This is a genomic window from Winogradskya humida (genome assembly GCF_016862215.1).
Lineage (GTDB): Bacteria > Actinomycetota > Actinomycetes > Mycobacteriales > Micromonosporaceae > Actinoplanes > Actinoplanes humidus.
Window position 1 is genome coordinate 1 of record NZ_BOMN01000111.1, and the last position, 115,343, is coordinate 115,343.

89 protein-coding genes and 1 pseudogene (1 of these 90 running past the window's edge) are annotated in these 115,343 nt (G+C 70.1%); 36 read left to right on the plus strand and 54 right to left on the minus strand.

All coding sequences use genetic code 11. The annotated features are described in order from the left end of the window. Positions 1 to 27: 27 nt before the first annotated feature. The 3 genes from Ahu01nite_RS37545 to Ahu01nite_RS37555 are packed head-to-tail and all read right to left on the minus strand — an operon-like array spanning position 28 to position 2,391. Positions 28 to 1,179, minus strand: coding sequence for a hypothetical protein (locus Ahu01nite_RS37545; protein WP_203841491.1), 1,152 nt, complete (start codon positions 1,177 to 1,179; stop codon positions 28 to 30). Next, on the minus strand, positions 1,179 to 1,685 hold the full coding sequence (locus Ahu01nite_RS37550; RefSeq protein ID WP_203841492.1) for a SigE family RNA polymerase sigma factor: 507 nt from the start codon (positions 1,683 to 1,685) through the stop codon (positions 1,179 to 1,181). The genes Ahu01nite_RS37545 and Ahu01nite_RS37550 overlap by 1 nt, the downstream gene beginning before the upstream one ends. A 4-nt stretch (positions 1,686 to 1,689) precedes the next feature. Next, a complete protein-coding gene (locus Ahu01nite_RS37555; RefSeq protein WP_239159465.1) occupies positions 1,690 to 2,391 on the minus strand; it encodes an MmyB family transcriptional regulator in 702 nt (233 codons plus the stop codon). Between the two features lie 551 nt (positions 2,392 to 2,942). On the opposite strand from Ahu01nite_RS37555, the gene Ahu01nite_RS37560 reads away from it, so the two are divergent. Continuing rightward, positions 2,943 to 3,407 (plus strand): hypothetical protein, encoded by a 465-nt coding sequence (locus Ahu01nite_RS37560; protein WP_203841493.1) that lies wholly within the window; start codon positions 2,943 to 2,945, stop codon positions 3,405 to 3,407. Continuing rightward, positions 3,404 to 3,727, plus strand: coding sequence for a winged helix-turn-helix domain-containing protein (locus Ahu01nite_RS37565; protein ID WP_203841494.1), 324 nt, complete (start codon positions 3,404 to 3,406; stop codon positions 3,725 to 3,727). The genes Ahu01nite_RS37560 and Ahu01nite_RS37565 overlap by 4 nt, the downstream gene beginning before the upstream one ends. Before the next feature lie 53 nt (positions 3,728 to 3,780). Here Ahu01nite_RS37565 and Ahu01nite_RS37570 read toward each other — a convergent pair whose 3' ends face one another. Together Ahu01nite_RS37570 and Ahu01nite_RS37575 are read right to left on the minus strand one after the other, a co-directional pair. Then, on the minus strand, positions 3,781 to 5,265 hold the full coding sequence (locus Ahu01nite_RS37570) for a sulfatase family protein (protein ID WP_203841495.1): 1,485 nt from the start codon (positions 5,263 to 5,265) through the stop codon (positions 3,781 to 3,783). 77 nt (positions 5,266 to 5,342) lie between these two features. Next, positions 5,343 to 6,902, minus strand: a complete 1,560-nt coding sequence (locus Ahu01nite_RS37575) for a methyl-accepting chemotaxis protein (protein ID WP_203841496.1) — start codon at positions 6,900 to 6,902, stop codon at positions 5,343 to 5,345. A 279-nt stretch (positions 6,903 to 7,181) separates the two neighbouring features. Here Ahu01nite_RS37575 and Ahu01nite_RS37580 point away from each other — a divergent pair, with 279 nt between their 5' ends. Together Ahu01nite_RS37580 and Ahu01nite_RS37585 are read left to right on the plus strand one after the other, a co-directional pair. Next, positions 7,182 to 9,488, plus strand: coding sequence for an ATP-binding cassette domain-containing protein (locus Ahu01nite_RS37580; RefSeq protein ID WP_203841497.1), 2,307 nt, complete (start codon positions 7,182 to 7,184; stop codon positions 9,486 to 9,488). A gap of 153 nt (positions 9,489 to 9,641) precedes the next feature. Beyond that, positions 9,642 to 10,079 carry an SRPBCC family protein gene (locus tag Ahu01nite_RS37585; protein ID WP_203841498.1) on the plus strand — a complete coding sequence of 146 codons (438 nt, stop codon included), beginning with the start codon at positions 9,642 to 9,644 and terminating at the stop codon, positions 10,077 to 10,079. Here Ahu01nite_RS37585 and Ahu01nite_RS37590 read toward each other — a convergent pair. Continuing rightward, positions 10,076 to 10,684 carry an SRPBCC family protein gene (locus Ahu01nite_RS37590; RefSeq protein ID WP_203841499.1) on the minus strand — a complete coding sequence of 203 codons (609 nt, stop codon included), beginning with the start codon at positions 10,682 to 10,684 and terminating at the stop codon, positions 10,076 to 10,078. The genes Ahu01nite_RS37585 and Ahu01nite_RS37590 overlap by 4 nt on opposite strands. 104 nt (positions 10,685 to 10,788) lie before the next feature. On the opposite strand from Ahu01nite_RS37590, the gene Ahu01nite_RS37595 reads away from it, so the two are divergent. Beyond that, positions 10,789 to 13,473 carry a helix-turn-helix transcriptional regulator gene (locus Ahu01nite_RS37595; RefSeq protein ID WP_239159466.1) on the plus strand — a complete coding sequence of 895 codons (2,685 nt, stop codon included), beginning with the start codon at positions 10,789 to 10,791 and terminating at the stop codon, positions 13,471 to 13,473. Between the two features lie 13 nt (positions 13,474 to 13,486). Here the strand turns inward: Ahu01nite_RS37595 and Ahu01nite_RS37600 are convergent, their stop codons facing one another. After that, a complete protein-coding gene (locus Ahu01nite_RS37600; RefSeq protein WP_203841501.1) occupies positions 13,487 to 16,501 on the minus strand; it encodes a discoidin domain-containing protein in 3,015 nt (1,004 codons plus the stop codon). Between the two features lie 104 nt (positions 16,502 to 16,605). On the opposite strand from Ahu01nite_RS37600, the gene Ahu01nite_RS37605 reads away from it, so the two are divergent. The 5 genes from Ahu01nite_RS37605 (at position 16,606) to Ahu01nite_RS37625 (ending at position 24,207) form a co-directional block, all read left to right on the plus strand. Beyond that, positions 16,606 to 18,408, plus strand: a complete 1,803-nt coding sequence (locus tag Ahu01nite_RS37605; protein WP_203841502.1) for a multicopper oxidase family protein — start codon at positions 16,606 to 16,608, stop codon at positions 18,406 to 18,408. Between the two features lie 48 nt (positions 18,409 to 18,456). Further along, positions 18,457 to 19,962, plus strand: coding sequence for a M81 family metallopeptidase (locus tag Ahu01nite_RS37610; RefSeq protein ID WP_203841503.1), 1,506 nt, complete (start codon positions 18,457 to 18,459; stop codon positions 19,960 to 19,962). Positions 19,963 to 20,554: 592 nt separating this feature from the next. After that, complete coding sequence (locus Ahu01nite_RS37615) at positions 20,555 to 21,262, plus strand: hypothetical protein (protein ID WP_203841504.1); 708 nt, start codon at positions 20,555 to 20,557, stop codon at positions 21,260 to 21,262. A 232-nt stretch (positions 21,263 to 21,494) separates the two neighbouring features. Further along, on the plus strand, positions 21,495 to 22,994 hold the full coding sequence (locus Ahu01nite_RS37620; protein ID WP_438874856.1) for a serine/threonine protein kinase: 1,500 nt from the start codon (positions 21,495 to 21,497) through the stop codon (positions 22,992 to 22,994). 151 nt (positions 22,995 to 23,145) lie between these two features. Beyond that, positions 23,146 to 24,207, plus strand: coding sequence for an aldo/keto reductase (locus Ahu01nite_RS37625; RefSeq protein ID WP_203841506.1), 1,062 nt, complete (start codon positions 23,146 to 23,148; stop codon positions 24,205 to 24,207). An 85-nt stretch (positions 24,208 to 24,292) separates the two neighbouring features. Here the strand turns inward: Ahu01nite_RS37625 and Ahu01nite_RS37630 are convergent, their stop codons facing one another. Further along, a complete protein-coding gene (locus Ahu01nite_RS37630; protein ID WP_203841507.1) occupies positions 24,293 to 24,952 on the minus strand; it encodes a TetR/AcrR family transcriptional regulator in 660 nt (219 codons plus the stop codon). Between the two features lie 103 nt (positions 24,953 to 25,055). Here Ahu01nite_RS37630 and Ahu01nite_RS37635 point away from each other — a divergent pair, with 103 nt between their 5' ends. After that, positions 25,056 to 26,213, plus strand: a complete 1,158-nt coding sequence (locus tag Ahu01nite_RS37635) for an FAD-dependent monooxygenase (protein ID WP_275411809.1) — start codon at positions 25,056 to 25,058, stop codon at positions 26,211 to 26,213. A 122-nt stretch (positions 26,214 to 26,335) separates the two neighbouring features. Here Ahu01nite_RS37635 and Ahu01nite_RS37640 read toward each other — a convergent pair whose 3' ends face one another. Further along, on the minus strand, positions 26,336 to 27,121 hold the full coding sequence (locus tag Ahu01nite_RS37640) for a helix-turn-helix transcriptional regulator (protein WP_203841509.1): 786 nt from the start codon (positions 27,119 to 27,121) through the stop codon (positions 26,336 to 26,338). A gap of 259 nt (positions 27,122 to 27,380) precedes the next feature. On the opposite strand from Ahu01nite_RS37640, the gene Ahu01nite_RS37645 reads away from it, so the two are divergent. Beyond that, positions 27,381 to 27,554, plus strand: coding sequence for a hypothetical protein (locus tag Ahu01nite_RS37645; RefSeq protein ID WP_203841510.1), 174 nt, complete (start codon positions 27,381 to 27,383; stop codon positions 27,552 to 27,554). On the opposite strand, the gene Ahu01nite_RS37650 is transcribed toward Ahu01nite_RS37645, so the two are convergent. From Ahu01nite_RS37650 to Ahu01nite_RS37695, 10 genes are read right to left on the minus strand one after another with little or no spacing between them, the layout of a single operon-like run. Next, complete coding sequence (locus tag Ahu01nite_RS37650; protein WP_203841511.1) at positions 27,529 to 28,830, minus strand: ATP-grasp domain-containing protein; 1,302 nt, start codon at positions 28,828 to 28,830, stop codon at positions 27,529 to 27,531. The two genes, Ahu01nite_RS37645 and Ahu01nite_RS37650, sit on opposite strands and share 26 nt — an antisense overlap. Then, entirely contained in the window at positions 28,830 to 30,791 is a 1,962-nt protein-coding gene (locus tag Ahu01nite_RS37655; RefSeq protein ID WP_203841512.1) for an amino acid adenylation domain-containing protein, read from the minus strand. Before Ahu01nite_RS37655 ends, Ahu01nite_RS37650 begins: the two co-directional genes overlap by 1 nt. After that, positions 30,781 to 31,566: a hypothetical protein gene (locus Ahu01nite_RS37660; RefSeq protein WP_203841513.1), complete on the minus strand. Its 786-nt coding sequence runs from the start codon at positions 31,564 to 31,566 to the stop codon at positions 30,781 to 30,783. Before Ahu01nite_RS37660 ends, Ahu01nite_RS37655 begins: the two co-directional genes overlap by 11 nt. Continuing rightward, complete coding sequence (locus Ahu01nite_RS37665; protein ID WP_203841514.1) at positions 31,559 to 33,127, minus strand: condensation domain-containing protein; 1,569 nt, start codon at positions 33,125 to 33,127, stop codon at positions 31,559 to 31,561. The genes Ahu01nite_RS37660 and Ahu01nite_RS37665 overlap by 8 nt, the downstream gene beginning before the upstream one ends. Positions 33,128 to 33,139: 12 nt before the next feature. After that, on the minus strand, positions 33,140 to 34,360 hold the full coding sequence (locus Ahu01nite_RS37670) for a cytochrome P450 (RefSeq protein ID WP_203841515.1): 1,221 nt from the start codon (positions 34,358 to 34,360) through the stop codon (positions 33,140 to 33,142). Positions 34,361 to 34,398: 38 nt separating this feature from the next. After that, positions 34,399 to 35,100: an SDR family oxidoreductase gene (locus tag Ahu01nite_RS37675; RefSeq protein ID WP_203841516.1), complete on the minus strand. Its 702-nt coding sequence runs from the start codon at positions 35,098 to 35,100 to the stop codon at positions 34,399 to 34,401. Positions 35,101 to 35,142: 42 nt separating this feature from the next. Then, a complete protein-coding gene (locus tag Ahu01nite_RS37680) occupies positions 35,143 to 36,393 on the minus strand; it encodes a cytochrome P450 family protein (RefSeq protein ID WP_203841517.1) in 1,251 nt (416 codons plus the stop codon). A gap of 41 nt (positions 36,394 to 36,434) precedes the next feature. Next, the gene (locus Ahu01nite_RS37685; RefSeq protein WP_203841518.1) at positions 36,435 to 37,709 is read right to left on the minus strand and encodes an MFS transporter; all 1,275 of its coding nucleotides are present in this window, start codon (positions 37,707 to 37,709) and stop codon (positions 36,435 to 36,437) included. Continuing rightward, positions 37,706 to 41,329: a type I polyketide synthase gene (locus Ahu01nite_RS37690; RefSeq protein ID WP_203841519.1), complete on the minus strand. Its 3,624-nt coding sequence runs from the start codon at positions 41,327 to 41,329 to the stop codon at positions 37,706 to 37,708. The genes Ahu01nite_RS37685 and Ahu01nite_RS37690 overlap by 4 nt, the downstream gene beginning before the upstream one ends. Beyond that, positions 41,326 to 46,290, minus strand: coding sequence for a non-ribosomal peptide synthetase (locus Ahu01nite_RS37695; RefSeq protein WP_203841520.1), 4,965 nt, complete (start codon positions 46,288 to 46,290; stop codon positions 41,326 to 41,328). Before Ahu01nite_RS37695 ends, Ahu01nite_RS37690 begins: the two co-directional genes overlap by 4 nt. 15 nt (positions 46,291 to 46,305) lie before the next feature. On the opposite strand from Ahu01nite_RS37695, the gene Ahu01nite_RS37700 reads away from it, so the two are divergent. Together Ahu01nite_RS37700 and Ahu01nite_RS37705 are read left to right on the plus strand one after the other, a co-directional pair. Continuing rightward, complete coding sequence (locus Ahu01nite_RS37700; protein WP_203841521.1) at positions 46,306 to 46,479, plus strand: hypothetical protein; 174 nt, start codon at positions 46,306 to 46,308, stop codon at positions 46,477 to 46,479. A gap of 262 nt (positions 46,480 to 46,741) precedes the next feature. Next, positions 46,742 to 49,324: an ATP-binding protein gene (locus Ahu01nite_RS37705; RefSeq protein WP_239159467.1), complete on the plus strand. Its 2,583-nt coding sequence runs from the start codon at positions 46,742 to 46,744 to the stop codon at positions 49,322 to 49,324. A 190-nt stretch (positions 49,325 to 49,514) separates the two neighbouring features. Here the strand turns inward: Ahu01nite_RS37705 and Ahu01nite_RS37710 are convergent, their stop codons facing one another. Then, entirely contained in the window at positions 49,515 to 50,027 is a 513-nt protein-coding gene (locus Ahu01nite_RS37710; RefSeq protein WP_203841523.1) for a hypothetical protein, read from the minus strand. A 128-nt stretch (positions 50,028 to 50,155) separates the two neighbouring features. Further along, complete coding sequence (locus Ahu01nite_RS37715) at positions 50,156 to 52,321, minus strand: pectate lyase-like domain-containing protein (protein ID WP_203841524.1); 2,166 nt, start codon at positions 52,319 to 52,321, stop codon at positions 50,156 to 50,158. A gap of 318 nt (positions 52,322 to 52,639) precedes the next feature. Between Ahu01nite_RS37715 and Ahu01nite_RS37720 the strand changes: the two genes are divergently transcribed. Further along, positions 52,640 to 53,443, plus strand: a complete 804-nt coding sequence (locus Ahu01nite_RS37720) for a sulfite exporter TauE/SafE family protein (protein ID WP_239159468.1) — start codon at positions 52,640 to 52,642, stop codon at positions 53,441 to 53,443. 36 nt (positions 53,444 to 53,479) lie between these two features. Here Ahu01nite_RS37720 and Ahu01nite_RS37725 read toward each other — a convergent pair whose 3' ends face one another. Then, on the minus strand, positions 53,480 to 54,229 hold the full coding sequence (locus Ahu01nite_RS37725; protein WP_203841525.1) for an ABC transporter permease subunit: 750 nt from the start codon (positions 54,227 to 54,229) through the stop codon (positions 53,480 to 53,482). Then, positions 54,226 to 55,134: an ABC transporter ATP-binding protein gene (locus tag Ahu01nite_RS37730; RefSeq protein ID WP_203841526.1), complete on the minus strand. Its 909-nt coding sequence runs from the start codon at positions 55,132 to 55,134 to the stop codon at positions 54,226 to 54,228. Before Ahu01nite_RS37730 ends, Ahu01nite_RS37725 begins: the two co-directional genes overlap by 4 nt. A 144-nt stretch (positions 55,135 to 55,278) precedes the next feature. Between Ahu01nite_RS37730 and Ahu01nite_RS37735 the strand changes: the two genes are divergently transcribed. The 4 genes from Ahu01nite_RS37735 to Ahu01nite_RS37750 all read left to right on the plus strand — a co-directional run bounded on the left by Ahu01nite_RS37735 (position 55,279) and on the right by Ahu01nite_RS37750 (position 61,561). After that, positions 55,279 to 56,436: a sensor histidine kinase gene (locus Ahu01nite_RS37735; protein ID WP_203841527.1), complete on the plus strand. Its 1,158-nt coding sequence runs from the start codon at positions 55,279 to 55,281 to the stop codon at positions 56,434 to 56,436. Beyond that, positions 56,433 to 57,101, plus strand: coding sequence for a response regulator (locus Ahu01nite_RS37740; protein ID WP_203841528.1), 669 nt, complete (start codon positions 56,433 to 56,435; stop codon positions 57,099 to 57,101). The genes Ahu01nite_RS37735 and Ahu01nite_RS37740 overlap by 4 nt, the downstream gene beginning before the upstream one ends. An 85-nt stretch (positions 57,102 to 57,186) precedes the next feature. Beyond that, positions 57,187 to 60,744: a ricin-type beta-trefoil lectin domain protein gene (locus Ahu01nite_RS37745; RefSeq protein ID WP_239159469.1), complete on the plus strand. Its 3,558-nt coding sequence runs from the start codon at positions 57,187 to 57,189 to the stop codon at positions 60,742 to 60,744. Between the two features lie 205 nt (positions 60,745 to 60,949). After that, on the plus strand, positions 60,950 to 61,561 hold the full coding sequence (locus tag Ahu01nite_RS37750; protein ID WP_203841529.1) for a hypothetical protein: 612 nt from the start codon (positions 60,950 to 60,952) through the stop codon (positions 61,559 to 61,561). A 120-nt stretch (positions 61,562 to 61,681) separates the two neighbouring features. Here the strand turns inward: Ahu01nite_RS37750 and Ahu01nite_RS37755 are convergent, their stop codons facing one another. The 5 genes from Ahu01nite_RS37755 to Ahu01nite_RS37775 form a co-directional block, all read right to left on the minus strand. Further along, entirely contained in the window at positions 61,682 to 62,038 is a 357-nt protein-coding gene (locus tag Ahu01nite_RS37755) for an AQJ64_40280 family protein (RefSeq protein WP_307794688.1), read from the minus strand. 115 nt (positions 62,039 to 62,153) lie between these two features. Beyond that, positions 62,154 to 62,480: a trypco2 family protein gene (locus tag Ahu01nite_RS37760; RefSeq protein WP_203841531.1), complete on the minus strand. Its 327-nt coding sequence runs from the start codon at positions 62,478 to 62,480 to the stop codon at positions 62,154 to 62,156. A gap of 15 nt (positions 62,481 to 62,495) precedes the next feature. Continuing rightward, positions 62,496 to 65,810, minus strand: a complete 3,315-nt coding sequence (locus Ahu01nite_RS37765; protein ID WP_203841532.1) for a tetratricopeptide repeat protein — start codon at positions 65,808 to 65,810, stop codon at positions 62,496 to 62,498. A 185-nt stretch (positions 65,811 to 65,995) separates the two neighbouring features. Next, positions 65,996 to 66,877 carry an NAD(+)/NADH kinase gene (locus Ahu01nite_RS37770; protein ID WP_203841533.1) on the minus strand — a complete coding sequence of 294 codons (882 nt, stop codon included), beginning with the start codon at positions 66,875 to 66,877 and terminating at the stop codon, positions 65,996 to 65,998. Further along, complete coding sequence (locus Ahu01nite_RS37775) at positions 66,874 to 67,896, minus strand: SPFH domain-containing protein (protein WP_203841534.1); 1,023 nt, start codon at positions 67,894 to 67,896, stop codon at positions 66,874 to 66,876. Before Ahu01nite_RS37775 ends, Ahu01nite_RS37770 begins: the two co-directional genes overlap by 4 nt. 60 nt (positions 67,897 to 67,956) lie before the next feature. Between Ahu01nite_RS37775 and Ahu01nite_RS37780 the strand changes: the two genes are divergently transcribed. Continuing rightward, complete coding sequence (locus Ahu01nite_RS37780) at positions 67,957 to 68,637, plus strand: NUDIX hydrolase (protein ID WP_203841535.1); 681 nt, start codon at positions 67,957 to 67,959, stop codon at positions 68,635 to 68,637. Between the two features lie 85 nt (positions 68,638 to 68,722). On the opposite strand, the gene Ahu01nite_RS37785 is transcribed toward Ahu01nite_RS37780, so the two are convergent. Continuing rightward, on the minus strand, positions 68,723 to 72,793 hold the full coding sequence (locus Ahu01nite_RS37785; RefSeq protein WP_203841536.1) for an nSTAND1 domain-containing NTPase: 4,071 nt from the start codon (positions 72,791 to 72,793) through the stop codon (positions 68,723 to 68,725). Then, positions 72,790 to 73,134 carry a CU044_2847 family protein gene (locus Ahu01nite_RS37790; protein WP_203841537.1) on the minus strand — a complete coding sequence of 115 codons (345 nt, stop codon included), beginning with the start codon at positions 73,132 to 73,134 and terminating at the stop codon, positions 72,790 to 72,792. The genes Ahu01nite_RS37785 and Ahu01nite_RS37790 overlap by 4 nt, the downstream gene beginning before the upstream one ends. 165 nt (positions 73,135 to 73,299) lie before the next feature. Here Ahu01nite_RS37790 and Ahu01nite_RS37795 point away from each other — a divergent pair, with 165 nt between their 5' ends. Next, positions 73,300 to 74,169, plus strand: a complete 870-nt coding sequence (locus tag Ahu01nite_RS37795; RefSeq protein ID WP_203841538.1) for an endo alpha-1,4 polygalactosaminidase — start codon at positions 73,300 to 73,302, stop codon at positions 74,167 to 74,169. 30 nt (positions 74,170 to 74,199) lie between these two features. Here the strand turns inward: Ahu01nite_RS37795 and Ahu01nite_RS37800 are convergent, their stop codons facing one another. Together Ahu01nite_RS37800 and Ahu01nite_RS37805 are read right to left on the minus strand one after the other, a co-directional pair. Beyond that, entirely contained in the window at positions 74,200 to 75,231 is a 1,032-nt protein-coding gene (locus tag Ahu01nite_RS37800) for a ParB/RepB/Spo0J family partition protein (RefSeq protein WP_203841539.1), read from the minus strand. A gap of 120 nt (positions 75,232 to 75,351) precedes the next feature. Next, positions 75,352 to 75,561: a hypothetical protein gene (locus tag Ahu01nite_RS37805; RefSeq protein ID WP_203841540.1), complete on the minus strand. Its 210-nt coding sequence runs from the start codon at positions 75,559 to 75,561 to the stop codon at positions 75,352 to 75,354. A gap of 267 nt (positions 75,562 to 75,828) precedes the next feature. Here Ahu01nite_RS37805 and Ahu01nite_RS37810 point away from each other — a divergent pair, with 267 nt between their 5' ends. Next, positions 75,829 to 77,037 carry a helix-turn-helix domain-containing protein gene (locus tag Ahu01nite_RS37810; RefSeq protein WP_203841541.1) on the plus strand — a complete coding sequence of 403 codons (1,209 nt, stop codon included), beginning with the start codon at positions 75,829 to 75,831 and terminating at the stop codon, positions 77,035 to 77,037. Positions 77,038 to 77,045: 8 nt separating this feature from the next. Here the strand turns inward: Ahu01nite_RS37810 and Ahu01nite_RS37815 are convergent, their stop codons facing one another. From Ahu01nite_RS37815 to Ahu01nite_RS37840, 6 genes are all read right to left on the minus strand, one after another. Next, positions 77,046 to 77,882 (minus strand): NAD(P)-dependent oxidoreductase, encoded by an 837-nt coding sequence (locus Ahu01nite_RS37815; protein WP_203841542.1) that lies wholly within the window; start codon positions 77,880 to 77,882, stop codon positions 77,046 to 77,048. Next, complete coding sequence (locus Ahu01nite_RS37820; RefSeq protein WP_203841543.1) at positions 77,879 to 78,613, minus strand: hypothetical protein; 735 nt, start codon at positions 78,611 to 78,613, stop codon at positions 77,879 to 77,881. The genes Ahu01nite_RS37815 and Ahu01nite_RS37820 overlap by 4 nt, the downstream gene beginning before the upstream one ends. Continuing rightward, positions 78,610 to 80,256 carry a class I adenylate-forming enzyme family protein gene (locus tag Ahu01nite_RS37825; protein WP_203841544.1) on the minus strand — a complete coding sequence of 549 codons (1,647 nt, stop codon included), beginning with the start codon at positions 80,254 to 80,256 and terminating at the stop codon, positions 78,610 to 78,612. Before Ahu01nite_RS37825 ends, Ahu01nite_RS37820 begins: the two co-directional genes overlap by 4 nt. Then, positions 80,253 to 80,513 carry an acyl carrier protein gene (locus tag Ahu01nite_RS37830; RefSeq protein ID WP_203841545.1) on the minus strand — a complete coding sequence of 87 codons (261 nt, stop codon included), beginning with the start codon at positions 80,511 to 80,513 and terminating at the stop codon, positions 80,253 to 80,255. Before Ahu01nite_RS37830 ends, Ahu01nite_RS37825 begins: the two co-directional genes overlap by 4 nt. Beyond that, positions 80,513 to 81,049: an N-acetyltransferase gene (locus Ahu01nite_RS37835; RefSeq protein WP_203841546.1), complete on the minus strand. Its 537-nt coding sequence runs from the start codon at positions 81,047 to 81,049 to the stop codon at positions 80,513 to 80,515. The genes Ahu01nite_RS37830 and Ahu01nite_RS37835 overlap by 1 nt, the downstream gene beginning before the upstream one ends. Positions 81,050 to 81,110: 61 nt before the next feature. Continuing rightward, positions 81,111 to 81,761 (minus strand): Type 1 glutamine amidotransferase-like domain-containing protein, encoded by a 651-nt coding sequence (locus tag Ahu01nite_RS37840; RefSeq protein ID WP_203841547.1) that lies wholly within the window; start codon positions 81,759 to 81,761, stop codon positions 81,111 to 81,113. Between the two features lie 146 nt (positions 81,762 to 81,907). Here Ahu01nite_RS37840 and Ahu01nite_RS37845 point away from each other — a divergent pair, with 146 nt between their 5' ends. The 5 genes from Ahu01nite_RS37845 to Ahu01nite_RS37865 are packed head-to-tail and all read left to right on the plus strand — an operon-like array spanning position 81,908 to position 86,897. Then, positions 81,908 to 83,227: a cysteine--tRNA ligase gene (locus tag Ahu01nite_RS37845; RefSeq protein ID WP_203841548.1), complete on the plus strand. Its 1,320-nt coding sequence runs from the start codon at positions 81,908 to 81,910 to the stop codon at positions 83,225 to 83,227. A 41-nt stretch (positions 83,228 to 83,268) separates the two neighbouring features. Beyond that, a complete protein-coding gene (locus Ahu01nite_RS37850) occupies positions 83,269 to 84,027 on the plus strand; it encodes a phytanoyl-CoA dioxygenase family protein (RefSeq protein ID WP_203841549.1) in 759 nt (252 codons plus the stop codon). 16 nt (positions 84,028 to 84,043) lie between these two features. Then, on the plus strand, positions 84,044 to 85,054 hold the full coding sequence (locus Ahu01nite_RS37855) for an aldose epimerase family protein (RefSeq protein WP_203841550.1): 1,011 nt from the start codon (positions 84,044 to 84,046) through the stop codon (positions 85,052 to 85,054). Beyond that, on the plus strand, positions 85,051 to 85,923 hold the full coding sequence (locus Ahu01nite_RS37860; RefSeq protein WP_203841551.1) for an LLM class F420-dependent oxidoreductase: 873 nt from the start codon (positions 85,051 to 85,053) through the stop codon (positions 85,921 to 85,923). Before Ahu01nite_RS37855 ends, Ahu01nite_RS37860 begins: the two co-directional genes overlap by 4 nt. Before the next feature lie 11 nt (positions 85,924 to 85,934). Then, positions 85,935 to 86,897, plus strand: a complete 963-nt coding sequence (locus Ahu01nite_RS37865; protein ID WP_203841552.1) for an LLM class flavin-dependent oxidoreductase — start codon at positions 85,935 to 85,937, stop codon at positions 86,895 to 86,897. A gap of 46 nt (positions 86,898 to 86,943) precedes the next feature. On the opposite strand, the gene Ahu01nite_RS37870 is transcribed toward Ahu01nite_RS37865, so the two are convergent. The 4 genes from Ahu01nite_RS37870 to Ahu01nite_RS37885 are packed head-to-tail and all read right to left on the minus strand — an operon-like array spanning position 86,944 to position 91,739. Next, complete coding sequence (locus tag Ahu01nite_RS37870) at positions 86,944 to 88,179, minus strand: ATP-grasp domain-containing protein (RefSeq protein ID WP_203841553.1); 1,236 nt, start codon at positions 88,177 to 88,179, stop codon at positions 86,944 to 86,946. A gap of 16 nt (positions 88,180 to 88,195) precedes the next feature. Next, positions 88,196 to 89,296, minus strand: a complete 1,101-nt coding sequence (gene tyrS, locus Ahu01nite_RS37875) for a tyrosine--tRNA ligase (protein WP_203841554.1) — start codon at positions 89,294 to 89,296, stop codon at positions 88,196 to 88,198. Beyond that, positions 89,293 to 90,894, minus strand: coding sequence for a pyridoxal phosphate-dependent aminotransferase (locus Ahu01nite_RS37880; protein ID WP_203841555.1), 1,602 nt, complete (start codon positions 90,892 to 90,894; stop codon positions 89,293 to 89,295). The genes tyrS and Ahu01nite_RS37880 overlap by 4 nt, the downstream gene beginning before the upstream one ends. Further along, a complete protein-coding gene (locus Ahu01nite_RS37885) occupies positions 90,891 to 91,739 on the minus strand; it encodes a TauD/TfdA family dioxygenase (RefSeq protein ID WP_203841556.1) in 849 nt (282 codons plus the stop codon). Before Ahu01nite_RS37885 ends, Ahu01nite_RS37880 begins: the two co-directional genes overlap by 4 nt. Before the next feature lie 146 nt (positions 91,740 to 91,885). Between Ahu01nite_RS37885 and Ahu01nite_RS37890 the strand changes: the two genes are divergently transcribed. Both Ahu01nite_RS37890 and Ahu01nite_RS37895 read left to right on the plus strand, forming a co-directional pair. Continuing rightward, the gene (locus Ahu01nite_RS37890; RefSeq protein ID WP_203841557.1) at positions 91,886 to 92,587 is read left to right on the plus strand and encodes an HAD family hydrolase; all 702 of its coding nucleotides are present in this window, start codon (positions 91,886 to 91,888) and stop codon (positions 92,585 to 92,587) included. After that, positions 92,584 to 93,534, plus strand: a complete 951-nt coding sequence (locus Ahu01nite_RS37895) for an NAD(P)/FAD-dependent oxidoreductase (protein ID WP_203841558.1) — start codon at positions 92,584 to 92,586, stop codon at positions 93,532 to 93,534. Before Ahu01nite_RS37890 ends, Ahu01nite_RS37895 begins: the two co-directional genes overlap by 4 nt. Before the next feature lie 42 nt (positions 93,535 to 93,576). Here Ahu01nite_RS37895 and Ahu01nite_RS37900 read toward each other — a convergent pair whose 3' ends face one another. The 4 genes from Ahu01nite_RS37900 to Ahu01nite_RS37915 all read right to left on the minus strand — a co-directional run bounded on the left by Ahu01nite_RS37900 (position 93,577) and on the right by Ahu01nite_RS37915 (position 98,637). Then, positions 93,577 to 95,373 (minus strand): ATP-binding cassette domain-containing protein, encoded by a 1,797-nt coding sequence (locus tag Ahu01nite_RS37900; protein WP_203841559.1) that lies wholly within the window; start codon positions 95,371 to 95,373, stop codon positions 93,577 to 93,579. Next, positions 95,370 to 97,217, minus strand: coding sequence for an ABC transporter ATP-binding protein (locus Ahu01nite_RS37905; protein ID WP_203841560.1), 1,848 nt, complete (start codon positions 97,215 to 97,217; stop codon positions 95,370 to 95,372). The genes Ahu01nite_RS37900 and Ahu01nite_RS37905 overlap by 4 nt, the downstream gene beginning before the upstream one ends. Then, a complete protein-coding gene (locus Ahu01nite_RS37910) occupies positions 97,214 to 98,356 on the minus strand; it encodes an ATP-grasp domain-containing protein (RefSeq protein WP_203841561.1) in 1,143 nt (380 codons plus the stop codon). Before Ahu01nite_RS37910 ends, Ahu01nite_RS37905 begins: the two co-directional genes overlap by 4 nt. Positions 98,357 to 98,430: 74 nt before the next feature. Further along, positions 98,431 to 98,637, minus strand: coding sequence for a hypothetical protein (locus Ahu01nite_RS37915; protein WP_203841562.1), 207 nt, complete (start codon positions 98,635 to 98,637; stop codon positions 98,431 to 98,433). A gap of 258 nt (positions 98,638 to 98,895) precedes the next feature. On the opposite strand from Ahu01nite_RS37915, the gene Ahu01nite_RS37920 reads away from it, so the two are divergent. Continuing rightward, positions 98,896 to 100,161 (plus strand): helix-turn-helix domain-containing protein, encoded by a 1,266-nt coding sequence (locus Ahu01nite_RS37920; RefSeq protein ID WP_203841563.1) that lies wholly within the window; start codon positions 98,896 to 98,898, stop codon positions 100,159 to 100,161. A gap of 54 nt (positions 100,162 to 100,215) precedes the next feature. Here Ahu01nite_RS37920 and Ahu01nite_RS37925 read toward each other — a convergent pair whose 3' ends face one another. Continuing rightward, positions 100,216 to 100,929 carry an SDR family NAD(P)-dependent oxidoreductase gene (locus tag Ahu01nite_RS37925; RefSeq protein WP_203841564.1) on the minus strand — a complete coding sequence of 238 codons (714 nt, stop codon included), beginning with the start codon at positions 100,927 to 100,929 and terminating at the stop codon, positions 100,216 to 100,218. A gap of 127 nt (positions 100,930 to 101,056) precedes the next feature. Between Ahu01nite_RS37925 and Ahu01nite_RS37930 the strand changes: the two genes are divergently transcribed. Continuing rightward, positions 101,057 to 101,941, plus strand: coding sequence for a LysR family transcriptional regulator (locus tag Ahu01nite_RS37930; protein WP_203841565.1), 885 nt, complete (start codon positions 101,057 to 101,059; stop codon positions 101,939 to 101,941). Positions 101,942 to 102,119: 178 nt separating this feature from the next. On the opposite strand, the gene Ahu01nite_RS37935 is transcribed toward Ahu01nite_RS37930, so the two are convergent. Together Ahu01nite_RS37935 and Ahu01nite_RS37940 are read right to left on the minus strand one after the other, a co-directional pair. Next, positions 102,120 to 103,682, minus strand: coding sequence for a discoidin domain-containing protein (locus Ahu01nite_RS37935; protein ID WP_203841566.1), 1,563 nt, complete (start codon positions 103,680 to 103,682; stop codon positions 102,120 to 102,122). Between the two features lie 117 nt (positions 103,683 to 103,799). Then, on the minus strand, positions 103,800 to 106,604 hold the full coding sequence (locus Ahu01nite_RS37940) for a helix-turn-helix transcriptional regulator (protein ID WP_307794686.1): 2,805 nt from the start codon (positions 106,602 to 106,604) through the stop codon (positions 103,800 to 103,802). A 109-nt stretch (positions 106,605 to 106,713) separates the two neighbouring features. Here Ahu01nite_RS37940 and Ahu01nite_RS37945 point away from each other — a divergent pair, with 109 nt between their 5' ends. Next, positions 106,714 to 108,030 carry an ATP-binding protein gene (locus Ahu01nite_RS37945; RefSeq protein WP_203841568.1) on the plus strand — a complete coding sequence of 439 codons (1,317 nt, stop codon included), beginning with the start codon at positions 106,714 to 106,716 and terminating at the stop codon, positions 108,028 to 108,030. A gap of 123 nt (positions 108,031 to 108,153) precedes the next feature. Next, entirely contained in the window at positions 108,154 to 108,933 is a 780-nt protein-coding gene (locus tag Ahu01nite_RS37950) for a PHP domain-containing protein (RefSeq protein WP_239159476.1), read from the plus strand. Positions 108,934 to 109,032: 99 nt separating this feature from the next. On the opposite strand, the pseudogene Ahu01nite_RS50860 reads toward Ahu01nite_RS37950, so the two are convergent. Next, positions 109,033 to 110,010: pseudogene (locus Ahu01nite_RS50860) on the minus strand (putative bifunctional diguanylate cyclase/phosphodiesterase); the annotation flags it as partial. Between the two features lie 21 nt (positions 110,011 to 110,031). Here Ahu01nite_RS50860 and Ahu01nite_RS37955 point away from each other — a divergent pair. Further along, the gene (locus Ahu01nite_RS37955) at positions 110,032 to 110,205 is read left to right on the plus strand and encodes a DUF6766 family protein (RefSeq protein ID WP_239159470.1); all 174 of its coding nucleotides are present in this window, start codon (positions 110,032 to 110,034) and stop codon (positions 110,203 to 110,205) included. Here Ahu01nite_RS37955 and add read toward each other — a convergent pair. Next, positions 110,152 to 111,219 (minus strand): adenosine deaminase, encoded by a 1,068-nt coding sequence (gene add / locus Ahu01nite_RS37960; protein ID WP_203841569.1) that lies wholly within the window; start codon positions 111,217 to 111,219, stop codon positions 110,152 to 110,154. The genes Ahu01nite_RS37955 and add overlap by 54 nt on opposite strands. 191 nt (positions 111,220 to 111,410) lie before the next feature. On the opposite strand from add, the gene Ahu01nite_RS37965 reads away from it, so the two are divergent. Both Ahu01nite_RS37965 and Ahu01nite_RS37970 read left to right on the plus strand, forming a co-directional pair. Then, positions 111,411 to 111,926, plus strand: coding sequence for a flavin reductase family protein (locus tag Ahu01nite_RS37965; protein WP_203841570.1), 516 nt, complete (start codon positions 111,411 to 111,413; stop codon positions 111,924 to 111,926). 52 nt (positions 111,927 to 111,978) lie between these two features. Further along, a complete protein-coding gene (locus Ahu01nite_RS37970) occupies positions 111,979 to 112,923 on the plus strand; it encodes a hypothetical protein (protein ID WP_203841571.1) in 945 nt (314 codons plus the stop codon). On the opposite strand, the gene Ahu01nite_RS37975 is transcribed toward Ahu01nite_RS37970, so the two are convergent. The 3 genes from Ahu01nite_RS37975 to Ahu01nite_RS37985 all read right to left on the minus strand — a co-directional run. After that, the gene (locus Ahu01nite_RS37975; RefSeq protein ID WP_203841572.1) at positions 112,911 to 113,816 is read right to left on the minus strand and encodes a sugar nucleotidyltransferase; all 906 of its coding nucleotides are present in this window, start codon (positions 113,814 to 113,816) and stop codon (positions 112,911 to 112,913) included. The two genes, Ahu01nite_RS37970 and Ahu01nite_RS37975, sit on opposite strands and share 13 nt — an antisense overlap. Beyond that, positions 113,813 to 114,451, minus strand: coding sequence for an NHL repeat-containing protein (locus Ahu01nite_RS37980; RefSeq protein ID WP_203841573.1), 639 nt, complete (start codon positions 114,449 to 114,451; stop codon positions 113,813 to 113,815). The genes Ahu01nite_RS37975 and Ahu01nite_RS37980 overlap by 4 nt, the downstream gene beginning before the upstream one ends. A gap of 89 nt (positions 114,452 to 114,540) precedes the next feature. Then, a protein-coding gene (locus Ahu01nite_RS37985; protein ID WP_307794690.1) for a DUF6004 family protein crosses the window boundary here: on the minus strand, positions 114,541 to 115,343 show its 3' portion. It continues 400 nt past the right edge of the window; only the last 803 of its 1,203 coding nucleotides appear in the window; its start codon lies off the right edge, out of view — the gene reads right to left on this strand; its stop codon occupies positions 114,541 to 114,543.

The following is a 115,343-nucleotide window of genomic DNA, read 5'->3' on the forward strand; positions in this document are numbered from 1 at the left end:
CGGGGCACGCGGCCCCGCCCCTGCCGATCAGTTCTCGGTGCGGAGGAAGATCTGCGAGAGCGAACCCTTGCACCTCCAGTTGACGATGACGCCGCCCGACATCGCGAGGTAGCCCTCGTAGCGGCATTCCGGCCCGGCCTGGCCCATCACTCCGGTCAGCGGGTCGACCAGGAGCTTCTCGTCCGACACCAGCAGATGGCCGGGCATGATCAGTTCCACCCCCGGGTAGGGCACCGGGGTGCGCTCGGAGCCGTCCGGCCGTTGCACGAACTTCGCGGCGTCCCAGGCGACACAGAACGCGGGCGTACATTCCACGGTTTCCTCGCCGCTCGGAGCAGAGCTGGGCTGCGCTCTGGCCGGGGCGGTGGGCCCGGCGCCCGTCGACCTGGCAACGGCGATCTCTTGGCCGGTGACCACGTTGCGGAGCGGCCCGGCGTCACTGAACGCCCACGGCGACTTGTCGAGACGGAAATGATCGAACCCGTCGAGCGCCTCGGCCCGGCCGTCATTGAGCGACATCCGGAAGATGCCCGGCACGGCGTTGAACGAGAGATAGACGTTTGTGTCGTCAGCCCAAAGACTGTTCGAGTCCTTCTGGTTCACCGTGCCCACGCGGTGATCGTTTCCACCGTCGCGCGTGCTCATCCAGACCTCGGTGTGGTCACCGGCTGCGACGGCCCGGACGATCGCCTTGCCGGTGACCGCCAGGCTCTCCTGGAAGACCGCGCCGCCCGTGTGCGTGAGCAGAGGCCGGAACTTTCGATCCGCGACCGCGTAGCTCCACATCTTTCCCGAATCCGGCTGGCTGACCACCAGCCAGTGAGTGGGATCGAGCACGCCGACGACGAGCGGCGGCCGGCCGGCCGGCGTGTTCGCGATCGCGTCGGCCACCACCGCGTCCGGCCATGCCTGTTTGATCGACGGCACCGTGGCCGGGACGGGCGGCAGGTGGAACATGGCCGTGGCCGGCGGCCCGGCCGGCTGGGCGGTCTCGGGGGCCGGCCGCAACAAACCGGCACCCGCCGCCACCACGGCCACCGCCGCGCAGGTGGCGACCGCTGCTTGGGCGCGGCGGCGGCGCCGGTGCCTGGTCTCGACCCGCTCCAGCAGATCGATCGGCGGCTGCGGGGCGTCGTCGGCGAACGAGGTCATCGCCGCACTGAGGTCCGTGTTGGTCATCACTTCACCACTTCCAGGTCGGCGACACCGGTCGCACGCAACTTCTCCAGACCACGCAACGCATTGGTGCGGACGGTGACGGGGCTTACGTTGAGTGACACCGCGATCTCGGCGTCGGTCATGTGTTCGTAGTAGCGCAGGACCAGCACGGTCCGCTGGCGGGGCGGCAGCAGGGCCAGCGCGGCCCAGATCCGCCCGGCCCGGCCGGTGTGCTCCGCCCGGTCGATCCCCGGATCGTCGAACGCGTGGTCCAGCGGCTTCGCGGTCGGGACCTCACGTCGTCGCCGTCGCCACACCGACACATGCGACCGCGCCATGGTCGTCCGCACATACCCGGTCGGATCGTCCTTGCGGGACACTCGCGACCAGTGCGACCGCAGCTTGATCAGTGCGTCCTGCACCAGATCGTCAGCGTCGTGATGGTTGCCGGTGAGCAGATACCCATACCGGTAGAGCGCCTGACCTCGCATGCGAACAAAGTCCGCGAAGAGGCTGTCATCAGCCATGTGCTCACACCTCCGACCCAGGACGCAGCCCGGCCCGGAAGCGTTGCATATGCGAAGAAGGGCGGGGCCGCAGTGGCCCCGCCCTTTCAACCTGCCAAACCCTACGGCTTCGGCAGCGCCGCCCTCGGTCAGGGCGGCCTGCTCGGCGTCGTGCATCGTGGCCGTTCGCCGGCTCCTGCGAGGCGGGAGTGGGGTAACTGCCGGGCAGCGCGAGGGCGTCCGCTTCCGGCGAGCCCGGATCGGCGTGGTAGGCGACCAGATGCTGGCCGGGAGCACTGGAGACGGTCAGGTTCTCGAACCGCAGCGACATCCGGCCCACCACCTCGTGATCGAAGTGCTTGATCTCGGCGGTGTCGGTGTCGGCCGTGCGCATCGCCGCGACGCAGCCCTCCGCGATCCGGGCCCAGTCGCGGTAGAACGTGCGGGCCTGTGGCCTGAGGAAGATGCCCCGCAGCAGGTTGGTCTCGTCACCGAGCCAGCTGAATAGGGCTTCCCCGAGCGGGTTGGTCGCCAGCAGGTCCATGGAGCGGTCGTAGATCAACGCCGGGGTCTGCGGCCACGTCGCGATCATCGCGAGCAACCCCGGGGAGGCGTATTCCCGGCGCGCCGCCCGGCGGGGCCGCGTCCCGGCAGGACCGGCGAGGTCCCGCAGGTAGGCGATCGCCTCGGGCTCCAGCAACAGTGCTCCGGCGAGGGCGTGGACCACCTGCGGAGACGGATGCCTCCCGTCCCTGCTCCAGGTGGACGTAGTAGTCGGTGCTGACCTTCGCCAGCATCGCCACCTCTTCTCGTCGCAGCCCGGGAGTGCGCCGCGAACCGCGCGGGATGCCGTGGTCCTCGGGTCGGACCAGGGCGCGCCGGGCCCGCAGGAATTCGCCCAGCCGAGGACTGACCTCTGCCTCGGTCATATCGGTCACCTCCTGCTCGGACCCGAAAATGTGCGTCCCACGTTACCCAGCTACCGGAAAGCTGGGTGGCCGTCTCACACCCACCTTCCCGCGGGCATGAGGGACTCACAGCAGCCCGGATCACGGCTCGGTCGAGCAGTGCATGCCGCCGGGAGCCGACGGCTGCCGGCACGTCTTGATCACTGCCGGTCCGGTCACTGAGGGGAAGCTGCTCTCTCGTCGTGCCGAGGATGTCGCTGGCTCAAGGTGGCCCTCCGAGGGCGAGGGAAAATACTTGCCGGAGTGGAAAGTGAGGAGTAGCTTTCTCGTCAGGCAAGTACTTTCCATGCACGGGGCGAGGAGGAAGACCATGGCTGTGACACCCACTCCCGACGAGGCCCGTCAGACGTTGCAGGATTACGACCAGCAGCGCAAGGACAGTGCCGCCGCGAGCGGCTATTCCACCGTTTATTGGATCGTCGCCGGCATTGTCGTCGCCGCGTTCGGCGTTCTCACGGACCTCTACCCGGACTGGGCTGGTGCAGGGAGCAGCTGGTTCAGCCTGACACTGCTGGCGGTCGTCGTGCTGTCCAGCACTCGTTGGGGCAGTGCCCTGTTCGGCCGCCGGGTGCAGGTGCGCCGTCGGCCTGCCGGGCAGCGCTGGCTGCTCGCCATCGTCGGGGCAGTGGTGTCGGTGGTTGCCATGCTGGCCCTGGCGAGCTTGGAGATACCGCACCGCTTCGCCATCGTCGGCGTCGTGTTCGGCCTGCTGCTGGCGATCGGGGGCCCGTGGTGGCAGCGCCGCGTCCTGGCTCGCGAAGCAGCGCGGCCATGACCGGTCAAGGTGCGGCCGCGGGGCCTGAGCGCGCCCCGCGGCTGGAGCCGCTGCTGCTGGACCCCACCCGGTTGTCCATCGTGGCGACCTTGGCTGCGGCCGAATGGGCTGAGTTCGGTTTCGTCCGGGACACGGTTGGGCTCAGTGACTCGACTCTGTCGAAGCGGGTCTCCCAGCTCGGCGACGCCGGTTTCGTCGAGGTCCGCAAGGGTTACGTCGGCAAGCGTCCGCGCACCTGGCTCAACCTGTCGGAGGCCGGGCGCGCGGCGCTCCGGTCCCACATCGCGATGCTGCGGGAGATCGCCGACCGGGCCGGGTGACGACGCAGACACCCGGGGGACAACGCCGTCACCCTGTCGTTGTGCGGGGGCGATTACCGGGTGGCGGTGGTGCAGGCTGTACTGCCCTTGCACGCTTCCATTTTCTTGATGCTCGCCTGGAGCGCCTGGACACGTTCGGCCGGCAGGCTCGCGGCGATGTTGTTCATCTCGTCCGGGTCGGTCGTGCGGTCGTAGTACTCCCTGGTGCCGTCGAGGTATTGCACGAACGTCCAGTCCGCTGTCCGGATCGCGGTGTAGGTCGGCGGCGTACCGTCCTTGCTGTTCTGCTTGTCGGGGTCATCCGGGGCGGCCGGTTCGGAGGTTTTCGGTCCGTGGTGCTCGATCAGGGAGAGCCGGCGCCAGTCACCTGCCGGCTTTCCGGTCCTGAGCAGCGGTACGAGGCTGGTGCCGTCGGCGGTGCCCGAGCTGGTGATGCCGGCGAGGCCCTCGAAGGTGGGACGCAGATCGATGTTCTCGGCGAGCTGGTCCACGGTCGTGTTGGTGCGGATGCCGGGGCCGGCGACGACCAGGGGTACGTGCACGTCGGTGCTGAACGCGGTTTGCTTGCCGATGTTCAGGCCGTGGTCGCCGAGGTGGAAGCCGTTGTCGGAGCTGAAGACGACGACGGTGTGGTCGGCGATTCCGGCCTTCGAAAGGGTGTCTCGCAGTGTGCCGATCATGCGGTCGATGGACTGGACCGACTGCGCCCGTTTGCGGTAGATGCCGTTGAGGGTGCTGATTTCCTGGGGTGTGAGCGGGTCGTTCGCGGCCAGGTAGGACGGCGCGTTCCGGGGGTGTCTGTTGAACGCGGACGTCTGCGGGACGGTCATGCCGGGGAAGAGGTTCTTGTCCTGTGGGGCGGGGGTGTAGGGGCCGTGCGGCGAGAACGTGGCGATCTCGAGCAGGAACGGCTGACTTCGCCTTGCGGCGTCGTTGATGAAGGTGACAGCTTTGTTCTGGACGACGGTCGTCAGATAGTCCTCGGGCTTGCTGCCGTACTTTTTGATCGCGCCGTTCTCGTTGAGCTTGTAGTTGAAGTTCGCGTAGGCGTTGCCACCGGTTGCCCAGTCGGTCCAGCCGGGACGGACGCCGTCGACGGGTTGGTATTCGTTGAGGTATTTGCCCATGAAGCCGGTGCGGTAGCCGTTACTTTTCAACGTGGTCGCGATGGTGTCCATTTCCTGCGTCTGCTGGAACTTGTGGAATCCGCCGTCCTTGCCGGAGTTGGTGAAGACACCGGTGTTGTGCGGGTACCGGCCGGTGAAGATCGACGACCGCGACGGGCAGCACAGCGAGTCGGTCACCGTGTAGTTCGTGAACGTCGTGCCGTCCTTCGCCAGCGCCTGAACGTTGGGCATGTGCGGTAGCAAGTTCATGGACAGGTCGTCGGCCAGGACGAAGACGACGTTCATTCTGCCCGCGCTCGCGGCTTGCGACGCCGAGGAGGAACGGGACGCTGTGCAGGCGGTCGAGGACGCGACCAGAAGTGCCGCCACCGTGGGGACCGCCAAAGCTCTGCGTAGCCTGAAATTCCGCATGGGCACGGAAGGTAACTGCGGCAGATACGCGCGACGTGAGGTCTTTGTACGGGGTTTGTAAGCGTTCCGACTCCGTGTCAGACCTGGAACGAGCCGACCAGGGCGCGGAGCTGCTCGGCGGTGTGGGCTACCTCGGTGCTGGCCTGGTTGGTCTGGTTGACGCCTTCGAGGGAGGTGACACCGGCTGCTGATACGTCGGCGATGCTGCCGGCGATGCGTCCGGCGCCGGCGGCGACCTGCGCGATGCTGCGGGACATTTCGGCGGTGGTGGCGGTCTGTTGCTCAACGGCGCTGGCGATGGTGGTCTGGTAGTCGTTGATCTTCGCGATGACGGTGCTGATCCGGTTGATGACCTCGACCGTGCCTCCGGTGTCGGACTGGATCGCGGTGACTCGGCTGCTGATGTCCTCGGTGGCGCGGGCGGTTTCCTGGGCGAGGTCCTTGACCTCGGAGGCGACCACGGCGAAGCCCTTACCGGCGTCGCCGGCGCGGGCGGCCTCGATGGTGGCGTTGAGCGCGAGCAGGTTGGTCTGCTCGGCGATCGCGGTGATCAGCTTGATGACGTTACCGATCTCCTCCGACGAGGTGCCGAGACGTTCGATGCTCTGGGTGGCCAGAGCTGCCTCGCTGACGGCCGAGGCGGCGATCTGCGCGGCCTGGTTGGTGTTCTCGGCGATCTCGCGGATGGACAGGCTCATCTCCTCGCCGCCGGCGGCGACGGTCTGCACGTTGCGGGAGATCTCTTCGGCCTCGGCGGACGCGGCCGTGGTCTGCTCGGTGGTCCGGCCGGTGGCGGCGGCGATCTCGGAGCTGGTGGCAGCGAGTTCGGTGGCCGCGCCGGCGAGGGTGTCGGCGTTGGCGGCCATCGTCCGCATCGCCTCGTGCATGGTGGCCATGGCACGGTCCAGGCCGGCGGCCATGACGCCGAGCTCGTCGCGGGAGCCGATCCCGGTCCGTCCGGTCAGGTCGCCGTCGGCCAGCGCCGCGACGACTTCGCCGACGCGGCGTACCGGGCGCAGAATAGAGCGGATCAGCGGCACCGACAGCAGGATCAACGCGAGCAGCCCCAGACCGGCGATCAGCAACATCCAGAAGCGGGCAGACGCCTTCGCCGCCGCCATCGTGGTCTGTTCCTTGACGATCTCGGAGTCCAGCTCGGTATGGACGGCGTCGAGCTTGTCACCGACGGCGTTGTTCTGCTCGGCGATGCTGTCGTAGCGGCCGTTGATACTGGTGGGATCTGCCTTTGCGTCCTTGACGAATGTGGTCACGAACGTGTTGAACGCGGTGATGCTCGTACCCAGGTCGTCGATCTGCGTGTCGATGCTGCCGGGCAGGTCGTACCCGGCAGCAGCGTTCAGGGCGTCGATGGCGGAGGTGACGTCGTCGCCGGCGTCGGCGGTGGTGTCGTCGCCGTGTGCGGCCCGGTAGGCGTCGACCTTCAGCTCGCTCTCGCGGGTGTCCAGGTGATTGAGGGCGGCCTTGGTGGCGGTGTACGCGCGCAGGGTGTCCGAGTTCCTGGTCAGCTGCTCCTGTGACCAGATGCCGATCCCGGTCACCGTGCCGGTGACGATGACGCCGATCGCCACGATGGAGGACAACCTTTTGGCGACGCTGATGTCTGCGAGACGTGGCATGTGCTTCTCCTGCTGAGGGGCCGCCACCGCAGCAGCCGCATCATGAGAGATGTCGGCAAATAGCGCCGATGCCTGAGCCATGCAGCTACGCCGCTGTTTGTGGGAGCGTTTCCAGGTCAGGTTGCTCTACACCTGCAACCCGCTTGGTTGCCGGCACTGCCGAAGCCGTGCGCAGCATGCCCGTCATGCGGCAGCCGCAGCGTTGCGTCGCCGCCCGGCGGCCTCTGCCCGCAGGTACTGAATGTGCCTGAACGGGCAGCTTGCGGGTAATGCACGATCATGGACAATTTCGTGCGCGTCCGGGGTGCTGGGGAGCACAACCTGCGGGACATCGACGTCGATATTCCGCGGGACGCGATGGTGGCCTTCACCGGGGTGTCCGGGTCGGGTAAGTCGTCGCTGGCGTTCGGCACGCTGTACGCGGAGGCGCAGCGACGCTACTTCGAGTCCGTGGCTCCGTACGCGCGGCGGCTGTTGCAGCAGGTCGGCGCTCCGCGCGTACGGGAAATCTCCGGTTTGCCGCCTGCTGTGGCGCTGCAGCAACGCCGGGGCGCACCCAGCTCGCGATCGACGGTAGGCACCCTGACCACGCTGTCGAACCTGCTGCGGATGTTGTATTCACGGGCCGGGACCTATCCGCCGGGGGCGGGACGGCTGGAGGCCGAGGCGTTCTCGCCCAACACCCCGGTCGGGGCCTGCCCGCACTGCCACGGCCTGGGGGTCGTGCACGACGTCGCTGAGGACCTGCTCGTGCCGGATCCTTCGCTGAGCATCCGCGACGGGGCGATCGCGGCGTGGCCGGGGGCGTGGCAGGGCGCCAACCTGCGCAGCATCGTCTCCGGGCTGGGCATTGACATCGACAAGCCGTGGCACAAACTGCCGCGGAAGAAACGTGAGTGGCTGCTGTACACCGATGAGCAGCCGTCCGTGCTGATCAAGCCCGAGCGGGACCGGATCGACTACGGGTACATGGGCATGTTCTGGAGCGCCCGCAAGCACGTCATGCACACCCTCGCCGATTCCAAGAGCGAGCGGATGCGCGACCGGGCGTTGCGGTTCGTACGCAGTGTGCCCTGCCACGGCAGCGGCCTGCGTCCGGAAGCCCTCGCGGTGACCTTCCGCGGCCGGTCGCTGGCCGACGTCAACACCATGCCGTTCTCCGAGCTGGTCACCCTGCTGCACCCTGGTGCCGGCGCGAGCGAGGCAGCCGTACGACTGTGCGCGGACCTCGTCGCCCGGATCGAGGTGCTGCTCGACCTGGGTCTGGGCTACCTGAGCACCGGGCGCAGCTCGACGACGCTGTCACCGGGGGAGGCCCAGCGCCTGCGGATCGCGACGCAGCTGCGATCGGGGCTGTTCGGGGTCGTCTACGTGCTCGACGAGCCGTCGGCGGGGCTGCACCCGGCTGACGCCGAGCCGTTGCTCGATGTGCTCGACCGGCTCAAGGCGGCGGGCAACTCGCTGTTCGTGGTCGAGCATGATCTGGATGTGGTACGCCGTGCGGACTGGATCGTCGACATCGGTCCCGGTGCGGGCGAGGCCGGCGGGCGGGTGCTGTACAGCGGCCCGGTCGCGGGCCTCGAGCAGGTTCCGGAGTCGGCGACGGGTACGCACCTGTTCGGGCGGGCGGCGCCCTTCGAGCATGTCACCCGTACGCCGCAGGGGTGGCTGCAGCTCCGTGGGATCTCCCGGCACAATCTGCGCGACGTGTCCGTGGATCTGCCCCTGGGTGTGCTGACCGCGTTCACCGGGGTTTCCGGCTCGGGCAAGTCGACGCTGCTCGCGGAGACGGCGCTGCTGTCCGGGGAGTTCGACCGGCTGGTTCTGGTCGATCAGCAGCCGATCGGGCGTACGCCGCGCTCGAACCTGGCCACGTACACCGGGATGTTCGACGCGGTCCGCAAGCTCTACGCGGCGCAGTCGGGGTACAGCGCCGGGCGGTTCTCCTTCAACGTCGCCGAGGGCCGGTGCGAGACCTGCCAGGGGGAGGGGTTCGTCGCGGTCGAGCTGTTGTTCCTGCCCGGCACGTACGCGCCCTGCCCCAGCTGTCACGGCAAGAGGTACAACGCCGAGACCCTCGAGGTCACCTACCGAGGCCGGAGCATCGCGGACGTGCTGGCCATGTCCGTCGACGAGGCCGCCGCATTCCTGACCGACGTGCCGGCCGCCGCCCGCGGGCTGGCGACGCTGCGCGAAGTGGGGCTCGGCTACCTGCGGCTCGGGCAGCCGGCGACCGAGCTCAGCGGCGGTGAGGCCCAGCGCATCAAGCTCGCGACCGAGCTGCAACGGGTCCGCCGCGGACACGCGCTCTACCTGCTCGACGAGCCGACCGCCGGGCTGCACCCCGCGGACATCGCGCTGCTGCTGCGCCAGCTGCACCGGCTCGTCGACGCCGGCAACACGGTCGTACTGGTCGAGCACGACCTGGACACGATCGCCACCGCCGACTGGGTGATCGACCTCGGCCCGGGCGGCGGTGACGCGGGCGGCCGGGTGGTCGCGGCCGGCACCCCCGCCGACGTCGCCCAGGTCGCGGACAGTGCGACCGCCCGGTTCCTGGCGCCCCGGCTCGCGCCGGATAGGTAATTGCTGCCGACGCGGGTCGGTCTTTCGCGAAACAAGATGGTCTTCGTGCGAAAAACAACAACAGCTGTTCATCTGGCCGTGGTTATGACCGCGGCGCTGGCAATACCGTCCGCTGCCTCCGCGCACGCCAGGCACCACGAGGTGTGCCGAGGCGTGACGGTCGATCCGGACGCGCCGGTGATCGCCAGGGCAAGTGCCTTCGTCGAGGCACCGGTGTGGCGGGCCTGGCAGTTGCACACCGGCATCGACGAATGGGATACCTGGATCCCGGAGATCACGCCGGCTCGCAAGCGCACCCCGGGTCCGCTGAGGCCGGGCTCGGTGTTCGACTGGTCTCCGCAGGGCATGAAGGTCACGTCGACGGTCACCGCCGTCGAGTCGCTGCGGTGTACTGCGTGGGCGGCCCCGGTCGGCGGCATCGACGGCGTGCACTTGTGGACCTTCAAGAAGGTCCGGGGCGGCACGATCGTGACCACCGAGGAGTCCTGGTCCGGGCCGCCCGTTGAGGTCGACGTCCCCGGCAACCAGGCGAGCCTGGACGCTGGCCTGCACGACTGGGTGCAGCGGCTCGAGGAGACCGCCGAGGCCTAACGGTGGCAGGAGGCCGTGGTTTTGAGTTCGGTGAGCCAGGCTTCGAGGCCGGCGCCGAGGTAGGCAGTGGAGGTGGGGATGTCCGCCTCGACCTGGGCGCCGTTCCAGGTTTCCTCGGTGCGGACCAGGACGCCGCCCCTGACCTTGGTGAAGTTCCAGACGTGGGTGCCCTTGTCGATGGTCAGGCCGTCGCCGATCGCGGGGCCGGTCCAGCGGAGGCACTGGTGCTGCTTGAGCTGCTGGATGGTCGAGGTGATCACCAGGGTCGTGGCGGGGGTGGTGGCTGTCTCGGGGACCGGGGTTGTCCAGCGGAACTGCGAGCCCGGGCGCAGTTTGCCCTTGGTCAGGAGCTTGCTGCTGGTCACCGCCTGCTGCCAGGCCGGCCACCGTTCGACGTCGGTCTGCAGGTTCCAGATGGTGTCCAGGGGTGCGTTGATCACCGTTTCGGTGCGGTAACGGATTTTCGCGGACGGGTCGACACCCTGGCCGGCGCAGGTCAGCGACGACACGGGTGCGGGCCGGCCGGTGGGGGCTGCGGCGGCGGGTGAGGCGGCACCGACGGCCACCGTGGTGGCGAGCAGAGCGGCGGCAAGTCCTGCGGGCATGGTGCGTCTCCTCGGTCGTGGGGTCTTCACCCCCAGGACTCTGCCGCGATGCCCGTTTGTGCCGCGTCGGTATGCATTGCCTACCTTCGGTTACGGTTGCCGCTGTGTGGACACCGGGCCTCAAGTCCGACTCGCTGGTCGGCAGGCGTGCCGAGCAGCGGCGGGTGGACGAGCTGATCGGGGCCGCCGGTGCGGGCCGGGGCGCGGCACTGGTCCTGACCGGCGAGGCGGGCATCGGCAAGACCGCTTTGCTGGAGTACGCGCTGCGGGAGGCGTCCGGCCTCGAGATCGTCCGCTCGGCCGGGTCGGAGTTCGAGCAGGAGTTGCCGTTCGCGGGGCTGCACCAGTTGTGCGTACCGATCCTGCGGCATCTTCCTGAGCTGTCGGGCCGGCACCGGGCGGCCTTGCAGGTCGCGTTCGGCCTGGGCGACGGGACGCCGGAGCTGTTCCACATCGGGTTGGCGGTGCTGGAGCTGATGGCGGTGGCGGCTCAGGACCGCCCGCTGCTCTGCCTCGTGGATGACGTCCAGTGGGTGGATGCGGCGTCGTTGACCGTGCTGGCCTTCCTCGCCCGCCGGATGGGCGCGGACCGGATCTCCATGATCTTCGCGGTCCGGACACCCGCCGTGACGAGCGAGCTGGGCACGGTGGAATCGCTCGCCGTCGCCGGGTTGAGCGATGAGGACGCGAGGGAGTTGCTGGCGCGGCGGAGCCCGTTGGTGCTGGACGAGCGGGTGCGCGACAGCCTGGTCGCCGAGGCGCGGGGCAATCCGCTGGCGTTGGTGGAGCTGCCGCGCGCGGGCGGGTTCCTGCTGCCCGCGACGCCGTCGACGCCGACGCGGATCGAGGAGATCTTTCAGGCCCGGCTGCGGGCGTTGCCGTCCGGGGCCCGGTTGCTGCTGATCGTGGCGAGCGCCGACCCGACGGGTGATCCGGGGCTGTTGTGGCCGGCCGCTCAGAAGCTGGGGCTGGACGTGACGCGGGCCGCGGCGGAGGCGGCCGGCTCCGGTCTGGCCGAGTTCGACGCCCGGATCCGGTTCTGCCATCCGCTCGCCCGTTCGGCGGTCTACCGAGCGGCAGCCGTGGAGGAGCGTCGCGCTGCGCACGCCGCGCTGGCCGAGATCGTCGACCCGGTCGTGGCCCCCGACCGGCGGGTCTGGCATCGCGCGCAGGCCAGCAGCGGACCGGACGACGACGTCGCCGCCGACCTGGAGCGGTGTGCGTCCCGTGCGCAGGCTCGCGGCGGCGTCGCAGCCACCGCCGCGTTCCTCGAGCGTGCGGTGGCGCTGACCATGGACCCCGCCCTGCGCGTCGAACGAACCCTGGCATCGGTTCAGGCCACCCTTGACGCGGGCGGCGCAGACCCGGCCGCGGACCTGCTCACGACCGTCGACGTCGCGGCACTCGACGGATATCAGCGGGCCCGGGTCGACGTGCTCGGCGGCAGGATCGCTTTCACCCGGCACGGCGACGGCACCGGCCCGATGCTGATGGTGAGCGCCGCACGGCGGCTCGCGACACTGGACGTGCAGCGCTCGCGGGACTGTTTCCTCGACGGCATCGAGATGGCGTTGTCGGTGGGCCGCGCCCGTGGGGTCATCGACGAGGTGCTGGCGGCGGCCCGGACCGACGCGCCGCCGGGGGCGTCCCCGGACATCCTGGACGTTCTGATCATGCTGGGTGCGCAGGGGCCCCGCGGCGCGGTTCCGTTGCTCGCCGGGTTGCCGGGCGACGACGGCCCGTGGTGGGCGCCGCGGCCCGCACTGGCGACGATGATCGCCGCGGAGTTCTGGGACTTCGACACCCATGCCGCCATCGCCGGCTGGCTGGAGAAGTCGGGGCGCGAGTCGGGCTCGCCCGCGCTGCTGCGGCTCGGTCTCGGCCAGAAGGCGTGCGAGGCCGTCCTGGTCGGGGACGTCGGCCGGGCGATCACCGCGCTCGCCGAGGAGGAGGCGATCGCCGACGCGGTCGGTGACTCGCCGCTGATGTATCCCCGGTTGCTTCTTGCCGCGTGGCGCGGACGGCGTACCGAAGCTCTCGCGCTCTTCCGCAGCGCCACCGAGGCGGAAGCCGGGCGTGCCGGCGGCCAGGTCACCAACCTGACCTGGACGTCAGCGACGCTGCACAACGGGCTGGGCAACTATCCGGCCGCGCTGGACGCCGCCCGCAAGGTCGTGGATGACGAACTCTTCCACGTCGGAGGTGCCCTGCTCGAACTGATCGAGGCGGCGACCCGGTGCGGCGAACCCGCTCTCGCAGCCCGGGCCCTCGCATCGCTGACCGACCACACCCGGGCCGGTGGCACACCCTCCGCCCTCGGCGTCGCGGCGTCCGCGCGAGCGCTGGTGACCGGCGTCGAGGACCACTACCGCGAAGCGCTCGGCCATCTCGCTGAGAGCCCGCTCAAACCCTACCGGGGCCGCGCCCACCTGCTGTACGGCGAATGGCTGCGCCGCCAGGGCCGCCGCCGGGACAGCGTCCAGCATCTGCGAACGGCCCACGACCTGCTGTCAACGTCCGGAGCCGAGGGGTTCGCCCGGCGTGCCGCGGGTGAACTGCGCGCCGCGGGGGAGAAGGTCAACCGCCCGTCCGAGCAGACCCCCGGCACGCTCACCGCGCAGGAGATCGCGGTCGCCGGGCTGGTCGCCGCGGGCGCCACGTCCCCCGAGGTCGCCGTCCAGCTCTTCATCAGCAAACGCACGGTCGACGCCCACCTGCGCAACATCTTCCGCAAACTGGGCGTCACCTCACGCCGGCAACTCAAGGATCAACGCTTCACCCTCGGGTGACGCTCCCGCGGCGTCAGAACACCTCCAGAACAGCCAGTTCCGCATTGCCCGTACGCCAGCGCGGCACCGCTACCGCCACGTACCGCGCCTCCGTCCGGGCAGGAAGGTCGTCGTTCCGGGTCGGACGCGGGATCCGGACCAGGTCGGCGTACTGAATTCCGTCCGTCGACGACTGCACCACCACCGGCACCCGCGGGCCGCTCGACCAGGCGAGACGGAGGCGCGTGAGGCTGCGTACCGTGCCGAGGTCGACGACCATCCGCCCGGCGGGACCGGGACGCCAGGCCGTGGCGGGGTCGCCGTCGACGGCCCGGGCGGGGGCACCCATGCCCTCGGGCAGCGGCGAGGTGGGGAATGTCGTGCGGCCGCGTGCCAGATCAGCCGCCGGAGTGACCGGTCCACCGGGGACGGTCAGCGAACGGCTACGCCCGCGCGCCAGGTCGACGCGCGCCGACCAGTGCCCGGCGCGCACGATGATCCCCACCCGTTCACCCGGCGGGGCAGTGACGGTGACGTGATGGGAGTCGGTGACCTCGAACCGGGTCCCTGCCGGCGACCGGCCGTCGACGGTGAAACGGGGCGCTTCGACAACGGCAGATCCGGCGGCGAGCGACGCGAACCAGTCGAGGCCGTCACCGGTGGCGATCTGGACTCCCCGGTAGAGCCGCCGCGCCGACGGCAGGCCGATCGGTGCGCCGGTCACGGCAACGGCCGTGAGGTTGAAGACGCTCAGGAAGCCGTCGACGTCGTCGGCGCGCAGGCCGGACGGCGCGGTCACCGCGGGCCGGGCGGCGGCGCGGGACAGCCCGGACAGGTCGCCGGCGTAGCCTTCCAGCAACGTCGGTGCGGCGGGGCCGGGTGCCGCCACGACGCTGGTCGCGGTGACAGCGATCGCACGTGCCGGGTCGCGGCTGACGATTCCGGCGCGGCCGTCGATGTCGATCCAGCCACCTTCGACCGTACGCGTATCAGGCACCGCAACCGCATCGGCCCAGCTGTCCCCGTCCGCCGAGGTCTGCACCACGTAGGCGCCGGCGTACGCGGCTTCCCAGGACAGTCGCACCCCGGAAACGACCTGGTCAGCACCCAGATCGACGGCGAGCCAGCTGTCCGCGCGGGCACGTTCCTCCCGTGCGACCGCCCAGCGGGTCTGCTCGTCGCCGTCGACGGCGTGCGCGGCGGGATGAGCCGGGTCCTGCGACGAGGCGAACGGCGTCGCTTGCCGGGCCAGGTCCGTTCCGGCCTGGTCGAGTACCACGAACGTCCACAGCGAGTAGCCGTACTGGGTGGCGGCCCGCCGTCCGAGCATCCGCACGAAACGCGCGCTCCGGGCAGGGAAGGCCACCTCCTGCGTACCGCCGATGCTCTGGGGTGCAAGCGTGACCGTCCCCTGCGCGCTGGTGAACGTCCTGGTGCCGGTGAGACCGGGGACACCGGGCATGGACAGCGCGAATAGGGTCAGCGCGCCCTCGTCCGGGCCGACGCCGGTGGACGCGTACACGACGCTGCCGGTCGGCAGGGTCACGAAGCCCGCGTAGCCGGAGTTGACCGCGAGAACCGTCGCGGTAGCGTCGAAACCGTCCCGGATGGTCTCGTACGCGGTGCTCGATCGCGCCGTTGCCATGGCCCCGGCGGGCAGGAACCCCGGGCCGCGGGTGTCGATGAGCCAGTGGTCGTGACGCGGCTGCCAGAGGAAGCGGACGAAGCCGGGCTTGGTCACCGCCGCCGCGAACCCGTCCTCGGCCTGCTGCGCGGTCAGGCCGACGTCCGCCCCGAAGTCGCGCGTACCGGCCGCCCGCCGGAAGAACTCCCGTGCCGGCAAGGGTGCGACCGGCCGGCCCCGATGCCGGTGGAACAGGTAGGCGATCGCCAGCTCGGCGCGGGCCTCCGGCTCGTACTTGTCCTCGCCGCTGAACTTGGTGAGCTGGTACTGCGGGGCGTAGGTGAGGTAGGGCATCATCCGGGCGGCCAGGTCGGCCTCGGCGCGGGCCGCGTCCCGGTCACCCTGGACCTGGGCGAGGAACGCGAGCGGGAGGATGTCGCGCCCGTACAGGTGATAGCGGTCCGCCACCATCGGCATCACCGGTTCACCGGCGTCGGTGGCGAGCAGCCGCAACGTACGCCAGAGTTGCTCGCCGTTCGGCTGATGGGTCAGCACCCGCGGCAACGGGCGCCCGGCCACGAGGAAATGGATCGCCGCCCGGCCCGCGGTACGCCACAGTTCCGCCTGGTAGTGCGGGTTGGCCGAGCCGTGGTTCTCCACGATGAACGTGTCGTACAGGTTGCCGGCCGTGTTGTCGCTGACCCGCCGGCCGTCGACCAGCGCCGGGTTCGCGGCGTCGGCCGCCGGCAGGCCACTGGCGTTCATCGCCCACAGGTCGAAGCGCTCACGCCACGCCGGGTCGCCGGTCCATGCGACCCCGGGGGCGAGCGCCTGGGCGTAGACACCCATCTCCTCCAGCTTGGTGTCACCGATCCGGCCGCCGGTCGTGCCGTGCGGTGTCCAGTCGCCGCTGAGCGGGTCGTCGGCGGTGCCCAGTCCGTACGCGTATGCGGCCTGCCCCTCGGCGATGGCCGTGACGTTGCTCCGGGTCGCCTCGTCGAGGTCGTCCCAGAGGATGCGCGCCGCCAGTACGAAGTAGAGCTCGAAAGTGGAGTCCCAGAAGAGCCGTCGCCCCCACTCGGCGCCGCCCGCCAGCACGTTCGTGGCAGCGAACCGCCGGATCGTCGCCAGCGTCCGGGACAGCAGCGTCCCCCGATCGACCCCGGCGAGCTCCGCGTCGTAGTCCTCGACGCCGAGCAGCACGGCGTTGCCGAGGACGGCCGCGAACCGGAAGTCCGCAGCCTGATACGCGCCGATGCCCGCGTCCCACTGCTGCTCGACCCAGCGGGTGTGCACGTGCAGCAACTCGCGATAGATGTCCGCCACGGCGTCCCTGGCCTGCACCGGCCAGGGCGGACCCGGTGTGACCAGAGCGGCGCCCGCGATGCCGGGCAGAGCGAGAAACCCGCGACGAGAGATCGACATGTCTCCACCTTGCGCCCGGCCGGAGCCGGCGTCAAAGCCCGTCGCCGATAGGTAGGTGATTTGTGCCGACGCGGACGGGCGTCGTCCGGCCGCATCGTGGTGCGATGTTCGGAACCCTGATTCTCGTCGATGCGGTGCTGGCCGTGCTGGTGCTGCTCGCTGCTCCCGTGGCGGGCGTACGCCGGTCGGCTCGTTGGCTCTATCTGCTGGCGGCCCTGGTCGCCGCGCGTCTCGCCGTGGCCGGTGTACTCGCGACCGGCGGCTGGATCCTTGCCGACTCGCGACTGATCGCGCAGGTTCCGCTGGCGGTCCTGCCGGTGGCGTGGGCCGTGTGGCGGCCGGGGCGGGCCGCCGTCCACGTTGCGGTGGCCGGTGCGCTGCTGTCCGTCTGGTGGCTGCTCGTGCCGTTCGCGCCGGGCGACACCACCGTAGTGCTCGCCGGGTCGCTGGCTTCGCTGGGCCTGGTCGCCGGTGTGTCGCTGGGCGTCACCCGCTGGCGTACCGGAGGAACCCGGGTCGCCCGGATGCCGTGGCTGGCCGCTGTCGCGCTGCTGGTCCCGGCCGTCACACTCGGGGTCGCAGCGCGGGCGAACGCCGCCGCGGAAAGCCACGACCACTCCGCACCGGCGCCGCTCAGCGTCGACCAGCTCACCGGCCCGAGGGACCAGACCCCCGGCGTACGGGTCACGCTGACCGCTGCTCGCGGCACGGTACGGCTGACTTCCGGGCGTACGGTCGAAGCGCTCACTTTCAACGGCATGTCCCCGGGCCCCGAAGTCCGGGCCGTGCTGGGGCAACTGGTCGAGGTCACGCTCGTCAACACCGACGTCGCCGAGGGCGTCACCCTGCACTGGCACGGCGTCGACGTGCCCAACGCGGAGGACGGCGTTCCCGGGGTGACGCAGGACGCGGTTCTGCCCGGGCAGCGGCACGTCTACCGGTTCGTGCCCACCCGGGCCGGCACGTTCTGGTACCACACGCATCAGGACGGCGCGCTCAACGTGCAGAAGGGTCTGTTCGGGGCGCTGATCGTCGACGGGGCCACCGCGTTCGACGGGTACGAGCGCACGGTGTTCACCCACTCCTGGTCCGAGGGGCTTCCCGCCTTCGACCGCGCCGACACACCCGGGCGGGCGGCCGTCACGGACCGCGAAGTGTTACTGCGACTGATCAACAGCTCCGAACGGCCGCAACGCGTACGCGTCGACGGGGTCGCTTTCCGGGTCGCGGCCCTCGACGGCAACACCATCGACGGGGGCGGGGCCGTCGGGTCAGGGACCGCATTGCTGATCGCCGCCGGCGGCCGGTACGACGTGACGTTCACGATGCCGTCCAGCCCGGTGACCGTGGCGCTGGACGGGAACCCCGAGGTGTCGCTCACGCTGAGCCCCGACGGTAGTGCGGGCCCGGTCGCGCCGCGTGGTGGGGAGTTGTTCGACCGGCTCGGGTACGGCACCGGCCTGGCACCGGCCAACGGCGTTTACCAGCGCGAATACGACCTGCGGCTCGACGACGGGTTCGGGTTCAGCCAGGGCCGGTTCTCCTACGTCACCAGCCTGATCAACGGTCGCCTGTACCCGGCCGTACCGTCCCTCACCGTCACCCGCGGCGACCGGGTCAAGGTGCGCATCGCCAACCGCGGCATGTCCGACCATCCGTTCCACCTGCACGGCCACCGCGTACGCGTGCTGTCCCGAAACGGTGATCCCGTCACCGGCAGTCCGTGGTGGACGGACACCCTCAACGTCGGCTCCGGCGAGGTGTACGAACTCGCATTCGTCGCCGACAACCCCGGCATCTGGATGGACCACTGCCACAACTTCCGCCACGGCGCCAACGGCATGATCCTCCACGTCGCGTACACCGGCGTCTCCACGCCGTACTCCTCCGAGGACGCCCCCGAATGACCCACCGACGCCGGGGAAACTGTCAGAGGACCCGGTTAGTGTCGCGCCATGGAGAACGATGCCAAGGCCGCGGCGACCAGGGAATGGTCTACGAGCGGACCCCAGCGCGTACGCGTCGCCATCGGCGGCATCCACATCGAGTCCAGCACGTTCTCACCCCACCTGAGCAGCACCGGCGACTTCGAGGTCACCCGCGGCGACACGCTGCTGGCCCGTTACGACTGGCTCGCCCGGCCCTGGGCGGCCGACGTCGAATGGGTTCCGCTCGTGCACGCGCGAGCCCTTCCCGGCGGGGCCGTGGAGGCGGCGGCGTACGACGCCTGGGAAGCCGAGATCGTCGAGAAGCTGACCGCCGCCGGGCCGCTCGACGGCATGCTGCTGGACTTCCACGGCGCGATGAGCGTGGTCGGCCACGACGACGCGGAGGGCGACCTCGTCACCGCGATCCGCTCGGCGCTGGGCCCGCAACCCCTGATCTCCACCGCGATGGACCTGCACGGCAACGTCTCCACGGTGCTGTTCAACGCCTGCGACCTGCTCACCTGCTATCGCACCGCCCCGCACGTCGACGTCTGGGAGACCCGGGAACGGGCCGCCCGCAACCTGATCGACGCGCTGACCCGCGGCGTGCGGCCCAGCAAGGCCCTGGTCCACGTGCCGATCCTCCTGCCGGGTGAACAGACGAGTACGCGCGAAGAACCAGCCCGTGGCCTGTACGAGCGCATCCCCGAGATCGAGAACCGGCCCGGCATCATCGACGCGGCCATCTGGATCGGCTTCGCCTGGGCCGACCAGCCACGTTGCCGGGGCGCCGTCGTCGTCACCGGCGACGACGAGGCCGCTACGTCCTCCGCCGCGCTCGAGCTGGGCGAACACTTCTGGGCGGCTCGCGACGAGTTCACGTTCGTCGCCCCGACCGGCACGATGGACGAATGCCTCGACGCGGCACTCGCCCCGGCGGCGCGGCGCCCGTTCTTCATCAGTGACTCCGGCGACAACCCGGGCGCGGGCGGCGCCGACGACGTCACGTACGCGCTGTCCCGGATGCTGCTACGACCCGACATCCGCCGGGCGGTCTTCGCCTCGCTGGTCGACCCGGCAGCGGTCGCCTCGGTTGCCGGGCACGAGATCGGCGCGCCGGTGCGAGTCACCGTCGGCGGGCGCATCGACAGCCGGGAACCGGGCCCGCTGCTGCTCGACGGCGTTCTGGAGGCTGTCGCTGACGATCCGGACGGCGGGCGCTGTGTGAGCGTACGCGTCGGCGGGGTGAGCGTTTTTGTCACGTCCCGGCGCATGCAGTATCGGCTTCTTGCCTCCTACCAGCGGCTCGGCGTCGACGTGGCCGACGTCGACGTCGTCGTGGTGAAGATCGGCTACCTGGAGCCGGAGCTGTTCGACGCCGCGGGAGACTGGCTGCTCGCCCTCACCCCGGGCGGCGTCGACCAGCACCTCACCCGCCTGCCCTACCACCACGTCATCCGCCCGGTCTTCCCCCTGGACCGCGACTTCGACGCCGGCCTCACCGTCTCGACGGCACCCCCGCGGAGAAACTGAGCATCCACAACAGAACACCGAGCGGTCATCGTCGGGCTGTCCGAAGCGAACAGATCCTGGCGGGAAGTCAGGTGTTTCACCTGCCAGTTCGTCGAGGGCCGGGTCGCCGGCCGTTATTCGCAGGCCTTGAGCCGCGGGCTCGGGTCACCTGATCAGAGGGGCCATCCACGGCACCGGGACTGGAGAACGTCACCGTAGGCGCTGCAGGCCGGGAGGACATCGGTATCGGCCACTGCGACGCTACGATCTGAGCTCCTGTGATCGACACCGGAGGTGAGACGCGGTCGAGCAGGCGCTGCGCCAGATCGGCGCCGATCTCGAGGTCGGCGTTGATGCGAACATCTGCGGCGGTCGCCAGGTCCACGATGTCGTCGCTGGTGAACGCATCGGCTCCGAGGGTGCTGAGCCGCCGGGCGAATTCTTGTACGTTGATCATCTGCAGCCGCTCCTCGGGTTGCTGTTGACCCAGCGTAACCGCCCCTCGTGATCGGTGTTGCCTGTGCCCACCGATGGCAGTCGGGGAGTCGCCGTGCTCCGCAATGCGACGGCCTGCGTGGTGACCGGTTTGTGTTGCGGTGTCACCATGGGAGGCATGCCGCGGTGGGGTGCAGCAGCCATCGTCGGTGGGCTGTTGGCGTGGACCGCGTTGGCGACTCCGCTGAACGTCGCTGTCGGTGAGTACCTCGCCTACTACGACCCGCAGTCGGATCCGCAACGACTGGAGTATCACCGTGACCTGGCGGTGCACGTCTACACAGCCGGACACTGGTTCGGGCAACTCGTCGCGGCGGTCACCGGGGCCTGGCTGGTCACCCGCTCGGGGGTCTACCGCCCCGCGACGGCCGTCCGGGCGGTCCTGACCGGCGTGGTGCTCGGTGTCGGCAACGAGATGGTGGCGATCGCCGCCGGCATACGCGCCATGCGTACCCATGGATACCCGAGTGTGGCACCCGACCCGACCATGCTGTCTGATCACGCGGTGCTCTGGTGTTCGGGGGCGAGCCTCGCCTGTTTCCCGCTATGGGCACTCATCGGGACGGCGATCGGACAGCTTGTTCGTAGAGGCGCTTTGCTGACCACCGTCGTGACCATCGTTTTCCAGCCCGCCACATTCATTTTGACGGTGGGGCTGGCCGCGCCGCCGTCAAGTCACCCTCTGGCGGTAGCGGTGATCGCCGACGCCGGCCCGGCTGCGATGGTGATGCCGGCGATCCTGCTCGGCTGGGCGGCGGTGGCCATGGCCTCGGCGATCCTCGTGAATCGGCACCGGATCAGCAGAGGCCGGCGATCAACTTCTTGACGGGTGCACCGGCCTCGCCCGTCCCTTTCTCCGGGTGGTCGGCCGACGGCGGAGGGTTTTCATCGGACGGAGGCCAAGCCCGGCGTCCGCGCCGTGCCCGTAGTATCGTCGCGGCGATGATTGGTATCGCGGACGGCAGCCGGACGCGGGTCCGATGAAGACTCCGCTGCGGCCCTCCGATCCTCGGGTTCTTGGCGATTACCGCCTTTCCGCGCGCCTCGGGCAGGGCGGCATGGGTACGGTCTATCTCGGTCACGGGCCGCAGGGACGACCGGTTGCGATCAAGGTCGTCAAACCTGAGCTCGCGTACGAGGACGAGTTCCGTGCCCGCTTCCGCAGTGAGGTCAACCGTGCTCGCCAGGTGCCTCCGTTCTGCACGGCTGAGCTACTGGACGCGGACTTCGACCACGAGTTGCCCTACCTGGTCACGGAGTTCGTGGACGGGCCCAGCCTGCAGGAGATCGTCGCCGGTCAGGGGCCACTGAGCGGCGGAAGTCTGCACAGCGTGGCGGTCGGCGTGGCCACCGCGCTGGCCGCGATCCATGGTGCCGGGGTGATCCACCGCGATCTCAAGCCGGCCAACGTACTCTTCGCCCTGGGCAACCCGAAGGTGATCGATTTCGGTATCGCGCGGGCCTTCGAGGCCACCAGCCAGCACACGGGCACCGACCAGATGGTCGGCACGGTCGCGTATATGGCTCCGGAGCGGTTCGACGCGGACTCGAGCCGGATCGGGCCCGCAGCGGACGTGTTCGCGTGGGGTGTCGTCGTCACCTATGCGGGCACGGGTCGTACGCCGTTCGGAGGTGACACGGCCGCGGCGACGGCCGGCGCGATCCTGACCCGGCCGCCGAAGCTGGACGGCCTGCCGCAACCACTTCATGATCTGGTCGCGCGCGCTCTGGCGAAGGAGCCGGAACGGCGACCTACCGCCTTCGAACTGCTGGAGGAACTGGTCGCCGCGGGCGCTGCTACGACGGTTGCCGGGACCGGCCGGCCAGAACTGCAGCAGGCGGCCCGGGCGGCACTGCGTACCGGACATGATCAAGCAGGAGATCGCCAGACCGGGACTGTCTCGAGGTGGCTCGCGCCCCTGCTTTCCGTGCTCGGTGTGCTCGCCGTCGCCTCCGTGGTGTTCGCCTTCACTCCGGCGCGCGATCTCGTCCTGGGTGAGGAGCCGGCCTCGGCGCCCGGCCCCGCCCCTGCGGCGTCCGGACCGAGCTCGACCGATGACGGCGGCGATGCGGGTCCGGTTGAGGCGCCAGCGGTGAGCAGGACACCGGAGGCCCCGAAGTGCAGCAACACCGACATCACGATCGTGGTCACCGCGCAGGGCGAGAACCCGGCGGCGCTCGGCACGCAGAAGGGCCTCGTGTCGATCGAGAACACCTCCAACGCCGCCTGCCGTGTCGACGGGCGCGTACATCTCAGCCTCTACGACCCCACCGACTCGCGCATCGACGTGCCGGCCAGCTCTGTCAACGAGCCCGGCGAGCCGGTCGAGATCCTGCTCAAGCCGGGCACCGGCGCTTTCCAGGGCATCAAGTGGCAGGCTTGCGACCGCAACGAATGCGCGGCCGGTAACACCATGCGTGGCAGCCTCGAGCCCTCCGACCGGGGCGAGGTCGTCACGCTGGAGGGTTTCCCGGACCCCAACCGCCCCGACATCGCCATGTCGTCGCTGAAACTGGGCACTCTGCAGCCCAGTCGCCAGGGCGTCGTCGCCTGGTAGGGACGGCCCTCGAGCTCGGGCGTCGTAACTTCGCGATGAGTACGGCTGGGTGGGTGTCGCACACCGAGGTAAAGGCGTCCTTCTCCGCTCGCCCGGCCACGTCGAGGCTGATTGCCGTACCGGAACGACACCGACGGCAACGGAGCAGAACATGTCCCTCACGGATTACCGCACGATCGGCACGTCGGGACTGCGGGTCAGCCCGCTCGCACTGGGTGCGATGACCTTCGACGACGGCAGCTGGGGCTCGTCGCCGGAGACCTCCTTCGGCATCCTCGACCGCTACCTCGATGCCGGCGGGAACTTCGTCGACACCGCGAACATGTACAACGCAGGCGCCTCCGAACAGACCCTCGGACAGTACTTCACCGCCCGGCCCGGGCGTCGTGACCGCATGGTGCTGGCCACGAAGTTCGCCGGCAGCATGGACGCGGCCGACCCGAACTCGGGGGGCGCGGGACGTAAAGCGATCCGCGGTCAGCTCGATGCCTCGCTGCGCCGGCTGAACACCGATTACATCGATCTGTACTGGATGCACCAGTGGGACCGGCACACCCCGATCGAGGAGACTCTCTCAACGTTGGACGAGCTGGTCCGTGCGGGCAAGGTGAACGCGATTGGGCTGTCCAACACCCCGGCCTGGTGGGTCGCGCAGGCCGTGACGACGGCACGGCTTCGGGGCTGGGAGTCTGTTGCGGCGCTGCAGGTCGAGTATTCCCTGCTGGCCCGGACGGTCGAAGGTGAGACCTTCGGGGCTGCCCGGCATTTCGGCCTGGGCGTGACCCCGTGGAGCCCTCTCGCCAGCGGAGCCTTGTCCGGTAAGTATTCCCGCACCAGGACGTCGGTGCAGGGATCGGGCCGCGCTGCCTATGCCGGCGTTCACCTCAACGAATCGACCTTCACGCTCCTCGACACACTCGAGAAGATCGCCGGCGATCTCGGCACCACGGTCGCCGCCACCGCGCTGGCCTGGGTCCGTCAGCGCCCCGAGGTCACCTCCACCCTGATCGGCGCCCGGACCCCCGAGCAACTCGAGGCCAACCTCGCCTCGATCGACGTTGTACTCACCACCGAGCAGATCAGGGAACTCGACGGGCTCACGGCTCCGTCACTCGACTACCCCCACGCCGTTGCCGACAGCATGGTCGGGTTCCAGCAGGGGAATACCACCATCAACGGGCTGTCCGCCGAAGCCTTCGTCCGCCGCGGATGAGTCGGCGCTGTGGCTGGGCCTGGTGCTTCGGTTCGTAAGTCTGTCGGGGCCTGACGGTTGGGGGTGGGGCCGGGCAGCACGACGGCTACCGGATCGTTGTGGCGGCTCTTGTCTTCATGGCGCGAAAAGTCTCGGCGGCGTCCGCGAGTGTGACGTCGGCGTCTTCGTGGAGCTTTTGAGCGACGGTGGCGAGGTGCGCCCCTGACAGGATCGCCTCTCCGATCCTGTCGGTAACGGCCTGGATCACGGTGATGAGACCGCTGGCATGGGCGCGGGCCACGAGAGCATGTATTTCCGGATCGGTCTCGCCGATGGCTGCTGCGATCGCCTCGGCCTGCTCGAAGCGGAACTGCAGCGCATAGCGGCGCAGCGAGTCGCTCTCCACGGACTGCGCGGGGAATTCACCGCGGGCGAAGTACACATCCCGTGCGGCGAAGTGGTCGATGTCCTCATGCACCTGAACGCGGAGGGCGTCAGCCGGGGTGAGAGCCGGGTCGCGCTCGGCGACACACCGACGCGAACGTTCGAGCATGTCGTCGGCACGGTCGAGGACGAGGCCGGGCTTGGTCGGGAAGTAGTTGAAGACGGTTTGAACCGCCACCCCCGCGGCGGTCGCAACGTCAGACATGGCGACGGCGTCGTAGCCGTGCTCCGCGAAGAGCTGAGCTGCGGCATCGGCCAGGCGCTGCCGCGTCTCCAGCTTCCTGAGTTCTCGGCGACCCGTCGGCTTCGTCACGTACGCCATGATGCCACGATCTTGGAGTCACACCAAGTTTATGCTACGGTCATAAACCTGGAGTCACTACAAGATTGATTTATCTGGTCGCTGACCAGCGAGAGGACCCATCATGGAATCGGTTACGACGAAGCAGTCAGGTCGGGTGCTGATCTCAGGGGCGAGCTTTGCCGGCTTGACGACGGCGATCTGGATGCAGCGCCTGGGATATCAGGTCACCGTCGTCGAGAACGCGACAGGCCTGCGTAAGGGCGGGACACCGGTCGACCTCCGCCATGACGCGATGGAGATCTTCGATCGGATGGGTGTCCTTCCCGCCGTCCGGGCGAAGGCGCTCCCGCCGCGCACCACCGAGTTCGCTGACATCGACGGCACGCCCATCGCGAGGATGGAACCCGAGCCCACGGCCGAGACCATCGTCATCGACGACTACGAGATCCACCGCCACGACGACGTCGAGATCCACCGCGACGACCTCCTCGCGATCCTGTTCGCCGAGATCGGAGACACCGTCGAGGTGATCTTCGGCGACTCCATCACCGAGCTGACCGCCACTGCTGAGGGCGTCCGGGCTGCGTTCCGCACCGGTCCGGACCGCGAATTCACGATGGTGCTGGGATGCGACGGCAACCACTCCACTGTCCGCAGGCTCTGGTTCGGACCGGAGACGGACTACAGCCACTTCCTGCACCACTACACCTCCGTCACCGTGGTGGACGACACCTTCATCCCGTCCTGGACGTCACGGATCCAGAACACACCCGGCCGGACGCTGCTGCTGAACTCCTACGAGGACACCACCGACGTCGTCTTCGTTTTCCACGCCGAGCAGGAGATACCGTACGACTACCACGACCTCGACGAGCAGAAGCAGATCATCCGCGACCAGTTCGCCGATGCGGGCAGCCCGTTCACCGACGTCCTCGACAAGGCCCTCGCCGCCGACAACTTCTACTTCGACAAACTGAGCCAGAACCGGTTGCCGTCCTGGGCATCGGGGCGGGTCGCGCTCGTCGGCGATGCCGCATACTGCCCATCGCCCGCCGCCGGCATGGGTGGATCCGTCGCGATCCTCGGCGCGACAGCACTGTATGACGCCTTCCGCAGCAGCGGCGGTGATGTCGAGAGCGCGTTCACCGAATACGAACGAAGCTTCCGCCCCACCGCCGAGCGCATCCAAACCGAGACCGAGACATTCGGCCTGCCCATGATCTTCCCCGACACCGCCGAAGCGATCGCAGCTCGCAACGCCCAGCTCCTCGAGCACTGAACCAGCACCCCCGGACATGCCCACCGTCGCCCGCGATCCCGGGACCGCACGACGGCGCTGGGAGCTCTCCGGACACTGACCTTCGAGCTGCTACCGGCGCGGTGAGCAGCCGGCACCCGGCCTCAGAGCAGTTTGGCCAGCGCGTCGGCATCGGGGGAGGAGGGCGCGCTCTGATAGGTGATGATCACCTGATCGTCCGCGGCGACGTTGGACAGCGTCTGGCGCCGCAGGGTGAGAGCGCCCACGGAGGGATGGTGGAACCGCTTCATCTCGTTGCGGGTCGGGCGTACATCGTGATCTGCCCAGAGGTCGCGGAAGTCGTTGTCGGTCAGCATCGACGTGATGAGGTCGGCGGTGGCGGGGTCGCGGGGGTCGGCCTCGGCGCGCAGGGCGGCCGTGGTCTGCGCGGCGATCTCTGCCCAGTCGGGGAACAGCAGGCGGACCCCGGGGTCGTGGAACATGCCCCGGACGAGGTTCTGGCCGGGTGTGTACAGCGGTGACAGGGCCATGGCGAGTTTGTTGGCGGCCAGCACGTCGAAACGGCGGTTGCGCACGTACGCCGGGGTGGTGCTCCAGGAGTCGAGCAGTTGCTGGACGTCGTCGGAGACTCCGTCGTGCCGGGCGGCGGAAGGTGGCGGGGCCGCCAGCGCGTACAGATGGGCGGTCTCGTCACGGTCGAGCCGCAACGCGGTCGCCAGGGCCTGCAACACCTGCGCCGAGGGATTGTGGTCGGTGCCCTGCTCCAGCCGGATCAGGTAGTGCTCGCTGACACCGGCCAGGCGGGCCAGTTCGTCGCGGCGCAGGCCCGGGACGCGCCGGCGCCCGTACGACGTCAATCCTGCTTCGTGTGCCTGGATCCGCCCCCGGCGTGCCTTGAGGAAGTCGCCGAGCAGTTTGTCGCCGCTCATGTCACCAGCCTAGCCCCGCCAGGGTGCTGGTTGCCTGTTCCCGCCCGAGGGACCGACATGGTTCATCACCGGTGCGTCCCGCGGTTTCGGGCGCGTCTGGGCCAGGCCGCCCTCGAACGCGGCGACCGGGTCGCGGCGACGGCACGAAACCCGGAAAACCTGAGAGATTTGACCGAGGCGTACGGGGACGTGGGCGCTCGAGGGACTCAGTGAGGCGCTGTCCGCGGAGCTGGCCCCGCTCGGCCCGAAGGTGACGATCGTGGAACCGGGTCCGTACGGCACCGACTGGTCCGGGGAATCCGCTGCCCACACCGCGCCGATCGACGCCTCTGCCGGGTCCCGCCGGCCAGCGCCGCATGGTGTCCGGCAGCGGGTCACCGTACGCCGGGGGGTGTACGCGGCGATGCTCACGAGAATGCCCTCGGTGGCGTGAGAGCCCGCGCCGACAGGGTCTGCTGCCGGCCGTTCGGGAAGGTGAACCGGTAGGACAGCACATCTTTGAGCCGGTCGATCTGCGCCGCCATGGTCAGGTGGTCCTCCGAGTCGCCGCAGGCCAGATCGAGAGGGTTCGTCATGACCCCGACGTCGACCCGTTCGCCCGCCCTGACGTAGGGCACGTACCGGCTGACACCTGGCAGTCCGGCCGCGTCCCGGCCGCCGGTGGCCTCGTCGAGAGACACCGCGTCGAGCGGCGCCGGGCTGCGGAACTGCCAGAACACCCGCGACGGCATCGGTGGCGGCGGGCCGGCAGGGTGGCCGAGCGCGATGCCGGCCGCGAACTGGACCAGATCGACGCCGGTAGCCCGGCGGGAGAGTTCGTTGAGGTGGCCGCCGAGCCGGCCGTTGACCTCGATGATGCGCGGGCCCCCGGCTGTCAGCTTTATCTCGGTGTGCGTGACGCCGAGCCGGATGTCCAGCGCTCGTAGCGCCCGCGTGGTCAGCTCGAGGATCTGTTCGCGCTCGCCGGGCGGCGTGTACGCGGGCCAGAACTGGCCCACCTCACGGAACGGCTCGACCTGCGGCAGCTTGCCGGTCACCGCGAGATGGTGGATCCGGCCCTGGACCACGGCACTCTCCACCGACACGTAGTCGCCGAACGGCCGGGTGTCGCGCCCGCGGAGGAACTCCTCCAGGACCAGCCCGTGCGTGGCGTCGGGGCCGTCGATCAGCCGCTTCGTCAGGTCCCGCCCGGTGGCCTCGTCCCGGATCGGGTAGGTGTCCCGGCTGCCGCCGCCGCGCAGCGGTTTCAGAACGGCCGGCAGGCCCACCGTACGCACGGCCTCCGGCCATTCGCCGACGCCGTGGATCGCCACGCTGCGGGTCGGGTCGACGTCGCACAGGCGTAGCCGGTCGCGCTGGGCGAATTTGTCGGTGAGCAGTTCCGTCGTGGCGGGGCTGTGGTACGGCAGCGCCAGCCGGCCGGCGAGAGCCGCCGTGCGGGGGACCATCTTCTCACTGAAAGTGATGATGCCGGCCGGTCGGCGTTCCCGCAGAGCGGCGGCGTCGGCTTCGAGGTCGTCGGTCAGTACCTGGGCCTCGGCGAGCCGGCGCATGACCGGCAGCAACCGCAGCGCGTGGTCCGTCGGCGCGACCAGGAAAAGGATCGGCGCGAGCGGTCCGATGGCCGAGACCGCTTCTACCGGGTGGACGGCACCCTTGTCGTAGACGACGGCCAGGGGGCGTGGGTCCTCCGTCGGTCGTGATGCCATCAGACGCGACTGTCCTTTCGGGCGCGGATCAGGTCTGCCAGGTCGGCGAGGACCGACACGGTGAGGACCTCCTCCATGGTGATCGTGATGTTCAGGTCGGCGGCGGCCCGGCGGCGCAGCCGGAAGGCGAGGAGGGAGTTTCCGCCCAGTGCGAAGAAGTCCTCACGTACGCCGACCGTCTCAGCGCCGAGCAGTTCCGCCCAGAGACCGGCCAGATACTCCTCGATCTCGTTGCGTGGCCCGGCGGTGTCGTGGTGGCGGCGAAGCTCCGCCTGGGCCATCGCCAGCAACTGCGCGGTGTCACGTTTGCCGTGGCTGTTCGCCGGGATCTGTTCCGTACAGGCGAAGGCCGACGGTACGAGGTAGTCCGGCAGCACCCGCCCGGCATGGGTGCGTAGCTGCGGCAGCGCCAGGTCTTCGCCGGTGACCAGGGCGACCAGGTGTTTGCCGTCCCCTTCCCCGACGGTCACCACGGCGACGTCGCGGACGCCCGGGAACCGGCCGAGGACCCGTTCCACCTCCCGCGGTTCGACCCGGTACCCGCGGATCTTCACCTGGTCGTCGGCCCGGCCGAGAAATTCCAACAGGCCGTCCGCGGTGCGGCGGGCCAGGTCGCCGGTTGTGTAGATCCGGCCGCCGTCGGTGGCGAACGGGTCGGGCAGGAACCGGGCCGCGGTCAGCCCGGCCTGGCCGAGGTATCCGCGGGCGACACCGGCGCCACCGATGCACAGCTCGCCCGGCTGCCCGTCGGCGACCGGCCGCCGGTCGGCATCGAGCAGGTACACGCGGGCGCCGGCGAGGGCCGATCCGATCGGGACGTTCGCACGGTCGGCGCCGTCCTCGGTGATCCGGTACGAGGTGCAGGCGGTCGTACCCTCGGTGGGGCCGTAGAGGTTGTGGAATTCGCCGTCGAACGAGCTGTTCAACAGCTCGCGGCAGGCGGCCGGAAGGATCACGTCGCCGCCGGTGTGCAGGATCCGCAGTCCGGCGAAGGCCTCCGGATCCTCGCGGGCGATGTGGTTGACGGCCATGGTCGGCGCCAGCATGGCGGTGATGCGGTGCCGGGAGAGCTCGTGTCCGGGGTCGCCGGCGACGAGGTCGGTCACCGTGGGCAGCACGACGATCCGGGCACCGCTGGTCAGCGTGCTCCACGTCTCGAAGGTGAACGCGTCGAAGGAGAGGCTCGACACGTGCGCCACCCGGTCGTCGGGGGTGAGCGCCGGCAGCGCGGGGTTGCGGGCGAAGTAGGCGAGGTTGCTGTGCTCGAGCACGATCGCCTTGGGTGTACCGGAGGATCCGGACGTGAACAGCACACAGGCGGCCTGGCATCCGCAGGGGCGGGGGCGGCGCGGGGCTGCCTCGCCGGTCCCGGAAAGGTCGTCGATGGTCGCCGTGTCGACGCCGGTGTCCGCGAGCCGGTCCCTGAGCGCGGCAGTGGTGATCACGAGCCGGGCGCCGCTGCCGGCGATCATGAGATCGCGCCGGGCATCGGGGTATCGGGTGTCGACGGGTACGTAGGCGGCGCCCTCCTTGAGGATCGCGAGCAGCGTGACGAAGACGTCGGCGCCCCGGGGCAGGTGGACGGCGACCCGGTCGCCGGGATTCAGCCCCCGCGCCCGCAGGCCGGCCGCGATGGTGTCGGAGAGGCGGTCGAGGTCGTGGTAGGTCAGGGAGCGTTCGTCGTCCGACACGGCCGGCCGGTCGCCGTGGCGGCGTACGACGTCAGCGAAAAGGTGCGGAATGTTCGGGCGCCGGCACGCCGCGGGGTCGGGGCAGTGTGGTCCGTTCGTCCCGGCTTCGACGGCGGCCAGGCAGTCGGTGTAGCCGGCCGCCGGCCCTGTGCGGTCCCAGCCGCCCGGCACCGGCCGGTCGGCGGGCCAGACACTGTGGTGGCCGTCGGCCGAGCGCACCACGGTGAACGCGGCGGTGCTCTCCGCCCAGCCTCGTGGGTCATCCGGCATGGCTGTTCTCCTTCCCGAGTATCGACAGGACGGCCGCCGCGACCTCGGGTTGCTGCAGCAGGGTGTCGCGGTCAGCGGCGATGCGGATGGTCTCGGTGCTCAGGGCCCCGGGCCACTCGGTGACGCAGTCGTGCTCGCGGGAGACGATCTGTACGGCCGAGCCGCCCCAGGCGGGCCACGAGGCGTTGTGCGCGGCGATGAGGTGGCTCAGCCAGTCCAGGTAGTAGGCGGCGAACATCTCGGTCTCGGCGCGGGCCGTCTCCGGGTCCACCGAGCCGTCATGGGGTGCGTGACCGCCCACCTCGAGCAGGCCGCGGTACATGCTCTCGATCGCTTCCCGGGGTCGGCTCCGCAGGCCGGCCGGGTCGATGGCCGGGGGAGTACGACGGGCGGGATCGACCGAGAGCAACTCCCCCAGTTTGTCGGCGGCCAGCAGGTATTCGGCCTGGATCGACGCGGCGGTGGCGGGTTCACCGTCGAAGAGCACCAACGGCACCGGGACACCGGTGGCGTCTCGCAGCGAAGCCGCCAGTTCCTGCGCGATCGGGGCGGCTGCGCAATAGCCGAGCACGGCGCGGACCTCGGTGCCGAACGGGCCGTTCCGGTGCCACAGCTGGTCGGCGTACGTGGCCGCGGTCAACTCCCGGGGAAAGGGGGACGTAAGTACATTGTGGACAGTGATGCCGTGCTGATGCAGACCGAGGGCCGATACGGGGGCTTGACGCCGCCGGCCGACGTAGTCGCAGACCAGGACGGTGCCGGCGATCTCATTCATCTCTGGCTCCGGTGAGAGGCCGGCCGGCGATCAACCGGCGCAGGGTGGCGTGGTGCAGTTCGCCGTACGTGGCCAGCTCGTCGGCCGGCCAGACCAGCGTGTCGGCCGAGAGGTCGAGCCGCAGCCCGATGCCGTCCGGGCTCTGCACGGCGTCGATGATCAACGGGAAGCTGACTTTGTCGTGGATCTCCCGCGATCCGGACGGCATCACGCCCGACGAGTGCAACCGCTGCTCCAGCCGGAAGTGCACGTAGTTGAAGGTGGTGTCGTACAAGTGCCGGCCGTTGATCCGTTTGACCTCGGCGTAGGGGAAGCGCCGATGGGGGAAGAGGTCCTGTTCGGCGCGGCGTACCCGGCGGACCAGATCGCCGCCGTCGGCGGACATGGGGACCGAGACCGGCAGGACGTTGAGGAAGAGCCCGATCATCTGGTCGCCGCCGGCCTCCTCCACGCGTCCGTTGCAGACCAGGCCGGTGACCGGCCTGGCGTCGCCGGTGCGGGCGTGACGGGCGGCGAGGTGCGCCGCCAGCAGAACCGACTTCACCGGTACGCGCTGGGCTGCGGCGAAGTCGGTGACCTGCTGCCAGGTGTCAGCGGCCACGGGCACCGACACGCGGTGACGCGCGCTGCTGCGCTCCGGCTCGGCGACGGCGGGCAGGTCGCGGGTGCGAGCGGCCCAGAAATCGCGGGTCACCGGCGACTCGACGGCCTGCCGTTCCCGCCGGACGAACTCGGCCATCTGCGGGCGCGGGCCGGTGGCGGCGGGCTTCTCACCCCTCCGCAAGGCGAGATAGCAGTCCATCAGCTCGGTGATGAAGACGGTGTCACTCCAGCCGTCCATGATGGCGTGGTGGAAACCGTACGTGATCTGGAAGGTGTCGTCGGCCATCGCGGTCACCGCGACCCGTAGCAGCGGTCCCTGTTCCACGTCGAGGGGCTCGCCGGCGTACGCGAGATCAGCGCGTAAGGCGTTGCCGGCGTCGTTGTCCGCGACCTGCGTGGACCGCAGCGGGATCGTCACCTTGCGGGAGACGAGTTGGAGCAGGGTGCTGTAGCCGGACAGGTTGATCGAGGTGCGCAGCGACTCGTGCCGATCCGCGAGTACGTCGAGCGCGCCCCGCATGGCGGCCTCGTCGTAGGGCACCGTGATCCGGCGTGAGATCACGTCGTGGTAGAGCGAGTCGTCCTGGGCGATCCCCTCGAAGATCAACCCCTGCTGCAGCAGGCTCGCCGGGAAGGCCCGCTCGACGTCAGCGGGGAGCGCGGCGAGATCGGCGGCGCTGACCAGACCCGCCGGCTCCGGGGGGACGGCTTCCTGCGGCGCCGGCCTGATCGCAGCGACCAGCTGCCGGATGGTCGGACGTTCGAACAGGTCGGTCAGTGCGATCGGGATACCGTGCCGTTCGGCCTCGACGATCGCTTTGATCGCCATGAGGGAGTCGCCGCCGAGGACGAAGAAGTCGTCGTCGAGACCGATCTGCTCGACCCCGAGGATCTGCGCCCATACCTGGGCGAGCGTGACCTGTTCGGGACCGGCGTCTATGACGTCGCGGGTGACCATGGGTCTGTCCTTTCACGCAAGCTGGACTGGGAGCCTGCTGTAGCCGTGGAGGAAGCTGGAGTAGATCGGTACCGCCGGGCCTGCCGGGGTCAGCGTGGTCACTTCTTCGCGCAGCGCCTCGAACAGCGATCCGATCTCGACCTGGGCGAGGTGGGCACCGATGCAGAAGTGCGAGCCGTACAGGAAGGACAGGTGCCGGTTGGGTGTACGGGAGAGATCGAAGCGGCCGGGCTCGTCGAACTCGGTCTCGTCGTAGTTGGCGGAGTTGAGCCAGGCGACGACGGCATCGCCGGCGTCGATCACCTGACCGGCCAGGGTCGTGGGCGCCATCGCGGTCCGGCCGACGTGGATGGCCGGGGTCGTCCAGCGCAGGATCTCCTGCACCGCCGGTCCGACGGGTAGCCCGGCCCGCCAGGCTTGCCACTGGTCAGGATGCTCGATCATGGCGAGGACGCCGCCGATCATCGTCAGCCGGGCGGTCTCGTCCCCACCCATGATCAGGCTGTAACAGTTCAGCACCACCTCGTCGAGGGTGAGGCGCTCGCCCTGGACCTCGCCGTTGACCAGCAGGGTGATCAGGTCCGGGAGCTCGCCCTCGGGTGCCCGGCCGAGCCGGGTGGCGGCCAGCTTGGCGAAATAGAGCAGCAGCTGACCCTTGGCCTGCCGCGCGGCCCCGGCGTCGTCCGTCTTCCCTTCGGAGCTGAGCGCCGAGCTGGTGTGTTCGAGGATGAAGGGCCGGTCCGCCTCCGGCACACCGAGCAGGTCGCAGATGCCCTGGAGCGGGATGTGGGCCGCCACGTCCCGGGCGAAGTCGCAGTCGCCGGCCAGTCTGGCCTGGTGGACGAGGGCGCGGGAGCGGTCCCGGATCCGTTCGGAGACGGCGGCGAGCTTGTTCGGGGTCAGCCCCTGCCACAGCAGCCGGCGCACGCCGGCATGCCGTGGCCCGTCGCTGACCGCGAGCATCCGGCCGGCGGCCGAGTCGCCCGAGTGCAGCAGGGTCTCCATGACGTTCCCGCCGGTGGAGCCGAAGGTCTCGGCCTCTCGGCAGACGGCGGCCACGTCGGCGTACCGGGTCACGGCCCAGAAGCCCCGGCGTGGCCCGCGCGGCGGGTGCCAGGCGACGGGATTCTCCTGGCGCAGGCGCCGGAAGAGCGGCTGGGCGCCGTCACCGATATGGGTTTGCGGGTCCGCGAGGTCGATCGCCGTCATCGGATCCGGCGCCTGGCCAGTCATGGAACTCCTCCGGTTCGTGGTGCTACGGGTCGGGGTGGTTAGACGCTCTGCCCGATCGGCCTGATGACAACGGTGTTCACGTCGACGCCCTTGGGCTGGCTGATGGCCCAGAGCACGGACTCCGCGAGCTGCTCGGCCGTGAGGTTGAGGCCCTGCGGGGCGCCACCGACGGGCTCCCAGAACTCGGTGTCGACCCGGCCGGGGGCGAGCAGTGTGACGCCAACGCCGTCTGCGGTCACCAGCCGGCGGGTGTTCTCGGCGAGGCCCGTCACCGCCCACTTGGTGACGCCGTAGATGTTGCCCGGCGTCGGCACCATGCCGGCGACACTGCCGACCAGGACGATGCGGCCCTGGGTCTCCTTCAGTGCGGCCAGCGAAGCCCGGATCAGTAACGCCGGGCCGAGCACATTGGTCAGCACCATCTCGCGCCACTGCCGGGGGTCACCATCGGCCAGGCTGTCGTGGGTGGCGAATCCGGCGTTGGCGACGACCGCGTCGAGCCGGCCGAACCGGTCGATCGTGGACTTCACCACGGACTCGACCGCGTCCCAGTCGGAGGCGTCGGCATTGATCGCGAGCAGCGAGTCCGGAGCACCCACGCCGGCGACGAACCGGTTGAGCCGGTCGGTGCCGCGGCCGGTGACGCAGACCCGATCACCGCGGTCGAGCAGCATGCGAGCGGTTGCCGCGCCGATTCCGCTGGTGCCGCCGGTGATCAGTGTAACGGGGGACTCGGTCATGCGAAACTCCTCAGAGCTGGACGAAAACATCAATTGGCGACATCACCGTAATCGGCGCCGGATCCGGACCGGAAGCCTCACCAGGCCGCGGCTGATGGAGCTGTCGGCGACCCAGTCGAGATCCTCCGGCGGTATCGTCAGGTCGATTTCCGGCAGCCGGCGCAGCATCGTGCTGAAAGCCACCTGCCCTTCCAGCCGGGCCAGTGGCGCGCCCGCGCAGAAGTGCGGGCCGTGCCCGAAGGCCATGTGCCGGTTCGGTGATCGGGCGATGTCGAATCGGTCCGGGTCCGGGAATGCGGCCGGGTCCCGGTCGGCGGCGGCGATGGACAGGTGCACGAAGCTGCCTCGGGGGACCCGGGAACCGCCGATATCCATGTCCTCGACGGCGATCCGGAACGTGGCCCGGTCGGTCGAGCCCTCAAAACGCAGGAATTCCTCGATGGCCGGGGTGATCAGCGCGGGGTCGGCGCGCAACCGGTCCAGCTGCCCTGGATGGCGTAGCAGCAGGGCAGTCCCGTTGCCGATCAGGTTGGCGGTCGTCTTGTGCCCGGCGATGATGAGAAAAACGATGGTCGAGACGAGTTCCTCGTCGGTGAACATCCCGTCGTCGTCGGCAGCGCGGATCAGGTCGCTGATCAGGTCCTCGCGCAGGTCGTCCCTGCGGGTGGCGATGGTCTTGGCCAGGTAGGCAGCGACCTCATCGTTGACGATGCGGCGCTCGCGCAGACCGGCGTCGTCCTGGGCCGGGGAGCGGCTGAGCACGTGGCCCCACTTATGGAATTGAGGCCAATCCTGGTACGGCACGCCGAGGAAGTCGCAGATCACCATCAGAGGCAGCGGGAGAGCCAGGGCTGCGATGAGATCGACCTCACCGGACTCCGGCAGCGCGTCGACGAGTTCGTCGGTGAACTGCTGGACACGCGGCCGGAGCTGTTCCAGCCGGCGCGGCAGGAACGCCCGGCTGACCAGCTTGCGCAGCCGGGTGTGCTCGGGCGGGTCGGCCAGCAACATGTGGCTGGCGAGCACCGGGCTGCTGCTGACCGCTTTCTCGCGGAACCAGTCCGGCGTGTGTTCGAGGCGTTTGGACAGCCGTGGATCACCGAAAGCGCGTTCCACGTGAGCGTAGTCGACCACGACGTAGGACTCGGCACCCGCCGGGTAGTCGATGCGGTGCACCGGACCGGCCGCCCGCAGCGCCGCGAACCCGGTGTGCGGATCGTCGCCCGGCTCGGTGAAGACCTCCGGGGGGACGAGGGTCTCGGCGCTGTCGGCGCCCGGCCCGTTCTCAGGCATGATGTCTCCTCGGTCGTGGCGTTCGGATGATGCGGGGACGGTCATGTGGCTGCCTCCTCGGGGGTCGGCAGGGTGCGGATGCGGTGCCCGAGGGTCGGCAGGGCGACCAGCGCCGACACCACCCCCATGAAGGCGAAGACCCAGTGCGGTCCCCAGGCGTCGAAGACACCGCCGATGACGACGATGCCGAGGGGCTGGGCGATGTACGACAGGAACATCACCGCGCCCAGCACCCGGCCCTGCATGTCGTCGGGCACCAGAACAGCGATGTACGCGAAGAACAGGGCATTGACACTCGGGCCGCGCAGGAAGACGCAGGCGAGCACTATGCCGAGGCTGAGCGTGCCGGGCACGGTGGCCAGCAGCACCGCAGCGACCGGGCCGGCCCAGGCCGCGGCGAGGAAGATCGTCGAGGGACGCAGCCGCTTGATCGCCTGGGTGGCGATGGCCGCGCCGACCAGGCCTCCCACCCCGGCCACGCTCAGCATGAGACTGATCGCGGATTCCGATGCGTGCCGCTCCCGGGCGGTGGCGATCAGGGCCAGGAAGGCCCCTGTGTGGTTGAAGGCCATGTTGGAGCCCATCAGCCAGACGATCCAGACCAGGAGCACCGGTTGGCGTGCGATGAATCGGAATCCGTCGCTGAGCCGCCGCTTCGGCACGTCCTGGCCAGTGGTGCGCGGCGGTGGTTGCAGCGGCCGCCGGACGAACAGCATCGTCAGGGCCGAGGCGGCGAAGGTGAGGGCGGTGGCCACGAACGGGACCGCCTGGCCCACAGCGAACAACGAACTGCCGATGGGTGAGCCGATCACGGTCGCGCCCAGCGGCCGGATCTGGTTCTGGGTGGCCGCCCGGGTGATCTGGGAGGGCAGGACGAGCTGTTTGATCGCCGCCAGCGCGGGAGGGTTGGACAGCCCGAGGAATGCCGAGGCCGCGACCACGATAGTGAGGGTCACGACCAGGTTGGCCCGGCCCAGGACGACCAGGACGGCGAACAGTGCCAGCAGCGCCATCCGGGCCCCGTCGCAGATGATCAGCAGAAGGCGCCGGTCGTAGCGGTCGGCCAGGGTGCCGGCCGGGATCGAGGTCAGCCCGGTGACCAGCAGTTGGGTCGCGCCGACGGCGCCGGCGTAGGTGGCGGAGCCGGTCGTGGCCAGGATCAGCAGGGGGTAGGCGACCTCGGCCGACTCCTTGCCCACAGTGGCGAGGAAACGGCTGATCCAGAACGCCTGGAAACTGCCGTTCCGCCACAACGGCTGCTCCGGCTGGTCGCCGTCGGGCCGGGTGGTGGCCGGTGGCAGAGGAGCGGCGGTCATCGGCGGGCCTTCGCGGGAGTGGAATCGGTGGACCCGGTGAGCACCTCGGACAGTCGGGCCGAGAGGTCCCGCACGTAGGGTTCGGTCAGCATCGACCAATGGTCGCCGATGACGGGCTGCACGGTGACCGAGGTGTAGAAGGTGGACAGCCGCCTGCTCACCCGCAGCCCGATGGCGTCGTCGGCCGCCGGGCCGGTGGCCGGGAAGGCGGCGGCCGGACATGGCACCGGCCTCGGCCGGTAGGCCAGCAGCGCCCCGATGTTGGCGGCGAAGACATCGGCCGGTCCCGTGGTCCGGCCGACGATCTCACCGATGCGTCCCCGGCCGAGCCGGGCATCGAGCGCCAGCCGCAGATTACTGATGAGATACCCCGGGTGGGCGGCGACGGGCAGGCCCCTGGTCTGCGGTGGAAAGCCGTCGATGGCCACCAGCATCTCGACCTCGCGGCCCGATGCGACCAGTTGGGAGGCGATTTCGTGCGCCACCATCGCCCCGAAGGACCAGCCGCCGATCGTGTACGGACCGGAGTCGTCGACCTGCCGCATGACGTCGAGGTGGCGCGCGGCGATCCGGGCGATCGAGGGCCGTGCCCGGTCACCGGACGGCCGTTGCTGCTCCAGTCCGTAGACGGGACGATCCGTGTCGATGCGCCCGGCCAGCGCCCGGTAGCTCGCGGTGGTGCCCAGCGCGTCGGCGGCGAGAAACACCGGCCGGCCCCGGCCGTGCCGAAGCGGAACCAGCCCCGGGAGGGTGACCATCGGATCCGGCCGCACGCGTCCGGCCAGCTCGAGCAGCGCCCCGAAGGTCGGCTGCCGGTCGAAGTCAGCGACGGCGAGGTCACCGCCGAGCCGTTGCCGGACCTTGCCGATCAGGCTGACGACCATCAACGACTCGCCGCCGAGCGCGAAGAAGTCGTCGTGGTCGGCGGCCGACGCCGTACCGAGCGCCGCGCACCACAGCTGTTCGAGCACGGCCCGGACATCGTTACCGTCGTCGGCACCCCCCGTAACCGTGGCGCGGCCGGCCGGGCGGTGTGGTTCCGGTGCCACCTCCAGGTCTGCGGATTCCAGCGGGTGGGGCGGCAAGGAGCAGCGGACCGGCGTTTCCCCGCCGGGCAGTTCGTTCAGGGGGACGTCGGCCCCGCGTTCCCACAGTGAGCCCAGCGCCCCGAGCAGCGCGTGCTCGCCGTCATCCGACTCCCGGCCGAGGAGCGCGACGGTGCTCGCCTCCGCGACCCACTCCGGATGGTGACGTAGTGCAGCGATCATCGAAGTACCCGGTCCGAGCTCCACGTACGTGTCACATCCGGCGGAGAGCAGGGTGGTCAGCCCATCCCGCAACCGGACGGTGCCGCGCAGCTGCCGCGCCCAGTAGTCGGCCGAGACGATCTCCTCCTCGCCGGCCCATCCACCGCCGGCGTTCGAGACGAGCGGGACCCGTGGCGCCTGGTGGGGGGTGGCCGCGACCGCCGCGCGCAGGGCCGCGGTGGCGGACTCCATGGCGGCGGAGTGGAAGGCCCGGTTCGTGGCCATGAGCCGTGTCTGCCAGGCCGCGAGGGCCGGACCGGCAAGCAGCTCGTCCACCGCGGCGGCGGGCCCGGACAGTACCGTCCAGCCTGGCCCGGCGACCGCGATCTCGACGGCGTCGCCGGTCCGGCCGCGCAGCTCATCAGCCCCGGCGGCGACTGTGACCATCCGGCCGGGCTCGGTGTCGCGCATCGCCGTGGCGCGCTGGAAGACCAGGCGAGTCGCATCCTGCGGGGTCCACAGCCCGGCCAGCAACGCGGCGACGTATTCGCCGACGCTGTTGCCGAGCATGGCGGCGGGTGCCACCTGCCAGTCCTGTAGCTGGCGACCCAGTGCGAAGCCGAGCGCCAGCAGGGCGAGTTGCTGATGGACGGTGTCGGCGAACCATTCCGGCGTGCCCGCATCCGGGCTCACGACCGGGCGCAGGTCGACCGCGTGCTGCTCCCGGGCGATGCCCGCGATCGTGTCGAAGTAGCCGGCGAACCCGGGCAGCAGGCGGTATGCGGCCGCACCGGCGGCGTGCCGCAGAGTGCCCTGGCCGGGGAAGAGGAAAGCGACCCTCGACAACCGCCGCACCTCCCCGGGGGCCGGTGGGGCGGCGCGCAGGCGCTCGGCCGCCTCGGCCGGGGTCCGTGCCACCACGGTGGCGCGGTACTCGAAGCGGCGCCGTCCGGCCAGGGTCCGGGACGCGCCGGCCAGGGACGAATCCGGCCGGGCGTCCAGGTGGGCGGCGAGGTCGTGGCGCAGGGTGTTCAGCCGGCCGGGGGAGGAGGCGGAGAACGGGACCAGGCTGATCCCGGTGCCCGCCGGCCGGTTCGTCACGTGCGGCGCCGCCTCGACGATGACGTGCGCGTTGGTGCCACCGACCCCGAACGAGCTGATCGCCGCCAGCGGGGTTCCCCGGTCGGGCCACGCCTGACGGCGGGTGCTCACCCGGAACGACGTCGTCTCGATCTTCAGCAGCGGATTCGGCGCGGTGAAGTGCAGGGTGGGTACCAGCTCGCGATGTTCCACCATCAGGATCGTCTTGATCAGCGCGGCCACGCCCGCGGCCGAGCCGGTGTGCCCGATGTTGCTCTTCACCGCGCCGAGCCAGCAGGTCTCCCGGCCGGCGGTGTCGGCGTGGAAGGCGTCTGTCAGCGCCTGGAACTCGATCGGGTCGCCGATCCGGGTGCCGGTGCCGTGCGTCTCGACGTACTGGATGTCCGCCGGCTCGATCTCGGCGACCCGCTGCGCCAGCATGATGGCGTCACGCTGGCCGGCGACCGACGGCGCGGTGTACCCGATCTTGTCGTTTCCGTCGTTGTTGATGGCCGAGCCTCGGATGACCGCGGCGATCCGGTCACCGTCACGCAGGGCGTCCGTCAGCCGGCGGAGCACCACGACGCCGACGCCCTCGCTCGGGACCGTGCCCGCGGCCCGCTCGTCGAAGGGCCGGCAATACCCGTCCGGGGAGAGGATTCCGCCTTCTTGATAGAGGTAGCCGCGGGTGCCGTCACCGGACAGGGAGACACCGCCGGCGAGGACGGCGTCGCATTCGTAAGCGAGCAGGCTTTGTACTCCCATGTGTACGGCGGTCAAGGAGGTGGAGCATGCGGTCTGCACGGTGACGGCGGGGCCGCGCAGGCCGAGTTTGTAGGCGACCCGGGTGGTCAGAAAGTCGGGGCGGCTGCCGATGATGCGCAGCATCGGGTCGACGTCACGGCCGGGGTCGCCGACCGGATTCTCGGCGCCCGCGTATACGCCGATCAGGCCGGGGAAGCGGATGGGGTCGAGGCCCGCGTCATCGATGGCCTGGGCGGCACATTCCAGGAAGATCCGCTGTTGCGGATCGATGGTCGCCGCCTCCGCCCGGCTGTAGCCGAACACGGACCAGTCGAAGGTGCGCGAGCCGGCCACGACGCCCTCGGCCGGCACGAACTCCGGCCGCATCACCAGGGCGGGATCGTAGCCCTGGGCTACCAGCTCGGCCCGGTCGTACCGGCTGATGCCGTCCGAACCGGAGCGAAGAAGCCGCCAGAAGTCCCGCAGGGTCGGCGCCCCCGGGTACCGGCAGGCCATCCCGATGACGGCTATCGATGTCTCCTGGGTCATGCTCCCCTCCGGGCACGACGCTGCTGGGCGAACTGCCGGCGGGCAGCGCCGCGCTGGTCGAGGCCGGCGTCGCCCGCCGGGGTCGGCGGCCCGGCCGGACCCGCCTCGGCCAGGTACATCGCCATCGACGAGATGGTGCAGTGCTCGAACAGTCGCTGGATCGGCAGGTCCATCCCGTACTGCCGGCACAGCTCGGCGTGCAGCGTGATCAGCTTGAGCGAGTTGCCGCCACGGTCGAAGAAGTTGTCGTCGAGGCCGATGTCCGCGTGGCCCAGGACGTTGCTCCAGAGCCCGGCCACCCGCTCGGTGAGCGCGCCGTCGGCTTCCGCGGCCGGGCGGCGGGCCCGGCCGGGGTCCCGTTCCGGCGGCGGGCCTTCAGCCGGGCCCGCCGGAACTACGAGCCCGGTGTCGAGCTCGCGGACGATCCGGTCCGGCTCGGTCAGGAACGCTTCCAGCGTACGGGCGTACTGGCAGGCCAGCTCGGTTGCGGCGGCCGCGTCGAGCCGGTCGCCCCGGTACAGCAGCGTGCCGGTCAGCCGGTTGCCGACGACGGTGAGGCCGAGCGTGACGGCGAACTTGCCGACCACCTCGGTGCCCTGGGTCATCGAGACCGGGCTGAGCACGGAGTCGCCCAGGCGCGCCGGAGAGCCGGCCTGGACCTGCGGGGCGATCACCACGTCCAGATACGGCGTCGAGCCGGCCGACCGGGGTGGATTGAGTGCGGCGACGATCGCGCCGAACGGCATGGCCGATTCTTCGAAGGCCTCCAGCACGCCGTCACGGATGGACTCCAGAAGCTGTGCCACCGTCGTGGTGGCGGTGCACGTGGAGCGCACCACGACGGTGTTCAGGCACGGGCCGACGACCGTGGCGAATTCCCCGCTGACCCGGGTACTGACCGGAAAACCGAAGGTCAGGTCGTCATCTCCGGTCCAGCGGTGCAGCGTGGCGGCGAGCGCGGCTGCGCACACCATGAACCAGGACATGCCGAGGTCGTCCTGGAACCGGCGGATCCGGGGCAACAGGTCGTCGGGGATCGGCAGGTCCACGGCGCCGGGAGCCTCCGGCCGGCGAGGTGGGCGGATCGCGAGCCGGCTCGGCGCGCCCCGCAGCCGTTTCACGCCACGCTCGAGCGCGGCCGGGTCGGCGAGGCCGGTGCCGGCCAGCAGGTCCTGATATTGCCGTACGGCCGGATCCAGGCTCTCGCCGCCGTAGTGCCGGGCCAGCTCGTCGAGGACGATGCTCAGCGAGCCGATGTCGAAGATCAGGTGGTGGACGGTGAAGGTGAGCACCTGATCGGCACCGGTGTCGATGAGCGCCATCCGCAGCAACGGGCCGGCCTCGAGGTCGAACGCCCGTTCGGCCTCGGCCGGCAACAACCGCCGCAGCTCGGTGTCGCCGGCGCAGACGTGCCGTTCCACGGTGGGTGTCCACGGCGGGTGGACCACCTGGTGCAGTTCGCCGTCGCGTTCGGTGAAGGTCGTCCGCAGGGCCTCGTGTCGTCCGATGACCTGCGCCAGCGCCGCGGCCAGCCGGTCGGCGTCGATCGGGCCGGACAAGCGCCAGGCGAACGGCACGTTGTAGAGGCTGGGCGACTGCTCCAGCTTCTGCGCGGCCCAGACCCGTTGCTGGAAGTCGGCCGCTGGTATCTCCCGCCGGTCGCCGGGCGGGACCGCGACCGGCGGCGTGACGGTGCCCCGGGTGCGGTCGATCAGGTCCGCGAGGTCACCGAGCCGGGGGTGCTGGAACATGTCACGCAGCTTGAGCTGTACGCCGAAGTGGTCCCGGATGCGGGTCGCCAGGGTGAAGAAGCGCAGCGAGTGCCCGCCGAGTTCCCAGAAGGACGCGTTGCGGCCGGTGACCGGCACCTCGAGCAGGTCGGACCAGAGCTGCGCGAGCTGCCGTTCGGTGGCGGTGACCGGACCGTCGGTGTGTTCCGCCGGCCGGTCGGTTTTTGCCGGCCGGTGCAGGCGGAGCGACCGGCCGATCGCGTCGCGGTCGGCCTTGCCGGTCGGGCCGATCGGCAGGCGGGACAGCGTCAGCCACGAGGCGGGCACCATGTAGCCGGGAAGCCGTTCGGCCAGGCGCGCCGAGAGCGCCGCCGGGAGTTCGTCCACGGGTACGTCCGAACGAGGGCTGGGCAGCACGGCGCCGAGGAGTTCGGCGGCGACACCGTCGCCGACTTTGTCGACGAACGCCGCCTCCACCAGACCGCTCGCGACCGCCGTCCGTTCGATCTCCTCGAGTTCGATCCGGTATCCGCGCAGCTTGACCTGCCGGTCGCGGCGGCCGAGCATCTCCAGCGCGTCTCCGCTCACCATTTTCACCATGTCGCCGGTGCGGTACACGCGGTCACCGGTTCGTGGTTCGCGTACGAACCGCTGGCCGGTCAGCTCTGGACGGTTGAGATAAGCGGACGCCACGCCCGGCCCGCCGATGCACAACTCGCCGGGTTCGCCCGGCGGCACCGGCGCCAGGTCGTCGTCGAGGACGTAGAGGTTGGTCTCCTGGAGCGGATATCCGATCGGGATGCGGTCCCGGCCCGCCAGGCTCTCCGGGGTGCAGAGGAAGTAGGTGGCGAACGCGGTCGCCTCGGTGGGTCCGTAGCCGTTGATCAGCCGGCCGGGAGGCCCCTCGGCGAGGACGCGAAGTGTGGCCGGCAACTCCATCTGCTCGCCGCCGATGACGAGGTTGCGCAGCGGAGCGAACGCGGCCGGTCGTTCCCGGGCAACGGTGTGGAACAGCGAGGTGGTGAGGAACATCGTGGTTATCCGCTCGTCTCGCACCAGCGCCACCCACTCGTCCATGCTCATGTCGGTGACCAGCGGGAACGGCACCACCGTGCCGCCGCCGGCGAGGGTGGACCAGATCTCGCAGGTGGTCACGTCGAACGCCGGGTTGCAGGTGTTCGCCACCCGGTCACCGGCGTTGACCGGGCAGTACTCGGCCTCGGTGACCAAGCTGATCACGGCCCGGTGGGAGATGACCACGCCCTTGGGCCGGCCGGTCGATCCGGAGGTGTAGGTGATGTAGAGCGGGTCCGGGCCGCCGGCTCCGGCGACGCTGGGCGGATCACCCTCGCCCCGCTGGTCCTCGACGGTCAGCACAGGCACGGTCTGCGGGATCGCGCCCCGCCCGGCGCCCTCGGCGACGATGGCCGCCGTGACCGCCGCGTCAGTGATGATCTCGGTGATCCGTTCCGATGGTGCCTGCGGGTCGAGCGGCAGGTATGCGGCACCGGCCCGGGCGACGGCCAGATAGGCGACCACGGAGTTCACCGATCGGTCGAGCATGACCGCCACCGCGTCGCTACGGCGTACCCCGGCGTCGGCAAGCGCGCCGGCGAGCCGGCCTGCGAGCCGCCATAGCTCGTCGTACGTGAGGAAGTGACCGGTCATCGGATCGTGTACCGCAAGTGCCTCGGGCCGGCGCCGCACCCAGCCGTGCACGAGTTCGGCGATGCCCGGTTCGCGCCCGAGCCGCTGCCGGTCGACCTTGCCGTTGGCGGTGAGGGGCAGCTCGGCCAGGAACTCGATCTCGTGGGGGACCATGAAGCCGGGCAGCCGGTCCGCGAGGTCGTGGCGCAGCCGGGTCACGTCCTCCTGCGAGCCCTCGGCCACTATGGCGTAGGCGCGGATCCGCCCGCCGCCCCGATCGTCCTTGTCGACGACGACGGCGGCCTGCGCCACGCCCGGGTTCCGGATCATGGCCGCCTCGATCTCGGCGGGCTCGACACGGAAGCCGTTGATCTTCACCTGGTCGTCGACACGGCCGAGATAGCGCAGCTGTCCCCGCTCGTCCCATCGGACCAGGTCGCCGGTGGCGTACAGCCGATCACCGGCGGCGCCGAACGGGTCGGGCACGAAACGCTGCTCGGTCAGATCCGGCCGGTTGCGGTAGCCGCGGGCGACGCGTGGGCCTCCGATGTAGAGCTGTCCCGGGTGGCCCGGCGGCAGCAGGTGGCGCTGCTCGTCCAGCACGTACACCCGGGTGTTGTCCATCGGCTCGCCGATCGGGATGTCGTCGCCGTCGTGGGTGCCGGGGTGGATGCGGTACCGGGTCGCGAACGTGGTGGTCTCGGTGGGTCCGTACCCGTTGAAGATCGTGATGTCGTCGCAGGCCGCCGCGATCCGCTCGACCGCGCGCGGGGACACCACGTCGCCGCCGGTCCACACCTGTCTGATGCCCGTCAGGCACCCGGGGTCGCCCTCGGCGAGCGCGCTGAACAGGCCGGCGGTGAGCCACAGCCCGGTTATCCGGCCGGTGCCGGCGAGCCGCCGTAGCAGGGGCGCGGTGACCTCCTCCTGGGCCACCACCACGCGGCCGCCGGAGAGCAGCGGTACCCACAATTCGTAGGTCGAGGCGTCGAAGGCCTGCGGGGAGTGGAACAGGACCCGTTCGTGGGCGCCGCCCGCCCAGATCCGGTCGAGGGCCAGGGTGGTGACGTTACGGTGGGTGACCTCTACACCCTTCGGCTCCCCGGTGGAGCCGGAGGTGTGCATGATGTAGAACAGCGCGTCCGGCCCGGTGGTGGCGTCGGCAGGGCCGGTCACCGGCGAGCCGTCGCCCGGGGACTCGGCGAGCATCAGCGGCAACCCGTGTTCCAGCGCCTCCTGGCCACTGGCGCGGTCGGTCACGATCAGTGTGCAGCCAGCCCGGTCGATCATCGCCCGCGTCACCGCGGCGGGGTAACGAGCATCGAGAGGCACGAAGGCGTGTCCGGCCCGGGCGATGGCGAGCAACGTGACGACGAGATCGGCCGACCGTCGCATCTGGACGGCGATCGCCTTGCCGGGGAGCGCATCGTGACCGGCCAGCCGGGCCGCCATGATCCGGGTCCGGCGGTCCAGCTCGGCGTAGGTGAGCACGCCGTCCGCCGAATCCACCGCGATCGCGTCCGGGTCCCGGGCCACCTGCTCGTCGAAAAGCTGTGGCACCGTGCGCCCGGGCAGCTCAGTCACGGTTCCGTGCCTGTCGTGCAGCAGTCGCTGCCGGTCCTGGTCGCTGATCGGGTGGGCATCGTGCTGGCACCGATCATCGGCGTCGAAGGCGGCCACAATCCCTCCAGGGAGTTTGTCTGGCTGGCGATGGGCGCGCTGGTCCGGCCGGAGTGGTACCGGCGGAACTACCGCGGGCGGATCGTGCGCTGAGGTGACGGTTCCGCGGCGCCTCGGCGGATCGCTCAAAGTCAAGTAATTGGTGCGTAACGCATAAATCTGTAGTGATGTATCTCGATCTAGGTAGGATCGTTGGCGTCGATGGCAATCCTGACCCGGCCGGGTATCCGCGGTCGAGGAAGAAGAGCCGGAGACTTCACCGGAGACCGGATGTTCGATCGGGGGATCGGCGGAAGGTGACTCTCCCCCGAGTGGCATGACGGAACGTTGATGGGAAGATACGGGGGATAGGCTTGTGCATGTTCAAAGGGATTTCGGGCGATTGCTCCGGGACTATCGGACGGCCGCGCGACTGACCCAGGAAGAATTGGCGGAGGAATCGGGGATCAGTTCCCGGACCATCCGCGATGTCGAACGTGGAGCGGTGCGGGCACCTCGGAAGGCCTCGCTGGAAGCCCTGGCCGAGGCCCTCGCGCTGCCGGAGCCGGAACGCACCGCGTTGTTCGAGGCGGCGCGCACGATCCGCAGGCAGTCCGATCTGGACCTGCAGGTTTCTCGTACGGTCGACGCAGATCAGCCGGGCACGGCCGACGATGCCGCCGCGCGGACCGATCCGCCGCCCCGCGAACTACCCGCTGACAGCCCGTCCTTCATCGGACGGGGCCGCGAGGTCGAGATGCTCGCCGGCCTCCAGCAGGGATCCCGGCAGTTGCAGATCGTGGCGATAGTCGGCATCGCCGGCGTCGGCAAGACAGCGCTCGCCGTGCACTGGGCACACCGGATAGCGCAGGACTTCCCGGACGGTCAGCTCTACGTCGATCTACGCGGATACGACCCGGACCAACCGATGCGGACGGTCGACGCGCTTGCCGGCTTCCTGCGCTCCCTGGGCGTCAGCGGTGATCGCATCCCGGTGGACGACGAGGACGCGGCGAAGGTGTACCGATCGCTGGTGGCCGGCAAGCGGCTCCTGATCGTGGTCGACAACGCGCGTACCCCCGAGCAGATCCGGCCGCTGCTTCCCGGCCTCGGGGAGTCCCTGGTGATCGTGACCAGCCGGCATTCGCTGACCGGCCTGGTGGCCCGGGACGGTGCCCGCAGAATCCTGCTCAACGTACTTCCTGAGAAGGAGGCCGTCGCCCTGCTGACCCAGATGCTCGGCGACGAGCGGGTCGCCGCCGAGCCCCTCGCGGTCACCGATCTGGCGCAGCGCTGCAGCTGCATTCCACTGTCGCTGCTGACAGCCGCCGCCAATCTCGCCTTCCGCAAACACCGCCCGATCAGCGACCTCGTCCTGGCCCTCGACAAGGGCGACCCGCTGGTCGAGTTGACCCTCGACGGCGACCAGTCCGGAAGCATCAGGGCGGTCCTCAACGAGACCTATGCCACCCTCTCGGAGTCCGAGCAACGAGCATTCCGGCTGGTCAGTGTCGTTCCGGGATCGGCTTTCACCACGGATGCGGTGTCCGCCCTGCTCGACGTTCCCAAGCCGGAGGCGGACCTGCTGCTGCAGGGCCTGGCCACCGTGCACATGGTCCATGAGCAGAGCTTCGGCCGCTACACCCTGCACGACCTCATCCGGTCGTTCGGCAAGAACCTGGCCGCGAGCGCGGGCGACGGCACCCAGGCGGCGATCGCACGCATGCTGAACTGGTATCTCGACCGTACGCTGACCGCGGCAGAGCTGGTCGCACCGGAGCGGATCCGGCTGCCGGCACCGGCCTGGCGGGAGCCGGACGGTCAAGCCGCCTTCGACGGCCGGCCGGAGGCGCTTGCCTGGCTGGTCGCGGAACGGCACAACCTGGTCGCGGCCATCCACCACGCAGCCCGCTCCGGCCCGGTCGCGCTGAGCTGGTACCTCGTCGACGCGCTGCGTGGATTCTTCTGGTTGAGCAGCCCGGCCGTGGAATGGCTGGGTTGTGCCGATGCCGCGCTGACGGCGGCCCGTGCCCATGATGCGGCGGACGGCGAAGCGGCGGTCTCCCTCGGAATCGCACAGTTGTTGCTGCACCACGGCCAGCACAGCAGGGCATTGCAGGTCTATCTGGATTCACTGGCGGCCATGCGACGGGCCGGTTGGGCCGTCGGCGAGGCGACCGCGATGAGCCACATCGGCAATGTCCACATGCACTCCGGTGACCTCGACTCGGCTCGTGACCTGCAGCAGCAGACGCTGGGCATGGCTCAGCGCCTCGGGCTCGAGAAGGCGGAGGCATGCGCTCTGCACGCACTCGGGCGGATAGAGTGGTACGCCGGTGCGCTGGAGGTCGCCCGTACGCTTGTGCAACAGTCCTACACGATCTGCGTACGCATCGGCGACCGCTACGGCTCGGTCTACGCGCTGATCGAGCGCGCCATGATCGACGCCGATCTGGGTCACTACCCGGCCGCGATGGAAGCGCTGGACGAAAGCTTCCGGCGGTCGGCCGAGCTCGGTACTCCGGTACTCCAGGTCCGGTGCCGCAGCACGCTGGCGTACATCCACAGCTGCCTGGGCCGCGACGCTGAAGCGACGAAGCAATACGAACAAGCGGTCCAGCTTGCCCGAGGCATCAACATCCAGGTCCACGAGGTCGAGGCGGTGATCGGCCTGGCGACGATGGCGTTGCGCCGCGGTGACCTGCCGCAGGCGCGGCAGCATGTCGAACTCGCCTTGGAGATCTGCCGGCCGGCGGGCTTCCGCCTCCTGGAGGCCGATGCCTACGCCGTGCTGGCGGAGATCCGCTATCGCGACGGCTTCCCCGCCGAGGCGCAAGCCCACCACGACCTCGCCACCGCGATATACGAGAAGTCCGGCTACCTACGGGGGCGGGACCGAATGTTGGCGATGCCCCACTCGGGCAGCGGTCACCAGTCCGCCGCCATGGCAACGGGATAGCCCTCGGGATCCGAACATCGAGCAGGCCACCACCGCCCCGCCCACCGAACGGCCGCTGTTGTGTTCTCCCGCCGGCTGAGGGGCGATGATCGATCGAGGCTCGTCACCTGGTTCGGGTGACGGGCCTCGGTGCCGCCGGTCGCGCCCGGGGGCGGGCCGCTCGGCGTGGGGCTGGACCGGCGGCGCAGTCTCAGCCGCGTTCCCAGACGGCGACGGCATCTCCGTCGGGTTGCGGTACCCAGCCCAGGGCCTCGGGTCGTGCGGGGGTGCCGGTGAAGGTCAGGGTGAGCGAGGCGGTGCCTGTCCCGAACCGTACGGGCTTGCTCTGCTGTGCTTGGTTCTCCCAGCCCTCGGCGTCGTAGAGGGTGAACATCGCCGGGTCGACGATGATCGGGCGGGTGGCGGTGACCGTGAGGACGGCCGTGGCGGAGTGGGCCGACCAGGTGGCGGAGGCGAGCGTCACGGTGGCCACCGGGGTGGACTTGCGGGTGACGGTGACGATGCGGCCGTCCTGCCCGTACGTGAGTGACGGGTCGCTGTCCTTGATCGCCGGAGGTGTCCGCGCGGCGACGCTCGCAACCGGGGTGGAGGCGACCGCGGCCGGGACGGGCCGCTGATCCGCGGCGGCGACCCCGATGGAGGTGAGCGACGCGGCAGTCGCGAGGCCGGTGACGACGACCGCTACGACGAGGGGCTTTCTCATGGCCCCATCTTATCGGGACAGGCGGGTTCCGCCTCTGGCCAGGAGACCGCCGATCGGAAACGGCGTCGTGGGCGGGCCCGATCGTGCGGGCCCGCCCACGACGGTTCACAGGGGGAAGTGCTGGTGGCTTACGGGAAGTTGACCAGGTAGGAGTTGTTGTTGCTGGAGTTGGCGGCGGCGCCGGTGTCGTTGACGATGTGCGAAATAGTGCCGATACCGCCGAGCGACACGGCTGCCATGTCGTGCAGCTTCACTCCGGCAACCGTGGGTACCTCGAAGGCGTGCGCCGAGGACACCGCATTGTTGACGTTGAAGAAGCAGTAGCTGCCGAGTCCCCAGGCTTCGAAGGTGCTGACTCCGGCGGCGACCTTGAGTGCCGGGTAGCCGTTCTGCGAGCCGTTCATCCAGCTGGCCTGGTTCGGCGGGTCGTAGGGCATCTCGTTCTGGAAGAAGACGACCTTGCCGTTGGCGCCGTTCCAGACGACTTCGTTCTTCTGGTAGTGCTCGACGAACAGGCCCGTCGCGAGCACGTTGTCACCGTTGACGGTGAGCCCGTTGTCCGCGGTGTTCACCGTCCAGCCGATGCCGGCGCCGTGGTCGGCGCGCCAGGCCCAGGTGTGGTCGACAATCGTGTTGTTGGTGTTGACGACCAGGCTGTTGGTGGCCTTGCCGGCCACCATGCCGCCGATGCGGAAGAACACGTCCTGCACGGTGGTGGGGTTGCCGGCGTGCGAGGTGCCCGACTTGGCGAGGCCGACCTTGAGCAGGGTGTCGCTGTTGGTGGTCCCGGCGTCGAAGAGTAGTCCCTTGAGCCGTACGCCGTCGACGTCAGCGACGTCCATGGCGTTGACACCGTTGTCCGGGATGATGGTCGGGTAGCCGATACCGAGCACCACCGTGTTCGCCTTGGTCACGTGCAGGGTCTGGTTGACGTGGTAGATGCCCGGGGTGAAGAACAGGTTGCACCCGCTGGCCAGCGCCGTGTTGATCGTTGCCGCCGAGTCGCCGGGGCGTGCCACGTAGAAGTTGCTCATCGGCAGGGAACTGCCCGGGGTGCTTCCGCCGGCCCAGCTCGGACCCGAGGCGTTGGTACGCAGGGCGGGCAGGAACACCCGGTACTTCCCCGCGGAATCGATGTAGAAGTAGGGCACGTCACGCGACACCGGTGTGGTGGCCAGCGTCGTGTAGCGGGGGCCGGCCGCGGCGGTGTTGAAGTTGGTCGCGGGGGCGCCGTTGGTGCCGGAGAACACCATGTTCCAGTTGGAGCCGCTCCAGGCTCCCAGCGTGCTGTCCTTGGTGTAGAACTGCTGCTGGGAGGCGGATTCGGCGGTCCCGTCGACCTTCGTGTCGGAGATGTAGCCGCCGCTGGCCCAGCCGTAGCTGGCCGGGTAGAGGTCAAGCCCGCCGATGACGTGCATGCGGCGGAACGGGGCGGCCTGGGCGACGGCCCAGCGGTCGGCGCCGCCGAGGGTGTTGATCGACATGTTCTCCGCGGAGCGCCAGAAGTTCTGGGTCGCGTTCCCGGCGTCGCTGGCGTTGAACGCGTCGACGGTCACGGCGCCGTTGATGCGTACGTCATCGGGGTTCTGCCCGGCCCCGAGGATCGAGGTGTTGAAGCCGATGTTCGCGCCGACGTTGTACGGCGTGGTGCTCGGCTTGAAGATCTCCGCGTCGCGACGGGTGCCGAATTGCGCCGAGTTCGTATCTTTCTGCGCGTTGAAGATGCTGTCCAGCGACGATTGAATGGCGGCATCGGACATCGAATGGTCGTAGAAGTGCACGTTCGGGCCCAGATCCGGCGTGTCCGAATACGTCGGGCACGTTCCCGGGTTGGTCGTCCCCGCGGTAAGGGTGAAAACCTGGGCGGCGCTGCCGTTGCAGTCCCAGATCTGCAGCCGTGTGCCGTTGGCGGTGGCGCCGGACGGTGCGTCCACGCAGCGGTTCGACTGCGGGTTCTTCAGGGCGCCGTTGCTCTGCTGGGCCCACTGCTGCGCGCCGGTGCCGTTGCAGTCCCAGAGCTGCAGCTGCGTACCGTTGCCGGTGCCGCCGCTGGCCACGTCCAGGCAGCGGCCGAGCGTGGTCAGTGCGGTGCCGTTGAGGGTCCAGTGCTGGTCGACGCTGGTGGTCTGACAGTCCCAGAGCTGGACCGCCGTGCCGTTGGCGCCGGTGTCGTCGCCACTGACGTCGACGCACTTGCCGCCCGGCCCGGCGATGGTGTTACCCGTGACGGTGGCGGCCGAGGCGAACTGATTGGCGCCGGCCACACCGAGCCCGGCGACTACGACCAGCACCATTGCCGCGAGCATGCCGCGGCGGCGCCGTCGAGAGACAGCTTTCATTGCCGTCCTACTTTCTTCTCTGATGCCTGCCCGAATGACGAGGGGATGGGCAGGGGGAACGCAGCTGGATAGTGGGGGAGTGAGTTCTACCCGGTTCGCAGACATTGAGAAGAGAGCGCTCTCACCACAAGTTTCGTCAGTGTTTCCCCGGCAATCTTTCCTGTCAAGATCTGGATCGATACCTGCCCGAGAACCCCGTCAACCCCGTCCGCCGGGCCTACTAGGGTGGGGCTCCGGTCATCGATCATCGCTCGGAGTCAGGAGGATTCGTACGTGCTGCAGGCGTTGGCCATCCTGGCCGCCGGCTTCTGGGCCGGCATGATCAATGTGGTCGTCGGATCCGGCACGCTGGTCACCTTCCCGGTGTTGCTGCTGTTCGGTTATTCGCCCCTGGTCGCGAACGTCTCCAACAACATCGGCCTGGTCGGTGGCGGCATCACCGGCACCCTCGGTTACCGCTCCGAGCTGGCAGGTCGTGCGGCCACCCTCAAGCGCCTGCTGCCCGCCTCGGCCCTCGGCGGCATCACCGGCGCTCTGCTGCTTCTGGTCCTCCCGGCCGGAGCCTTCCAGACCATCGTTCCCGTCCTGATCGTCGTCGGCCTGGTCATGGTCGTCTGGGGTCCGGCCATCCAGCGTGCCGCGCGCCGTCGTCGCGCGCACGTCCCCGCCGTCGCGACGACGGCCGACCCGCTGGAAGCGGCCGGTCCGGGGCCGCACTACCGGGTCGCGATCGTCGCCGGGGTGTACGTGCTCGGGATCTACGGGGGTTACTTCGGGGCGGCGCAGGGGGTCCTGCTGGTCGGGTTGCTCAGCGTGCTCACCACCGCCACCCTGCAGTCGATCACGGGGCTGAAGAACCTGCTCACCACCGTGGTCAACGCGGTCGCCGCGGTCACCTTCATGGCGGTCTCGTGGCACTCGGTGAACTGGACGGTCGTCCTGCTCATCTCGGTCGGCTCCGCCCTGGGCGGCGTCGCCGGCGCCCGGGTCGGGCGACGCCTCTCTCCGGTGCTGCTCCGCACGATCATCGTGATCGTGGGGCTGGCGGCGCTGGCCCGCCTGCTCTTCTTCGCCTGACCGCACCGGCTGACCCGGCGGCCGGCAGCAGCATTCTCAGGCGTCCGAGTGCTGCAGCCGCCATCCGGCCAGGACCGCGGCCAGAACGAGGTAGCCCGCGAACACCAGAGCACCCCGGCCCGGCGACAGCATCTCCGGGAGGCGCGCACCCGCCCAGCCCATCGCTTCGCCGGCCTGTGGTGGCAGGAACTTGCCGGCGGTCGCCCGGACTTCTTCTGGCAGTAGGAATTGGGTGAAGGTGGTGGACAGCAGAAACGTGACTGCGAAGTACGTGCTCAGCGCGGCTGCTGTGGATCGGATCAGCGTGCCCAGGAGCAGGCCCAGAAGGGCAGCCCCGGTCTCGTAGGCGACCGTGCCGAGCAGCACCCGGATCACGCCGTTGTCGGTGAGCGTCATGCCGGCGTCGCCGATGACCGCCTGTCCGGCCAGGAAGGTGAGCAACGCCGCGATGCTCATCACCGTGAACGACACCGCTCCGAGCACCACAGCTTTCGCCGTCAGCACGATCAATCGGCGGGGCACGGCTGTCAGCGTGGCCCGGATGAGGCCGGTGTTGTATTCGCCCGTGATGACGAGTACGCCCAGCACCCCCAGCACGAGCGTGGCCAGGACGCTGCCCGTCATGCTCGTACCGGCCGGCGAGACCACGCTCGCGCTCATGCCGACCGCGCACAGGAGCAGGCCGATGCCGGTGAACCCGATGACGGCCACGGACAGCAGGACCGTCGTCGAGCGTACCGACCAGAATTTGATCCATTCGGAGCGGACGACGTGACGGAAGCTCATCGGGTTGGTCCTTTGCGGTCGGCGGCATCGCTGATCAGGTGCATGAAGGCGTCCTCCAGGCTCGCCTGGCGGTGGGACAGCTCGTGCAGGGTGATGCCGGCTGCGGCGGCCCGGTCGGCGATCTGCCCGGCGTCCAGTCCGGAGACCTCGAAGGCGTCGCGTTCACCGCTGATGATCGTGACGTCCGGGCCGGCCAGCAGGTCGTGCAGGGCGGACAGCTGGGGGGAACGGACCAGGACGGTATCCAGCCCGGCCCGGGCCACGAAGTCGGCGACGGTCTGGTCGGCGATCAGGCGCCCGTGGTCGATCACGATAAGATGATCGGCCGTCAGCGCCATTTCGCTCATGAGGTGCGAGGAGACGAGAACCGTACGACCCTCGGCCGCCTGGTTGCGCATCAGCTTCCGGATCCACCGGATGCCCTCCGGGTCGAGGCCGTTCACCGGTTCATCCAGGATCAGCACCCGAGGGTCGGCGAGCAGCGCGGCGGCGATGCCGAGCCGCTGTCCCATGCCCAGTGACAACGATCCCGCCCGCTTGCGTGCCGCTGCTCCCAAGCCGACCAGGTCGATCACCTCGTCCACCCGCGAGCGCGGCACACCGTTGGTGGCGGCCATGGCGAGCAGGTGGTGGTAAGCGGAACGTCCACCGTGTACCGCCCGCGCATCCAGCAGCGCACCCACTTCACGCAACGGGGCGGCGAGCCGGGCATAGCTGCGGCCGTTGACGGTGGCGGTGCCCGAGGTCGGCCGGTCCAGACCCAGGATCAGCCGGATGGTGGTCGACTTGCCGGCCCCGTTCGGCCCGAGGAAGCCGGTCACGATTCCCGGCCGTACCCGGAAGGTGAGCCGGTCCACCGCGGTCCCGGCACCGTAACGCTTCGTCAGCTCTTTGATCTCGATCATGAGGGCCAGCGTCGTCGTCGCGCCCCGTAGTCCGCGTCCTCGACGCGGAGTGCAGGCGGCTACTCCGTACGAAGTACGCGCCGACGCGGGGAACTACTCCAGTACGACGAGGTGGGGAGTGCGTGACCCCCGTACAGTCCTCGCATGCGCCTGAGGAACTGGCATCCGCAGGTCACAGACGCGGTGGCCGGCGGGTTTCTGTTCGTGTTCGCCTTGATCTCGGTCGCCGCGCCGACCGGTGCCGACCGCGGGGGCGGCCCGCCTGCCGGGCTGGACTTCCTGGTCTGTGGGGTCGCCTGGGTCCTGGTCGCGCTGCGTCGCCGCTGGCCGTTGCCGGTCCTCGCGGTGTCCGCGGCGTTCACCATCCTGGCTATCAGCACCCCGTTGCTGCTACCGCCGGCGACGCTCGCCGTGCTCGTCTGCGCGTATACCGTCGCCACCCGGACCGCGCGCATGGTCGCCTGGCCCTCGGCGCTCGCCGCCGCCGTCGCCGTTTACCTGGCCGCCGGAATCGCCTACGGAACCTGGGCCCAGCCCGAGGCCGTCGCCATCTTCGCTTCCGCCGGCATGGCGGTGGCCGTGGGCGATCTGGTCCGCACCCGCCGGGCCTATCTCGCCGAGGTGCTCGACCGGGCGCGGCGGGCCGAGCGCAGCCGCGAGGAGGAGGCCCGGCGAAGGGTGATCGAGGAACGGGTACGGATCGCCCGCGAACTGCACGATGTGGTGGCGCACCACATCGCGATGATCAACGTGCAGGCCGGCGTTGCCGCGCACGTGCTGCGCGACCAACCGGACGAGGCGGGGGAATCCCTGGCGCACGTGCGGCACGCCGCCCGGACCGTGCTGGCAGAGCTGTCCACCGTGCTGGGCGTGCTGCGCGGTCCCGGGCACCCGGGCGACCCGGTGGACGAGCCGGCCCGGGGCCTGGCGCACCTCTCCGAGCTGATAGCGCGGATCGCCGGCGCCGGGCTGCGGGTGGAGGAGCGGCGCAACGGACAGGCCCGGCCCCTCCCGTCAGCGGTCGACCTGGCCGCGTACCGGATCATTCAGGAATCCCTGACCAACGCCCACAAGCATGCACTCGACGACCGCGCCCGGCTGCGGCTACGTTTCGCCGAGGACGAACTGGAGATCACCGTGGAGAATTTCACCGCGAACGCCACGGCCGGCGCCACCGGATACGGCCTGGTCGGTATGCGCGAACGGGCCACAGCGCTGGGCGGCCGGTTCTCCGCCGAGGCCACCGGCGACGGCCGTTTCGTGGTGCACGCGGTCTTGCCGGCGCCGCGGGCGGCCGCGTGACCGTCCGGGTGCTGCTGGCCGACGACCAGCGGCTGATCCTGGCCGGCTTCCGGGTGCTGATCGACTCGGGAGCCGGCATGGAGGTGGTCGGCGAGGCCACGACGGGCACGGAGGCCGTCGCGATGGCCCGCGAGACCCGCGCCGACGTGGTGCTCATGGACATCTCCATGCCGGGGGTGGATGGCATCGAGGCCACTCGCCGGATCACCGCCGACCCAGACCTGGCCGGGGTCCGCGTGCTGATCCTGACCACGTTCGAGATCGACGAGAACGTCCTGCGCGCCCTGCGGGCCGGTGCCAGCGGATTCCTCAGCAAGGGCGTCGAGCCTGCAGACCTGATCGAGGGCATCCGTACGGTGGCGCGCGGCGAGGCTCTGCTGTCGCCCGTGGCCACGCAGGCCCTGATCACCCAGTTCCTCGACCAGCCGGACCCGGAGGGCGCGGCGGCCGCGGTACCCCTTGATCAGCTGACTGATCGCGAACGCGAGGTCGTAGCCCTGGTCGGTGCGGGCCTGTCCAACGACGAGATCGCCCAGCGGCTGTTCATCTCCCCGCTTACCGCAAAGACCCACATCAGCCGCGCGACGATCAAACTGGACGCCCGAGACCGCGCGCAGCTGGTCATGCTCGCCTACCGGAGCGGCCTGATCCGCCCCGCGGGCTGAGCCCCGATCATGCTACGAGCCGCTCGGCCGCCAGTTGTTAAGAAAGTTGCTTTAAACGAGTGGATGTGTATCTCATGATGCATTGGTGTTCATCACTGTGTTGTGTGAGGTGCTCATGCACGGTCGTCACCGTCCGCACGTCCTCCGCCTCGTCGCCGTAGCCTCGGCAGCCCTCCTGCTCTCCGCCCCCGTCCTCGCAAGTCCTGTCCTCGCAAACCCCGTCCTCGCCACCCCGGCGACCGCGACCGGCCGGGCCGCAGCCGCCGCCGTCGTCGATGGCAGCGCCCGCTTCCAGGTCCTGACCCCGACGCTGATCCGGATGGAGTACGCCGGGGACGCCGCGTTCCAGGACGCCACCACCTTCAACGCGGTGAACCGCAACCTGCCCGCCCCGGCGTACACCACCGCTGTCTCCTCCGACGGGTTCCGGGAAATCCGCACCAGCTCGCTGACCCTGCGTTACAAGCAGAACAGCGGCCCGTTCACCGCGAGCAACCTGTCGGTGGTGGTGACGTCCACCGGCGCCACCGCCAACCCGATCTTCCCGTCGTACTGTGTCGTCTCGACCGCGTGTGAGGCCGAGAACGCGCTGCTGCGCAAGCACGCCGGCACCGCCGTCGACCACACCGGTTACGTCGGCTCCGGGTTCGTCGCCGGGTACGAGTCGGCCGACAGCGGCATCGAGCAGGACGTCTCGGGCGTACCCACGGCAGGGTCCTACCGGTTGGCCGTGCGGTACGCGAACGCCGTCGGCGGTGACGGCCAGAGCACCAGCCGTACCCTGTCGACCCAGGTCAACGGCGTTGCCGGGCCGCGGTTGACGTTCGCGCCGACCGCCTCCTGGGACACGTGGGCGGTCACCTCGGCCACCGTCAGCCTGCGGGCCGGGGCCAACACGCTCGCGCTCGTGCAGGCGGAGGCCGACAGCGGCAGGATCAATGTGGACAGTATCGCGATCCTGCCCGTCTCCTCGACGAACTATCCTGGTGCGGCGACGACGCTGACCACCACGGGGTACGGCGCCGGCCCCTCCAGCACGCTCGGTGGGTGGACCCGGGCGCTGGACAACCCGGCCGCGGTGCCCGTTCCCGAACACCCCGGGATTCTCAACCGCGGCGGGTGGTACCTGCTGGACGACACCCGCACGGCGCTGCTGCCGGCCGACCACACCGTCACCGACCGGCCGAGCCACGGAGCGCAGCCTTACCAGGACGGATACTTCTTCGGGTACGGGACGGACTTCCGCGGCGCCCTCGGCGATCTGAACGCGCTCACCGGCCCGGCTGCCCTGCTGCCCCAGTCGGCGTACGGCCTGTGGTACTCCCGGTACTTCGCCTACAGCGCTGCCGACTACCAGGCGCTGCTGCCGAAGTTCCGGTCGTCCTATGTGCCGCTGGACTGGCTGGTGGTGGACACCGACTGGAAGTCGCCGAGCCAGTGGAACGGCTGGAACTTCAACACCGGGTTGCTCGGCGACCCGCAGACGTTCCTCGACTGGACCAGGGCGCAGGGGCTGTCGGTCTCCCTGAACGTTCACCCGTCGATCGCCACCAACGACCCGAAGTACGCCACGGCCAACTCCCAGGCCGGTGGGCTGCTGCCGGACGGCTCCGGCACCTCGGCCTTCGACTGGTCGAATCCGGCGCATCTGTCCGCGTACCTCAATCTGCACCGGCCCTTCGAACAGCAGGGTGTACGGGCCTGGTGGCTGGACTACTGCACGTCCTGCGGCGGATCACTGGCGTCGGACGAGCACGTCGCGCCGGACAACCTGATCAACATGCGGTACGCCGACGAGTTCACCGGCCGTGGCGTGCGTGGTTTCTCGTTCGCCCGGATCGGCGGCGCCGAGCACGGCGGCATCACCACCTCGTACCCGCTCGGACCCTGGTCGGAGCGGCGCACGACGATGCAGTTCACCGGCGACACCCCGGCCACCTGGCAGATGCTGGCGTTCGAGACCCGGTTCACGACCGACGAGGCGGCGGCCGGGCTGAGCAACGTCAGCCACGACGTCGGCAGCTTCCACGGCGGCCACCTCGCCGACGACCTGTACGCCCGATGGGTCCAGTTCGGCGCGTTCCAGCCGATCGACCGGCTGCACTCGGACCACGGCGACCGGCTGCCGTGGGACTACACCGGCGACGCCGCCGCGAGCGCGCAGCGGTTCCTGCGGTTGCGGGGGGCGCTGGTGCCGTACACGTACACGGCGGCGCGGCAGGCCAGCACCACCGGTGTGCCGATCGTGCGCCCGATGTATCTGGACTACCCGGGCAGCGCCGCGGCGTACACCGCCACCGGTCAGTACCTGTACGGCGACAACCTGCTGGTCGCGCCGATCACCAGCCCGAACGACGGGTCCGGCAACGGCTCGGCGTCGGTCTGGGTGCCGCCGGGCAGCTGGACCGACTGGTTCACCGGCACCACGTACACCGGCCCGGCGACCGTCACGATCAGCGCGCCGCTGTCCCGGATGCCGGTGCTGGTCAAGGGCGGCGGCATCGTACCGACCCGGACCGATTACGTGGAGAACGCCGGTCAGCGGCCGCTCACCCAGGTCACGCTGAACGTCGCGGCCGGCGCGGACGGCACCTCCTCGCTGTACCAGGACGCCGGCGAGGGGCCCGGATACACCTCGGGTCAGTCAACGACCACGGCACTGGGCTGGCAGAACGGGGCCCGGACCCTGACCGTCGGGGCCGTGTCGGGGACATATCCGGGGGCACCCGCCACCCGGTCGTACACGCTCCGGTTGTCGAACGCCACCGCGCCGACCGCAGTGACCGTCGACGGGGTGCAGGTGCCGGAGACGGCATGGGCGTACAACGTCGACCGGCGGACGGTCACGGTGACCACCGACGCCTTGCCGGTGAACGCCGCGCACACCATCGGCCTCACCGGCAGCGCGGCCGGCAACCCGGACGGTGGCGAGATCATCGGTGCCGGCGGGCTCTGCCTGGACGTCCGCGGCGGTGTCGCAGCGGAGGGACAGCCGATGCAGCAGTACGCCTGCAACCACACCCCCGCACAGCAGTTCACTCACGGTAGCGACGGGACCCTCCGGGTGCTCGGCCGCTGTGTCGCCCCGGTGGGCAGCACCGTCGCGACGGTGTCCTGCACCGGCGCGGCTGGACAGTCCTGGACACGGCAGTCTGACGGCTCGCTGACGAACACGCCGACGGGCCAGTGCCTGCAGGGCCAGGGAGCGGACCAGGCGCAGGTCGCCGCGTGCGCGAGCACCGACGCCCAGCATTGGCGGCTGCCGCCGGGGCCGATCGCCGGGCCGGCCGGGTTCTGCGCGGACATCGCCGACGCAGACCCGACCTCGGGGACGCCTACCCAGCTGTACGCATGCAACTCGAGCGACGCGCAACGATTCTCCGCACCGGGCGACAGGTCGCTGCGGGTCTTCGGCAAGTGCCTGGACGTCCGCGGCGGCCTTACCGTCAACGCGACGCCGGTGCAGCTGTTCGACTGCAACGGCACGACTGCTCAGCAGTGGGTGACCCGGTCCGACGGCACGATCGTCAGCCAGGCGTCCGGCCGCTGTCTGGACGATGCCGGCGGCACTCAGCGGTCCGGCGACCGGCTGCAGATCTACGACTGCAACAACACCGCAGCTCAGAAGTTCCGGCTGGGCTGACGTTCCGTTGGGCTGACACGCATGCCCGCGCCGCCCCCGCCCGGGGGCGGAGCTCGTCAGCCGTGACCAATCCTTATGAACTGGTGACGGATCGCCGAAGCCATATCCTCGGCTCCGGTCGAACCCTATGGTCGGGTGCTGTGGACCTCGTACTCGTTGGCAGCGCCGGTCTCGTCGATCTGTCGTCGACCGCGCGATGAGTGTCGTGACAAGCCCCCGCCGACTGCGCCCAGCGCACGTTCTTCTGCTCGTCACCCTCGGGCCGCTGCTGCTTGCGCTCGCCGGACTGATCCACCCGCACGGGCTGTCCGCTGCCACCGCGCACCGCTGGGTGCAGTTGCACATCGTCCTTCTCCCCGCCTTCCCCCTGCTGGGGCTCGGGTTCTTCGTGTTGCTGCGCGAGCGGCCACGCGCCGATCTGCCCGGAGCGGCAACGATCGTGGCCTGGGTGTGCGCCTGTGTCTACGCGGCCGGCTACACCGGCCTGGACGCCGTGGCCGGAATCGCGGCGGGCACGGTCGCGGGCCAACCCGGGGACCCGGTCCAGCTGCGCCGGCTGGTGCTGGCCCTGTACGACACCGGCGACCGCCTGGGCCACGTCGCCGTGTACGCGTTCCTCGTCGCTGTGCTCGCCGGCACCGTCGCCCTGGTCAGCCGGCACGGCCTACGGGTGATGCCCGGCACCGTCGTCCTGCTCCTGGCCGGCTACTCCTTCATCGACAGCCACATCTTCTCGCCGCGCGGTGTGCAGACCATGCTGGCTATCGGTGCGGGGTTCGCCCTGTGGACCTGGGCCGCGTCCCTGGATCGCGGGTGACCGGGGGTCGCGGCGTAGCTCTTACGGGCCTTGCTGACCTGGATGACGTCGGCGCTCCGGCTGGGCGAAGGCCCGGGCGAGGCACCGCGTCGTTCCGGAGCTTCCTGACCCGCCGGAGCGTCATGCGGCGAGGCCGGTCACCGCGGCCAGCGCGGACGCGACCGGTGCACCCATGAGAAGGGAAGTGGGTGCACCGGGCAGGGGAGGTAGGGCGGCCCAGTGGGTCACGCCCTCCTTCGAGACGGGATCGTACGGTTTGCGGGTCACCTGGTCGGAATCCCAGTAACGGTCGCGGATGACCTGGTCGGTGCCCTCGACCGGGTGGACCGAGCGGAAGTGCAGTGCCATCACCAGCCAGAAATCGCCCTCGTCGGCCGGGTAGCGGCCCGTGACCGCGGCCAGGACCGGCACGCCGTCGGGCGGGTTCTCGAGCCGGGCATCGATCCACGTGATTATGGCGTCCGTCTTGTTCTCCACAATCGGCAAGACGATCGGAGTGCGTCCCCAGGATCTGCACCGCCGTGTGACCTGGGTCATGTCACGGGTTCTTCGCCATCCGCTGGTAGGCCGCAAGGGCTGGAAGACCCGGTGCCTATCGGCCGAGGTGGCCGGACGGTGTTTCGGTGCCGAGGGCTCCCGGGTGGGCGTAGATCAGCAGGTCGTTGCCGTCCGGGGCCTTCGGGGTCAGCTGGACCTTGACCCGGTGGGTGCGGCGGCGGCCGCCGCCGGCTTCGGTTTCCGCGGTGACCACCCAGGCCTTGAAGCCGACTTTGGCCTTGGCGTCGGCGCGCAGCTCCACCTCGAACTCCATGTCGATCGGGCCGACCGTGAACGCGATGTCCTCGCCCGCACCGCGCTGGGCCGCTTCGAGCAACTCCTCGCGGATGGCCGCGACCGCATCAGCCAGTTCGATGTCCATCGTTCTCCTTCGGTATCAGCCGCGCAGCTCGGTTCGCATGCGGAGCAGGGTCGCTATCGCCACCTCGGGCACGTCGTTCAAGGACCGGGTCAGCCGGAGGGCCTCGTCGGCCGAGCGTAGTCCGTCCTGGCGCATCCCCAGGCCGCCGAAGATCATTGTCTGGAGCACCAGGGTTCGCAGCAGGGCTGGTCCGTCACGGGTCTGGCGGCAGATTGCTGTGGCTTCGCCGATGAGCGTGCGCGCCTCTGGCAGACGGGCGGCTGCGGCGTGCAGTTTGGCCGCCGAGATCAGGATCTCTACGTGCAGGGGCAGGTTGATGACGGGTTCGGCCGCTGCCAGTTCCCGGTAGAGGGGGACCGCTTCCGCCGCGTTGTCCGCGGCCTGGTCCCTGTGTCCGGCGGTTTCCAGGAGGACGGCGAGCACCAGCAGCGACTGGGCGAGGTCTTTGCGGAATGCTGCCGGGCGTTGGTCCGCCAGGACGCGGCGGATGGCGACCGCCTCCCGGATCGTTGCCAGCGCCTGCTCGCCGTGGCCGGCTTCGGACTGGTAGCGGGCGAGGTTGTTGAGCGCCATGGCGAGCAGCGGCGCGATCGCGTCGGGCCGGCCCGTACGGAGCCGGCGGTAGATCGTCGCCGACTCCTCGCCGGCCGCCAGTGCTTCGCGGAGGTGCCCAAGATGGTGCAGTTGCAGGGACAGCGTGTTCAATGACATAGCGAGATTCGGCAGGTACGCGTCCGGCTCGTCCTCGCAGAGCCGTCGGCGGATGGCGACCGCCTCCCGCACCACGACCAGGGCCTCGGCCTGCCGGTCTCGTCTGCCGAGCTGGAAGCCGAGGTTGCTCAACGCCATCGCCAGCTCGGGGAGGTGCCCGCCGGGATTTTGTTCGGCGAGAGTGCGCCGCAGGGCCACGACTTCGGTGATGGTCGCCAGCGCCTCGTCGTGCCGGCCGACCTCGATCAGCCTGATGGCGAGGTTGTTGAGGGTCGTTGCCAGCGCCTCGTCGTCCTGCAGTCCGCGCCGGATCTGGACCGCTTCCTTCACCGCTTCGACCGAATCCATCCGGCGGCCGAGATGGCCGAGTTGCAGGGAGCGCACGCTGAGTGCGGCGGCCAGGTCACCGCGGTACTTGTCCGGCCATACGTCCGCGAGGCCCCGGATCACCGTGATCGTTTCCTCGGCGGATTCCAGGGCCTCGTCATACCGGCCCACTTCCATGAGTCGCAGGGTCAGCCGGTTCAGGCTTCCCGAGATCTCGTAGAGGTACGTCTCGGTGTCCTGCTCGGAGTCGGCCGCGGCGCGGTCCACGGCCACGAGGCGCTGGGAGGCGTCGACTGCCCATCCGGCGAGCGTGTGGGTGGACACCGGAACGTGGAAGACCAGTGCGGCGAGCTGGTCGCGGGTCACCTGCGGGTCATCGGCCACCCGTCGCAGCGCGGTGACCAGCGGGCCGGGGCTCTCGACGCGGGTGGCGGCCCCGATGGCGGGCAGGGCGAGCCACCTGGCCTGGCGTACGCACAGCTCGGTCAGAGGTTCGTCGAGTTGCCCGTCGAACGCGGCCTGGTGTGCCGCGCGGGCGAACACGGTGAGGAGCCGGTCGCGTTGAGGTTCGGAGCTGGCGGACAGCAGCGGGTCGACGAGCCGTTGGTCCTTGAGGAGCCGGGTGCCGGCGAAGCGTTCCGCCAGCCGGTCCGGCTGCAGAGCGCCCCATGGCCGCGCGTCGGGCGGTGGGTACAGATGCGCGAGCCAGCGGTGGACCGTCTCGAGCAGGCTCTCGGGCCGGTCGCGCAGCACCTCCAGCGATTCCAGCAGGTCCTCGGCTTCTGTGCGATTGTCGGCGCCGAGCAGGAACGTCGCGGCGAGCGTGTCCTGGAGCGACCCCTCGGGCAGCGCCGTGCGCAGGCCGAAGCCGTCCGCCGTCCGGTACCAGTGCCGTCGCTCATGGTGCAGGACACGGTCCTCGACCGGCATCGCCGTGTCCTCCCGCTGCCAGTCGACGCCGTACGCGGCGTCGAGGAGATCGGCGAGCGCGGTCATGTGCAGGGTCAACGCCGATGCGGGGCGTCCGGCGTCCACATAGGGCGGGGTGTCCGCCAGCAGCGCCGGGTCGATGTCGAGCTGGGAGGTCAGGGCGGCAGCCAGGTCGGTGAGCGCATCCTGGTACGCGTCGGCGCGCCCGGCTGCCTCGGTTTCCAGTTCCAGCAGCCGGACGACGGGCGCGTCCTCGAGGAACTCGGTGGCGTACGGGCTCTCGGACTGCAGTGTCTCCCACCAGTCACCGACCGAACGGGCCAGCAGCAGCATCCGCACCGGTGAGGTGCCGGCGTGGCGGGCGCAGGCCCGCAGCACCTCGGCGACCTGGCCGAGCTGGGACTCCGCGTAATCCACGATGACCAGCAGTGGTACGGCGACGTGCCCGATCACCTCCAGGGCGGGCACGGGGGCGCCGGGCCGCAACCACAGCACCGCCCACCGCTGATCTCGCAGCCGCCGCCCCAGCTCATGGGCGACGCGGGTCTTGCCCTGACCACCGGGACCGTGCAGCAACCAGGCCCGGAACCCCGCCGGCCCGGCCCACGCGATCAGGTCGTCCATGAGCGTGCGCCGGCCGCGGAATCTGACCAGGTTCCGCTTGGCGATCAGCAGCGCCGCGGGGCTCCGGCCGTATCTCACCAGCTCGGCCAGGTCGTCGAGCTCGACGCCGTCGAGGGCGGGCCCGGCGGACCCGTGCCGCCGCAGGATTGCGACGAACTCAGGGTCGTGGGCCAGTACATATCCGGGTACGGCGTCGAGGTGCGCATGCCCGCCACCGGCGAGGTCGGCAGCGATGACCCCGGTGAGCAGCCGGCCGCAGAAGAGGGCGGCACCGGAGAGCCCCGCCCACGGCGACGCGCCCCGCGGTGGATGGTCGGACAGGCTGAGCACGTACCGGTCGGCGACGACGCGGTTGCCGGCGTTGATCGTGCCCGCCGGATGCCAGGTCTCCGGCGGTGACCCGGGGCGCTGTGCCCAGATCGGGAATCCCCAGGTCTCGGCGGGGATGCCGGACCGGTTGGTGACGGTGCGGCCCCAGCGCACGGCGTCGCCGTCCCACCCCGGGTCTTCCGCCCCCAGCTCGAGCAGTGCGGCGTCGTCGCGGCCGCCTGGCGTGCCCCGCCACACGACGGTCGCGGGGAGCCGGGCCGCTGCGGTGGCGGCCCGTACCTCGACCTGGGCGCCGACCTGCGGGACGACGTGGGCTGAGGTCAGGACCAGTCGGCGGGCGATGGCGTAACCCGAGCCGTGACCGGTCGGTGCGTGAACGACGACGACCCGGCCGAGCTCCATCGACATCCGCCTCTCGCCCTCCGAGGCTCCACATTAGCTGCCCGGGAACAGGGAGCGGCGGTCGATGATCGGGGCCCCGCACATCATGGCGACCCTGGCCGCGGCTGAGCGGGCCGAGTTCGGCTTCGTCCGGGAAGCGGCCGGGCTCAGTGACTCGACTCTGCCGGCCCGGGAGAGCGTCCGGGCCGGTGTCAGAGCAGGCGCAGGCGGCGGTCAGCGACGCCGACGGAGATGCGCTGGCCCCAGGCGAGTTGCAGGGCGTCGGACTCGAGGCCGTCGGCAAAGGCGACCAGGCGTTCGGACTCGCTGCTCAGCTCCAGGGTCTGGCCGGTGTGCAGCCGGCCGGCGACCTGCGTGACGCCGGTGGCGGGGGAGGGCCAGGCCTCCCGGACATACCAGCAGAGGGCCGCCTCGGCCGGGTCCGGCATCGCCGGGGCGGTGGCCCGTTCCCGGGCTATCGACGCGCACCAGCCGGTCGCCCCGGTGCCGGTGCCCACGATGACGCCGGACGACGACTGCCGTTCACGGTCGCCGCCGGGGCCGGTGAGCACGTAGCGAGCGGACTGATGACCGGGGTGGCCGATGTAGATCTCGTTGAGGCCGTGCAGGGTCTGGCCGTCGTCCAGGCGGGCCACGACCATGGCCCGCTCCTCACCGCCGCCGCGGGCGTGCAGCAGGCCGGGGACCGCGGCGGCGGGGTGCCGGACCAGGACGCCCGGGTTGCGGCCGGGCTCCGGGTCGACGCCGATGACGGGCTGGCCGTCGAGATATTTGGCCACGTTGGCGACCAGGCCGTCCTGGCCGACGGCGATCACCACGTCCTCGGGGGCGAACAGGAACCGGGGCAGGTCGGCGCGGTCGACGTGGCCGCGCCGCCAGTCCGCCGGGATCGCACTGCCCACCTCGGTGAGGGCGGCGGTCAGCGCGTCGTGCCGGGCGCTCACCTCGGCCAGGTCGCGGCCGCGTTCTCGCAGGAAGAAGGCGGCGGCACCGCGGGTACCGTGCCGGGCGAGCAGCTCGTCGAGCTCGCTGCGCCGCGACACGATCACCACGCGCGGGGCGAGCGTGCTCATCCGAGCCGTCCGGCGAGCTTGCTGAGCAGGTCCGGGGTGATGGTCAGCTCACCGATGGCGGGAAGGTGTCCGGCGAGTTCCTTCAGGGCGAGGGCCTGGACCACCGCCGGGGGCAGATCACGGTAGGCGGCGAGGCGCGCGGCTTCCGCCTCGGCTTCGGCCAGGCCGACGAGACGGGTACCCGTGGCTCGCGCTTCGTCGCGTACCCGATCAGCATCTGCTTCTGCTGTTGCCGTGGTGCGCAACCGATCCGCGGAGGCCGCGTTGGCAACCAGCTGGGACTCGGCGTCCAGTTCGGCCCCGCGGCGGGTGTTGGCGCCGCGCTGCTCGACCAGCAGCTGCTCCCGGCGGGCGAGCTCGATCTGGCTCTGCAGCTCGTTCTCCGCGATCGTGCGCTCCTGCTCGACGGCCTGGGCCCGCCGCGCGTACGTGGCGCGGTCGGCCTCCTGCTGCACCTGCTCGCGGGTCGGCGTCTGCAGGGCGCGTTCCATGTCGGGCTCCGGACGGATCGCCACCACGCGGGCGCTGACCACGCTGACGCCGGTCTCGGTGAGCCGGGTGTCGTGGGCGAGCGCGTCCGCGACGGACTGCCGGACCGGGGCGATCCCCGTGGTCAGCGCCTCCGCGAGCGGCAGCCGGGCCAGCAGGTCCAGGGCGGGCTGCTGGGCCAGCTCGGCGAGCAGGCCGGCGACCTGGTCGAGCGGCTGCCCGCGCCAGCTGCCCCGGTAGGGGTCGATCGAGAAGTCCAGGCGGGTCGCGGCCGCGGCCGGGTCGCTCACCCGGTACGTCACCGTGGCCTGCACCGTGACGTCGGCGAAGTCCTCGGTGCGGGCGTGGAACAGCAGCGGCAGCTCCCGGTCGTCGACCGGGACCTCGGACAGCACCGCGGTCAGCGGCCGGTACCAGAAGGACAGGCCGGTCCCGGCGCGCTTCGCCTTGCCGCCGGCGGTGTAGCTGATCCAGCTGGTCGGGGTGCCGCGCAGGTGTCGCAGGTTGAACCGCCGCGTTACGTGGGCCATAGTCACTCACTCCTTATTTCGTCACGATGACGATAAACCCGCTCGGGTATTATCGTCAACATGACGATTGCGGTGGACCTGGTGCTGCTGACCATCCGGCAGTCCCGCTTGCAGGTGCTGCTGATCCGCCGCGGCATCCCGCCGTACGAGGGACAGTGGGCGTTACCGGGTGGCTTCGTCCTGCCCGACGAGGACCTCGAGGAGGCGGCCCGGCGGGAGTTGCGCGAGGAGACCGGCCTCGACCCGGCGGCTGGGCACCTCGAACAACTCGCCACCTACGGCGCCCCGGGCCGCGACCCACGCGGCCGGGTGGTGGCCGTCGCCTACCTGGCCCTGCTGCCCGACCTCCCGATCCCGGTCGCCGGGAGCGACGCGGCCGGGGCGGCCTGGCGGCCCTGCGACGACCTGACCCCCGGCGACCTGGCCTTCGACCACGACCGGATCCTGGCCGACGGGCTCGAGCGGGCCCGGGCCAAACTCGAATACACGCCGCTGGCAACCGCGTTCTGCCCGCCGGAGTTCACCATCGCCGACCTGCGCGAGGTCTACGAGAGGGTGTGGCGCACCACGATCGACCCCCGCAATTTCCACCGCAAGGTCACCGGAGCGGACGGCTTCGTGGAAGCGGTCGGGCGCAGCGTGGCCCGGGACCGGGGCCGCCCGGCCCAGCTGTTCCGCCGGGGGCCGGCGCGGCTGTTGCACCCGCCGCTGCTGCGCCCGCGCGACGGCGACCAGCCTTGACGGACGCCTCCGTCGCGCATGATGACGGAGCCGCCCGCCAAGCAGACGGATCGGCTCAGATCAGGTGCCGATGCCACCAGGTCTGTCACGGCGGGCACACCGGGGGCGCCGACCGGTCATCCAGATAGACCTGGGCCTGGTCGGGGTCGAGGTCATGCCCGATGGCCGAGCAGATGTGCCGGTGAACCTCGTCCGGGCCGGGCGATGTCGTGCTCCACAGGCCGACCATGCGGCCGCCGCCGGCCAGCGTACGGCCGTCCGGGCTGAACGCCACCGATCGGACATACACGTCGCCGGAGATCAGCGTGCGTTCGCGGTCGCCGGTCCTTGTGTTCCACAGCCGGATGGTCATGTCCTCGCTGCCGCTGGCCAGCGTGCGGCCGTCCGGGCTGAACGCCACCGATCGGACCGGACCGGTGTGGCCGATGAGAGACAGCCGGGGTTCGCCGCCCGTCAGGTTCCACACCCGGATCGTCCCGTCCGCCCCGCCGGTGGCCACGGCGTCGCCGCTGGGGCTGAACGCCACCGACTTGACCTGTCCGGAGGGATCGACGAGGTGACTGCGGGGCCGGCCGGCGGCCAGGTCCCACAGCGTCACCAGGCCGTCGTCGCCGCCGCTGGCAAGCAGTGTCTGGTCGTGGTTGAACGCGAGCGAGGTGACCGTGTCGGTGTGGCCCGACGGGATCTTCGTCGCGCGTCTGTCCGCCGTGTTCCACAGCCGGATCGAGTTGTCATAGCTTCCGCTGGCCAGCAGGGTTCCGTCACGGTTGAACGCGAGCGCGGTGATCGAGTCCTCGTGAGCCGGCAGGATCCGGTGTCGCTGTGCTTCTACGGTGGCGGCCATGTCCCACAGATGCACCTTGTGGTCCGAGCCGCCGCTGGCCACGTGCCCGTGCGGACCGAACGCCACGGTGCTGATCGCGCCGTCCTGGTGGCCGAGAACCGTCCCGGTCGTCCCGTCCCAGAGCCGGAGCTCCCCGTCGTCGTCGCCGCTGACCAGCTGGTTGCTGTTCGGGGCGAACGCGACGGCGTCGACGAGTCCATCATGGCCGCGCAGGAGGTGATCGTCGGCCCCGGCTGCCGTGTCCCAGAGCCGTACGGTGCCGTCGGCGCTACCGGTGACCAGGCGTTTACGCTTCGGGAGGTACGTCATGGAGGCGACCGTGTTCGTGTGGCCGAGTAGCCGCCGTTCGCCCACGGCGCCGGTCGGGTCGTGCAGCTGCAGCCGCCCGTCGCCGTCACCGACCGCCAGCGTGCTGCCGTCCGGGCTGAACGCCACGGAGGTGATGGAGTCGGGATACTGCGCGACGTCGCTGGGCGTGCCGGCCGCCACGGGCCAGATCAGCACGCGGTTGTCGTAGCTACCGGTGGCCAGGGTGTGGCTGTCCGGGCTGAACGACAGCGAGGTGACGGAATCGGTGTGGTGTTCGAGCACGCGCCGGAGTTTGCGGGTCCGCGCGTCCCACAGGCTCACGGTGTTGTCGTCGTCGGCGCTGGCCAGCGTGTGTCCGTCCGGGCTGAACGCGACCGCGTGGACGACGTCCATACCGTGGTGGACCGTGGTGACCGTATCGGACGGCACGCTCCAGGTCAGCACGTCGCCGTCCTCGGTGCCCACCGCCAGCGTCGCGCCGTCCGGGGAGTAGGCCAGCGTGCTTACCGGGAAGGTCAGGTCGCCGGGCAACTCCCGGACTCTGCGGGTCACCAAGTCCCAGATTTGTACGGTCGTCTCGTCGCCGACTGCCAGCGCGTTGCCGTGCGGTGCGAAGGCGACCGCGGTGACCGCCCCGCCTCCGCCGGGGGACGGAAGGCTCGTTCGTGAACCATCGCGCAGGTCCCACAACTGCACCGTGCCGTGCGCCGTGCCGGCTGCCAGGATTGACTCGTCCTCGTTGGCCGCGATCGCGTGGACGCTTCCACCCCCGCTCTCGAAGGTGTGTGCCAGCGCCGCGGTGGCCGCGTAGGCGTCGTTGAGGCGCGCCGCAGCCTCCGGCGTCCTGCTCATCCGGTAGGCGTGCACGGCGAGCAGGGCACTGAGGTCGGGATTTCCCGTGGCGTTCGCCTCCGACTGGACGGCGGCCTGCCGGGACTGGGCGGCCTGCCGGAGCTGGCCGGCCTTGTTCGACTGGTAGGAGGCGAACACGGCGGCGGAGACCGTGAGCACCAGCAGCATCACCATCGCGATCATGACGGTACGGACGCGGCGTGCTCTGGCGGTGGCGGCCCGCTCGCTCGCACCCAGGAACGCGGCGACCGCGCCGGGTAGCCGGCTCTGGCGTGACCAGCTCAATCCCTCGGCGAGCTCGACGCCGGCCAGCAGGTCCGCGCGGTTCGTCGTGCCGGTCCAGTGCTGCCGCTGCTCCTCGGCACGGCGCAGCCAGTCATGGAAGCGGTAGTCCTCGGCGATCCAGTCGCGCAGCGTGACCCAGTGGCGGATCAGCGAATCGTGGATCAGCTCCGCGATCGGGGGCGCCTCCGGGGCGCCGGCCCTGGCGTGGGTGACGATCAGCGGCGTGGGGGTGGTCAGTGCCCGTACCACCGCCTCGAAGGCGTCGTCGTCGCCGACGAGGTCACGCAGCTGGTCGAGGGGCACCTGGCGCCGGGCCGACGGGGTGTGCTGGTGGAGGTCCGCGGGGCGGACGAGCGCGGTCAGCACCTGCCGGGCGATCGGCTGCAAGGCCGGGTCGAGGGCGGCGATGCTGTGGTCGCAGCGGGCGGTGAGGCTTCCGGCCAGCTGGCCGATGCGCTGGTAGCCGTCGTGCGTGAGCCGTCCGTCCGCGCGGCGTTCCCAGAGCTGCAGCATGGCGAGCTCGAGCACCGGCAGCGCGGTGACCGGCACGGAACCGTCGCCGGCGGCCTCGAGGTCGGCGAGGATCCGGGCGACGAGGCCCGGCTCGAACCGCAGGCCGACCGTGGCAGCGGGCCGTTCGACGATGTCGGTGGCCTCGCCACGGGTCAGCACCGCGGGGATGTTCACGACCCCCGGGGTCAGGGCGTGCAGCAGCGTCGGCGCCGCGGCGGCGAACCGCGGATAGAAGTCGTCCCGCATGATCAGCAGGAGGGTGGGCGGGGCCGCCGAGCGGACCAGCTCCTCCAGCTGTGCCAGCAGGTCACGGGCGGCGGGCTGGGCGAACACCTCCTCGAACTGGTCGATGATCAGCAGGAGGCGGCGACCGGGGCTCGTCGTGTCGGGGTGTCCCCGGACGGCGTGGACCAGGCCGTCCCGCACGGCTCCGGCGAGGCCGGCCGCCTCCAGCTCGGCGAGCAGGTCGGTGCCCGGACGAGCCGTGATCATCGCCCACCCGTCGGAGCCCGGTGCGGCACGGCCGGCGGTGATCTCGGGCAGCACGCCCGCCTGCACCAGCGAGGACTTGCCGGAGCCGGACGGGCCCAGCAGCAGCACGGCGCGTCTGGTCAGCGAGGCGACGACCCGTTGCACCGCGCCGGCGCGACCGTGGAACCAGGCCGCGTGCGCGGCGGTGAACGGCGCGAGCCCCCGGTACGGGCACACCGTCTGCTCGCCCAGCGCCCGGTCGACCTGCCGCAGCGTCTCGACGGCCGTGGCGTACGCGATGCCCGCCCCGCGCTGGTACTGGTCGGCCCGGTCGATCGCGGTGACCATGCCGATCACCAGCCCGGTCTCGTCGTCGAACACGGGCGAGCCGCTGAACCCGACGGTGACGTCGTTGGCATCGGTGAGTTGCAGCAACTGCCCGTCGCCGTCGACGTCGGGCAGGAGGTCGCCGGCCCGCGCGTAACCGAACCGGCCCCGCGGTCCCGGGCCGGGGACCCCGTACATCCAGAGCCCGTGGCCCCGGCACCCCGCCGCGGACCCGAGCGGAAGCACCCCGGCGCCCGCTGGAACCTCGTCGAGGCGCAGCACTGCGACGTCCGTGCCGTCCCGGTGCCGCCAGGCCGCCGGGTCGACCCATGCGACGGCAGAGGGCAGGCCCGGCACGTGCGGGAACGTCAGCGACACCCGGTCGCCCGGTCCCGCCCCGGTCGCCTCGACGACGTGGGCGCAGGTGACGATCGCGCCGTCCCCGGCCAGGAAGCCGACACCGTGGGCGGCTCCGTCCGGGTCCACCAGGACGGCGATCCCGCTGCCTCGCGGCGCCACTTCGACATGTGTGGGAGTGCTGCGCGCGAGCGTCACGGCGCGTCTTCCGATCCGGCTTCAAGCTGGTCGCGGCTCCAGCGCACCGTCACCTTGAAGTGGCACTCCGCTTTGGACGTGGCGACGAGGGCTCCTAGGCCCGCGACCAGCTTGAGCCCGAATTCGATCGTCACGTCGTCCGGGCCCGTGCCGCGCAGCTCCTCGATCATCTCGCGAGACGCCTGGGCCGCAGGGCGCAGCTGTTCGCGCAGGCTGTCATGCAGGGCGTGCACGGCATCGCTGCCGCGGCCCGCCTTCACCGGACCGGCGACACCCGTGCCGGCCGCCTCCAGCAGCAGGGAGCCGCCGCCGTCGAGACCGACCTCAACCAGAACTGTCATGCCGGGAGAACACCACAGGAGAGCTCGGGCTCCGGCGCCGAAACTCCGGGCGGCGCAGGAAACGCCCGGACGCCCGAATCCCATCGGGTGACGCGGGGCGTTACCAAAGATCACGCAAGACCTTATGCGGGGCAAAGGCCCGACAAGAGATCACGGAGCTACCTCATGGCAACTCTCCTCCGGCACCTGATCAGCGGCGTCGGTGCGGCCTCGGTCGCCCTCGCCGGCTCCCTCGCCCTCGCCACGCCCGGCGAGGCAGCCCCCACGGCCGCGAGCGTCGTCCCGCCGCCGGCCAATGCCACCTTCGACTACCAGATCGGTGAGGCGTACCGCCTTCCCACGGGTGTCACCGTGGTGAGCCGGGACCGCACCGATGCCCCCGCGCCGGGCGCCTACAACATCTGCTACGTCAATGCCTTCCAGACCCAGCCCGAGGAGAAGGGCGCCCCGCTCGCGGAGGGAACCATCGGATGGTGGCGTAAGAACCAGCCCGGCCTGCTCCTCAAGGACGCCCGCGGCCGCGAGGTCGTGGACGAGGAATGGGATGAGGTCCTGCTGGACACGTCGACGGCAGCCAAGCGCTCGGCCCTCGCCGGGATCGTCGGCGGCTGGATCACCGGCTGCGCGACTTCCGGGTTCAAGGCGATCGAACCCGACAACATCGACTCGTACCAGCGGTCCAAGAAGCTGCTCAGTAAGACCGACGCCATCGCCTACCTCCAGCTGCTTGTGTCCCGCGCCCACGCGGCGGGCCTGGCCATCGCCCAGAAGAACACCACCGAGCTGGGCTCCGCGGGCAAGACCGCGGGCCTCGACTTCGCCATCGCCGAGGAATGCGGCGCGGAGGATGAGTGCGGCTACTACACCCGGGTGTACGGCGACCGCGTCATCGACATCGAGTACGAGGACAAGGACGGGGGCCGGGAGGGTTTCGCCACGGCCTGCGCGGCGATCGGCGCCCGGACCTCGGTCGTCCTGCGCGATGAGGACGTGACCGCCCCCGGCAGCCGCAGCTACGTCTACAAGGCCTGCTGAACAGGGAACGGGCGGTCGCGTCGTCGTCGGTCAGAGCTCGCCTGTTCGGGGGAGGACCGGGTCTTCCTCGACGAGTCGTTCCTTGAGCATTTCGGCGAACTGCTGCCACAGGGCCATGTTCGCCTGGGCTACCTGCAGCACACCTTCGATGTTGTACGCGGGGACGACGGCCGGCAGCGTGTGCATGACTTCTGTCTTCGGGGTGCTGCCCAGCCAGCTCAGCAGCACGCGGCCCATTTCCCGGAAGCGTAACGAGGGATCGTTGCGGAGCCGTTGCAGGGTGTGGTCCCATCCCGCGTTCTGGCCGGCGATGGTGAGGGTCTTGTTGAGCTGGAAGTCGGCCATGTCGTGGACGCTGCCGGTGCGCTTCTTGGAGCGGTCCTGGGCGCCGGGTACGGGGTCTTCGCCGCGCCGCAGCCGGTCCCGTACGTTCATGACGGTTGAGGGGGCCAGTCCTGTTGCCTTGGCGACCACGCGCAGGGAGGCGTTGGGATTCTGGGTCAGCAGGCCGGCGGCGTGGCGGCGGCCGGTGGCGCTCGTCAGGGGGCGGACCCGGCCGTCGCGGCCGATGCGGGCCGGCTCGTGGCCGGTGTCCATTGTGGCCTGCTGTCCGGCGGCCCGGACCGCTTTCACCGATCGGGCTGACAGCCCGGTGATCGCGGCGATGGCGCGGTCCGACCAGTCCGGGTGGCTGGTGACGATGCGGCTGACCGCTGCCTTGCGGTCGGCGAGCGAGAGCGGGAGGCCGTGCCGGACGTTGAGTTCCACGGCGACGATGAAGGCATCTTCGGGGGCGACGTCCAGCAGGCGGGCTTCGATGCTGTGGTCGCCTCGCGCGATGGCGGCCCGCAGCCGGTGCATGCCGTCGATCACGCGCATGGTGGGCCGGTGCACGATGATCGGGGGGAACGTCGTGCCGGACTCGATCAGGAGCTGGACCTGGTCGGTCTGTTCCCCTTCGGTGCGAGGTGAGTCGGCGGGGAGCAGGGTGTTGATGGAGACGCTGACGACCGGGCACTTCGTCAACTGTTCGGCCAGCTGCCCTGCTTTTTCCTCAAGCATCTTGTGTCCTCGCTGTTGCTGACGCGACTACGTGGTTCGGGGAGATCTCGAGCGGCGCGTCCCGATGGCGGATCGATGTGAGGAATCACGTCATCGGGCGCTCAGGGGGAGCGGTGTGGTTCAGGGCGTGGTCGGGGTGGGCCACTCGATCTCGCCGTCGGTGCCGGCGTGCCCGGCTGCCGATGCCGGGAGTGCGGTGTGCACCGGCCGGCCCGGCTGGACGGGTGCGGTGGCCAGGGCGAGAGCGCTGAAGAGGCTCAGCATCGCAGCCGTTGCCGTGGCGGTGCGGCGGATTGCTGGCGAGCTGGCACAACTGGCGAATCCAGGCATGTGGATCTCCGGGAAGAGTGGTGGTGGGACTGCGAGAAGCCTAGATCCTTGGCAACAAGCTTGGCAATACATTGTCAAACCTGCGAGATCATTTTACCGGGACTTGACTCCTGTCCCGAATGTTGATTACCGGGGTGCGGATACGGCCACCTGCAAGTTGCCACCGGTTGCCGTGCTGCGTAGAGTAATTTGAGGGAATTTCCCAGGGTGTTCAGCTTTGGGTGAGGCAACACCTGGGTGCGATCGACAGTCTTCCGGGAGGGCGACATGGCCGAACTGCCACACTTCGGCCACCGGCTGAAGACGCTCAGACTGGAACGTGGGATGAGCCAGGCCCAGCTGGCGGGTGACGGCATGTCCACCGGCTATCTCTCCCGGCTCGAGTCGGGAGAGCGGCGTGCCACCGACCGGGCGATCACCTACCTCGCGACCCAGCTCGGTGTTGATGCCGACACCCTCACCCAGCCCGCGGGCGGCAGCCTCAGCGAGGCGCTCGCCATCGCCGCCTCGACACCGAGCAACGCGGACATGTCCCCGGGCATCCTGCGGGCCGTCGACGAGGACGAGCAGACGGACCCCGCGGCCCGCTGGCAGGCGCTGTGGCTGCTCGACTCCGTCACGGACGCCGGCCTCGAACCGGGCCGGCTGCAGGAGCTGGTCGAGCTGGCGGATGCCATCGGGGTGCCCGAGCTGCGGGTGCGGGCCAGAGTCCGCCGGGCCCGCCGGCTGCGCGGGCGTGGCGCGATGGACGACGCGCAGACCCTCGCCGCACAGGCCCTGGACATCGCCGTCCTGGAAAGCCTGTCGACGTTCGATCGCATGGCGGCGCTGCTGGTGCTGATCAGCGTGGAGGCCGAGAGCGGTTCGGTGGACGCCGCCACGCGCCACGTGCGGGAGCTGGAGAAGTGGCTGCCGGAAGCCGCACCCACCCAGGCCGCGGAAGCGCTGTGGACAGCGGCCATGGTCAGCGCCCGCCAGGGTGACTTCGCCGCGGCCAAGGCCCGCCTCGAAGACGCGCTCGCGCTGGTGGCGGGTCAGGACGACCTGAGTCTCTGGCAGCGGCTCCGCGCCGCCGCCATCGCCGCTGCCCTGCAGATGACCCCGCCCGAGCTTGACGACGCCCGGCGCTGGCTGGCCGAGGTCGAGCCGGCGGTCCGGCTGACCGGGACGCCGCTGCAACGAGACGAACTGCTTTCCCTGCAGGCGTATCTCGCGTTTCAGGAGGGCCGCACCGCCGACGCCCGCCGGATGTGCGACGAACTACTGCACAACGAGAACCTGGGGCTGTCCTACCGCGACCGGGTGCGGCTGCTCGCGCTCGACAGCCAGTTGAAGATCCTCGAGGGCGACGCCGAGACCGGGATCGCGACGCTGCAGCAGCTCGGGCAGCAGGCGACCGAGTCGAAGAACCTGGCCCTCGCCACGCAGCTGTGGCAGTCGCTCGCGACGACCCTGGCCAAGGTGCGCCAGGTATGACGGCCCCGTCACCCGGTGGCCGGCGGGATCACGGGGCGCCGGGCCAGCCGGGTGAAGTTCTGTTCCCCGTCCCCGGCCTCGACGACGGCCCGGAGGCGATCCTCGACCATCGCCGCGACCGGGAGATCGGGCGCGAGCCGCAGGGCGTTGCGGATGTCCTTGTGCGCCAGCCGCGCACTGAACTGGCGCGGGTACCGCTCGCTGAGCATCTGCTCTCCGAAGCGTTCCAGCATCCGGCTCGCACCTGACGACGCCTTCAACGCGGCCAGCACGGTCGCCGGCGCCAGACCGAACTGCTCGGCCAGCTGGAAGCCCTCACCCAGGACCAGCACGTTGCCCAGATGAATGACCTGGTTGACGAGCTTCATCCCCTGGCCCTGCCCCAGCCCGCCGGTCCAGAACAGGCCGGCGCAGATGGTGCCGACGAATTCCCGGACCTCGGCCGGGAGCTCCTCCGGCGTGGCTCCCACATATCCGGTCAGCTGCCCGTCGCGGGCCAGGTCGACGCTGCCGGACACCGGGCAGTCGACATAGCCGATCCCGCGCTCGCGCAGGAGCTCTGCCGCCCGGACCGCCGACGCCGGATCGTGCGACGAGAAGTCCACCACCCAGGCGGCCGGCCCGAGGTTCCGTACGACATCCAGCACCTCGGTGGCCGAGGGGAGGCAGAGCGCGACGATCGGGGCCGGCGCGCCCTCCGCCGTGGAATCCCGACCGCCGGCCTGCCGGAACTCGGTGAGCCGGCCCCGTCCGTTACCCGCCCGCACCGGGTAGCCCGCGGTGATGCACCGGGTCGCCATCGGCAGACCGAACGTGCCCAGCCCGTACCAGTCGACCGCGGTCATCGGCTCGATCCGCCGCCGCAGTCCTCGACCGAGGGGAACTCGTCGGAGAGGAAGACCGTCTGCGCCATCATGCGCAGCCCGGACATCTTCTCCCGGAACGCCTCGATCGTCTCCTCCGGGTGGATCGTGTCGATCACGGCGTTCTCGCCGAACGAGTTGAACTGGTGTGACGTCCCGCGCGGGATCTGCATGTCCACGATGGAGGACTCCGGAACCCAGAAGCTGTAACGGTCACGGGTGCTGTCCGGCATGCTGTCCCGCTCGACCTGCAGCTTGAACGGGGTCACGCCGTCGACATAGGTGTAGTGGAACGGCGAGAGCGCGGACACCCGGATGGAGGTGTCGGAGCCGGTCATCAGCCGTACCATCCGAGCGCCTGTGTGGTAGTGCATCCGCGAGCAGGCCCCGCGGTCGCCGACGTTGAACAGGTCCATGCAGTAGCGGCTCGCCGAATATCCGTCCAGCGGTTTGGCGAGCATGTAGACCAGGCCCTCCTCGAAGTACTGGGCCCGGATCACCCCGTCGTCGTCCGGGGTGAGCGCCTGCTGCGCGGCGTGGCCGTCACGGACCACCTTCGCCATCGCGCCGACCAGCGCGTCCGCCGCCGCCGGGGGCAGCGCCACGACCGGGGTGATGATGCAGGCACCCGCGTCCTGGAACACGTCGAGGTCGTGCACCTCGTTCTCGTCGTCCGGGTTGCTCTTCATGGCGGTGGTGGTGGTCGTGGTCATGGCTGCTCCGTAACGTTGTCGTTGGCCGGGGGTGTGGCCGGGGTGCCGCGGTTCGTCCCGATCTCGTCGGTGAGCTGACGGCGGATGATCTTTCCGGTGCTGGTCCGCGGGATCCGATCGGCGAACACGATGCGGCGGGGGAGCGCGTTGGCGGAGAACACGCCGCTGAGATGCCGGGCGATCCGGGTCTCGGAGACCTCCGGGGACACGACGACCGCGGTGATCGCCTCGCCCTCCACCGGGTCGGGCAGGGCTATACACGCGGCGTCGCGTACCCCGTCGAGGCGTAACAGGGCGCGTTCCATCTCCTCCAGGGAGACCGCTTCGCCGCGTACCTTCGCCATGTTCTTCGTGCGGCCGGTGATGACGATGAAATTGCCCGGTGTGTACGCGGAGACGACCTCGTAGCCCTGGTCGCCGGAGTGGAACCAGCCGTCCAGGAAGGCCTCGTCGGTCGCTGCGGGGTTGCCCGCGTACCGGGACATCACGTTGTGTCCCCGCATCCGGATCTCACCGTGCTCGCCGGGGCGGGCCCGCTCGCCGCTCGCCGTGAACACCGCGACTTCGTTGCCGTACACGGCCGTACCGATGGAGGGGATGGCCGTGTCGAGCATCAGCCGCCGGTATTCGCTCTCCGGCAGATCGATCGGGACCGTCGTCGAGAAGTTGGTGGTCTCGGTCAGGCCGTAACCCTGGACGACCCGTACGCCGAACTTGCTGTACACCTCGGCGCACGTGCGCGCGGACAGCGGCGCGGCGGCTGTCAGGAAGTACTCGAACTCGGCGGGGAACACCGGCTCGCGCCACGTCTGCAACAGCGTGTCGAGGACGCTCGGCACCGCGCTGGCGAGCCGCGGCCGGTAGCGCTGCACCAGTTCCGGGTACTGGAAGGGGCTGAATCCCCGGGCCAGCACCGTGTGCGAAGCGGAGAACAGCGGGGAGAGCAGGGTGGTGTGTACCCCGTTCGCGTGGTGGATCGGCAGGAAACCCAGGATGCGGTCGCCAGGCTGCATCCGATGGTGCCGTACGAATGCCTCGGCGTTGGTGGCGGCGTTGCGATGGGTCTGCGCCACCATCTTGGCCGCGGCGGTGGACCCGGACGTGCCGAACAGCAGGGCGTCCGTGTCGGGCCGGACCGGGGGCAGGTCCCCGCCGGTCGCGTCGGGCAGCTGGGACGGGTCCGGGACGATGACCGCACGCGGGTCCGGGTCCCGCTCCCGCGTCAGCGCCGGGGGGACCAGCAGCGCCACCGCCGACTGGCTGTCGATCTGCTCGAACGCACGCCCGGCCGGATCACCGGGGTTCACCAGCAGGCAGACGGCGCCCGCCCGCAGGATGGCGAAGAGGACGGCGATGGACACCGGCTCGTTGAGCGGCGTGAGCGCCACCACGTCACCCGGCGCGATGGCGTGTTCGCGCCGCAGCCACCGGGCCAGCCGGCCGCTCCAGCTGTCGAGCAGACCGAAGGTGAGCACGGTCTCCGGGCCGTCACCGTCGACCGAGGTCAGATACGGGGCGTCCGGGGTGTGCCGGGCCCGGTCCGCCAGCGCCGCCAGCACTGTCGGGTAACGGCCGAGATCCTGGACAGGGGAGATGCCCTGATAGGTGTGCACTGCCGGGTAGGACTGCACCGTGCCGGTCATGCGTCCTGCTCCCGGCGGGTGAGTTCCTCGACGGCGGCGGCGACGGAACGCACGGAGGTGAACGTGTCGGCCGTGATCAGCGCCGCGGGGAAGCGCACGCCGAACGTCCGCTCGATGTCGACGATCACCCCGGCGACGGTCAGCGAGTCCACCCCCCGGTCCCGCAGGGGCGTGTCCAGGTCCGCACCGTCGTCCCCGGTGCCCGCCCGCGCGTTGCGGGCGACAAGTTCGGCTACTTGCTGGGTCAGCTCCCGCATCAGGCGGTCCGGTCCCTTTCTGGCTCGTGCAGGATGTTCTGCAGACGGATCCGGCGGACCCCGCCGTCGTCGAGGACTGGTCCATACGCCGTGAACCCGAATTGCTCGATGAGGCGTACGGTGTTTGTCAAGTCCGGATTGGTCTCCGCGCGGATGGCCGTCGCACCCAGTTCGCGTGCGGTTTCCATGGCCTGGCGCACACATCTCAACCCGACCAATGTGTCACCGCCGTCCAGGTCCGGTGAAACGGCGAGCCGCTGCATATAAATCGGCTTGGCGGTCGGCGGGAAGATATCGGTCGCGGTCTCGAAAGACGGCTCCCAGGTCAGCGTGAACATCGCGATGGCGGTGCCCCGCTCCCGGAGCAGACGGACACTGCGTGACGCTACCAGTCGTTCGGTGCTCTGAATGCGCCGCCGCGGCACGGGCGTGCCGTACCGGGCGGCGATGAACAAATCAGCGGCACAGAGCAGATCGTGCACCTCGCCGGGATCACCGGCAATCGACCATTCATCTCGGATCCCGAGCTTTGTCATGCGTCCAAATATGACGCACCTTCCGGGCGGCGTCCATATTCGGCGAACACCGCCGAATCGATCAGTTCGCGATCACCGTGGTCGTGTCCCCGTCCACCACGATCGCCTCGCCGTCGCGCAGGGTGATGAACGGAATGTGGTGATCGATGAGATACCGCACCATGTCCTCGATCTCCGCGGACTCCGGATGATCCGAGCGGTAATGCGGCGCGATCGCGTAGGGCAGGACGCCGAGCCCCGCGTACGACGGCGGCCCGCCCGGGTAGCCCGCCGGGACGTAGTGCGGGTCGTCGATGTGCCCGTCGATGCCGCGCAGGGTGGGCCCCAGCACGCAGATGCCGGCGCTGTACCCGGAGTAGACCAGCGCGTCCTCCGCCAGCAGCCTGGTGATGACCTGGTCCGCTGTGCTGAGTGCCAGGGCCCGGCGCAGCACGAACGTGTTCCCGCCGCGCACGTACAGCGCGTCGAAACCCCGCAGCGTCGCCTCCAGGGTGGATGCGTCGGTGAAGTAGGAACGCAGATCGACCTCTTCGGGCTCGAGGTCAATTTTGCGTAGCTCGTCCATCTCGAATGCCAGCGAAGCGGCCCGCCGCTGTTCGTCGCGGAAGTCGTAGGCATTCAGGATGACCGCGACCCGGCGCCGGCCCGACACCAGGCCGGACAGCAGTTCAGGGCGGGTACCGATGCCGACGGAGGAGAGATATAGACGCATTCTGCGCAGGGTAGCAGCCGGCCGCGGGGGGTGGTCGAGTGCGGAAGATCCGCACACGATCACCGGACACATTGGCAGCTCGCCTGCGCTGTGTCAGCATCGCTTCCGGCGATGACCCGTAATTCGCAAAAGCCAAGGAGAGAAACGTGCCGGCTGCCTCGCCACTGCGGCTCTACAACTCGATGAGCCGAGACCTCGAGGACTTTTCCCCGATCGGGCAAGAGGTTCGGATATTCAGTTGCGGGCCCCTGGTCTTCTCGCCTGCGCATCTCGGCATGATCCGCGGCGCCATCGGATTCGACGTCATGCGCCGGACCCTGCGGTGGAAAGGATTCAAGAGCAAGCACGTCTTCATGGTCACCGACGTGAACAAGGGGCGGGAGGGCTTTTCGCCCACCATCCCGGACGAGCTGGCCGAAACGCCTGCTCCACCCTCGCTCGGCGACATCACCTCGTATTACACCCAGGCATTCCAGAACGACCTCGCGACGTTGAACTTCCTGCGCGCGGATACCTACGCCCGGTCGTCGCACTACATCCCGGAAATGATCGACTTCGCGGGGGTCCTGGTCGACAAGGGATACGCGTACACCGCTGATTCCGGGCTGTATTTCGACACCGCCCGCGCCGCCGGCTACGGCTCGCTGGGGCAACTCAACGTCGCGGCGCAACGCGAGGGTGCGACCTCCGAACGCCCGGCCGGGCTGCGCAACCCGGCCGACTTCGCGTTGTGGCGCGCCGCGGACCCGGCCCGGTCACTGATGGGCTGGGACTCGCCGTGGGGGTGGGGGCTGCCCGGGGCACACCTGGGCTGCTCGGCGATCAGCGCCACCCTGCTCGGCGACCGGCTGGACATCCACACCGGCGGCAAACACCACCGTCAGCTCCACCACGTCAACGAGCTGGCCCAGAGCGAGTCGTACCTCGAGGACAGCCGGCCCTGGGTGAGCTACTGGCTGCATCACGACATGCTCACCTTCGGTGCGTTGCCCATGACCCGGGGCACCGCGCCGACGCTCGCCGACGTGACCGGCCCGGACGTGCACCCGATGGCCTGCCGGCTCTTCCTGCTCGGCGGTCACTACCGCCGTCCCCAGGCGGTCACCGCCGAGGCGTTCCGCGGCGCCCAGAACACCCTCCGGCGCCTGGTCGCCCGCATACCGGCCGCAGACCTGCCCACGTCCGACATCGAGACGTACGAGGAGGCCCTGGCCCGGATCCCCGCCACCGACAGTGCCGCGACGCAGCTGCTGCACCGGCTGGACGACGCGGTGTCCAACGACCTCAACTCCCCCCAGGCCCTCGCCGTGCTGCAGCAGATCGTCCAGTCGTCCGAGGTCAGCTCCGAGGGGCGGCGGGTACTGATCGCCGCCACCGACGCCCTGCTCGGCCTGCGGCTGCGCTCGCTGACCCCGGCAGGGCTCACCGCGTCCCGGCGACCCGTGCCGACCGCCGCGCACGCATAGCGGAACACCCCTTAGCACCTGCTCACGGAAAGAGCGCACTCATGGACATGGCCCAAGCACTCGAGGAACTCGGCGTCACCGGCGTCACCCTGGACGAGACGACCACCCGGCAGCTCGACGAGGACGGGTACGCCTTCCTGCCCGGCGTCCTGACCCCCGAACTCGTCGAGGCGTTACGCGACCGGCTGGACGCCCTGCTGGCCGCCGAGGGTGACCGCGCCGGCACCGAGGTCGGCAGGGAGACGGGCACCGACCGGGTGTCCGACCTGGTCAACAAGGGCCCGGTCTTCGACGTCTGTTTCACCCACCCCCTGCTGCTCGCGGCCGTCGGGCACGTCATCGACGAGTTCAAGCTGTCGTCGCTGAGCAGCCGGGCCGCCCTCCCCGGCCAGGCCCACCAGGCACTGCACGCCGACTGGCCGGGTCAGCACCTGCGGGCCGGCGACTACCAGGCCTGCAACACGATGTGGCTGCTGGACGACTTCACCGAGGAGAACGGCGCCACCCGGCTCGTCCGCGGATCCCACCGCTGGGGCTCCGCACCCGACGACGTGATGGCGGATCCGGCCGCACCGCACCCCGACGAGCAACTGGTCATCGCACCGGCCGGATCCGTGCTGGTCTTCAACGGGCACCTGTGGCACGGCGGCACCAGGAACCGGTCGGCGCAGCGGCGCCGGGCCATGCACGCCTACTTCACCCGCCGCGCGAATCCCCAGCAGCTGGACCAGGCCGCGTTCGCCCGCCCGGAGACCCGCGAGCGGCTCGGCGTCGCGGCCCAGTTCATCCTGGACATCTGAGGAGACCCCGCGCGGTATGCGTATCTCCAAGCGGCCCGCCGGCACGACCGCGGGCCACGCGCGCCAGGCCGCCCGGCCGGTCGACGCCTTCGAACTGGACAACGGGCACGGGCTGAGCGTCGAGGTCTGGACCTACGGCGCCACCCTGGTGTCCGTACGGGTACCCGACCGCACCGGCCGCCGCGACAACATCGTCCTGCGCCACGCCACGCTCGCCGGCTACGAAGCCCGCAAGGGCAGCCCCTACCTCGGTTCCACGCTGGGACGCTTCTCCCGCAGCGTCGACCGGGGCAGCTTCTCGCTCGACGGCACCGAGCACCAGCTCGACCCGAACGACCGCGGCCACCACATGCACGGCGGCACGTTCGGCTTCGACCGGCTGGTCTGGGACGGCGACGCGGCGCACGACGCGGGGTCGGTCGCCGTGCGGTTGCGGCTGCGCAGCCCCGACGGCGACCAGGGCTATCCCGGTGACCTGTCGGCTGAGACCGTCTACCGGCTGTCGGCAGACGGGGCGCTGAGCTTCGAGCACCGGGCCACCAGTAGCTCGCCCACGATCGTCGACCTGACGAACCACGCCTACTGGAACCTGCACCCGGGCCACCGGATCGACGGGCACCACCTCGCGCTGAACTCCGGGCGGATCATCCACTACAGCGAGCGGATGGTGCCCGTGCCCGGCCCCCCGGGCGACGTGACGGGGACACCGTACGACTTCCGGCGCTCGCACCACCTCGGCCCGCTGCCGGTCGACCGGTTCTTCGTCCTGGACGACCCCACGTGGGCGGCGCAGCTCAGCGATCCGGTCAGCGGCCGGCGCATGCGGGTCGTCACCGAGGCACCCGGTCTGGGCATCTACACCGCGGACCGGCACGGCCAGCCCCGCGGCGGCATCTGCCTGCAGGCCAGTGCCCTGCCCAACGCCCCCAACCGGCCCGACTTCCCATCGGTCCGCCTCGACCCCGGGCAGACCTGGACCAGCCGCACCACGCACCACTTCGCCGTCTCGAACGAAGGTGACCAGTGAAGATCGGACTGCACATCCGGGACTACTCGTTCCCCGGCGGGACGGCGGCCGTCGCGGCGACGCTGGCCCGGATCGCCCGCCACGCGGACCAGGCCGGGTTCGCGTACATCGCGGTGCCGGACCACGTGTTCCAGGTCAGTTCCGTCGGGCCGGCGGAGCTCGACATGCTGGAGGCGTACACCACGCTGGGTTTTCTGGCCGGGCACACCGAAAAGGCCCGCCTGCTCACCCTGGTGACCGCGGTGACGTTCCGGGATCCCGGAATGCTGGCGAAGATCGTGAGCACCCTCGACGTGCTGTCCGGCGGCCGGGCGATGCTGGGGATCGGGGCGGGCTGGAACCGGGAGGAGACAGCCGGTCTCGGCCTGCACTTCCCCGAGGTGGCGGCGCGATTCGAACATCTGGAGGACGCGCTGCGGCTGTGCGCGCGGATGTGGGCCGAGGACGAGTCACCCTTTGAAGGCATCCATGTACGCGCTGAGCGCCCCCTGAGCCGGCCCCGCACCCTGACCCGTCCCCACCCGCCGGTACTCATCGGCGGTGAGGGCGAACAGAAGACACTGCGCCTGGTCGCGAAGTACGCGCAGGCCAGCAACTTCTTCTGGACGGACCGGCTGCCCGGCAAACTCGCCGTGCTCCGGGAGCACTGCGAGCGCGAGGGACGCGACTACGCGGAGATCGAGAAGACCGTCTACTACGAGTTCGACCCGGGCCCGGACGGCGAACGCGCCGGGGCGATCCTCGACGACCTCGCCCGGATCGCCGACGCGGGCCTGGACACCGTCATCGGCCCGGTCACCGGCGCGCACACCGGCACACCCCTGGACGTCATGGGCGAACGCATCATTCCCGTCGCCGGGAAACTGTGAAAGGAGACTCCGTGTTCATCGACCCGGACACCGTGCGGTTCGGTATCCACTCCGGTCAGCTGCACGGCACCTGGGAGGCGACCCTCGAGCTGTGGCAGGGCGTCGAGGACCTCGGCTACGACTGGATCTCGCTGTTCGACTTCCTGCGCCCCCACGCGTACGCCCCGGACTGGCCCTGTTTCGAAGGCCCGTCGATGCTCGCGGCGCTGGCGGCGCGTACCACCCGGATCCGTTGCGCGATGCTGGTGTCGCCGATCACCTGGCGGCATCCGGCGATCATGGCGAACATCGCCTCGACGATCGATCACGTCAGCGGCGGCCGCCTGGAGTTCGGCATCGGCGCGGGTGGCACCGACCGGGGCTACCAGCAGTACGGGATCCCGTTCCCCGCGGGCCGGGTCCGCCTGGACATGCTGGAGGAGGCCTGCGTCGTGCTGCGCGGCCTGTGGGACCAGGACAGCATCACGTTCCACGGTACGCACTACCAGCTGGACGACGCCCGGCTCGCCCCGAAACCGCTGCAGCATCGGCTTCCGCTCATCGTCGGCGGGGACGGCGTACGCCGCACCTCGCGCATCGCCGCCCGCCACGCCGACATCTGGAACGCGCTGCCGGTGAACCCCGAGGTGTACCGCACCAAAGTGGACGCGTTCCACGCGCACTGCGACGCCGTCGGGCGCGACCCCCGGGAGGTCCGCAAGTCGATCACGTTCCGCGCGGTCGTCGGGGACTCCGGCGCGGAAACCGCCCGCCGGTCGGTGAACGAGCTCGCGGACACGCCCGAGGTGATCCGCGTGCAGTACCTGAGCGCCGGTTCCATCCAGCAGTGTGTCGACGCGCTCAAGGTCTACGCGGACATGGGCGTACGCGACTTCCTGCTCGCGGTGAAAGCTCCGGTCGACTGGCAGACCCTGACCCTCGTGGCCAAGGAAGTAGCCCCGGCCATCAGGGACTACGTGGCGGGCCACCGATGAAACCCGATGCCGCGTGCGCCCGGGACCGGCACACGCGGCATCGGTGTCAGACCACCTCGACGCGGTGGGTGCGGGTCAGTTCCTCGTTGACGGCGAGCAGCTCTTCCTCGGTGTCCGCGCCGACGACCGCCAGCACGCACCAGGCCGACGGGTGCGAGACCCGCACGGTGTCACCGACGCTGCCGTAGATCGCGACGGACACCACCTGCGGATGGGCCAGCAGCGCGTCGCGCTCCGGGAGCCCGGCGATCGTCCCGGACACGCTCGCCTTGATGGAGATCCCCGCGAGATAACGGAACGCGGGCGCGGCCCAGGGCAGGTCGTCGCGCTCACCGCCGAGCAGCTCGTGCAGGACGATCCGGCCCTCGTGCACCCCGCACCTGGCCTCGATCACATCACCGACGTGGGCGCCGCCCATCCGTGACGCGACGTCCGACACGACCAGCCGGTCCGTGCCGCGCTCCCGGAAGACCTCGACGTGGGTGGCGCCGCGGGTCAGCCCGATGGTCTTGTTGAGCTGGGTGCTGAGGGTGCGCAGGCGGGCGTACAGGTCGGCGTGGTCCTCCTCCTCGAGCAGGACCGAGCCGTCGTAGGTGTTGTCCAGCCACGCCGTCAGCCGGGGCTTGACGTAACGGCTGACGTGGAAGAACCACGGGGTGCCGGCCCGCCAGACGGCATCGATGTGAAATTCTTCGCCGTCGATGAACTCCTCCGCGATCAGGTACGGCGAGCCCACGCCCGCCTCCACGCTGAAATCGGCGAGCACCCGGTCCAGCCCGGCCCGGTCGTCGACCTTGACGGTGGAGATCGTGCCCCATCCGCTCGCGGGTTTGAGGACGAGGGGGAAACCGACCGCCCGCTCGATGACCGCCGCGTCGCGGTCCCGGGGGTCCAGCGGGACGGAGATCCATCGGGCGACGTCCAGCCCGGCCTCCACCGCGCGGGTCTTGGTCATCCGCTTGTCCCGGGTGGCGAGCGCGATCTCCGGTGAATAGTGGTCCAGGCCGAGCAGGTGGGCGGTGTACCCGGCCGCGTACTGGGTGAACTCGGCGAGGCTGACGACCTTGTCGATCCGTACGCCCCGGGCGGTCAGATCGGCCACCACGGCGCTGAGATCCTCCAGCGAGTCATAGGAGGAGACCCGGTACACCCCGGCGAAGCGGTCGAGTGTCTCCTGGCTCAACGCCCGGCACCCGGCCGAGTCGTCCAGCACGGCGTAGACCTCGTCGGCCAGCTCCAGAATCATCTGGTGCAGGTTGTGACGCAGCATCAACACGTTCATCGGTGATCATTCCTCGCTATCGGACAGGGTGAATGTCAAGGGATCGGTACGCCGCACGTGCCGCCATCGCGGCGTCGACGCCGTGGATGGCCGCGGTCAGCTCCCCGGCGAGCAGGTGGCGAACGGCGTCGCGGGTGGCCGTGCCCGCGGCGACCCGGGTCCGGGTCGCGTCGAGCTCGGCGTCGTCCCATTCGGTCAGTGCACGCAGATACGGGGCGACGAGGTGGTCCGGGACAGCGACCAGCGCCGCGTAGACCTCGCCGGCGGACGCGGTCAGCGCGACATGGTTACCCGTGCGGGCGCTCATGAGGGCGCCGGTGCCGTCGATCCCCTCGATCAGCGGCGTGGCGATGCCGAGCTGGGGGAGTGCGGCATGCCGGGCGGTCACCTCGTGGGTGACCGCCATGGTGGCCCGCTGGTAGACGCCGCCCACCTCCACGTCGGTGTCGAGCTCCACCGAGTCGAGCGCTTTCACCAGGGGGTAGAGCGTCTCGTCCAGCCGTACCTCACGATCGCCCGCGAGCCGCTCGCGCAGGCCCGCCCGGTCCAGGGTGCGGGCGAGCGGCACGCTTGCGGCGAGCTCGATCAGCCGTGGTACGCCGGTCTTCTCCAGCCATGCGCTGTTGCGCCGCAACGTGACGGCGGAGATGTCGAGGAAAGGTGCGACCTGTCGGCGGTGAGCGGCGAGGCTCTCGCCGACGTCCGCGTCGCTGATGCGCGGCCGCTCGCCGCCGGCCTGCGACGCGTCGGTGATGCGGACCGTGACGTCACCGGCGACGAAGTCGACGTGATGACCCATGCGCCGCAGCCGTTCCACGACCAGGAGTGGCACGACGTTGCCCAGGTGGAACTCGGTGCCCTGCGGCTCGATGGTGAACTTCACCCGCAGCGGCCGTCCCAGGGCGAGGCGTGCGGCCAGCGCTGCCGCCGACGGCAGGACCTCGGTCGCTCGGCTTGTGGCCAGCGCGGCCTGGTCGGCGGGGGACAGGTCCGACAGATCCAGCCGGCGGCGCGTGGTCGTCAGGTCGAGCAGCTCCCGTACGGCCGGCCCGTCGCTGAGGTCCGCCGAGCTCAGCAACGCGGTGCCGTGGCTGACCGATCGGTGCAGGCGGGTCACGGGGCCGTCCTGCTGTACCCGGCGAGGCGCCGCAGGGCGGGTTCCAGCTCCGACCACCGGCGGGAGGTGGTCACCCGGACGTTGCCGCCCGACAGGCAGAACGTCAGGATGCCGGGGAAGACCGACACCCCCGTCCGGCGCAGCAGATCCCGGAACGCCACGTAGGAGTCGTCGTGGCCCTGGACCGCGAGCGACAGGTTGATGGAGGACGCAGCCGGGGTCACCGTGAAGGCGGGCACCCGGAGCCGGGCGGTGACCGCGTCCCGCAGCGTGGTGAGAGTGGCCTCGCGGTCGAGGCGGTCGGCGCGGTAGTTGTCGTACGCCTGCTGCAGCGGGGCGAGCTGGAAGCCGTACGCCGCCTCGAATTCCGCCTGATGCCCGGGACCGATCCGGTCCACCCCGCTGATCAGCCAGGCCTCCATCCGGGCCAGCACCTCGATCAGCGTGTAGAAGAACGACGGCGGGCCGCCGAAGGTGGTGGAGGCGTACTCGTAGTACTCGTCGATGAAGCTCTGGTCGGCGACGAACCAGCCGACCTTCAGGCCGGGCGCCGACCAGTTCTTGGAGAGGCTGCTGAAGCGGATGACGTTCGCGCGGGCCCGCTCCGGTGACAGCGGTTCCCGTACGCCCAGCCATTCATGGCACTCGTCGAGCAGGATCATCGTGGCCGGGGACGCCGCGCGGATGAGCTCGACCAGCTCGGCCTCGGGCACGATCGCGCCGGTGGGGTTCGCCGCGGTCTGCAGCAGGACGAACGGGGTGTCCGGGCGCAGCGCCTCGATCAGGGGGCGCAGGCTCGAGACGCCGTCGTGAGAGGTCAGCGGCACGAGCTGCACCGAGCCTCGCCGGGCGGCGGACTCCACCAGCGGTGGGTAGTTGGGGATGGCACACAACGCGGGCCCGCCGGTGCTGGTGCCGGTGAGTCTGATCATGTCGATGACCGAGCTGATGGCGAACGTGGCGCCCATGGTGATCGCGACGTTCTGCCGTCCGTAGACGGCCCGCCCCAGCCGCGCCGATTCGTAGTCGGCCACGGCCTGGCGTGCGGCGTCGCGGCCGCGGGAGTCCGAGTAGCCATACCAGTCGCGGTAGAGCGCGTACGAGATGGATTCCTTCAGGACGGCCGGCAGGCCCCAGGACTCCTCGTCCACCGCGCCCCCGGAGAGGATCACCTCGGCGCTGTCGCGCAGGTCGCCGTAGAGGTCGTCGCGGAAGTAGGAGTTGAACAGTTCCTTGACGAACCGGACCGTGGCACGGGAATTGAGGACGTCGTGCGGCGAGACCTCCCGGCGGACAGTGGACGAGCGCCACCGCTCGGCGCCGGCCTGCCGGTGCCCGAGCGGGCCCAGTTCGGCCTCCACCCTGCCGAGATACAGCTCGAGCAGTTCCTGGGGATTGTCGGGGTTCCGCACCCTGCGGTAGATGTCCATCAGCCGCTCGTCCGGCGCAGGGTCGAGCGGCGGTGACACCGGCGGTGCTCCGGCGGGAGCGGGCAGCAGCGCGAGCGGTGGCACCGCGTCGAGACCCGTGGCGGCCCTTCTGGCCGTCGTGAACAGCCCCGAGGTGCGGTGGGCGGGCTCGTTGACCAGGTCTCTCATCGCGTCCGCACCCGCAGTCGCTTCAGGTGCCGGCGGCTGCCGGGCCGGGAGCTCGCGCCCGCGGTGCGGCCGTGGAAGAAGTAGGTGTTGTCGATGACGACCAGCGTTCCGGTCTCCCACTTCACGCCCGCCGCCAGGTCTGCGGCGTACAGGGCGTCGAGCAGGGATCGCAGCGCGTCGTGGACCTCCGCGGCGGTCACGGAACTGTCCAGGCACTCCCAGTGCAGAGCCGCGGACCCGAAATCCCGGAACGAGAACACCGGCCGGTCGTCGATCTCACGCAGGATGAAGGGTACGCCCGGTGCGTCCCGATATCGCGTCGCAGCCAGGATCCGCCGGGCATCGGGGGTGAGCGCCGCGGCCACGGCGGCCATCGGGGTGAGCACGGTCTGGGCCCCCTCGTCGCTGCCCGGCTCGCAGCACATCAGCACGATGTACCGGGGCTGCTCGGCGGCGGGCCGCCCGCTGCCCTCGCTGTGCATCGTGAGCGCGCCGGCGGCGAACGGCTGGAGCGCGGGGTCGTGCGTCTCCGCCTGCGCACTGATCAGGTTCAGGATCACGTCGCCGGTCACGAAGTCGCGGACGGCCGGGTCCGTCTCGGGGATCAACGCGCCGAGCGTGGTGCCGAGGGCGCGGAAGGTGTCGTCGTCCAGCGGCCGGGTCAGCCGGACCCGGCCCACACCGTCGTGCTTCAGCTGCCGGGCGAGCCGGTCCGCCAGGTCGCCGGGTTCGGCCGGGTCGGGTCCCGGCACGTCGACAGCGGGTAGTCGCCCACCGGATCGCAGCAGCGCCGTACGCAGGTGCTCGTACCCGTCGGTGGGTTGCTGCAGGAAAGTCCCGATCACGCCGTCACCCTTTCCTCAAGGTGTTCCACCACACTTATTCGATAAACAGCAATGATGTAAGACAATGCGTGATCCTGTCGGAATTGGTTATTCTGCGCTCCCCGAGCATGGTAGGGCGCAAGGCATTTTGATAGAAGGCGGGAAAGTTGAACACCGATTGTGGCAAGACCGCTGCGGCCGTCGGATTCGATCTCGATCTGACGCTGTTCGACACCCGGCCCGCGATCCGCGCGGTACTGCGATCCACCTCGGCCGCCCTGCGCTTCGAGGTCGATGTGGACCGGGTCATGCGGACGCTCGGGCCGCCATTGGAGGATTTGCTGGCGGAGCAGTTACCGGTCGCGGACGCGCGCACCTTCGCCGCTCTTTACCGGGCGGATTACGCCGCGCACGGCCACCGGTACGCCCTGCTGCTGCCGGGCGTGCGCGAAGCCATCGCCGCAGTCCGTGGCGGTGGTGAGCGCGTGATCGTCGTGACCGGCCAGAGCGAGCGGACCGCCCGGGCCCACCTGACGCACGAGCGGCTGGAGGCCGACACCGTGACCGGTTCGGTGTGGGGCCCCGGCAAGACGGAAGTGCTGGTCAGCCTGAACGCGACGGTCTACATCGGTGATCACCCCGCCGACATCGCCGCCGCACGAGCCGCGGGAGCCTACGCGGTCGCGGTCACCACGGGCCGGCACGGCGCCGGTGAACTCGCCGCGGCGGACCTGGTTCTCACCTCGTTGCACGAGTTCGCCCGGTGGTGGGAAATGCGGGCGGCGCCGTTCAAGCGATGCCCTTCCGCATTCGAACGACCGGCCGGTAAAACGGACCGGACCCCACGAGCCATTCAAGGAGAACCATGACATCACACCAGCGGCATTACGACGTAGTCGTCATCGGTGCCGGCGCCGCCGGGCTCACCGCCGCGGTGATGCTCGCACGGACCAAGTTGCAGGTTCTGGTCGTCGCCCTGCGGGACCGATTCAACTCCGCGGCCGAAGGCGTGCGCAATCTTCCGTATGCCGAGGGAATCGCCCCCTCGGATTTGTACGGGACGATGGAACGGACCGCCATCGGATATGGTGTCCGGTTCGTCTGGGACGAGGCCCGGACGGCCTCGGCAACCGACGACCTGGTCACCGTGGCGACCCGGGAGAACGGCGAGTTCACCGCCGACCGGTTGCTGCTCGCGACCGGTCCGGTGACCGATCTGCCGGCGTGGCTCCCCGAGGGAACGTGGGGAAAGCGCGTCTTCGAGTGCCCGTTCTGCCACACCTACGAGAACGACGGCGACCACTTCGCGTGTGTCGGCGCGGGTCGCGAGACCCTGGGCATGGCACTGATGAGCGTGCAGTACGCGGCCACGATGACCGCGGTGATCCGCGACGAGGAGGCCGCCGCCGGCCCGCTCGCCGACCGGCTCCGGGCTCGCGGCGGCACCGTCCTGGTGGACGAGGTGGCCACCGCGTCGACGCTGGCCGGCGGCGAGATCGAGATGGTGACCAAGGGCGGCGTCACGCTCACCGCCGGGGCGATCCTGCTGACCGGGGTGAAACAGCCGGCCGTACGGTTCGCTGAGACGCTCGGCCTGGAGCTCAACGAGCGGGGCGGCGCCCGCACCCTGGTGAGCGGGCGGACATCTCACCCCCGCGTGTGGAGCGCCGGCAGCGCCAACGCGCCGTCGTTCTTCCTGTGGACGGGGGCCGCGAGCAGTGGCCAGAACGCCGCCCAGTCGATCTGCGAGGACATCGCCTTCGGTCCGCTGCAGAGCTCGTACTGGCAGGAGCTGGGGCGGACCGCATCGTCGTGAGACCACAGTGGGCATCGACCGCGTGGCCGATGCCCACCGTGGTCACTGCACCGCTGACCGGTCGTCCAGGTACGCCGCGGCCTGCAGCCGGTACAGCTCCGCGTACGTGCCGCCGAGAGCCATGAGCTGCTCGTGGTCGCCCTGCTCGACGATGCGGCCGTTGCCCAGCACGACGATCAGGTCGGCTGTGCGTACCGTGGAGAAGCGGTGGGAGACGACCACCGTCACCGTCCCGGCCGTCCCCGCCAGCGACTTCGCCATTGTCAGCTGCCGCTGGTAGACCGCGTACTCGCTACGGGCGTCGAGCGACGCGGTGGGCTCGTCGATGACGCAGAGCAGCGGCGCGACGCGCATCGCCGCGCGGCTCAGGGCGATCCGCTGCCACTGCCCCCGGGACAGCTCGGCACCGCCGAACGACCGGCCGAGGCGGGTGCCGAGCCCGTCCGGCAACCCGGCGATCACCTGCTCGGCGTCACCGTCGCGCACCGCCCGGGTGATCCGCTGGTCGTCATCGAGCGCCGCGAGGTCACCGACGCCGACCGATTCGCGTGCCACGAAGAAGAAGCGGGCGAAATCCTGGAAGCTCGCGGTCGTCCGCTGCCACCACGCACCCGTGCTCAGCTCCGCGAGCGGCACCTCGTCGACGGTGATGGTGCCGCCGGTGGGCTCGTAGAGCTTGCACAGCAGCTTGACGAGGGTGGTCTTGCCCGCGCCGTGCTCGCCCACCACCGCGACGGTGCTACCGGCGGGCAGGGTCAGATCCACCTCACGCAGCACCTCGCGTCCCGGCCCGTAGTCGAAGGACACCCGGTGCAGCCGGATTCCCCGGTGCAACCGCTCCGGGATCCGGCCCGGCGACACCGCGGTGACCGTCGCGCCCGCTTCCCGGTGCAGCCAGGTGTACGCGTCGAGGGCGCTCATGCCGTCGGCGGTGCGGTGCAGGGCCCGTACCGCGCCCTCGGCCTGCGTACGCAGCGTGCCGGCCAGCGTCGCGATCAGCAGGACGTCCCCCGGCTGCGCCCGGCCGGTCGTCACCTGGTGCACGATCAGGAGCATGGCGGCGGTGTAGCCGAGGATGAACAGCGCCCAGCCCGACGCGCCGATACCCGCGGCCGCCCACTGCGCGCTCGCCTGCCGCCGGGCCACCCGCTCCCAGGCCTGCTCGGCGCGGGCGTGCAGGGCAGGGCCGGCCCCGGCGATGCGCACCTCGGTGTTCGGGGCCGGATCCGTCAACAGGGTGTGCAGATGACCGGCCAGCCGGACGTCCTGGGCGCCGGCGACGGCCGCCGCCCGGATGCGTCGCTGACCACGGCGGGGCAGCAACAGCGCGGGCACCAGCAGCACGACGAGCACCAGCAGCACCGGAGCGACCAGGATGAGGATGCCGACGACGACGACCAGCCGCACGATCGTGGCCGCGCCGTCGACCAGCGTCCAGATCCCGTGCGCGATGACCTCCCCGCTGCCGCGGACCATCGCGGTCCGATCGGCGTGCTCCGGGCGCTCGGTGCGGGCGAGTTCCCCGAACCGGCCGATCAGCTGGAGGATCTCCACGTCGAGTTCCCGCGAGAGGGCCTCGGTCAGCAGGTTGCCCACGTTGCCCCGGGCCGCCCCGCCGATGATCGTGACGGTCCAGCTCAGGGCGGCACCACCGGCCGCGTAGAGCGCCGGGGCCAGATGCTTGCCGAGGGCCGCCTGGATCAGCTCGCGCAGGCTCAGAGCGAACGCACCGGTCGCCAGGATGTCGCACACCGTCAGGGCCAGATACGCGGCCACGGGCCCGCGATGCAGCCGCCAGGACAGCAGGTAGAGCCGTCGCAATGCCTCGGTCCGGCTCATCGGGCGATCACCTCGTCGTGTTTCCCGGGGGAGGGCAGGTCGGTGCCGGTGAAGCGGTCGGCCTGCAGGTGGAACATCTCGGCATAGGTGCCGTTGAGCGCCATGAGCTGGTCGTGCGTGCCGGACTCGGTGATGCGCCCGCCGGTCAGCACCGCGATCCGGTCGGCCTGACGGACGGTGGCGAGGCGGTGGGAGACCAGGAGGACACTCGCGCCCCGGGCCGCCGCCGTCACCCGCGCCAGCAGGTCCGCCTCGGCGCGCACGTCCAGGTGTGCGGTCGGCTCGTCGAGCACGAGCAGGCGGGCGCCGCGGGCCACGGCGTACAGGGCACGGGCCAGTGCCACCCGCTGCCACTGGCCGCCGGACAGGTCGATGCCCCCGCTGTACGCACTGGCCAGCGGGGTGTCCCACCCCAGTGGTGCGTCATCGACCAGGCCGGTGATGCCGGCTCGGCGGGCGACGTCCTCGAGCAGGACGGGGTCCGGTTCACCGGGAGCACCCAGGGTGACGTTGTCGCGGAAGGTCAGCTCGTAGCGGGTGGACTCCTGGAAGACCACGGCGACGCGGCCCTGCCACACCGCCGGGTCGAGATCGGCGAGGGCGGTGCCGCCGACGCTGATCACCCCCTCGGCCGGTTGGTAGAGACCGGTCAGGAGTTTGGTGAGGGTGGTCTTGCCGGCGCCGTTCGTGCCGACCAGGGCTACCAGCTCACCGGGTTCGATGGTCAGGTCGAGGCCGTGCAGGACCGGCCGCTCGCCCCCCTCGTAGCGGAAACCGACGCCGGCGAGCTGGATCCGCGGCGTCGTCCCGGGTGCGACGGGATCCCTGTGTGGCGACGGGGCCGGCGACGGCGACAGCTTCGCGCGCAGCCGGTCCGCGGCCAGCAGTGCCGGCACCCCGGCGAACTCCACATCGTAGGCCTCGGTGTCCCATTTGCTCACCGCCATCAGCGCCCAGAACACCCCCAGGTAGAGGGCCAGCTCGCCGGGCGAGATCGAGCCGTGCACCGCCGCCACCACCAGCTGGACGAGCCCGGCGGCCGTGACGACGGCCAGCAGGAGGAAATGCGGGCGTGATCGTCTCAGCAGCTGCCGCCGGACTCCGGCCACCGCGGACACCCGCCCGGTCACGAGCTCCCGATAGCGGCTGGTGACCCAGTCGCCGAGACCGAAGATCCGGGTCTCCTTCGCCGCCCACGGCGCCGAGACGATCTCGGCCAGGTACTCCTCCTCGCGGATGCCCGGTGTCAGCCGGCGCACCACGCCGTGCTGGCGGAGCCACTCGCGGCGGGTGCCGGCGCGCACCAGCAACGCCGTGGCGAGCAGGCAGATCGCAGCGGGCCAGGAGAACGTGGCGAGCACGGCGGCGGCCACGCACGCACCGATCGTCCGGGTCGTGATGGACAGCTGCCCGACCGCGCCGGTGCCGAACGAGTAGTGGATCCAGTGCGGCATTCCCTTGAGCACCGCCGCGGACAGGTCGTCCTGCACGGCCGGATCCTCGAGCTGCCGGATCCCCCGGGGCCCGGCGGCCAGGCCGGCGATCTCCATGCGGTGCCGGGCGTTGATCCGCTGGGACACGACCACGCGCAGCGCCGAATGGCCGAACTCCAGCGCCTGCGAGGCCAGGGCCAGCGCCCCGACGGCGAGGGTCAGCGTCGTCAGGCCGTACGTGTCGTGCGGGTCGCCCATCAGCCGGGAGATCAGCGCCCCGGTGGCGAGGCCGGTTGCCGTCGGCAGCAGGGCGAGACCCAGGGCGGCGATCCACAACGCGATGGCCAGGCGCGGGCCCGCGTACCGGAGGGCACCGAGGAGCCGCCATCGGGTCCGGACCTCGTGAATCACAGCGCCGTCCCCGTGACCGCCACCGCGGCGCCGACGGCGTCACGCCGGGCGACACACTCGGCGTAGGTGGCGCCGGTCACCACCGCGAACCCGGCCCTGGCCCGGAATCCGGCCGGTGGCAGCCGCAATTCCCACCCGGCGGGGATCGCTGTCTCGAACATGTGCAGCCCGGTCAGCTCTGCCCGGTCGACCTTCAGGCTCAGCGTCTCGAACGTCATGTCGTACGGGGGATAGATCATGCTGATGGCGGCCGTACGTGCGGATGTCGTCGTAAGGTCCGGGGATTCCCCGAGCGCCACCCGCGCCGTCCCGGCGGCCAGGTCGACCCCGGTGGCCAGCAGCCCGAGATAGGGAATCAGGTCCCCGCCGAGCCGGACGTTGATCTCGATGATCCGGGGGCCCTTACCGGTCAGGCGGAACTCGGTGTGGGTCGCGAGGTTGTCCAGCCCGGCGGCTGCGTGTGCCGCGGTGACCAGCTCCAGCGCCTCGTCCAGTTCCGGGCTCGGCGGCGGTGGCACGACATGGCCGACCTCTTCGAAGTACGGCGCGGGTCCCAGCTGTTTCCCGGCTACGAACAACGGCCTGCTGCGCCCCTGCCAGGTCAGGCTGTCGACGCTGAACTCGGGTCCGTCGAGGTATTCCTCCACCAGAAGGCCGCCGAGGTCGGGATCGTCGTACTGCGCGCGGATAGCCGCTGCGATGGGGTAGTGCTCGCGCATCTGTGCCGCGTTCTCGATGCGGATCACGCCGACGCTACCGCCGAGGTCGCGAGGCTTGAGCACGACGGGATAACCGATGGTGTCCGCGGCGGACAGAGCCTCGCGCAGGTTCTCGACGACCGCGTACCCGACGGCTCCGAGTCCCTTGTCGGTGAGCAGAGCACGCAGTGCGGCCTTGTCCTTGCACAGCCGGACCGCACCGGGATCGGTGTGCGGCAGGCCATGGTCCCGGGCCAGCTCGGCCACCAGGGGCACCAGGGCATCGTCATAGGTGACGATCCCGTCGGGGCGTTCCTCGGCGATGATGCCCGCCACCGCTTCCCGATTGTGCGGATCGACGTCCCGGTACCGGTGGATGTGGGGTTTCTGCCAGGTCAGCTCGCGGTTGTCGAGCAGGATCAGGTCTGCCACCGAGCCCATTGCCCGGAGGATGAATTCACGGAACGGCCGGCCGGACGAGGCGAACATCATCAGGCGCTTTCGTCCCGGCTGGGCTAGGGCCATTCGATTTCCTGGGCGCCGATGGTCCCTTCGTGCCGGGGGGACGAAGCCGTCACCGTACGGGCCGGCTGGGTGCGCTCAGGGGGAGCGAACGTACCGATCGCTGCGGCCGTGATCACGATCGCGATCACGGCGGCCGCGGCCCGGCGAATGATGACCGGGCGTGCGTCGTCGGTGGGATCCGCATAGGCGGGTCGCATGGGAACCTCCGGCTGATGGGTGCGGGTAGCGCGGCGACTTTACGGCAGCCATGAAAAACGTGGCAATGGATTACCAGTCAAGTGCGCAAACATTGCCAAGTTTTGCCCGAAGGAAAGCCTCACATGCGTATTAAACGCCCACAAAGGCGTCGTTTTGAACGCTGGCACGGAGCGCGCGGTAGGGCGCCGGTGTCGTAGAGTTGCCAAATTCTCAAGCGGCCTGCCAGGATGATGTGGCGTGGAAATGGTGATCATGTGATGCGGACGTCCGGCTACGGGGGCGAGGACGAAACGGCGGTGGAGCAACCCCACTTCGGCAGGCGGCTCAAAGCGATCAGGCTGAAGCAGGGGCTGCATCAGAGCGACCTGGCCGGCGCCGGGATGTCGACGGGATATCTGTCCCGGCTGGAATCGGGGGACCGCCCGCCCACCCCACGGGCGATCGCCTACCTCGCCGCGAAGCTGGGCGTCGACGCTGCCTTTCTCACCCAGCGCCCGCGGGGCTCACTGAGCGAGATCCTCGCGGCCACGGCGTCCGCTCCGAGGTCTGCCGACAGCATCGCGGCCCTGTCCCGCGCCGTGCACGAGGACACTTTCGACGATCCGGGTGCACGGTGGCACGCACTGTGGCTGCTCAGCCGGAGAAGCAGCCAGCAGGGGGATCACGAGGTGGAACGCACCCTGCTGCTGGAGCTGGTGGCGTTGAGCGAAGGCCTCGGCACCCCCGAGCTGCGGGCCAGGGCCCACCTGCAGCACGCACGCTGTATGCGGGCGCTCGGCGACATGCGGGCCGCGCTGCCGGCCGCCGAGTTGGCGGTGGCGATCACCCGCGAGAGTGGCCTGTCCGCCGCGGACACCATGGGAGCACTCATGGTGCTGATCAGCGTCGAAGCCGAGAGCGGTTCCCTCGACACCGCCACCCGCCACGCGCAGATCCTGGAGCAGGAGTTCCTGGCCGGGGCCCTGCCGTCGCAGGCCGCGGAGATTCTGTGGGTTGCCGCGATGGTCCGCGTGCGGAAAGGCGATTTCCCCTCCGCCATGCGACGGCTCGAGAGCGCGATCGACCGGCTCGACAGCACTGAAGACCTCGGCCTCTGGACCCGGTTACGGGCCGCAGCCGCCGCAGCGGCGATGCAATCGGCGACGCCGCACCTCGAGGCTGCCCGGCACTGGATAGCGGAAGCCGAGATGGCGGTCTCCCTGATCGGCACCGCCCTGCAGATTCAGGAGATCCGTTCGCTGCAGGCCCATCTGGCGTTTCACGAGAACCGGTGGGACGACGCCCGGCAGCTGTGCGACACGGTCCTGAACGACGACCAGCTGAGACTGTCCTACCGGGACCGGGTCCGCCTGCAGATTCTCGACGGGCGACTCATGATCATGGATGGCTGGGTCGGCGCCGGCATCAAGAACCTCGAAAACCTCGGCCGGCAGGCAGCCGAGACGCAGAACTTCGACCTCGCCGCCCAGGTCTGGCACTCGCTGGCCATGACCCTGGCGGCGATCCACGCTCCACCACCCTGACGAGGTGTTTGCCGCCTTGCCGGACACCCCGGCCCGACGCCTTTGTGGTTCCGCTCAGCCGGCCGAGGGGAAGTCGGGTTGCTCGGGGCCGTGCGGGATGTCGATCCGCTCCTCGCCGGTGCGCAGGGCGCGCAGGATGACCTGGCCGACGTACTCGGATGAATGCGCGACCAGGCCTGCGGGGAGGGCGCCCGCGGGGTAGAACTCGGTGTCGGTGACCGATGGCAGCAGCAGTGTCACCTGGATGTTGTCGCCCAGCAGTTCCATGCGGCCCACCTGGCTCAGCCAGTTCACTGCCGTCTTGGCGGCCGGGTAGATGGCGTTGCCGGCCATCGGCATCCCGGTGGCGCCCGAACTGATGTTGACGATGCGGCCGTGCCCGGCCGCCCGCATGTGGGGCAGCACCGCCTGGATGCTGGTCACGACGCTGACCACGTTGAGGTTCAGCAGGTCCAGGAAAGCTTCCGGGGTCGTCCCGTCAATCGTGGAGCCGGCGCCCGCCCCGGCATTGTTGACCAGGCCGTCCACCCGTCCGAACCGGTCGATCGTGGCCTGCACGAGCGCCCTGACCTGGTCCGGGACGGTGACGTCGGTAGGGACGGCGAGCGCTCCGTCGAGTTCCTTGCTCAGTGCCTCGAGGCGGTCGGCGCGACGCGCGGCCAGGACCGGGTGGGCACCGGCCTCGTGGAGGAGTCGTACCGTCGCGGCACCGATTCCGGACGATGCTCCGGTGACGATGATGACTTTGCCGTTCAGGGATTCGGTCACGCGCTGGCTCCTGGGTGTTGTCGAGATGTCGATGCAGGCCCGCGACGCGGCGGGGCCGGCATTCAGTCAACGACGGCTACGGCCCCGGGGGAAGGATCATCTCCCTCTCGACCGATACCCTGGTGATATGGATCATCTCGAGACGCGGCAGCTCCGATACTTCGTGGCGGTGGCCGAGGAGCAGCATTTCGGGCGGGCCGCGCAACGGCTGGGCATGGCCCAGCCGCCGCTGTCCCGGGCGATCCGCGACCTCGAGAGGCAGCTCGGCGTGCAGTTGCTGGTCCGTACCAGTCGTCGGGTCGCTCTCACCCCGGCCGGTCAAACCCTGCTGGACGAGGCCCGGATCGCCCTGGACGCCGTAGCCACGGCCGGGAACCGGACCCGTCACGCCGGACAGGACGTGCCCGCGTTGCGGCTGGCGCTCAAAGCCGACCACGACGCCGGACTGCTCCCGAAAATTCTTGACGCCTACGACGTCCTGCCGGTGAGACTGCTGCTGGGCGGATACGGCGAGCAACTACCGGCTCTGCACGACGGACGGGCCGACGTGGCACTGATGACGACGCCGTTCGACGAGCGCGGGCTCGACAGCGAGCCACTGATCACCGGGCCGCGCCTGGTGGCAATGGCCGCGTCGGACCCGCTGGCCGCGCGTACCAGTCTGCGGCTGGCCGACCTGGCCGGGCGGCTCCTTCCCTACGGCACACCGGCCGAGAAGGGCTTTCCGAAGCCACCTTTCGATCCTCACGAACCGCTGGACCACTCGCAGATCTTCAGTCTGATCGAGGTGGGCAGCACGGTCTGGTACCTGCCCGTCTGGCTGGCCGAGCGCTTTGCCCGGCCCGGCATCGCATACCGTCCCGTGGAAGAGCTGGAACCGGCCACCCTGACGGTCGCCTGGCCGGCCCGGTCACGCTCCGCCGCCGTGGCCGCCTTCGTGCGGACCGCCCAGCGGGTCGCCCGCGAGACCGCGCCGTACGACAACCTGTTTCCTCTGGTGCATCCGGTGTGACGCGGTGCGGTTGCCACCCACGACGACAGGCCCGGCGGAGCCATCGTGGATCTCCTGACCTACTGATCACCATGTGTGCATCGGCCGTCTCCGGGACGGTTGTCGGGCAGCGGGCCGCTCGGTAGGGGTACCGGGCGGCCCACTGCCCCGTAGGCAGTTGATGCGTCGGTCGATCTGATCAGCTTCCGTACGCCTCGAGCTCGTTGACGCGTACGTAACCGGGCTGCGCGAGTGGCCCGCTGAGGCCGACGACCCGCAGGATCCGCGTACTGCGGGGCGCCACCGGGATGACCACTGACACGGCGGTGTTGGCCCGGACCTGTCCGATGGTGACGAAGAAGGATCCGTCCCAGGCCTGGACGTCGAAGTCGCGGATCGGGTAGCTCGCGGTGGTGTACACGATCACGCGGCCCAAAGTCCGGTCCACGGGGAACGTGACCTGGACCCACTGCGGTGGTGCTGTGTGGTACGCGTTCGCCCAGCTGTTGGCCTCGCCCAGGCTGGTGCTCGTTGATCCGTCGTTGACGCGTTCCGGTGCGTATCCGGTGTAGGTGGTGGAGGCTGTGGCTGTCGCATTGCGGGAGAAGTTCTCCGGCAGGATGCCACCGGCGCTGCAGACGTTCCAGTGCACCGGCCCGGCGGTGTACTCCGTCGTCGTCAACTCGGTGAAGCCGACCATGCTGAGCCCGGCCATGTCGTCGTGGTTGCTGAGTGTCCATTTGACGTCGGCCGACAGTTTGAGGATCTTGAGCAGCTCGACGCCGAGACCGAAACCGATCGTGACCGAGTTACCCGGGTCGTGCTCGTACCACTTGTAGGCCCAGCCGTCGCCGCCGGATGCGCGGATCCAGGTGGTGATGAACTCGTCGAGGTTGACCCAGTTCCTGGCGGCCTTACGTTTGACGTTGTACGCGGCCTCCTTGATCACGGTGCCGCCCTGGCCCATGATCACCAGGCGCATTTCCAGCTTGCCGCTCCACCAGGGCTCGAGGCTGCCCGGATCCGGCACCTTGAAGCGCTGAAGGTATTCCATGCCCTGGTCATAGCGCTGACCGTTCGGGGTGCAGACGACCATCGGGGTGTTGACCGGCTCGCGCGCCGCCGTCGGCGTTGACGGGGGAGTGCCCGGCTGGCCCGCCACGGAGACGACACCGGTGTCGTCGTTCTCGTCGACGGCGAGGACCCATACCTCGTTGGTCAGCACGTACGTCTCGTCGATGGCGGCGACCGCGGTGACCAGGGTGCCTGCCGTGCCGAGGCGGTAGCCGGGCACGCTGGTGGTTGTCTCGTCAGCGCGGGTGTAGGTCATGGTCACGACGCGGGCGGCGGAGACGCCGTCGCCGTAGTTCGGGATGTAGATCTTCGCCGGGTAGGCGGTGCCGTTGACGTTGTCGAGCTGGGCGGCTGCTGCCTTGAACGCCAGCCAGGTGGCGGACGCCGGATCGACCCATTCGCGTTCTTCGGCCTCGAAGATCACCGAGGAGAGCGCCACTTCGCTGTCACCGGCTGACCCGGCGGCGGCTGTGCTGCGGATCCAGGCTGCCAGTGAGGTGTTCTGTACGACGGTCAGCGCCGGCAGAAGCAGATTTTGCAGGCGGGTCTCGATGACCGTGGCGGTGTCGACGACCAGCGGTGCCGGCGCCGCTGCGGCCGGCCCTGCGGTCACGAGCGTGACCGGGGCCAGCATCGTCATGATGACGCCGGCGATCAGCGCCGGCCACCATTTCCTGATCGGACTCACGGTGAAACCTCCCGTATCCTTGCGCCCGTTCCGGAGGTCGAAACGAACATCCGAATACTTTCGGACACGGGCCGATCACACCGCGTACGTCGAACATGGGTGAACACCGGTGAACGCTCAGCCGGCCGGCTCCGTGAATCGCCGGGCCAGCGCGGTCCGGGTGGCGACCTTGAGCTTCTGGAAAACCCGGGACAGATGCGTCTCGACGGTACGGGGACTCAGGAACAACTGGTCCGCGACCTGTTGGTTGGTCATGCCCTGGGCGACCAGTTCGGCGATCTCACGTTCACGGGCGGAGAGCTGCCCGGCGCCGGAGCGGATCGTCTGGGCGCCGGCCCGCCGCTGCTCCCGGGAGACCATCGAGGCCAGCCACGGCGCGCCACAGGCGTCGAACAGCTCCCGCGCGGCGCCGAGCGCCAGTTTCGCACCACGCAGGTCACCGCCGCCGGTGCGGGCCTGTGCGAGCACCAACTGCGCGAAGGCCTCACCGATGGGAATGGCCGCGACCCGGAACCGCTCGACAGCCTGCGTCGCGTGCCCTACGGCGGCGGCGTGTTCGCCGCGTGCGGTGGCCAGCACCGCCCCGGCCCGAGCCACGCACCCGGACTGCGCGGGCGGTGCTCCGGCCCGGCTGAGAGTGGCGGCTCGTTCGTACCATTCGGCGGCCGCGGCCAGGTCACCGCAGATCGCCTCGGCCTGGGCCCGCATCGCGTACGTGGAGATCACGTTGGGACCCAGGCCGGACGGGTCCGCGGGCACCCGCGACCGCAGCAGCTGCCGGCACTGCTCCGCCTCGCCGATCGAGAGCAGGATCTCCGCGAGGCCATGGTCGAGCATCGTGCGCCACCACAGCGCCCGCAGCGGCGGACCGCTCAGCGCCTCGGCCACCGCCGCGGTCACCGCCTGCGGTCCGTCGCGCCAGAGCAGCGGCCGGGCCCGTACGCCGCGTAGGAACGCCCTGGTCTCCGCGCCACCGACGTACTGGGCGATCTCGGTGGCATCAGTGGCGTCGGCAATGGCCTGACCGACCTCGCCGAGCCGGATCCGGATCGCCGCCCGGATCGCGTAATTCATCGGGATGGCATGGTGACGGCCGAACCGGCGCGCCACCCGCAGTCCCCGGTCGAGGCGCCGGATCGCTGTGGTGTGCCGATCCAGCAGGAACTCGCCCCAGGCCAGCGGCACCACCACAGCGAGGTCGTCGCTGAGCTGCGGGTCGCTCAACGCGTCGACGAGGTGGGCGGCGCGGTCCAGCAGCCGGTGCCCGAGCACGAAATCACATCGGTAGAGGGCGCAGACCGCGAGCAGGGTGACCGCCACTGCCGGAATGCCGGGCCGGGCGGGTGGGTCGCACACCCGCAGCGCCTCGGTGGCATGCGCGGCGCAGGCAGCCAGCCTCCCGTCGTGCAGCTCGGTGCTGGCGAGTTCGAGCAGCAACTCCGCGCGTCCGGCGGCCCCGGCCCGGGGCAGCTCGGCTATCAGGATCGCCCCGGCCTCGGACAGGTTACCCAGCGTGCGCTCGGCGTCGGCCAGTAGCACCACCACGGCGGTACGCCGCCCGGGACCGGCCGTGGACAGCAGCTCATGCAACAGGGTCCGGCTCTGCTCCGTACGCCCCGACACCGCCAGCGCCTCACAGAGCGCCAGCCGCAGGTCGTCGCGGGTCGCCGCGAATTCGGGGCGGAACGGCAGGGCGCGCAGCGCCGCGCCCAGCCAGCGGATTGCGGTTGCCGGCGCGGTCGCGAGAGCCTGCTTGCCGGCGACGGTCAGCAGCTGTGCGCCGTCGAGGTCGCCGGCGCGTACTGCGTGCTCCAGGTGAGCGGCACGGCGGGCAGGTGCGGCGTCACGCGTCCGGAGGTGCTCCGCAGCCCGCCGGTGCGCACCAGTGCGCCATCCCGGGCCGGCCGCGTGGTAGGCCGCAGCCCGTATCAGCGGGTGCCGGAAACTCAGGCCCCGCTCGTCGGCCGCGAGCACCGCGGCCTCCGCCAGGACATCCAGTGCGGCCTCGGTGGTGCTGTCGGGGAGTTCGGCGATCGCAGCGACCAGTGCCGGGTCGGTGGCGTCCCCGGCGACCGCCGCCGCATGCGCGATCCGCTGTGGCATCTCGGCCAGCCCGCGCAACTCGTCAGCGATGAGCCGGTCGAGCGCCGCCGTCAGCACGCCCCGTCCCGGCATGCCCGGTCCGGCAGACGACGCGGGCGGCCCGAACGGTGCGGGTGTCAGGGCGTCAGGCTCGGGTACGTCGGGCAGCGCAGCCAGCATCCCCAGGAACAAGGGGTTACCGCCGCTGGCGGCGTGCAGGCGTCGCCTGCGTCCCGGGGAAGCGTCACCGGTCAGCCACGCGTCAACCTCCACGACGCTCAGCGGGCCAAGACTCACCTGGTGCACGGGTGCGTCCGCCTCGGTCAGCGATCGGATCAGCCGGGGTGGAAACCGGCCGGTCCGTGCGGCCATGCCGATCAGGACCGGGCCCGGCGGTGCATGCCGGATCAGGTAGTCGAAGACCTCCACGGATGCCTCGTCGGCCCAGTGCGCGTCGTCGAACAGAAGCAGCAGGCCATCGGGGCTCGCGGCCTCGGCCAGCGCGGCCCGGACCGCCCGGTGCAGTCGGTGCCGTTCCAGCGCGCTGGCCGAAACATCCTCGATCCCGTTGGTGAAGAGCCTGTGCAGGCCCGCCAGACGGTTGTTGTCATCGGTCGCATCCAGCCAGACCCCGAACGGCAGGCTGCGCTCGAACTGGGTGGACCGTCCGAGCAGGACAGTCCGTCCGCGGTCCGCTGCCAGCTGGGCGAAAGCACCCAGCAGCCGGGACTTGCCGATTCCCGGTTCACCCTCGACGGTCAGGAACACGGGCCCGTTCACCGGCAGCTGAGCGGCCATACCAGCCATCTCTTCGTCACGCCCCACCAACGATGCGATCACAAGCAGTCACTCTAATGATGGTGTGCGGTTACGTAGATCCCCGGATGCTCCGCCGCGATGTCCGGATCATGATCGGTCGATCGATGTCGATCGAAGGGTGGCGCCGTCCATGCGTACGAGCCTCATGACAGAACTGCCCGAACTGGCCCTGCTGCTACGCGACCTGCGCCGCCGGCAGGCTCGCCGCCGCAACCGCCCGGAACTGACGTACCGGCAACTGGCCGCAGAGACCGGCTGGTCGCTGGGCATCATCGCCGGCTACTTCGGCGGCACCGCCCTTGCCCCGACCGATCGGTTCGACATCCTTGTCACGCTGCTCGACGCCACCCCCGCGGAGCGCGGAACGCTGGCCACCATCCGCGATCGGGTGCAGGATTCACGGCGCAGGGGCAGCTGGCGACTACCGATTCCCCGACAACTGCCGGGCCGCTACGCCCCGCTCGCCGGGCGCGACGGGCACCTCGCCATCCTGGACGACGTTCGCGGCGACGGTGCGGTGCTGATGATCACCGGTATGCCCGGCGTAGGGAAGAGCGCACTGGCCACCCACTGGGCACATCGACGGGCCGCAAGGTTCCCCGACGGGCAGCTCCACCTCAACCTGCACGGCTTTGACTTCCCACACCACCCGGCCGACCCGGCCACCCTGCTCGGCGAGATCCTGGACGCGTTCGGGGCGGATACGGCACACCGGCCGACCGGAGTCGCAGCTCTGGCCGGCCTCACCCGCAGCACGCTCGCCCGCCGCCGGGCCCTGCTCGTGCTCGACGACGCACACGACGCCGAGCAGGTACGTCCGCTGCTGCCCGGCGCGGCCGGCTGCCTCACGGTGATCACCAGCCGTAACCCGCTGACCGGCCTGGCCGCCACGGAAGGCGCTCAGGCTGTGATGCTGGGCCCGCTGTCTCTGCAGGAGGCTCGCGACCTGTTCTTCCGGCGGCTCGGCCCGAGGCGGGTCGCCGCTGAACCCGGCGCAGTCGACCAGATCATCGCGGATTGCGGAACCCTGCCGCTGGCACTGGCGGTGATGGCGGGCCGGGCCGTGGCACACCCCACCATGCCGCTGGCAGCCCTGGCCGGAATCCTGCACCACACCGGCCTGGACGCGTTGAGCGCAGCAGACACCGCGGCCGACGTCCGGGCGGCGTTTCAACGCTCGTACCAGGCGCTGGACGCACGGGCCGCGGCGTTGTTCAACCGGCTCGGCAACCATCGGGGCCCGGTCCTCGACGCCGCTGCCGCGACCCGGATAGGTGGCTTCACGCCGGCCGGGAGTCGTATGGTCCTCGCGGAATTGGCCCGCACCGGCCTGCTCGTCGAGCAGGCCCCTGACTGGTACGCGATGCACGAGCTGGTCCGGGCGTACGCGGCCGAGACGCGGCATCCGCGAGGAAGTGACCGGGTGGCCCACCACGAACAGTGCTGATCCAGGTGGTCGAACCACCCCGCCCCCGGCGCCTGGACCATGATCGCTACCGTGGGTCATGTGATTCAGCCGACGGACGGTCACGTACACACCGAATTCTCCTGGGATGCTCCGGGTGGCTCCATGGAACGGACCTGCGCACGCGCGGTGCAGCTCGGTCTGCCGGCCGTGGCGTTCACCGAGCACGTCGACTACTCCCGGTGGACGGTTGACGAGGTGGTTCTGGAGGGCTCACCGCTGCGGCGCGAGCTGACCGGCCCCGACGGCGTCCTGGTCCCGCCCGAGCTGGACCAGGAGGGCTATCTCGCCTCGGTCCAGCGGTGCCGGGAGCTGTTCCCGTCGCTGCGCATCATCAGCGGCGTCGAGCTGGGCGAACCCCATTGGAACTCGGTGCCGGTCGCGAAACTGCTCGGCACCGGCCACTATGAGCGGGTGCTCGGCTCGCTGCACGCGCTGCCCGTCGACGGCCGCCTGGTCGAGGCGAACGCGCTCTACCGGCAGCGGCCTGCGGTCGAGGTGCTGCGGCTGTACCTGGCCGAGATCGCTGAGCTGATCACCCGTACGGATGCCTTTGAGGTCCTCGCCCACCTGGACTATGCGATCCGGGGGTGGCCCGCCGAGGCCGGCCCGTTCGACCTGTACGCCTTCGAGGGCGAGTTCCGGCACGCGCTGCGCACCCTCGCCGCCACGGATCGGACGCTGGAGGTCAACACCCGCATTCCGCTGGCCTCGGAGATCGTTCGCTGGTGGCGCGACGAGGGCGGCAAGGTGGTCACCTTCGGCAGCGACGCCCACGTGCCGGATGATGTCGGCACCGGCCTGTCCGCGGCCGTGGACATGGTCGAGGCCCACGGTTTCCGTCCGGGCCGCCACCCGTACGACCGGTGGACCCTCCCAGGGTGATCGTCGCCCACGGGGCCGGCTACCGGGCGGCGGCCGGTGCCGGGGTCGTCCGCCGGTCGAGCCACTCCTGAAAGGCGTCGGCCGGCACGGCCGGGAGACGTAGTAGCCCTGGATGGCATGGCAGCCGACGGCGTCAAGTTCGGTCCAGGTCGCCATGTCCTCGACGCCTTCCGCGATGACCTGCAGGACGAGGTTGCGTCCGAGTTCGACGGTGGAGCGCACGATGACGGCGTCGCGTTGGCTGGTGGTCATGTTGCTGACGAACGAGCGGTCGATCTTCAGTTCGTGCACCGGGAGGTTCTTCAGGTACGCCATCGAGGAGTAGCCGGTGCCGAAGTCGTCGATCGATAGGTGCACGCCGAGGTCGTGGAGCTGCTGCACAACGTGCATAGCGCGCTCGGGGTCGGCCATGATGGCGCTTTCCGTGATCTCGAGGGTGAGCAGCTGTGCCGGCACCTGCCAGCGGGAGAGCTGGTTGCTGACCTCGGCCGGGAAGTGGAGGTCGAGCAGCCGGTGGGTGGAGATGTTGACCGCGATGGGGATCTCGTGGTCGGCCCGCAGCCAGGAACGGCACTGCTGCAGCGCCTGGTCGGGCACGAATGTGGTCAGCGGGGTGATCAGGCCGGTGTGCTCGGCCAGCGGGATGAAATCGTCCGGCCGGATCATTCCGTGCTCCGGATGTTGCCACCTGACCAGCGCCTCGGCGCTGAGCAGCGCACTGGTCTGGGCGTCCACCTTCGGCTGGTCGTGCAGCACGAGCTGGCCCTGCTCGATGCCCTGGCGCAGGTCGCTCGCGAGGCTGAGTCTGCGCGGATCGCTGCTGTCCTGAGTCGCGTCGAAGAGCATGTATCCGGAGCGGTTCGTCTTGGCGGCGTACATCGCGATGTCGGCCCGTCGCAACAGCTGGTCGGCGTTGGTGCCGCTCGACGAGGATCTCCCCGAGCCGGGGGACGCCGGTGAGACCTCGGTGTACGGGCAGTGGGCGCAGGTCCGGCTGAGCGGCGACACGGTCTTCCTGGCGACCTTCCCCGGTGGGTGGCGGCTCACGGCGTACTCCCACTCGGTCGGGGTCGTCATGGGGTTGAGCTTTCTCGGATCGTGGCTCGTGCAATGCTCGAGCCGGACTTCTGGAACCGCACGCTGCAGAACTGGCAGTCGGAGCTGCTGGCTGTCGCGTCGATGGCGATCCTGGCGATCTACCTGCGCCAGCGCGGCTCCTCACAGTCCAAGCCGGTCGGCACCTCCCACGCGGCCACCGGCGTCGAAGGCTGACTCCCGGTCCGCGGCCGGGGCGGAACAGTCGTTCTTTCCCACGGCCGGAAGGTTCCCTGTCGAGAAGCCGGATCGGATGCCGGCTGCGGCGAGGTCGATCAGGTCGCGGGAGCTCAGGTGCAGGGTGTCGCGGGCGCGCTGGTACTCCTGGAGGAGGCTGGTGCCGAACATCGGTGGGTCGTCACTGGCGAGGACGACGGGTACCCCGCTGCTGAGCAGGCCGGGTAGCGGGTGCTCGGCCAGGGACGGCACCGCGCCGGTGGCCACGTTGCTGGACGGGCAGATCTCCAGGGCGATGTTGTGTTCTATGAGGTGCTCCAGCAGGAGCGGGTCGTGCGCGGCGGCGATTCCGTGCCCAATGCGCTCCGCGCCGAGATCGCGGACCGCCGCCCAGACTTCGCCGGGGCCGGTGGTCTCTCCGGCGTGCGGGACGCTGTGCAACCCCGCCGCGCGCGCCGCGGCGAACACGTCACGGTAGTCGGACCGGCGTACGCCTTGCTCCGGTCCGCCGAGGCCGAATCCCACCAGGCCTGGTGGCGGGTGTCGGAGTGCGGCATCGAGGGTGGACTGCGCACCCGCCGGGCCATCACTGCTGGAGATGTCGTATACCCAGGCCAGTTCGACACCGGTGCCGGCGCGGACCGCACGCGCGCCGGCACCCAGAGCCTCTGCCAGCTCGGCGGGATGGATGCCGGCGACTGTGTGCGTGACAGGGGTGACCGTCACCTCGGCGTAGACGACACCCTGTTCGCTGAGGTCGGCTCCCAGCCCCAGCACCAGGGCCTCGATGTCCTGCGGGGTGCGGACCAGTGCGCTCACCGCGGTGTAGACCCGCAGGAAGTGGGCGAAGTCCCGGAAGGCGTAGAAATCGGCCAGTTGCCGCAGGTCCGTGGGCACTCCGGCGCCGGGGTGGCGGGCGGCGAGACCCACGACGGTGTGCGGCGCCGCCGACCCGACCAGGTGCACGTGCAGGTCCGCTTTGGGGAGCGCGATTAGGTCCTCATCGGACAACATGCCCTGAGCCGCCGGTGACATCGTGTGCCGCTCTCAGCCGAGGAGTCGCCCCTGCGCGTGTCGATCCGGGGCCTGACCGCAGCAACATAACCTGCCGATCGGATGGACGGAAGTAGCGCAATCTCGAAGGTCTCACGTCGCGTCGTACGGGCCAGGCTGAACGAGAAGACGGGCTAAGACTGGGGGACGACGTGAGCGGGCACGCCGTACGGTCAGGGGACCGCATCGACGACCGGGCGCTGCGCGATGCCTTCGGGGCCTTCCCGACCGGGGTAACGGTGGTCACCGTCGGGGCGCCGGTCGCGCACGGTATGACGGCGAACTCCTTCACCGCGGTGTCGCTGTCGCCGCCTCTGCTGCTGATCTGCGTACATCGGCAGGCCTTGATGCACGGGTTGCTCGGTATCGGCACCGCCTTCGGCATCTCCGTGCTGGCCGAGGACCAGCGCGGGCTTGCCGGCTATTTCAGCGACCGCAGCAGGCCCGGGGGCACGGCACAGTTCCACGATGCGGCAACGGTTGCCGGCCGGTGCACGGGCGTTCCTCTCATCGCGCATGCGCTCGCTCAGTTCGAGTGCGAGGTCCGGCACCGGCACGACGGGGGTGATCACACCATCGTCGTGGGTGGGGTGCTCTCGCTGCACCGGGCGGACGGCGAACCGCTCATCTTCCGGTCCGGGCGCTACGGCACCACCAACGCGCACTGAGCACCCCGCAGACGCCCGTCGCATCCCACTGAAGCAGTGTAAGGGAGGACCCATGTCTCAGACCACCCGAACAACCGCCAGCTCGGTCCAGCCGCGTGACCGGCGCCCGACCCGTACCGGATGGATCGTTGCGGGCAGCGTGGCCGCCGGTCTGCTGATGGCGTTGTTGTGGTCGTTCGAGCTGGTCGACTCGGTGATCGGTGCGAATGTGGCCGACACCGTGCTCGGCCATGACGCCAAGCAGGATCCCATCGCGGGTACGGTCGCCGCCCTGGCTTTCGCGTTCGTCTCCGGGTTCGCCGGCACGTTCACAGCCTGCAACATCGCCATGGTGGCGGCCGTCGGGCCGATGAGCCGGTTGGAGCTCCCCGACGGTCCCCGGGCGGGGGCGGGATGGCGCGTCCTGTTGCGCCCCTTGGGACTGCTGGCCGCGGGAATGGTGGCGGTGTCGGCGTGTTACGGCTTCGCCGGTGTGCTGCTGGGTGAACGGCTGCCGCAGCTGTCCACCGATCGCGTCGGTGATTTCCCGGTCCGGTTGATCCAGTCGTCCGTGGTGTTCGGCGTCATCGGGCTCGCTCTGATCTATCTGGGACTGGCCGCTCTCGGTGTGCTGCCCGACGTGTTCCGGCGTCGTCCCGCGGCGCGTGTGGTCACACTGGGCGCTCTTATCGGCGGATTCCTCATCGGCCGCCCGTACCCGTTGTTCAACAAGTTGTTCCATTGGGCGGTGGACGAGGGGAATCCGTTCTACGGCGCACTGGCCTTCGTGCTGCAGTCACTGGGCAACATCCTGGTGGTATCCGTCGCGTTCGCCCTGCTTCTCCTGGTGACCCGGGGCCGTTTCGTGAGCTGGCTGGCCCGCAGCCCGCGTGCTACGGCGATCGTCACGGGTGGGTTGCTGCTGGCGCTCGGCGTCTTCACGGTCGTCTACTGGGATCTGCGCGTACCGTCGAACTTCGGGGGTGGCTGGTTCCCTGTCATGCCCTACAACCGCTGACGGCCGGATCCGGTGACGGGCCGGGTCACCGGGCCGGGGCTGAGTATTGCGAGCAGGTAGTCGCGGTATCTGCGGGCACGGGGTTCCGCGGCCAGCCTGACGAGCTGGTCGTCGTCGATGAGACCGGCCTGCCAGGCCGCCTCCTCGACACAGCCGACCCGGATGCCGCAGCGGCGCTGAACGGCTGCGACGTAGCGGGCCGCCCGTTCGAGATCGTCGAACGTGCCGGCGTCGATCCAGGCCGTTCCGGCGGGTAGCGGGGACACCGTGAGGGTTCCCCGGTCGAGATAGCGCCGGTGCAGGGAGGTTATCTCGACCTCGCCGCGCGTTGCCGGCCGCAGGTCCCGGGCGATGGCCACGGCGTTCGCGTCGAAGTGGTACAGCCCCGTCACCGCATGAGGTGAGCGTGGCCGGTCGGGCTTCTCCTGCACGGAGAGCACCCGGCCGGTACGGTCGCTCTCCACCACGCCGTACCGCCGGGGATCACTGACCCGTGCCGAGACCAGCCGGGCGCCGGCGCCCGGACCTGGGAAGTCCGCGGGCAATGGGCCGTGGAAGACGTTGTCGCCCAGCGCCATCAGCACGGGCCGGTCGGCGATGAACCGCTCGCCCAGGACGAGTGTCCGGGCTATGCCGTCGGGGTGTGCCTGCACCGCGTACGTCAAGGACACGCCCCACTGCCGGCCATCTCCCAGCAGTCGCCGGTAGGCGGCGATATGGGGCGGGGCTGTGACGATCAGGATGTCGCGGACGCCGAGGCTCAGCAGGGTGGACAGCGGGTAGTAGATCATCGGCTTGTCGTGGACCGGCAGCAGATGCTTCGACACGGTGCGGGTCAGTGGGAAAAGCCGGGTGCCGGTGCCCCCGGCGAGCAACAGGGCACGTGCGGTCATGAGCCTTGGACCAACCCGGGCAGGGCCACGGCGCAGAGCCGTAGATCGCGGTGGTCGCAGTACCACACCCACTCGCCGTCCCAGGTCAGGCCGGCCGGGTTGCCGACGACGGAGTACGTCACGAGCTCGCGTCCGCTGTCGATGTCGACAACGGTGAGGGTGGCGCCCGCGTGATCGGCGTACAGCAGGAACCGGTCGGTCACGGTGAGCCCTGCCACGGGCCGGCTCACCGGGATCGTGTGCAGCAGGGCGCCTTCCCGATTGCGCAGCTCCACCTGGAGCAGGTCCTCGTAGCCCAGCCAGAGGCCGTCCCCGGTTGCTTCCAGGCCGCACAGCTTGCGGCCCGGGCGGGGGTTGGCGATGTCGTACTCGAGGTGCCCGGTGGCCGGGTCGACGACGCGCAGCACGCGTTCGGCGGTGGCCACCTGAAGGAGCTTGCCGCCGAGGGTGGTGAGATCGGTCCGGACCCCGGCGCAGGGGACGGTGCGCACCGCCGTTCCGGAGACCGGATCGATCGCGCAGATGCGTTGCGAGGATGCCTCGGAGTACCACAGGTATTCGCCGGACCACGTCAGACCGCAGAGCTGCAGTCCGCGTACCCGGATGTCGCGGGTGGTGTTGACCAGCATCGGCATCGTAACCCCCGGAGTCCGTGCCTGCGACGGGCCCAGTCGTCCGCGTCCCTCCCCGGCTGACCGGGAAGGGACGCGGACGGAGCGCGATCTCAGATGTTGACCGCGGCAGTCTCGCCGACGATCGCCTCGCGCATCACCAGGGTGACACCGGTCAGCCGGCCGCGTGCCTGGCCGTCCGTGGTGACCAGTGCCGTGTCCGTGCCGTCGAGCGACAGCTCGGTGCCCGTGGCGTCCATGTCACGCAGCTTGCCGTTGATGTGGACCGCGTTCGTCGCGTACAGCGTCTCGCGCGGCGTCACAAGTTCGAACTCGGCGTCGATGTGCAGGTCGCTGGGGAAGCTGACGCGGCTGAGGCTGTCCTCGGAGCCGGTGCCCAGCGTTCCGCCGGAGACCCGCGGCCAGCTGGCGCGCAGCATGACCCGGCCACCGAGTTCGGGGCTGTGTCCGACAACCGCGACCCGGGCGAGCTGGGCGAGCACGCCCGGTCCCTCGGTGTGCTTGTCGGGGCCGAACAGCAGGACCTCGGCGCCACCGGCCTTGAGGTGATCACCGGCGAGGTCGACGTGCACGGTCTTGCCGTTGAACTCCAGCGAGATCCGGCCCTCCAAGCTGGTCTGCATGATCATTGAGGGATCGACCAGCATGGACATGCAGGGCCCGGCGCTCGGTGCGAAGAACAGGTTCGGCGTGATACCGACCGGCTCGTTGTTGTCGTTCGACGGGTACCACGCCTCGGGGAGGGTGGTGCCGCGAACGACGTTGACCGCCTGCGCGACCTCGAACGGGCCGTCACCGCGTGGCTTTCCGTTGTACGGCCCGGTCAGTGGCTTCTTGAACGGCGGCACGCTGTCGACGACACCGTAGATGTCGATGACGTTGCGGTGCGCCAGCC

Coding starts and splice junctions, on each gene's coding strand:
- Ahu01nite_RS37685 (WP_203841518.1), bottom strand. CDS start 37,709: ATGACCGCCGCTCCTCTGCCACCGGCCACCACCCGGCCCGACGGCGAC.
- Ahu01nite_RS37615 (WP_203841504.1), top strand. CDS start 20,555: ATGCCGCGGTGGGGTGCAGCAGCCATCGTCGGTGGGCTGTTGGCGTGG.
- Ahu01nite_RS37840 (WP_203841547.1), bottom strand. CDS start 81,761: ATGCGTCTATATCTCTCCTCCGTCGGCATCGGTACCCGCCCTGAACTG.
- Ahu01nite_RS37900 (WP_203841559.1), bottom strand. CDS start 95,373: ATGAGCCGGACCGAGGCATTGCGACGGCTCTACCTGCTGTCCTGGCGG.
- Ahu01nite_RS37550 (WP_203841492.1), bottom strand. CDS start 1,685: ATGGCTGATGACAGCCTCTTCGCGGACTTTGTTCGCATGCGAGGTCAG.
- Ahu01nite_RS37675 (WP_203841516.1), bottom strand. CDS start 35,100: ATGACCGAGTCCCCCGTTACACTGATCACCGGCGGCACCAGCGGAATC.
- Ahu01nite_RS37880 (WP_203841555.1), bottom strand. CDS start 90,894: ATGAGAGACCTGGTCAACGAGCCCGCCCACCGCACCTCGGGGCTGTTC.
- Ahu01nite_RS37970 (WP_203841571.1), top strand. CDS start 111,979: ATGTCTCAGACCACCCGAACAACCGCCAGCTCGGTCCAGCCGCGTGAC.
- Ahu01nite_RS37790 (WP_203841537.1), bottom strand. CDS start 73,134: ATGACAGTTCTGGTTGAGGTCGGTCTCGACGGCGGCGGCTCCCTGCTG.
- Ahu01nite_RS37625 (WP_203841506.1), top strand. CDS start 23,146: ATGTCCCTCACGGATTACCGCACGATCGGCACGTCGGGACTGCGGGTC.
- Ahu01nite_RS37895 (WP_203841558.1), top strand. CDS start 92,584: ATGACATCACACCAGCGGCATTACGACGTAGTCGTCATCGGTGCCGGC.
- Ahu01nite_RS37655 (WP_203841512.1), bottom strand. CDS start 30,791: ATGCCGGATGACCCACGAGGCTGGGCGGAGAGCACCGCCGCGTTCACC.
- Ahu01nite_RS37600 (WP_203841501.1), bottom strand. CDS start 16,501: ATGTCGATCTCTCGTCGCGGGTTTCTCGCTCTGCCCGGCATCGCGGGC.
- Ahu01nite_RS37545 (WP_203841491.1), bottom strand. CDS start 1,179: ATGACCAACACGGACCTCAGTGCGGCGATGACCTCGTTCGCCGACGAC.
- Ahu01nite_RS37820 (WP_203841543.1), bottom strand. CDS start 78,613: ATGACCACGACCACCACCACCGCCATGAAGAGCAACCCGGACGACGAG.
- Ahu01nite_RS37680 (WP_203841517.1), bottom strand. CDS start 36,393: ATGCCTGAGAACGGGCCGGGCGCCGACAGCGCCGAGACCCTCGTCCCC.
- Ahu01nite_RS37580 (WP_203841497.1), top strand. CDS start 7,182: ATGGACAATTTCGTGCGCGTCCGGGGTGCTGGGGAGCACAACCTGCGG.
- Ahu01nite_RS37630 (WP_203841507.1), bottom strand. CDS start 24,952: ATGGCGTACGTGACGAAGCCGACGGGTCGCCGAGAACTCAGGAAGCTG.
- add (WP_203841569.1), bottom strand. CDS start 111,219: ATGTTGTCCGATGAGGACCTAATCGCGCTCCCCAAAGCGGACCTGCAC.
- Ahu01nite_RS37930 (WP_203841565.1), top strand. CDS start 101,057: ATGGATCATCTCGAGACGCGGCAGCTCCGATACTTCGTGGCGGTGGCC.
- Ahu01nite_RS37915 (WP_203841562.1), bottom strand. CDS start 98,637: ATGCGACCCGCCTATGCGGATCCCACCGACGACGCACGCCCGGTCATC.
- Ahu01nite_RS37710 (WP_203841523.1), bottom strand. CDS start 50,027: ATGAGAAAGCCCCTCGTCGTAGCGGTCGTCGTCACCGGCCTCGCGACT.
- Ahu01nite_RS37835 (WP_203841546.1), bottom strand. CDS start 81,049: ATGACAAAGCTCGGGATCCGAGATGAATGGTCGATTGCCGGTGATCCC.
- Ahu01nite_RS37920 (WP_203841563.1), top strand. CDS start 98,896: ATGCGGACGTCCGGCTACGGGGGCGAGGACGAAACGGCGGTGGAGCAA.
- Ahu01nite_RS37830 (WP_203841545.1), bottom strand. CDS start 80,513: ATGCGGGAGCTGACCCAGCAAGTAGCCGAACTTGTCGCCCGCAACGCG.
- Ahu01nite_RS37690 (WP_203841519.1), bottom strand. CDS start 41,329: ATGACCCAGGAGACATCGATAGCCGTCATCGGGATGGCCTGCCGGTAC.
- Ahu01nite_RS37815 (WP_203841542.1), bottom strand. CDS start 77,882: ATGACCGCGGTCGACTGGTACGGGCTGGGCACGTTCGGTCTGCCGATG.
- Ahu01nite_RS37635 (WP_275411809.1), top strand. CDS start 25,056: ATGGAATCGGTTACGACGAAGCAGTCAGGTCGGGTGCTGATCTCAGGG.
- Ahu01nite_RS37715 (WP_203841524.1), bottom strand. CDS start 52,321: ATGGTGCTGGTCGTAGTCGCCGGGCTCGGTGTGGCCGGCGCCAATCAG.
- Ahu01nite_RS37910 (WP_203841561.1), bottom strand. CDS start 98,356: ATGGGCTCGGTGGCAGACCTGATCCTGCTCGACAACCGCGAGCTGACC.
- Ahu01nite_RS37725 (WP_203841525.1), bottom strand. CDS start 54,229: ATGAGCTTCCGTCACGTCGTCCGCTCCGAATGGATCAAATTCTGGTCG.
- Ahu01nite_RS37735 (WP_203841527.1), top strand. CDS start 55,279: ATGCGCCTGAGGAACTGGCATCCGCAGGTCACAGACGCGGTGGCCGGC.
- Ahu01nite_RS37810 (WP_203841541.1), top strand. CDS start 75,829: ATGGCCGAACTGCCACACTTCGGCCACCGGCTGAAGACGCTCAGACTG.
- Ahu01nite_RS37610 (WP_203841503.1), top strand. CDS start 18,457: ATGGAGAACGATGCCAAGGCCGCGGCGACCAGGGAATGGTCTACGAGC.
- Ahu01nite_RS37590 (WP_203841499.1), bottom strand. CDS start 10,684: ATGCCCGCAGGACTTGCCGCCGCTCTGCTCGCCACCACGGTGGCCGTC.
- Ahu01nite_RS37950 (WP_239159476.1), top strand. CDS start 108,154: ATGGAACGGACCTGCGCACGCGCGGTGCAGCTCGGTCTGCCGGCCGTG.
- Ahu01nite_RS37795 (WP_203841538.1), top strand. CDS start 73,300: ATGGCAACTCTCCTCCGGCACCTGATCAGCGGCGTCGGTGCGGCCTCG.
- Ahu01nite_RS37770 (WP_203841533.1), bottom strand. CDS start 66,877: ATGAGCACGCTCGCCCCGCGCGTGGTGATCGTGTCGCGGCGCAGCGAG.
- Ahu01nite_RS37825 (WP_203841544.1), bottom strand. CDS start 80,256: ATGACCGGCACGGTGCAGTCCTACCCGGCAGTGCACACCTATCAGGGC.
- Ahu01nite_RS37620 (WP_438874856.1), top strand. CDS start 21,495: ATGGGTACGGTCTATCTCGGTCACGGGCCGCAGGGACGACCGGTTGCG.
- Ahu01nite_RS37575 (WP_203841496.1), bottom strand. CDS start 6,902: ATGCCACGTCTCGCAGACATCAGCGTCGCCAAAAGGTTGTCCTCCATC.
- Ahu01nite_RS37730 (WP_203841526.1), bottom strand. CDS start 55,134: ATGATCGAGATCAAAGAGCTGACGAAGCGTTACGGTGCCGGGACCGCG.
- Ahu01nite_RS37945 (WP_203841568.1), top strand. CDS start 106,714: ATGCGTACGAGCCTCATGACAGAACTGCCCGAACTGGCCCTGCTGCTA.
- Ahu01nite_RS37975 (WP_203841572.1), bottom strand. CDS start 113,816: ATGACCGCACGTGCCCTGTTGCTCGCCGGGGGCACCGGCACCCGGCTT.
- Ahu01nite_RS37570 (WP_203841495.1), bottom strand. CDS start 5,265: ATGCGGAATTTCAGGCTACGCAGAGCTTTGGCGGTCCCCACGGTGGCG.
- Ahu01nite_RS37765 (WP_203841532.1), bottom strand. CDS start 65,810: ATGTCGATGGAGCTCGGCCGGGTCGTCGTCGTTCACGCACCGACCGGT.
- Ahu01nite_RS37775 (WP_203841534.1), bottom strand. CDS start 67,896: ATGGCCCACGTAACGCGGCGGTTCAACCTGCGACACCTGCGCGGCACC.
- Ahu01nite_RS37870 (WP_203841553.1), bottom strand. CDS start 88,179: ATGAACGTGTTGATGCTGCGTCACAACCTGCACCAGATGATTCTGGAG.
- Ahu01nite_RS37670 (WP_203841515.1), bottom strand. CDS start 34,360: ATGACTGGCCAGGCGCCGGATCCGATGACGGCGATCGACCTCGCGGAC.
- Ahu01nite_RS37800 (WP_203841539.1), bottom strand. CDS start 75,231: ATGCTTGAGGAAAAAGCAGGGCAGCTGGCCGAACAGTTGACGAAGTGC.
- Ahu01nite_RS37760 (WP_203841531.1), bottom strand. CDS start 62,480: ATGGACATCGAACTGGCTGATGCGGTCGCGGCCATCCGCGAGGAGTTG.
- Ahu01nite_RS37805 (WP_203841540.1), bottom strand. CDS start 75,561: ATGCCTGGATTCGCCAGTTGTGCCAGCTCGCCAGCAATCCGCCGCACC.
- Ahu01nite_RS37855 (WP_203841550.1), top strand. CDS start 84,044: ATGCGTATCTCCAAGCGGCCCGCCGGCACGACCGCGGGCCACGCGCGC.
- Ahu01nite_RS37560 (WP_203841493.1), top strand. CDS start 2,943: ATGGCTGTGACACCCACTCCCGACGAGGCCCGTCAGACGTTGCAGGAT.
- Ahu01nite_RS37780 (WP_203841535.1), top strand. CDS start 67,957: ATGACGATTGCGGTGGACCTGGTGCTGCTGACCATCCGGCAGTCCCGC.
- Ahu01nite_RS37640 (WP_203841509.1), bottom strand. CDS start 27,121: ATGAGCGGCGACAAACTGCTCGGCGACTTCCTCAAGGCACGCCGGGGG.
- Ahu01nite_RS37650 (WP_203841511.1), bottom strand. CDS start 28,830: ATGGCATCACGACCGACGGAGGACCCACGCCCCCTGGCCGTCGTCTAC.
- Ahu01nite_RS37565 (WP_203841494.1), top strand. CDS start 3,404: ATGACCGGTCAAGGTGCGGCCGCGGGGCCTGAGCGCGCCCCGCGGCTG.
- Ahu01nite_RS37850 (WP_203841549.1), top strand. CDS start 83,269: ATGGACATGGCCCAAGCACTCGAGGAACTCGGCGTCACCGGCGTCACC.
- Ahu01nite_RS37605 (WP_203841502.1), top strand. CDS start 16,606: ATGTTCGGAACCCTGATTCTCGTCGATGCGGTGCTGGCCGTGCTGGTG.
- Ahu01nite_RS37660 (WP_203841513.1), bottom strand. CDS start 31,566: ATGAATGAGATCGCCGGCACCGTCCTGGTCTGCGACTACGTCGGCCGG.
- Ahu01nite_RS37980 (WP_203841573.1), bottom strand. CDS start 114,451: ATGCCGATGCTGGTCAACACCACCCGCGACATCCGGGTACGCGGACTG.
- Ahu01nite_RS37665 (WP_203841514.1), bottom strand. CDS start 33,127: ATGGTCACCCGCGACGTCATAGACGCCGGTCCCGAACAGGTCACGCTC.